Origin of the sequence: Clostridium sp. 2218st1_F5_2218SCRN_220325 (assembly GCF_039062665.1) — a bacterium.
Taxonomy (GTDB): Bacteria; Bacillota; Clostridia; order Peptostreptococcales; family Peptostreptococcaceae; genus Intestinibacter.
The window spans coordinates 1-115,343 of sequence record NZ_JBCLNH010000005.1 but is presented as its reverse complement, the minus strand read 5'-3'; the positions used below and the strand labels follow the sequence as shown (position 1 = coordinate 115,343).

Here is a 115,343-nt window from a genome sequence, read left to right as displayed (position 1 = left end):
TATCGATATAAGTTTGAATTTTTTCTATAATACTTTCATCTATCGGATTATTGCTATAAGTCCTGACAGAATGTCTACTTTTTATAACTTCAAGAATAGATTGTTTCATAGGATGAACCTCCTTAATTTACACAAATATGATATAAGAAAATAAGACTTTAAGGTATTTTAAAATATAAATTTTCTTATACTTAAATTATAACATGAAAACCCAATTCTTGAAGAAAATGTAGTTATCTAAATTAATCACTTCAATATAACATAAAATATATTAGATAGTGCTATAATGTAATAAATAAGGGGGGAGCGAAATGTTTAACCTACCGTACAATAAATTTCAAAAAACACTAGAAATAGTAACTTTTATTTTGCTGTTAGCACAAATTGTATATACTGCTGTTTTATATCCGCAGTTGCCGAGCAAAATACCATCACATTTTAACTTAGAAGGACAAATAGATGGCTGGTCAGGAAAAGAATCGATAATAATACTTGTTATAGTTAATGTAGCATTATATATACTCCTGACTGTTACAATGTTCTTTCCAAGATTGTGGAATGTGCCGGTCAAAATTACAGATAAAAACAAAGGTATAGTGTTTAATTATACTATGAATATGGTTTTATTAGATAAACTTATCTTAGTTATGAGCTTTTCTTATATAACATATTGCTCAATTTCAGCAACTAAAATGGGGTGGTGGTTTACGCCAGTTATGCTTGTAGGAGTTTTGGGGGTGACTTTTTACTATACCTTTAAATTATTTCTAGTTAAATAATAAATAAGAAGTTTTTAATTGAATAGGAGATAAGACAATAAGGAGAAGAATATGAAAAATTACGATGCTTATATATTTGATTTTGATTATACATTAGCAGATGCAACAGACCCAGTAGTGGACAGTTTCACATATGCACTTGAAAAAATGAATTTAAAAAAGGCAACTCGCCAAGATATAATAAATACAATAGGAATACCAATAGGGGAGTCATATACAATTTTGACAGGTGATGACTCAGAAGAGGGTATAAATTTATTTAAAAAATATCAAAAAGAAAAATCAGATGAAATAACAGTTCCAAATACAGTTTTTATAGGTGGAGCAAGAAACGTTTTAGAAACACTTAAAAATAGGGGCAAAAAAGTTGGAATAGTTTCATCTCGTTGGGGACAGAGAATAAACGACGTATTTGAAAATCTAGGATGTAGAGGATTAATTGACTTTATAATAGGAACAGAACATGTTGAAAATTATAAACCAAATCCAGAGGGATTATTTAAAATGATAGAAATGATGAAATGCGAATCTCCAATTTATATCGGAGACAGTTATATAGATGCAAAAGCGGCACAAAACGCCAATATAGATTTTGTCGGCGTGACAACTGGCACAACATCAAGGAAGAATTTAGAATCATACCCACATGTGGCAATATTAGATAATTTAGAGGAGCTTTTAGAGATATAGTGTAATTAATAGATTTACATCTATGTTTAAGGAAAAAAATTCCTTGACTTTTTCGTAAAATTTGAACTAAAATTAAAAGTGAATCGAGTAGCAAAATGCGTAAATCCAGATCATGGGTTTGCGCATTTTTTTTAGGTTATGGTAGCTTTCCTCAAAAGTCTCCAAGAAAAATGAGGGGGTTAAATAAATGGATACTAAAGTAGATAAGACGAAACATAATTCAAACGAAAAAGTAGTTCCAAAGGATAAACGTAAAACGGGAAGTAGTCGAGGAGAGTTAGCTGTGGATGTTCATATAGGCTCATCAATTTTAACAAAAGAACAAAACATGTCTTATAAAGACAAAGCACAACAAGATGAAGAAGAAATAAATAAAATGGGTACAGAGAAAATATCAAAATTGATGATAACTATGGGCTTACCTATGATTTTATCAATGGTAGTTCAAGCATTTTACAATATAGTAGATAGTTATTTTGTAAGTGCAATGCCAGATACAGATAAAATTGTCGGTGTTGGGGAATATGCTGTATATTATCATTTGGTGTAATACTATTTACAATTTATGAAAAACTATTACAATCAACAGGAAAAACAGTACTATGTACAATCGGTCAACTTGCAGGCGCACTGACTAATATAGTTCTAGATCCAATCTTAATATTTGGATATCTTGGAATGCCACAAATGGGTGTTGCAGGGGCAGCATATGCAACAGTAATTGGGCAATTTGTATCATTAATTTTAGATATGATATTCCACTATGGATTTAACAACGATGTAGATAGACAACTTCGCTATATCAAACCTAAAAAAAGAATAATCAAAGACATATATATAGTTGGAATTCCAGCAATACTAATGCAGGCACTTATGTCATTTATGACTTATGGTGTAAATATAATATTTATCTCAGTTTCAACAGCAGCAGTAACAGCATACGGTGTTTATTATAAAATACAACAATTTGTATTTTTCGCAGCATTCGGTTTAAACAACGCAATCATACCGATAGTCTCATTTAACTATGGAATGAAAAATAAACAAAGAGTGAATCAAGCAATACGTTACGGCATGATGTACACACTAATAATAATGGGAATTGGCTTGGTAGTTTTACAAATTTTTGCAAACCAAGTTGCAGGTATATTTGCATTATCAGCACAAACACAAAAATTATGCATAATGTCAATCAGAATAATAACAATAGGCTATCTATTCGCAGGCGCAAATATTGCGTACCAAGGGATATTCCAAGCACTAGGCTGTGGTGTCCATTCACTAATAATCTCACTACTTAGATTAATAATAGTTGCATTGCCACTTGCATGGGTATTTACAAAAATGTCAAATGCAGAAAATATGATTTGGTGGGCATTCCCAATAGCAGAAGGAATCGCACTAATAGTCGCCGTATTTATGATGAGAAAAATCAATAAGGATAAAGTAAAAGAATTAGTATAAAATCACTAATATAATGTATAATTTTTTAAAGATGTGGAAAAATATAATTTCCGCTAATAAGTTTCAAAGAAATCTACCTTTTTGAAAGATTTTTAGAATAAAGATTTCTTTATATGGTACAATTAATTTAATTATAACTACAATTATTAAAGGGAAATTAGGGGGGAAAAATGATTTTATCATATATAAGAAATAATAGTGATTATAAAAATATGTCTTACAAAGATGCTGAGGAATATGCTTTGCTATACAGTATGGATCAGTTTACTTTAACAGCTTTTAAAATAGAAGAATACTTACTAAATCCAGAGCTGAATAAAGAGATTGATGTAGAATTATTATCTACAAATTACAGCAAAATTAATGAATTTTTACTTGAAATAAAAAGAATGAAAGACAACAAACAAGAGTATGAATTTTATTTTGAAGATGGAATTGATGAATTAATTAAAAAATATGAGAAATTCAAGGATGATAACACACTTAAATATATTTATAATTATTTAAATTATGCTAAAAAGTATTTTTTATACGCAATGTAGAAAATACATACTGTTTTAGATGAAGTGATAAATAACTTATATGTAGATGAAAAAGGGGCTCTTAAAAGGGGCATAGATAAAAATTGATATGACAAAATGAACACCATATATAGTGCGATGCAAAATGCATAAATACTATATATGGTGTTTTATTTTTAAAAAAATACAAAAAATAAATTAAAAAAGAAATTATGTGGGTATAAATCATAAATGGACATTATATAGATATAGACTTTAAGCCCAAGACAAATTTCTACACTTATTATTTCAAACCTTAAAATGTATAAAAATCTTATAAATAATTATTGTGGGCAAGATAAAAACGAAATTATAAATATAAACTAGGCGACAAAGGAGAAATTCGATGAATTATATAGAGTTAAATAACCAAGTTATAATCAGGGACGAAAATGGGAAATTTCAACTTGAGAAAGATAAAGAAGCTCTAAAATCATATTTAGAGGATTACATAGAGCCAAAGACGAAGAAATTTAGTAGTTTAAAGGAAAGATTAGATTATTTAGTTAAAAATGATTACTACTCAAAAGATATTTTAAATATGTATGATGAGTATGTGATTGAGGTGATATATGATTTTATAAGATCTAAGAATTTTAAATTCCAGTCTTATATGAGTGCAAGCAAGTTTTATCAAAATTACGCACTTAAGAGTGATGATGGGGAGGAAATATTAGAAAATTACGAGGACAAGGTGTTAATCGTTGCATTGACGCTTGGAAATGGGGATCCTAAGCTTGCTAAAGATATTGCAGAGAAGCTTATAAATCAAGAGTTTCAACCAGCTACACCGACTTTTTTAAATGCAGGAAGGGCAAGGGCTGGAAAGATGGTATCTTGCTTTTTAGTTAATATCGAGGATAGCTGTGAAGGTATATCTTATGCAGTTTCGTCTGCAAACCACTTGTCAAAAATAGGCGGCGGGGTCGCACTTAATTTGACTAGACTTAGAGCAGCTGGCGAGTCTATTAAAGGAATTAAGGGAGCAGCCGGCGGAGTTATGGGTGTTTCAAAATTACTAGAGCAATCGTTCAGCTATTTTAACCAAATGGGAGCGAGACAAGGTGCAGGGGCAGTTTATTTAAACGTACTTCACCCTGATTTTGAAACACTTTTAGACAGTAAAAAAATCAACGCCGACGAAAAAATAAGGCTGACTACGCTTTCGATTGGAGCTATAATTCCAGATAAATTTATGGAGCTTGCAGAGAAAAATGAAAAATGTTATGCATTTTATCCACATTCAATTTACCAAAAATACGGAGTTCATCTAGACGAAATAAAAATGGATGAGTGGTATGATAAATTAGCTAATGACGATGAAATTGAGAAAAAGGAAATCAATCCGAGAGAACTTCTAACTAGGATTGCACAAACTCAACAAGAATCTGGATATCCATACGTTGTATTTATCGACAGTGCAAACCAACAACATACGCTAAAGGACGTGGGAATGATAAAAATGTCTAACTTGTGCTGTGAGATTTTCCAATACCAAACACCATCAGATATAAAAGGTTATGGGCAAGTGAGCGATTGGGGACAAGATATAAGTTGTAACCTTGGTTCTTTAAATATAGCCAACGTTATGGACAATAAAGACATTGAAAAGACAATAGATGTAGCAATTAGAGCCTTGACATATGTTTCTGACAATACAAACATAGAAGAAGTGCCGACTATAAAAAAAGGAAACGACTCATCACACTCAATCGGACTAGGAGCGATGAATTTACACGGATATCTAGTCAGAGAAGATATAATCTACACATCAAAAGAAGCGAGAGAATTTGCCGATGTGTTCTTTGCAATGATGAGATATTACGCAATAAAAACATCTATGAATATAGCGATTGAAAAGGGCGAAACATTTAGCGGATTTGAGAATTCAGAATATGCAAAAGGGCCAGAAAGCGAGTTGTTTAAAAAATACTGCACAAAAGATTTCTTGCCAACTAGCGAAAAAGTATCCAAATTATTTGAAGGAATAAATATTCCGACAAAAGAAGATTGGACAGAATTATTACAACAAGTTAAAACAAACGGAATTTACAATGCGTATTTAAGTGCAATAGCACCGACTCAAAGCATAAGCTACGTTCAAAATTCAACTTCGAGCGTTATGCCGATAACTGAGCAAATTGAAGTTAGAACTTATGGAGATTCGACTACAATTTACCCAATGCCGTTTTTAACTAATGAAAATATGCTTTACTACCAATCAGCATACAGAATAGATATGCTAGACCTTATCGATATGGTGGCGATAATTCAAGGACATATCGACCAAGGAATTTCTACAACATTATTTGTAACAGACGACAAAACAACAAGAGATATTGCAAGATACTACATTTACGCACATAAAAAAGGACTAAAAAGTCTTTACTATACAAGAACGAAGATGGAAAGAAATAATGAATGCCTAGTGTGTTCAGTTTAAGATAGAGAATGGATGGCAATATGCCAGTATAAAACGAGAAACAATGGACAACTTGCGTGTTCAACATAAAGAGGTGATAAAATGACATTTAAATTAAACAATATACACAAGGCAGTCAACTGGAATGTCGAGGACGACGACTTCACTCAGGCATTTTGGGATCAAAACGTAAAACAGTTTTGGTTACCAGAAGAAATATCAATTTCAAAAGATGTAAAAGTGTGGAGCGAACTTTTGCCAGAAGAGAGAAATCTTTATAAAAAAATACTAGGTGGTTTGACACTTTTAGATACAAAACAAGCTAACAACGGAATACCATCGATGATGAGTTTGACAGATAACCTTCAACGAAAAGCCGTACTTTCATTTATGGGAACTATGGAAGAAATTCACGCGAAGAGCTATTCATCAATATTTACAACGCTTTTAAGTGTGCCGGAAATAGATGAGATATTTGAATGGATAGAAAGTGAGCCGACTTTACAGAAAAAGGCCGATATAGTTTTAGCACAATACGAAAATACAGATGACAAATACGGGCTTTATATGTCTATGGCTACATCTGTATTTTTAGAGAGTTTTTTATTTTACTCAGGATTTTTCTACCCATTATTCTTGGCAGGACAGGGCAAAATGATTGCAAGTGGAGAGATAATTTCACTAATACTTAGAGATGAATCGCTTCACGGAAAATATATCGGACTTCTTGCACAGGAAATATTCGACGATTTTTCAAAAGAAGAACAAGAAGAGTACAAAGCAAAAGTCATGGACGTATTTGACAGACTTATGGAAAATGAAATAAACTACACAAATACAATATATGAAGGGACTGGTCTTGCTGATGAAGTCATAAACTTCCTAAAATACAATGCAAATAGAGCTATGGAAAACCTAGGATACGACAACAGACTCGAAGTTTCGCCAGTAAATCCAATCGTGCTAAACGGACTTAGCACAGAAACAAAAACACACGACTTCTTCTCAACAAAAGGGAATGGATACCAAAAAGGAGTATACGAATCACTACAAGACAGCGACTTTGTATTCGACAGGGAGATATAAATTTAAAATAAAAAACCACATTTTAGAGTTTCAATACATTGAATTCTAAGATGTGGTTATTTCTATGTTTATATATAATGAATAAATAAATATAAAATTTAATATTTTCAAAATCAATGTCAGTTTCTTATAATAAATTTCGTATTAACTAATGTAAAAGCTTTTACAGGGAGGAGACAAAATTGAAAGACAAATCGATTGAAGATAAAAAAATTATTAAATACATAAAAAAGTGTGATCAAAGGGGAATGGAAATGCTCATTGATAAATACACCCCCATTTTAAAAGGAGTAATTAGAAATCACATAAGTCCAGTTTCAAATTATGAAGAAGAATGTCTGAGTGATGTTTTATTTCTGATTTGGGAGAATATAGAGAGATTTAAAAGTAAGGAGAGCAGTTTTAAGAACTGGATTTGTGCAATTGCAAAGTACAAGGCGATTGATTATAAAAGAAAATATATATCTAAATTAAGTGAAGAATTAGACACAGAGACTTCATATATAGACGAAAATCTACAAAAGTTAGAGATAGAGCAGGAGATTGAAGAATTACTACAATTTTTAAATGACAAAGACAGGGAGTTGTTTAAAAGATATTACCTAAGTGGAGATAAATTAGAAGAAATAGCTTTCGATAATAAAACAAATGTCACAAACTTGCATAGCAGATTGTCGAGGGGCAGAAAGAAAATAAGAAAGCATATTTTAAAATAGGAGGTCACTAGATGAGTAAATTTGATATTTTTAATAAAATAAAAATAGATTTAGATAAATACGAAGAGATAGAAGATAATAATAATGATGAATTAAAAAAACAAATGCAAGATAGATTGAAATTTTCAAAGCGAAGTCTCGAAAAGAAGAGAAAAGATAAAATGAAAAAAGGAATTATAATAAGTGCAGCCTCATTAGCAATTATTATAATCGGAATAGGAATAAAAAATCCAGCAGTAGCAGATGGATTTAAGAAAAGGCTACCTGAGTTTGAAAATATGTTGGACAAACTGAGATATGGGGTAGGGGATAATGAGATAGAATATGATCCAGCATTATATACAGAGTTAGAAAATGAGAAAAAAGAATTAAAAAAATATCAATTAGTTGCGACAAAGGTAGATGTATTTCAAAAAGATGATGGAATGGAAATGACAATAGATAAGGCAATGTACAACAAAAAATATCTTTATCTAGACATGACGTTAAAGTGTGACAAGCCATTTAAAGAAACTCCTTATAAGACATCAATTACAGATTCACCTTATAATGATGGAGAAAAATATATAGACTTAGAGCTTTTGGATATATATATAAATAAAGTTAAGCAAGAAAATTACGGATATTCACAAGCCAGAATCCAATTGATAAATGAAAATACGGCAAAAGTACAATTTTTAATTGATTTAGATATAAAGAATGATATAGAAAAGGCGGATTTTAAATTAGATATGAGTATAAAAGGAGAATATTGTTTGGCACAATTATTTAAAGAAGTAAAGGCAAAATACTCATTTGAATTTAAAATAGATGCAATCGACAATAACGAAAAAACTATATCTATAAATAAAGAAGATGGAGGGTACAAATTCGAAAGTATAACAGTGACAGATACATATATACAAGTAAAAACAAAACTTCCAACTAAATCAACTTTGGGAAATCCACACAACAACTTTATAATAGTTACTGACGACAAAGGGCGAGAATTAGAAATGGAAACAAGCGAAGAAGGTGAAGAAAGTACACAGATTCACCAGCTTATAAAAGTAGGTGAAATACCTAAATATGTAGATATATCAGTGTATAAAGATACTGATGGGAATAAGGAAAATGCATTGGCAAGTGTAAGAGTTAATATAAAGTAGAATATGATAAAATATAAATTAATTAATAAAAAGTAAAATATAAGGAGCAAGTATGATTAGAGATTTAAAACAAAAAGATATAGATAAAGTTATGAAAATCTGGCTTGAAAGCACAATAAAAGCGCACGACTTTATTCCAAAAAAATACTGGCAAGACAATTTCAATGCAGTAAAAGATATATACATACCACAGTCGAAAACTTATGTTTATGAAGAAGGAGAAGAAATAAAAGGTTTTATAAGTATATTAAATGACGACTTTATAGGAGCATTATTTGTATCACCAAATGAGCAAGGAAAGGGGATTGGCTCAAAATTAATAGAGTATGCAAATGCTAAATTTAATAATTTAAAATTAGCTGTATATAAACAAAATCAAAAATCGGTTGATTTTTATATTAAAAAGGGATTTGAAATTTTATCGGAAGAGATTAACGAAGATTCAGGTTTTGAAGAATATATTATGGTTTATAAATAGCAAAATCTTAAAAAGAGTATATCTCCAGCCAAAGTTGCTAGGGATATACTCTTTTAATCTATATATTCAGTTTTAATATAAAGATATTTTATTCAACTTCTTTAAGTAAATCTTCAGCAGAAATTCCATACAATTTTGCCAATGCCAATAAATTTGAAGTACTTGGGTCAGAGGCACCATTTTCCCATTTCGAAACAGCTTGTCTGCTTACACCGATTGATTCTGATACGAATTCTTGTGTCATTTTACATCTTATTCTATTTTCTTTTAATACCTCACCCAAAGATTTTCTGATTATCGCTTTTTCGTGTCTAACATCTGTTGATTTTAAGTATTTTAAAAGACAGCGAACAATAAGTATAAGTAATCCTAAAAAAATTGCCAAAATAATAATGTATAATACTACACTAATTATAAATTGTACTCCTAATGCCATTTGTAAATATCTCCTTTCCTTTTTCTAATATAAATATATCAAAAATATCTAGTTACTTCTACCAACTACTGCGCAACTATCAGTTGCATTAGGGTAAAATACTCTATTTTAGGAAATTTTTGTTTCATAAAACAAAAAACTATGACACAATATAATTAATAAGTAATTTAAAAGAATATTAATATGAAAAAGGTAGTTTAAAAGTAAAAAAAATTTAATTTACAAGTAAAAGCTAGGAGGGGTATTATGATTAATTTGAGCAAGGGACAAACTATTGATTTAACAAAAAAAGAAGTTGGACTAAAACATCTAGATGTAGGTTTAGGATGGATAACTAGAATGGATTTAGATACAATTGCATATTTATTAGATTCAAACGACAAACATATCGAAACCGTATACTTTGGAATAAAAGAAAGCAAAAATAAATCAGTTAGACTAAGTGGAGATGATTTAGTCGGTGGTGGAGCAGGGGACAACGAGGTTATATACATAGATTTGGACAAGTTAGATTCAAGGGTGCAAAAAATCGCTCTATATGCAAATATATTTAAATTCTTCGGACTTGGTAAAAAGACTTTCTCAGACGTAAAAGACGCATACATAAGAGTTGTAAACAGAGATACAGGAAAAGAGATATGCAAATATGTACTTGCTGAAAATGGGGCTGGATGTGATGCTTTCCATTTTGCCGATTTAGTCAAAAACGGCTCAGAGTGGAAGTTTGTTGCAGTTGGAAATGGATGCAATGGTTCTGTTGATAAATTGAGAAAGAAATATTTATAAAATATTGTTATGATGATTTTTATATATTGAAAGTTTTTTAGAATAAATTACTCTTTATAATGTATACATAAATAATTTTTAAATCTGCATTATTTTGGAAATAAAATTCTGCTATAATGAAAGTATAAATAGTTATAGAAAGGGGTAATAGCTATGAAAAAAAATTTAATTATCACAATAAGTAGAGAATATGGTAGCGGCGGAGGAGAAATCGGTAGAAGGTTATCTAAAGCATTAGGAATACCTTGCTATGATAAAGAATTACTTACAATAGCAGCGAAGGAAAGTGGTTATTGCCAAGAATTTTTTGAAAAATACGATGAAAAACCTATCAAAACATTGAGTTATTTTTCATACGACCAAACAATGTCATCATTACCAATAGGTCATCAACTATTCTTAAAACAATTTAACATAATCCAAGATTTAGCTGAAAAAGAGTCTTGCATATTTGTAGGTAGAGCAGCAAACTATGCATTAAGAGATAAATTCGACTCAATAGATGTTTTTATACATGCTGATTTTGAAACAAGAAGAGAAAGAGCAATTGAAGAACATGGTATTGAAGAAAAGAAAAGTGCAAAAACAGTCAAAAAGATAGATAAAGAGAGAACTTCTTTTTATAATTTCTATACAAGCATGAAGTGGGGAGATGCTAGGGACTTTGATCTTTGCATAAATACCAGCAAGATAGATATTGATGAAGCTGTTGAAATAATTTTGGCGACAGTTAAAAAACATTATGATAAATAGGAATAATATTTATAGAAATTTATAATTAAACTATAGGAATAATATTTTTCATAAAAACAACCACATTTTAGATTTTGGTATACTGAATTCTAAAATGTGGTTATTTTAGTTTTTGAATAATTTATAATTTCTAATATATTATTTTAAGCGACACAAGAAGTAGTTGTGACAACTTTTATATATTAATCTATATAATTTCAAAACACAGTGAAAAAAACTAAACCATTATATTTCTTTTCAAAAAAGAGGGAAAAACTTTTGACTTTTTTATTTATGAAAAACTTGGTATTATTTAAACATAGAAGTTGAGGTGATAAGATGAAGAAGAGAACAAGAGAAATATTAATAGAGAATCTTGTGAATATATCACGCTCTCAAAAATAGCTGACACATTATTTGTCAGCAGAGCAACAATAATAAATGATTTAGGTGGAGTAAAAGAATATTTAAAAAGTGGAAATTTAACTGTTATATCACATGCTAACAAAGGGCTTAGGCTAGAAGGGTTAGAAAGTGATAAGAGATTTTTCTTATTAAACATAATAACAGAAGATAAAAATAATATTAATTTATTCACTAGATTAAATAAAGACAAAGTATGTTGAAAGAAAAATTACTGATGTTGAAATTACATATATAACAATTCATATATGTGCAGCTATGGAAAGAAAGAAAAATCAAGAAATAGCATTCCACGTAGTAGTTGTATGTAGTGGAGGGATAGGAACATCTCAATTATTATTAGCAAAATTAAAATCTCATTACAACTTCCAAATAGTTGATATAATCTCATCACATGATGAAAAAATATTTTGGAAAGTCATGCAGACTTGATAATATCAACAGTACCACTAAACAATGTTAATGTCATAGCTTGGAATAAGCATAAATAATAAAGATGAAATAATAAAAAGTGCATTAAAACTACATCAAAGTGGAATAGAAGTTGTTGTTGTTTCGCTTGGAGACGATGGAGCATTATTAGTATCGAAAGAAGGAATATATTAAAATACGCAATATCAGTATCAGCAGCTAATGCACTAACTAATTCAACAGGAAGTTTTAAACAAGAAGATGCAGAAAGTATTTACAAAGATATTGAAATAACAAAAATAAATATTGAAAACTAAATAAAAAGGTAAATAAATCCAAAATGTAAAATCCTGTTTTATCAATTTTAAAAAGGGTATATAACAAATGTCGACAAATAGATATAGAAAGCTTTCTAAAAATTGATTTACAGGAGAAATAAAATGGAAGATAGAGTAGTATGTTCATGTTTAGATGTTACTTATAACACAATAAAAGAAGCAATAGAAAATGGTGCTAAAACTTTAGACGATATAAAAGATGAAACTGAAGCAGGTACTATATGTGGTATGTGTGAAGATGAAATACAAGAAATAATAGATGAATTAGTAAAATAATTTTTTATAAAAAGACTATGGAGATGAGTTATTCATCGTCTATAGTCTTTATTTGATTTTAATCTCATATTTTAAAGACATTTTGCAAATAATCAATATATGGGATAAAATATAGATATGTTAAAAAAATGTTTATCTACACAATAACTGGGTATATAAATAAGAAACACAATATTACGATAAATAATATAATAAGAGCGGCGATGAAGATATATTGACATAAATTATTGAAAAACTAGGAGGTAAATTAATGAGCAATGTATTTGAAGTAAAAAAGGATATCTATTATACAGGAGTTTTGGATAAAGAACTAGAGGTATTCGATATAATAATGGAGACTGAGTTTGGAACAACTTACAATTCATATCTTATAAAAGATGAAAAAACAGTTTTAATAGATACTGTAAAATCAACTTTTAAAGATCTATTCTTTGAAAAAATAGAACAAGTAACACCAATCGAAGATATAGACTACATAGTAGTTCACCATACTGAGCCTGACCATGCGAGTAGTTTATCATATATATTAGACAGAAATCCAGATGCAGTAGTTTATTGTACTACAGCAGCTAAAAACTACTTAACTAGCCAATTAAACAGAGACTTTAAATTTAAAACAATAAAAGATGGAGAAGTTTTAAATATAGGTAAAAGAAACTTAAGATTTATAACTGCGCCAATGCTTCACTGGGCAGATACTATGTTCACTTATGTAGAAGAAGACAAAGTATTATTCACTTGTGATGCTTTTGGATGTCACTATGGTGATTTTGATGCAGAATGTGTTGCAAATAACGAAGACTATATAAAAGCATCAAAAGTTTACTATGACTGTATAGTTAAACCATTTGCACAATACGTATTAGACGGTGTAGACAAAGTTGTAGGCTTAGGTATTGATTTTGACACTATCTTAACTTCACATGGTCCAATATTATCAAAAGAACCTATGGAACAAGTAAAAAGATATGTACAGTGGTCACAAGAAGCTGTAGACGCTACTAATAAAGACAAAGTTAGTATATTCTACTTATCAGCTTATGGAAATACTAAAAAAATGGCGGAAAAAATTGCGGAAGGTGTTAAATCTGAAGGAGTAGAAGTAGGTCTTTACGATTTAGAACAATTAACTCACGAAGAAATGCACGACAAATTCTTAGAATCAAAAGTAGTTGTATTAGGTTCACCAACAATAAACAGAACAATGGTTAAACCTATGTGGGACTTATTCTCTAATGTAGACCCAATGGCTAACAGAGGAACATTAGCAGGTGTATTTGGTTCTTATGGATGGAGTGGTGAAGGTATCACAATGGCAGAAAATACATTAAAATCAATGAACTTCAAAATGCCAGTTGAAACAGTTAAGAAAAAATTCTTCCCAGATGAAGCAACTTTAGAAGCTTGTGTAGAAGCTGGTAAAGAATATGCTAAATTAATAAAATAAGACACCAATATTAATAAAATATTTAACATAAATAATACCAATATAAAAAATAGCATGTAATATATACATGCTATTTTTTTAATTCTAAGGAAATTATATATTATTTGTTTTGTGGATAATGTATAATTTCCAACCTATTAATTAAAGCAACGGAATCTACGATTCGTTGGCGATATGAACGTAGTGAATTTATTATTTAAAAATTTTCACTATACCTTCATCATTTAGATATTTGAGAAGTGAAATTGTAATCGGAAGACCCAACATTCCTATAAAACCTAGAAAATGAAGCCCAATAAACATACTTATAAGTGTGACAACTGGGTGTAGTCCGACTTGTTGCCCTACTAGCTTTGGCTCTATAATATTTCTTATTATTGTCACGATTATATAAATAACAGCGACACCAATTCCTACCGTAAAATTTCCATATAGCAATGCAATTATCGCCCAGGGAATCATTATTCCACCAGTACCCAATACAGGTAAAATATCAAATATAGCTATACAAAGTGCTATAAGTATAGAGTTTGGAATTCTTAAAATTGTAAGTCCAATTGCAAGTTCTGTAAAAGTGATAGTAAGTATAAGTAAATAAGATAAAAAACATTTAAATAGGGTAGTAGTGATATATTTTTTACTTTCCTTTATAGATTCAGACGCATTTTCAGGTATTTGTCTTTTTATGAAGTTTATTATCTTTTCAAAATCGATAGTTATAAAGAATGTAACTATTATTGTGATTATAGTTTTTAGGAAGATGCTAGGTATAGCTGTTGCAAATCCTGATACATATCTTACGACCATAGTAGAAAACTTGCTTACAAAATTACCTAAAGTACTTATCAAACTAGAAGAACTTTCTTCTAATGCTGAAATTATATTTGGATCTAATGAAAGAAACAAATTTTCGAAATGTTGGAATGTATCTTTTATATATGGTTCAAAATAAGTTGAGAAAAATTGTGGCATTGTTGTAAATAGACCTTGAATTAATATTAAAATTTTTGTACCTATTAAGATTATTATAAAAGATGCAACTGCATAAAATGCAAGGACAAATAATATAGATATAAGTGCCCTATTAAGGTGAAATGTCTTGCAACAGAATTTAATTAATGGATTTAAAATTGCAGCTATTATAAATGCAATTAAAAATGGCGTAAGTATAGGGCCTAAAAGCTTGATTATAAGTATGATTCCGCCTATAATAACGCCGAAGTAACAGAATTTTATAAGAAATTCTTTTTGTTTTTGTAGCTTCAAATCTGGTTTACTTTCCATCTTATAACCCCCAATCTATAAATGAAGATAGCATCCAGACATAGATATTTTTATATTTGTATTTTAAAATTTAGACTATCTAAATACTTATGATATTTTAATATGAATTATTATTAATTATATATGATTTGAATACTAGATTAGATTAAATATTTTTAACATAAAATTTATTTATAATTAAAAAAGATGAAGCAAAACAAAGTTTTACTCCATCTCATATAAAAAATTAGTATAATAATTTATTAATCTTAGGTTAAAATTATATAACTGCTTCTTCGTCGTCATCTCCCCAACATTCAACTTTTCCAAGACCTTTTATATTGGCAGGATTAAATGTTGGATTTTTGATTCCAGCTTTTCTTTGCATAGTATAATCATCTAAAGCTCTGAAAGCAAATTTACCAAGAAGAGTTATTGCGACTAAGTTTACTATTGCCATAAGTGCCATCATTACATCAGCTAAGTCCCAAACGATTTGGACTTTTGTAAGAGAACCGAATAAAACCATAGCGATAACAATTACTCTAAACCCAGTCATTAATGGTTTATTTTCTCCGAATATAAACTCTATATTAGATTCTCCATAATAGTAGTTTCCAACTATTGAACTGAAAGCAAATAAGAATATGCATATAGCTATAAATGTATATCCGAAAGATCCTATATGATAACTTAAAGCTTCTTGTGCAAGTTCTATACTAGTTGCACCACTAGTTACGTTAAATTGAGTGTATAGAAGCACCATAAATGCAGTACAAGTACAGATTATTATTGTATCTGTGAATACACCAAGTGTTTGGATTAAACCTTGTTTTACAGGGTGTGAAGTATCAGCAGTTGCAGCAGCATTAGGTGCACTACCCATACCAGCTTCATTAGAGAATAGACCTCTTTTTATACCAACTAATATTGTTCCTGTAAAAGTACCAACTGTAAAATCTTTAAAATTAAGTGCTTCTGAGAATATAGCTTCAAATATTTGTGGCATTAAATTTATGTTTTTGAAAACTATAAATAATGCAACTAATATATATGCAACAGCGAATATTGGAACTATAACCTCAGTTATTTTTGCTATTCTTTGAACACCACCGAATATAACAGCAGTAGTTAATGCACATAATATTATTCCCATAAGTAATTTATTTGTTCTGAAAGCTGCGTTAAATGCAACTGTCATTGTATTTGATTGAACAGCATTAAATACAAATGCGAAAGCTATAGTTATTAATATTGAGAATAGTATTGCCATCTTTTTATTTTTTAAGCCTTGTTCTATATAATAAGCTGGACCACCTCTAAAAGCATCTCCATCTTTAACTTTATATATTTGAGCTAAAGTACTTTCTATAAAACTTGATGCAGCACCTATAAGTGCAACAACCCACATCCAAAATATTGCTCCAGGACCTCCACCTACTATTGCGATTGAGATACCTGCTATATTACCAGTACCAACTCTAGATGCAGTACTTATACAAAATGCCTGGAATGAAGAAATTTTTCCTTCTTTTTTAGCATCTTTGTCTATACCATCACCTAAAAGTCTGAACATTTCTTTAAAATACCTGAATTGAACAAATTTAGTTCTTATAGTGAAATATATTCCTAGAACTATTAGAGCAGCTACAAGAATATAAGTCCATAAAAATGTATTTGTTACATCTATGATATTACTTAAAGTCTCCATAAATTCCTCCTCAAAATAAAATATAGTAATTATAAATTCGTAATTTACCCAAAATAATAAAATATATACATTATATTTCGAAAATTAAAAATAAATTGATTGTAGTATTTTTTTATTAATTTGAATTTATAAAATGATATTAAAAAGTATTATAATGGTAATTAAGAGAAAAAGCAAGATGAAAATTGAAAAATTCTATATTAAGAAAATTGGGTAAATTCTGAAAATAGATGGGGCGTTTAAAATAATAAGTAAATTTATCTAGAAAATAACTGATACAATACAGAAATTACCTTGGAGTATGTATACAAAATACAATTTTTATTATAAAAAGTGCCTGTTTTTGTAATAGAAATTATATTATTTTAAGGAATAAAATGGATATAAAATATTTAATATATGCAAAAAATAAAATATAACTTGTAAATTTGAAATAATTATAAAAATAAAAAAACATTTTAAAGTAAAGAATAATTTTAACTAAAAAAATAAAGGTAAATAATTAATATACTTAAAAAGAATACAGTTTATGGAATAAATTTGGAGAAAAACTAAAAAATTAAAAAAAAAATTCGATAATGATAATTAATATCATTTACAAAACAAAAAAACTCTGTTATAATAAAACCAGGCTAAGGAAATGACGATAGTTTAAATATTTTTAAATAGAGAAATCGAGTTAAGTGTGGTAGCTATCGAGATCTATTAATATTTAAAGTTATTGATTAGTATAATAAATCTTTATAAAAGATAATACTATTTCTAGATTAAGTATGTATTTTGCGCGTTACATATAAATCTACTTTGCGTTATAACCAGTATGCCTAATGATTATACGATTCTTCAAAAAAGCTGATGCAATTTATTTTGCATCAGCTTTTTTAGTTTTTAGTAAAACTAAAGCAAAAGACAAAGTTGCCCGCGTATGAACGCAGTAAATTTTAAGCAACGGACGAAGTCGTTGGCGTATGAACGTAGTGAATTTTAACTTTCTCTAACAAAAATACATTAAAAATACATATTGTTTAATAATGAAAATCATTTACAACCATAAAAATAAGTGCTATAATGATATTGGCTTTAAAAATTATCGCGGCAAAATATAATTTTTAAGGAGAACAACAAAAATGGCAAAAATGATGGGACCAAGATTTAAACAATGCAGACGTTTAGGATTAAATGTATGCGGACATCCAAAAGCAATGGATAGAGCTGGAAGAGGAACTTCTAGAGCAGACAAAAAACTTTCACCATACGGACTTCAATTATTAGAAAAACAAAGATTGAGAGCTTACTATGGAGTATTAGAAAAACAATTTAGAAACTATGTTAAAAAAGCTGAAAAGTCTAAAGAATCAACAGGTACAGCTTTAATACAAATGTTAGAATGTAGATTAGACAACGTAGTTTATAGATTAGGATTTGCTAATTCTATAAGACAAGCACGTCAAATGGTAGTTCACGGACATATACTAGTGAACGGTAAAAAAGTAGATATACCTTCTTTCGCAGTACAAGTAGGTGATGAAGTTACTTTAAGAGAAAAATCTAGAACTAATGTAATGTTTAAAGAAAACTTTGAAAATGGTGCTTTAAATCAATATCCTTACTTAGCTAAAGATATGGACAAATTCTCAGGTGTATTAACAAGGTTACCAGAGAGACAAGAAGTGCCAATCGAAATTGACGAAATACTAATCGTTGAGTTCTACTCAAAATAATATCTAAGATATAATTTGGGCAAACTACGTTCAATTTCGTCCCAATTACTTCACTCAAGAACTACAAAATCGCAAAAATCCAATTTCGGGTTTTTGCGATTTTATTTTTTTAAAAATTATATAATTTTACTCAATTAATAATATTCAATAGTCACGATTTTACCCAACTTCACTAAAATCTTTTCTAGCTCTCCAATTACATGAAGTCTTAGTTCCAAATCTCTTTGAAACGATATTTCAGCATTGGCAATATTTAAAGATCTTCCAACTAATAATTTTATATGTGAGGCACTGTATAAAAGTTTTGCCATTTGTGAAGCGCCATCTTTAGCTTTAAATATATTGCTATCTAGTGATTTAGATAGTGATTTTAATCTATCTATAGTTTTTGAAAGAGTTAGAACTCCTTCAGTAACTAAGTTTATTCCGTGGATATACGCAATTGGAGGGACTTCTTTATCGTATATTTCTGTGCTTGATTTAACTTCTACGCCTAGCTCTCGTGCGACTATTTGTGAAGTTGTCCCACCAGATACAATTCTAATATCAGCATTAGTCATAAGTTCATGTACAACTTTGGCGTCGTCTTCTTTGTGAGACGGTGGTCCAGTAAATAATTTAACTTTTTTCGGTTTAACAGCCTTTAATACGCATACTGTTGTATCATCTCCCGGCTCAAATAAATACATCTGGTCACAAACACCTAATAAGTTGTTTTTTATATCAAGAGCTGACATAGATTCTCTTACATTAATTTTGAGATGTTTGGCGATATCTTCCCATTTCCAATTTAAATTAAGTAATTGACCAGCACTTGCATAAAGCACCCCGTCGCTTACAAATACTAATACGTCGTTTTCTTTTAAATCTATACTGGCCTCACGAACAGATTTACCACAAATATCTTTGTGAGTGTAGTGTATTTTTTCAATTTGCCCCCTTCTCAAGAAAAACGTCTCAGGACCGTCAAACTCAGCAATATAGGCCTTGTTGTGGTCTGTTATTTTTACGATAGTAAAAGTAGAGTAGGCGATGTTTTTTTGTGCATCAACAGGCAAGGTCTGGATAATTGTTTCTACAGTTTCTTCTATAGAAAGGCCATTTTTTATCATTGTAAGAGCTATTGTAGAAGTAAGAGTAGACAATATATTGGCTTTTACACCACTGCTTAGCCCATCTGACAAAACAGCAACACTCATATCGTTATCGACATAAAATTCAACATTATCGCCACAAAGTTCTTCTCCATATTTAATAAGACTTCCTGATGCAAAATCAATAAAATATCTCATTATTCTTTTCCTTCCTCATCTAAAATGAAATTTTTAAGTTTGGTTAAAGTGACTTTTGTCTCAGCAGTTGTTTCACCTAGTAAACTGGCAATCTCCTGAGCAACAGTCATTTGTTTTGCAATTACTTGTTGAGCCATTTCTACAGTTTCCATTTTTAAATTTTGAAGTTTTTTCTCTGCTCTTTCATCTTTGGTAATATCTACAGCCAGCCACAAAAACATCTGGTTTTGTTCTAACCAATATATTGTTTGAAGTAGGGTAGAGTCGTCGTATTCTTCAAAAGTGATTTTTTCATTTCTGACATTTTTTCTAAATGTTCTAACATGTTCAAATTCATCATCATCTAAATACATTCCAATTGGCATGCCGTTAGCCTCGTCTTTTTTTATCTTAAAAAACGACTCTGCGGCAGGATTTAATTCGATAATCATCAGGTCTTTGTCGATAAGCCCAATTAAATTAGGCGAGGATTCACAAATTATATTAGATAAGCTCTCGGCTTTATTTCTCATATAAGGAAGACACATTGACGGTTCTGCAAGTCCGTTAAATACTGCTATTGCTTTCTCGCGACATGTCCTATAACCACAACTACCACAGTTTAACTCATCGGAGCGGATAGTTTTGCCCATTGTCTTTAAAATCTCCCTAATTTCGTATTCTGTAGGTTGTTCTAGATGGAAGGGTTTAGGTGCATATTCCTTATAAAGCAAAACATCGAGTGCAATATCTTGGTATGGATTGTCTACTGCATTTGCTTGGAATAAATCTATATATTTCTGTTTATTATTTATTAAATCTCGCTTAACTTCAAAAAAGCATCTATCATCTTTGTCCAAATCAGAACCATAAAGACAACCATGATTGCATGCATTCATTTCAAAAAATGTATTTTCAAATTTATTATTTCTTATAGAGTTTAAAACACTTTTGCAATCTTCAATACCATCAACACAGAAAACTGTCTTTTTCGGATTTTTCTTTTCTAAAAAATCAGCAGTTTCTCCTGGTATTGGGAATAATATTTTATCATTACATACATAGTCAAATGGCTCAATTGGAAAGTCCTCTAAATTTATTTTTTCAGATTGAATCCATTTTTGTAGCTCATAAAAAGTCAAAACTTCATCAACACAGATTTCTTTGGCTGCATCGGTTTTCTTTGCAACACAGGGACCGATAAATACGACCTTGCTTTCTGTACCGTATTTATGTTTAAGAAATCGCCCATGGCTTATAAACGGAGGCACGACTGGAATAATTGAGTCAGTTAATTCGGGATAGTGCTTTTGAATAAGGTGATCGATTGTAGGACACATAGAAGTAATGTAGTTTTTGTTGTCGTCCTTGTCTGCATAATTATTGTATATATCAAAAATAGGTTTTGTTGTAATTCCTGAGTCTTCCACATGATTAAAACCGAGATGTCTAAGAACTGATGGTATTTTTAAACTTTGGTTGCCAAATGCTGATGCAAAACTAGGAGCGACTGATGCAATTACATTTTCACCACTTTTTATAAACTCCTTTACTGAACTTATACTCATTTTTTCCACTCGATAATGTTGAGGACAGGCTTTTGAGCATCTCCCACAAAAAATACATCTATCTGCAAGGATATCGGCTTGGCCATCTTTTATAACTATTGCATCAGCAGGACATACTCTGACACAAGCATAGCACTCACGACATCCTTTTCTAGCAAATTTAGAATTGGACATTTAAAATTCCCCCTTATAAAAAAAATAGCCCTTAACTCAAGTAGAGCAGTATATCTTTTACAGAAAATATGTTTATCTAAACTGTAAAAGTAAAAATTTTCTTATTAGAATTATACTATATTTTCCATTTGTTTACTATTGTACATAAGTTACAAACGAAGGTGTAAATATCATAAGTTATAAAGTTGGGTCATGATATTTGGTTATATGTGGTAAAAGTTACAATAATGTAACTGTAAAATAAATGAATAAAAGATTATTATTTAAGTATAAAAATGATATCAAAATAATATCAAAATTATACTTAATAATATTTGTAAGAAGTAATTAGGAGGGAAAACTATGGGTGAGAAAAATTTATTGAAACAAGATAGTTCAATTGAAGAAAAGGAATTAAACCCTATAAGTGGGTGGATAGCTCTTTTTATAGGAATATTATTTATCTTATCACCAGTGTTTGGGTTCATAAACTTAGTTAATACTGAAAATGATATATTTTTAATAGTTACAATAATTTTATTTATTGTAGCGATATTTATATTTTGTGGTTTAAAAATAGTAAATCCAAATGAATCTATAGTATTTGTCTTATTTGGTAAATACTACGGGACAATTAAAAAGCCAGGTTTCTTCTTTGTAAATCCATTTGTAAGTGCGATAAATCCAACTTATGAATCACAAGTTACTAAGTTGAGTAAAGTTGGTGAGAAGGATTCAGAACAAGAAACTACAACATCAAATACAAAGAAAATATCTTTAAAAGCTATGACTCTTAACAACCAAAAACAAAAGGTAAATGATGAATTAGGAAATCCTATAATAATAGGAACAATAGTTATTTGGAGAGTTATAAATCCTACAAAAGCTGTATTTAACGTAGAAAACTACAAGACATTTTTATCAATACAATGTGACTCTACAATAAGAAATGTAGCGAGACTTTATCCATATGACTCAGAAGATACAGAAGACTACAGTGAAAAGTCTCTTCGTGGAAGTAGTCAAGAGATAGCTGATAAATTAAAAGAAGAACTTCAAAAGCGTGTAGAAATTGCAGGTATAGAAGTAGAAGAAGTTCGTATAACTCACTTATCTTATGCACCAGAAATTGCCGCAGCAATGTTACAACGTCAACAAGCAGAGGCAATAATAGCAGCTCGTAAAAAAATAGTAGAAGGTGCTGTTGGAATGGTTGAGATGGCGCTTAATTCTCTAAGTGAAAAAGAAGTTGTTGAGTTGGACGACGAAAGAAAGGCTGCTATGGTGAGCAATTTACTTGTAGTATTATGTGGAAGTAAAGATGCACAGCCAATAGTAAATAGTGGTTCAATTTATTAGATAGTTATGGCTGATAAAAGGGACAAAAGCAAAAAACAAATTTTGCTTAGAATTTCGCCAACTCTGTGGAATGAGCTTGCTCAGTGGTCAGAAGATGAATTTAGATCTATAAATGGACAGATAGAATACCTGCTTACTGAATGTGTAAAAGCGCGCAAAAAGGGAAGTAAAAAATCAGATAAAGATGAATAAAGCTGAGTTATATTTTGTTAATGAGAATATATAATCAAAAGTGTAGAAATTATTTTTAGGGGGAATAAAAATGATAGTAGTCACAACAGAACAAATACAAGGAAAAGAAATAAAACAAGTTATTGGGGTTATGTCTGGTGGAACTGTTCAATCAAAAAATATCGGTAAAGATATAGGTGCAGGACTAAAAGGATTAGTCGGTGGCGAAATGAAATCATACACTCAAATGATGGAAGAGGCTAGAAATGTAGCACTACAAAGATTGATAGATAAAGCAAGTGATGCTGGAGCAAATGCAATTGTAGGAATGAGATTTATGACTTCATCAATAATTCAGGGGGCTAGTGAAGTTATAGCTTATGGAACAGCAGTAGTAGTTGAATAATATTTATTAAAATAAAAAATAAAGGAGTATGGTGTTAGAATGCCAAACTCCTTTTTATTTATAATTTTTATGATGAAAATGAATTAATGATCTTTGATTTTTTGTTATAAGTTTATTTCACTATTATCGTATTAACTTATAGACTAATTAATTTACTTATTTATTTATTTATTACTCATCTTCATTCTCAATATCCTCATTTATCAAGTTCTTTAAACGGCTTAAGATGACTTTTGTCTCTGCTGTTGTTTCACCAAGTAGTCTTCCTATCTCCTGACAAACACGCATCTGTTTATTTATGACAGTTTGAGCGAGGTTTATAGTATCTTCTTTTATTTGATCATTTCGGATTTTCTTTTCGATTTTTTGTGTAATATCATATGCCATCCAAAGAAATATTTCTTCATCATAAAGCCAAAATATATCTTGGGATAGAGTTTTATTCATATCTTCAATAGGAACTATATTATTATAGATATTTTTATGATTATGTATACAATCATAAAAGGCATCATCGTCAACATACATAAAAATAGGGCAATCTATATAGTCATCATTTTTTATATCAAAAAACTCTTTGGCTTTGCTGTTAAATTCTAAAATATTCATCTCTTTATCTATAAGACCTATTAAAAAAGGTGATGATTCAAATATAGAGTTTGCTATATTTTCAGCTTTTTGTCTCATATAAGGCGAGCACATATTCACTTCAGAAATATCGTTGTAAATTGCAACAGCGTGCTCTCGGCAAGTTTTATATCCACAGCCACCACAGTTTAACTCATCTGTTATAATTGTTTTACCCATAGATTTTAAAATAGAAGTTAATTCATCTTTAGAAGGCTCTTTTAGATATACCTTTTTAGGTGAAAAGATTTTTTCTAAAGGTGTTTTATATAGATAATCTTTATATGGATATTTATCATCAAAGTCTCTGTATTTTATTTTGCATTTTTGTCTATAATTTCTTAAATTAATTTCTCTTTCTTGATAAGTTGTGTTGTGATTATCAAGTCCAGAGCCATTTAGACAGCTATGGATACAAGCACTCATCTCAAAGATTGTATTAGTAAAACGACCTTCCTCCAAAGCGTGGAGTATATCTATACAATCGCTTATACCTTCTACAGTTATAACTTTTTTTACTGGATTTTTATCATTTATAATGCGTGTTGTCTGTCCAACTAGCGGAAATAACAATCTATCTTTGCAAATAACATCGAATTCACTTTCTTCAAGTTCGTCCAAATTTATATTTTCGTTTTTTAGCCATTTTTCTAGCTCGGCAAAAGTCAACACAGCATCTACACTTATATCAGTAGAGCCTTCATCTTTTTTAGCAAGACAAGGTCCTATAAATACAACTTTTGTGTCGGTATGGTATTTACTTTTCATAAGTCTAGTATGACATAAAAAAGGAGATACGATAGGGATTAGGTTTTTTGTAAATTGGGGAAAGTGCTTTTCGATTAAGTTATTTATAGTCGGACAAAAACTAGTAAAATAATTTTGACCATCATCTAAATCTGCATACTTATTATATTCTTCTAATACAGGATTAGTTGCAATTACAGTTTCTTCAACATATGTAAATCCAAGCTTTTTTAATGCAGTAGGGATTTTGTGACTGTTTTCGCCGAATATAGATACAAAGCTAGGTGCTATAGAAACAGCGATTTTATTTTTATTCTTTAAGAATAACTTGATTTTTGATACTTCAGATTTTAATATTGATTTCTTTTGAGAACAAGCCTTAGAACACTCATTGCATACAATGCATCTTTCTTTTAAAATCTGTGCTTGCTCATTTTTAAATTTAATTGCATTGACAGGACACACACGAGCACAAGCATAACAGCTCTTGCATTTTGTTTTTCTAAAATTAACATACCACATAAGTTTTCCTCCAAGGATATAAAATTTTCCCAACCTCAGAGCATTATAGTTTTTAAATAACCCAAAATAAAGACAGCCTCTAAATAGATAATATATTTCAATTATACTATAAATTAAAAATTTAACAATTTCGAAAATGTTATTACCGTATAAAAAAATTCACTTCGTTCATATCGCCAACGAATCAAAGATTCCGTTGCTTAAAATTAAAAAAGCCAGCATATTTGCTGACTTTAGTTAATTAAGCTTTTTTTACTACTGAAGATTTAAGTTTCATAGCTCCGAAACCATCTATTTTACATTCTATATCATGTCCGTCAGCAGCATCTGGAACTAATCTTATGTTTTTAACTTTAGTTCCTATTTTTATTGAAGAAGAAGCTCCTTTAACTTTTAAGTCTTTAACAACTGTTACAGAGTCTCCGTCGTTTAAAACGTTTCCGTTAACATCTTTTATTACGTTTTCTTCTTCTTGAGCACTTGGATTCCACTCGTGAGCACATTCTGGGCAAACTAAAAGTGATCCATCTTCATAAGTGTATTCAGAATTGCATTTTGGGCAATTTGGTAAATTTTCCATTATAAGGTCCTCCTAAAATTTGAGTATTCGAAATTATATAATACCATAGCATAGGTTTTACTTCAAATAATAATTTATGCTATATAGTAAATTATATTTATTTTATGAAATACAAATATTATATTTAATAGTATTTTAAATAATATTTTATAAAACTTAAATATAATCTTGTATAACTTTCCAATCTTCAACTAATTTTTCAAGTGAAAATCTAGCATTTGCAGGGCTAGTAGAAGGAAGCTTAATAGCTTTTAAGTTTGTATTTTTTTCACAATACTTTTTATAAAGCTCAAATGACTTTCCACCATTACAAAATATCTGTTTTATATCGCAAGTATCTATAATTTTGTTTAAATCATTGGCGACTACATTTTTTATACTGCTATCACTAGAACCTTCAATATCACAACTCGCAATAACATCCCAAAGAGCAATATTATTATCTAATAAAAAATCTTTCTTTTCATCTATAGTAATAGGTATATCTTTATCTAATACTGATGATAAAACCTTCCAAAATCTATTTTGTGGGTGATGATAGAAAAATTGACTTTCTCTAGATTTTACTGATGGGAAAGAGCCTAAAATCAATATTTTAGAATTTTGGTTGTAAATTGGAGGAATTTCATGTTTTACGTTTTCCATATTAAAAATCCTTTCTAAAATAATAAATCTTAATTTAATAATACAAGCTATTGATAAAGTGTCAAGATGGGTGATTTTTAGGATTTGGTAAATATAACTAAATGACAAAAAACGATAAACTTTGACAAAACTTAGTTAAATAATGTAAAATAGAAAAATGGGTATATTTTCAAAGATAGATAAAATATATGAAATGATATATCCATAAAAAGATATTAGGAGAGAAGAGTATGAGTATAAACAAAAATTACATTGTAGCAACTGCTATGATGGCATCAGTAGCTTTACCATTGATGAATGTATCACATGTAGATGCTGCTACTGATATGAGAACTGTTACGGCTTCATCACTAAATTTTAGATCAGGGCCATCGACTAGTCATAGCATAATTGGCTCATTACAAAAAGGACAACAAGTAGAGTACATAAGCGAATCAGGAAGTTGGGCAAAAGTAAAATATAATGGAGTTACAGGATATGTACATGGAGATTATTTAACAAAAAGTACATCGACTGGTATATCAACAAGCCAAGGTACTACTCAATATGTAAATTCAACATCAGGGCTTAACGTTAGAAGTGGAGCTGGAACAACTTATTCTAAATTAGGTACACTTGAATACAAAGAAAAAGTAACAGTGTTATCTACATCTAATGGATGGGCAAAAATAAACTACAATGGTCAAACTGGATATGTAAGTAGTTCATACTTACAAACTACAGTACCAGGTGGTACAACTAGTGAAAATAATAATAGTAGTACAACAACTACTGTTAAATATGTAAATGCAACATCAGGACTTAATGTTAGAAGTGGAGCTGGAACAAGCTATTCTAAAATAGGTTCATTAGATTATAAAGAAAAAGTAACAGTATTATCTACATCTAATGGATGGGCAAAAATAAACTACAAAGGACAAGCTGGATATGTAAGTAGTTCATATTTACAAAGTACAGTTCCAAGTGGTTCAACTAGCAACAGTGGAAGCAACAACTCTGTATCAGCAAGTGCTAGTTCTGTAATAGCATATGCAAAAACTTTATTAGGTAAACCATATGTATGGGGTGCTCAAGGGCCAAACAGTTTCGACTGTTCAGGATTTACATACTATGTATTTAAAAATAAAGCTGGTATAATACTTCCAAGAACATCAAGTGCACAAAGTAAATATGGAACATATGTAAGTAGAAACAACTTAAGAGCTGGAGATTTAGTATTCTTTGATACTAATGGAGCAAATAATGGACAAGTTTCACATGTTGGATTATACATAGGAAATGGACAAATGATACATGCATCTTACAGCCAAAAGAAAATAGTTATTGATAACTTCAATAGTAGCTATTTCAAAAGAACTTTTGTAAACGGAAGAAGAGTTTTATAAGACGAAATTTCGTTATAAAAACATAATTGATAAAAATAATTGATTAACTTATAAATTTAATTTAGTGAATTAGCGGTATAACAAAACTTTGTTATACCGCTTTTAATATATTTAAATTAAAATATGTAAAAGGATGTTTTCAAACGATAAAAACTATGGAGTTAATCTATAGTTTGGATATAAAAGAACAAAATAATGAAATGAAGTAAAAAAATGTAAAAATACAATTGACAAATATTATATACACATACTATAATGAATACATAGAAAATTAAGTTACAAAATTTATGTTTGAACAACTTAAGTATTGTCATTAAACTAGTGGTGAGTTTATGACAGTTAACTATTCTGTAAATTTTTTCTAACTTAATTCATATTCTACTTTCCCCAAAGTTAGAATTTTTAAAACAATAACGACCCCGTCTTATACTACGGAAGTATAAGACAGATTTTATAGCGACCATGCCCAAATGGTTGCTATTTTTTTGTAAAAAACATGGCAAGAAAACTCACCATGTTTTATTCGTATGTTTTGTGGATAAATGGAATTTGGAATTTTATTAGACATTCGCCTTCATTTACAAAATAAAGTGAAGTATCTAGATATTTTATGAATCCAGGATAGATAGGATTTAGATTTTTAAAGTTTATCCAGTCGATAAGGTTTTCAAAATATTCATCAAAAGTATCTTTAGATAATTTTGTTATAGTTTCTATATAACTCGATTCGGGAATAATCAATATATCGTGTAAATCTTTATTTAACTCAAATTCTTCAGGTGTAATTTCTGTATAATAATCTTGGTCGTTTGAAATTTTGCCTAGCTCAAAAAAGTCAAACAGCCCCAAAGAATCAAATTCCTTTCCATAAAATGCAAATACAAATTTATCTATAACTTCTAAGAAATTATGAGAAGTATCTAATAAGTTTTTCTTTGAAATACAGCATTGATTTTCTTTGACTGAATTTTTTATTTTTTTGAAATATCTCGTTTTATATGTTTTTACTAAGGGAACATTGATCATCAAGTTACTAGAATTTACTTCTTGTAAAGTATCTTTAAAAACTTTTTCTATCTTTTTTATTGAGGCTATTTTTTCTAATAGTACTTTGTGGTGATGTTTAAGAATTGTCTGTTGAACCTCAATATCTGAATGTAGTAGTGATTTAATATCGTTTATAGATAAGTCTAAATCACGCAAAGTTTTAATATGATTAATTATTGAGATATCTGCAATAGTATAATACCTATAGCGATTATTTGGATTTTTTTTAGATTGTATCAAACCTATTTTATCGTAATATCTCAATGTATCGATAGATAGACCTGTAATTTGTGAAGTCTCACTTATATTAAAAGTTAAATCTTTCATTTGAATGTCTCCTACTAATTATTTAAAAATATTTGTAAAATCAGGTTGACTATGGAGTAACTCCATAGTTTACTATATAAGTATAGAAAAAATAGAAAAATTAGTCAAATTGTAATTGGTTATATTATAATAGTTTTATTTATTTTGTTATTGTTTTAAAATTTCATTTTGGGGAAAGTGAATATGTTTTGTGCGGGGAAGGTTGTATCTTTATGATACAGCCTTCTATTAGTTTTAGAGAAAAATTATATTATAAGTCTTTGAATAAATATATTATTGGTGTAAAATATATCTAAATAAAAATTATTTATTAATTATATTAAATAATATAAAATTACCGCTTGGTAAAATAAAAAATTGGGAGATAGATATGAAGAAGAATTACGACATAATAGCATTCGATTTAGACGGAACAATAACTGCTTCTGATAGAGGTATAACTAACTCTATGAAGACAGCCCTTAGACATTTTGGGATAGAAAAAGATGCAGAGTCATTAAAAAGACATATAGGTCCATCATTAACAGAGACTTTCAGAGAATATGTAGGTGATGACGAAGAACAAATACAACTAGCAATAAAAAAATATAGAGAATATTATGTTGCTGGAGGTATGCTAGAAAACGAAGTATATGAAGGTGTGGAAGAAACTCTACAAGAAATAAGAAATAGAGGAAAGAAAATAGTATTAGCATCTTCAAAACCAATGGTATATTGTGAACAAATACTAAAACACTACGGTTTAGACAAATACTTCGATTTTATAGGTGGAAGTAACTTAGATGAAACTCGTTGTAAAAAAGTAGAAGTTATATCTTTCTCACTAGAAAATATAGGAGAAAATCCAGGAGCAAACGTGCTTATGGTTGGGGACAGAGAGTACGACATATTAGGAGCAAAACAATTAGAAATGGACTCAGTAGGTGTTTTATTCGGATATGGAAACAAAGACGAATTACAAGAAGCTGGGGCTACTTATATAATAGATAAAATGACTGATCTTTTAGAGATAGTTTAATTTATATACAAAAGTGTAGGTTTATATATATAAATTTACACTTTTTCTATACTATAAAATATATAAAAGAAGGTGTTTTATATGATACAACCAGAAGTTAATTATGACGAAAAAAGCGTTTTTTACATAGATGATATTATAAGTGGATTATTTGAAGATGAGGCAGTATTTCTTGATGAAAAGTCGCTTGATTTTAAAGATTGTAGATTTAATAAAATGGTATTTGCAGAATCAAAAATGATAAAATCAGATTTTACAAATGTGATTTTTGAAAAATGTGATTTATCGAATGTGGATTTTACAGATTCGTCAATACACAGAGTAATATTTAAAGACTGCAAGATGACAGGTGTGAATATGGTTGATTGCAGCCTAAAATACATACAAATAATAAACTCAAAGTGCGATTATTTAAATTTGAGTTTTTCAAAACTAGAAGAAGCGGCATTTGAAGAAAGCCAGCTTATTTCAAGTGTATTAAATGAATGTAAATTAAAAAAAGTAAAGTTTGATAATTGTAATTTGTCAAACAGCGAAATATTTAATACTAAATTAAAAGGTATAGATTTTTCCACTTCAAATATACAAGGTGTATCTTTTAATTTAGATAACCTAAAAGGTTGTAAATTAAATACATATCAAGCGATAGATATATCAAAACTTTTAGGCATAATAATAAAAGATTAATTATTTTTTACTTTTTTATGATTTTTAATATAAAAATAAGTAATAGTTACAGGCAATAATATTATTAAAATTATTTCTAAAATTAATAAACACAATATATAATGATTGCCACATATTATGCCTAGAGGAAGAAAAACTATACTACTAGACATCCAATATGAACCTAAATTTTGGTGGATTTTTGCCCAAATTTCATTATCCATAAAATACACAGGTATTTTAATAGAAAATGTTGAGTTACGAGTACAATTTGAGAAAATATATCCTAAAAATATAAAAATAAAACATATTATACAGCTCAGCAAATTATAAAAATTGAATTTAGATAAAAAATCTTCTCCTTTAAGTGAAATAAATAATTCGAGCATGCTCAAAAGATTTATCGATATAAGGAATAACATAGTTGCAGCATCGCTTACGTTTTTTTCTGATTGTGATTCAAATTTTTCAACAAATACCCTAGGTTTAAAATAAGTAAAAGCCGCTAGTAAAAATGGAATTATTAGTACTTTTCCTTTATGGTCCCAGTTTGCAATTTCTCCTACAGTTGTGTAATGGGAGGGAACTTGCTCTGGAATATAAGTATATATAAAAAGAGTTATAATCAGCGGTGCAAACCCAACCAAGTAATATATAGATTTTTTAAATAAAAGTTTTTTATTTTTACTTTGCATATATAATGTATTCCTCCAAATATTATAATACTATTTATTATAATATATCTTAAAAAGAAATACATTAAAAAATATAAAATTAGTACAGTATAGGAGACATCAAAAATGTTTAAACAAATATCTAATGAATTATTAAATTTTATAAAAAACAGCCCAAGCTGTTACCACGCAATAGATAACATGAAACAGATCTTAGATGAAAATGGATTTTGTGAAGTTGTAGAAGGCAAAAATTGGACGATTAAAGAAGGCGGAAAATACTATGTAATTAGAAATAATTCGTCATTAATAGCATTCAAAATTCCAAATAAAGACTTTAAAGGATTTAATATAGTATCGAGCCACAGTGATTCGCCTACTTTCAAAATAAAAGAAAACCATGAAATTGAAGTTGATAAAAAAATGGTTAAACTTAATGTTGAAAAATACGGTGGGATGATATTTTCAACTTGGTTTGATAGACCACTTTCAGTAGCAGGTAAAATCGTCGTAAGAGAGGGAAATAAGTTTGTATCTAAATTAGTTAATATAGATAGAGATTTAGTTATTATCCCTAATTTAGCAATACACTTTAATAGAAATATAAATGATGGATATAAATACAATGCTCAAAACGATATGTTGCCGTTGTTTGGAGATATAAATGCAAAAGGAAGACTAATGTCATTAGTTGCACAAAATGCAGGCGTATGTGAAAAAGATATCTTAGGTAGTGACTTATTCCTTTATAACAGAATGAGCGGGAGTATATGGGGTGCTGATGAAGAGTTTATATCTTCACCAAAGTTAGACGACCTTCAATGTACTTTTTCATCATTAAAAGGATTCTTAGCTGGAGAAAACAAAGATACAGTACAGGTATGTGTTGTATTTGATAATGAAGAAGTGGGAAGTCTTACAAAACAAGGTGCAGAGTCGACTTTCTTAGCAGACACATTAAAAAGAATCAACAACACTATGGGAAGAGATGAGCAAGATTTTTATAAAGCAACAGCAAACAGCTTTATGATATCTGCTGATAATGCACATGCAGTTCATCCTAATTATGCGCAAAAGTCAGACCCAACAAATAGACCGTATATGAATGAAGGAATCGTTATAAAATTCAATGCAAACCAAAAATACACTACTGATTCAGTATCAGCAGCTATATTTAAAAGTCTATGTGAAGAAGTTGATGTACCTTATCAAGTATTTACGAATAGATCAGATATGGCAGGAGGTTCAACACTTGGAAATATTTCAAATTCACAAGTATCACTAAATAGTGTAGATATTGGACTAGCACAACTTGCTATGCATTCATCATATGAAACAGGTGGAATAAAAGATACATATTACTTAGTTAAAGTTATTGAAAACTTCTACAACAGTTCTATAATTCAAGAGGATTGTGGAGTTCTTAGCATAAATAAATAAGTTTAAACTAAATATATTTTCGTAGATAATAAATAATAAAAGTTAGAAAAAATACTACTCTTTACTTTGACTAAATAAAATATGCTATAATATATATGACAAATATTACAAGGGGGAATTCAAATGGATTTATTTGAAGCATTAAAAGGAAGAAGAAGTGTTCGTTCATATAAAGATGAACAAATAAAAGATGAAGAACTAAATAAAATATTAGAAGCAGGTGAATATGCTGCAACAGGAATGGGAAGACAGTCTCCAAAAATGATAGTAGTTCAAGATAAAGAAACTATAGCACAATTATCAAAAATGAACGCTAAAGTATTTGGAAAAGAAGACATGGATCCATTTTATGGAGCACCAACAGTAGTTGTTGTGCTAGCAGACAAAAATATGCCAACATGCGTAGAAGATGGAAGCTTAGTAATGGGCAACTTAATGAACGCAGCTTATGGATTAGGAGTAGGTTCTTGTTGGATTCACAGAGCAAAAGAAGAATTTGAAAGTGAAGAAGGTAAGGCACTTCTTAAAAAATGGGGCGTAGAAGGAGATTACATAGGAGTTGGCCACTGTATATTAGGATATGCAAAAGACGAACCAAAACCAGCAGCACCTCGTAAAGAAGGATATGTAGTTAGAGTTTAATAATTTAAGTTTAATATATGAAATGGATTTCGATTTTCGAAATTCATTTTTTTAATTCTAAGGAAATTATAATGTTTAGAACAAATTGCTTGTGGTGTATAATATAAATAGTTTTTTTAACTACAATGATTAAAAAGTAGTTCATAAAATTTTGATAAAATACATTTTAATAAATAAAAATGTTAAAAATAAAACATACGGGATTATGAAAAAACAGAAAGGGTTTCATTATGACAAAAAAACTTTTTTACAATGGAGATATATTAACTCTTGAAGATGAATTATATGCAGAAGCTGTTTTAGTAGAAGACGGAAAAATTAAAGCAGTAGGAAAAAAAGAAGAACTTACAAATCAAAATGAAGATGCTGAGATGATAGACTTAGAAGGAAAGACTTTAATGCCATCATTTATAGATGCACACAGTCACTTCTTCGGATATGCAAACAGCAAATTACAAGTATCACTAGAAGATGCAGTTGATTTTGAAGATATAGCAAATAGAATAAAAACTTTTATAGAAAAAAACAACGTTCCAGAAGGTGTGTGGATAAGTGCGAATAACTTTGACTACAACACATTAGCAGAGAAAACTTACCCGAGAATAGATTTTTTAGATGAAGTTGTGCCAAACAATCCACTTATAATATCAAATAAATCTGGACACAACGGACTTGTTAACTCTCTTGGGATGAAGGAATTAGGAATAACAATAGACACTCCAGACCCAGAAGGTGGAGTAATATTTAAAGAAAATGGCAAACTTAACGGATACCTTGAGGAAAATGCATTTATAAACAACGTTCAAAGAGTTCCAATGGCATCAACAGAAGACCTTATGAAAGCAGTGCTTAAGTCACAAGATGACTATGCATCTTACGGAATAACAACAATGCAAGAAGGTATGGTAGTTCCTCTATTAGCAGATTTACTAGCATATATGGCACATGCGAAGATGATGAAAATAGACTACATAGCATATGTAGATATAAGAGAAAGAGAAAAAATCTTTGCGAAACTTCAAGGATGCATAAATAAATACAACAACCACCTTAAAATAGGAGGATTCAAAACTTTCCTAGATGGTTCACCACAAGCCAGAACTGCTTATATGAGAACTGATTATCAAGGTGAAGAAGGATATAGAGCTTATCCAGTTATGAGTGGAGAAGAATTAGAAAGCTTAATCGAAATAGCATTAAAAGAAAATATGCAAATATTAGCTCACTGTAATGGAGATGCAGCTGTTGCTCAATATTTAGAACAATATAAAAAAGCAAAAGAAAACTTAAATACAGATAATGATATAAGACCAGTGATAGTACATGCTCAACTTATGGGGCTTGACCAATTACCAGAAGTTAAAAAACTAGGAATGATACCATCATTCTTCGTGGCTCATGTTTACCATTGGGGCAACATCCACGTTCAAAACTTCGGACTGCAAAGAGCGAGCCAAATATCGCCTGCAAAAGCAGCATTAGATTTAGGAATTAAATTTACATTCCACCAAGACGCTCCAGTTATCGAGCCAAATATGCTTGAAACTATATGGATAGCTTGTAACAGAAAAATGAAAGACAATACAGTATTAGGTGAAGATCAAAGAATACCAGTACTTGCAGCTATAGAAGCAGTTACAAAAAATGCAGCTTATCAATATTTTGAAGAAGATATAAAAGGAACAATAAAAGAAAATAAATTAGCTGACTTAGTAATACTTGATAAAAATCCATTAAAAGTCGACGTAGACGATATAAGAAACATAAAAGTATTAGAAACTCTCAAAGAAGGAAACTCTATATATAAAGCGTAGAAATAATAAATTATATTTTTAAAAAATAAGGGATATATATAGATATAATTTATAAAATTAAAAATAAAATATCAACAAATAATAATTTCAATAAAAAGAGCTCAATTTGCTTTAGTAAATGAGCTCTTTTTATATGGGAAGATAATTTACATCTCTTTTAAAATTTTACAAATAATGTATAATTAGATATAACTTAATTCTATTAGACATACATGCTATAAAAATGGAAAAATACTTTATATTATATCGCTAAAAGGAATTTATATTGTAAATGAAGAAAACATAATTGATTATATAAAAAAGAGGTGGATTAAGATGTTTGATAAAGCTTATGTTACAAAAGATATTGAACAAATGAAGCTAGATGACAGAAATTTTCCTAATATAATTGAATTAGGTTTTACAAGCCATGGTAGTGATTTATGTGGGGTTATGTTGACACCGCAAGGAAAGGGACCTCACCCAACAGCAATACTATTGCATGGGTTTCCAGGATATGACGACCCGATAGATTTAGCTCATGCTCTTAGACGATGTGGTATGAATATACTGCGATTTCATTATAGGGGGAGTTGGGGTGTAAAAGGTAGTTTTTCATTTAGTAATTGTATGGAAGATGTAAAAAGTGCTATTGATTTTTTGACAGATGAAAAGTCAGTAAAAGAATGTGATATAGATACAAATAATTTATTTTTAATAGGGCATAGTATGGGCGGTTTCTTAACTTTAAATTACGCATGTGATAAAAGGATAAAGGCATCTGTGGCGATAAGTCCATATGATTTTGGGCTTATTGGGAAAATAGGCAATTATAATAAAATAGAAAAAGACGAGGCATTTGAGATGTATAAGACAGCACTAGTACCATTAAACAATACAAGTGCAGAAATACTGATGCAGGAATGTCTTGATAATGGGGATAAGTGGAACCTTCCAGATAAGGCAAAATCTCTATCTAATGAAGAAATACTGATAACTATAGCAAGTAGAGATGTTGTGAGCAAAAGATATTTGCATCACGATATTTTAGCAAGTGAGATTAAAAAATATAATAATAATTTGACTGAAAAGTTTATTGATACAGACCACTCTTATTCTGACAAGCGAATTTTGTTGGCAAAGACTATTGCTCAGTTTTTAGAACAACAAATAAATAAAAAATAAATTAAAAACTACAGATAAATCAGCATGTATCTATCTTAAAAAAGTAATATGCAATACGGAATATAATTTGAGGATGTGAAAAAATGAAAGTTGCTTTAATTGCTCCATTATATACAGCAAATATTGTAAAGGATATTGTAGACAAAAATATAGTTGATATAGATTTAGATATTATAGTTTATAGCAATTATTTAAAAGCGGTTGAAATAGTAAAAAAATCACAAAAAAAGTATGATGCTCTGATGTTTGCAGGAGTAGTCGTATATAAATTTGTAAAATTATACGTAAAGGAAGAATGTATATGGGGATATTTCCCTTTGCATGAAAGCTCCCTATCATCTGCTTTATTAAAAGGATTATATGAAAACAAAAATATAAAAAATCTGAGTATAGATACATATTCTAAAGAGTTGATTAAAGAAGTTTATAATAGTATCGGTATAGATATGGATGAAGTAAATCTTATGCTTTATAATGTAAAATTCAATAATAAAAATACAACTGAAGATGCACTTAATTTTCATAGGAATAACTTAAAAAATGATGAAAATGTATGCATTGTGACATCATTAAGTGATGTAAATAAACAATTTGACTCAGATGGAATAGATAATTATATGGCTATCCCGACAAAGAGTATTATAATAGAGAGTTTCCAAAATATATATCTAAGATATATAGCTAAAATAAATACTAATTGTAGGGTTGTAGCTATATTTGTTCATATAGATTTTCCTGATGACTACTCTATAATAAGTCGAAATGAGTACTATTATATTAAAGAAAAAAATAAAGTCACAGAATTGATTTATGAGTTTGCAAATAAGATAGAGGCTGCTGTTATCGAATTTAGTTATAATACATATATATTGATTTCGACAAAGACAATATTAGAAACAGAGACAGAGAATTATACAAATATAGAACTTTTAAAATCTATTGAAGACAACTCATTAAACAGAATTTCTATTGGTATTGGATATGGAAAGACAGCTAGTGAGGCAAAATATAAGGCTAATGAAGCTATTATAAAGGCCAAACGATGTAAAAATGAGAATGTTGCATATATAATTTATGAAGATGGAAAGGCTATAGGACCTATAAAATCTAAAAATAAAGAGAGAAGTGAAGTTAAGATAGACGATAGATTGATGAAAATAGCTCAAATAACAAATGTAAGTGTGAAGAAGATACTTTGTTTTTATAATGCAATAAATACATGTAAAAAAGATAGGTTTACAGCAGAGGAATTGTCAAAGCAGTGTGATATGTCTTATAGAACAGTAAATAGAACGATTAATAAGTTAGAAAAGTACGGATATATTGAGGTGGTTGGGAAACATTTTGAAGATGGATCAGGTAGACCGAGAAGAATAATAAAATTTAATATATAGGCTCTTAAATAATAAAATTAAAGCCATAATCAAAAAAGATATATTATATGTTGATTAAACATTGTAATATGTCTTTTTTTATTTAAAAAATAAAGTTTATAAATTATTTATAAAAAAATGAAAATTTCGTGTATTTATTTAATTTATAAATCTTTACAAATGTATAATGAAATTATGATTTTATATATAAATGTAAAGTTTATACAAATAATATAAAAAATAAAATCTAAATCTTAAGTTACAGTATTTTCAATAATTTAAATATAGATAAAGATAAAATAATATATCGAAGTTAAGAAAAATTAGGTGATATTTGTCTAATTAAGGACATTTTACTGACATTTTAAAGTCAAATACAATAATTTATAATAGTATATAAATTTAAATATAAAATTAAAATTTAATTAAAAATAAACATTTTAGGGGGACATTTATGAATCAAAAACTAAATGAGTTATGGGAAAAACATCATAAAAGAGTTTATGATATTAGACATCAACTTCATATGAATCCAGAATTGGGATTTCAAGAGTATGAAACTTCTAAATTAATAGCAACTGAGCTTGAAAATTTAGGAATTGAAGTTACTAGAAATGTTGCAAAAACAGGTGTTGTAGGCTTAATAAAAGGTGGACATCCTGGAAAAACTGTAGCACTTAGAGCAGATATAGATGCGTTAAGTATCAATGAAGAAACAGATTTTGAATTTAAGTCAAAAGTTCCAGGCGTAATGCACGCATGTGGTCACGATGGACACACAGCAAGTCTTTTAGGTGTTGCAATGATGCTAAATGAGATGAAAGATGAGCTACATGGTGATGTAAAATTAATATTCCAACCAGCTGAAGAAGTTGAAGGTGGGGCATTACCTATGATAAAAGAAGGCGTTTTAGAAAATGTCGATGCAGTGTTTGGTGGACATCTATGGGGAGCTATTAAAGAAGGAAAAATAGGAGTTAGACATGGAGCTTTAATGGCGTCACCAGATATATTTACTATAAAAATAATCGGAAAAGGCGGTCATGGTGGAGTACCTCATGCAAGTGTTGACCCAGTTCCAGTAATGGCTCAAATTATAAGTGCATTACAAACGATAGTAAGTAGAAAAAATGATCCAACAAATCCACTTGTAATATCTTGTTGCAATGTTCATGCAGGTGAATGTCACAATGCTATACCAACAGAGGCAGTAATCCAAGGAACTGTAAGAACATTAAACAACGAAACTAGAGATTTTGCAGAAAAAATGATGGAGCAACTTGTAAAAGGTATTGTCGAGTCACAAGGTGCAACTTATGAATTTGAATTTATAAGACAATTCCCACCGCTAATAAATGACAACGAAGCGACAGATATAATAGAAGCATCTGCTAAAAAAGTAGTAGGAAGTGAAAATGTATTTGAAATTCCAGCACCGAGTATGGGTGGAGAGGACTTTGCATTTTTTGCACAAGAAAGACCTGCATCATTTGTATTTGTAGGAATGGCAGAAGATGAAGAAAATCCAATACTACATCACAACTCTAAGTTTAAATGGGAAGATAGAAATATGAAGAACTTAGCACAAACTTTAGCTCAAGTTGCTATAGATTATTTAAATCAAGAAAATGATGAAAGTGATGATTTGGAATTTGAAATGATAGCATTTTAATAAATGAAAATTATTTTATATATAAGAGGAGAAGTAGATTTGGAATTAAGAAAAGAGAAAGAAGTTGTAAAAAAACCAAGTTTATTTATGAGGTTTTTAAATAGGGTCGAAATAGTGGGGAATAAATTGCCTGACCCAGTAACTATATTTGTTATTTTATGGTTTTTAATTATAGGGATATCAGTTATAGTAGCTAATTCAGGTGTTACAGCGGTTCACCCAGGTACTGGCGAAACTGTTGCAGCAGTAAACTTATTATCAAAAGAACAAATGCAATTATTTTTAAAAAATGTAGTTAGTAACTTTACAAGCTTTGCGCCATTAGGATTAGTTTTAGTTACGATGCTTGGTGCAGGACTTGCTGAAAAAGTTGGTATGATGGAATCATTATTAAAATCATTTGCGGGTAAAATACCGCCACAACTTGTTACAGCAACTACTATATTAGTAGGGATAGTAGCAAACTGTGTTGCAGATGCAGGGTTTGTTGTATTCCCACCGTTAGCAGCATTAATATATTTAGGAATAGGTAGACATCCATTAACAGGTATGTTTGCAGCTTATGCAGGTGTTGCTGCAGGTTTCTCTGCTAATATAATAATATCAATGTCAGATGCATTAGTTGCAGGATTTACTATACCAGCAGCACAAATCATAGAGGCATCATATACAAGTACACCAGCGATGAACTACTATTTCTTATGTGCATCATCTGTATTATTAACAGTAGTAGGTACATTTGTAACTGAAAGATATATAGCACCTCGTTTTGATGGAACTCCATATGAAGATACTGGATATGATGCAACAGCAGAAGTTACAGGTAAAGAAAAGAAAGCTTTAAAATATGCAGGATTAAGTGTATTAGTATTTGTTGTAATAGTAGTAGCATTATGTATAGGGCCAAATGCATTTATGGCTGATACAGAGACAGGTTCATTAGTATCATCAAATTCAACACTAATGGCTGGTATGGTACCACTTATAACATTATTATTCTTTATACCTGGTGTTGTATATGGTGTTGTTGCAGGAAAAATCAAAAGTGATAAAGATGTTGCAGCATTATTATATGATTCAATTTCAGGGATGGGTTCTTACATAGTATTAGCTTTTGCAGCTGGACAATTTTTAGCATTATTCAACGCATCTAACTTAAGTTCATTACTTGCGATAATCGGTGCAGAGTGGTTAGAAAATGTCGGATTAACAGGTCCAACATTAATAATTGCATTTGTTTTATTCTCAGGTGTAATAAACTTATTTGTTGGAAGTATGTCTGCAAAATGGGCTATAATGGCACCAATATTTGTGCCGATGTTTATGTTATTAGGTTATTCACCAGCATTAACTCAAATGGCATATAGAATAGGGGATTCAATAACTAACCCAATATCTCCTATATTTACATATTTCCCAGTTATACTTGCATATGCTAAAAAATATGACAAAGACATGGGAATCGGTACAATTATGTCGGCTATGTTACCATATTCATTGGTATTTGCAATAGCTTGGATATTATTACTACTAGTGTTTATAGTATTTAACTTGCCATTAGGAATCGGTGGAAGTATATATATGACTACGTAGGAAATTAATCTGATTTATAAACTTAAAATTAGAATACTTATTACATTTTAAAGAGCTATATCAGATTTGAGATAGCTCTTTAATTCAATTTAACAAAAATATAATTTAATCAACAGATAATATATGTATAATTAAAAAAGAAGAATTATTATAGCAAAATTAATTTAGGAAATGAGGTATAAAAAATGGAGTCAATATTAAAAGTGGATATAAAAGAATTGGCAAGAGAATATAGAGATTATGTTATATCTCTTAGAAGACATTTTCACCAATACCCAGAGCTTAGTTTAGAAGAATTTGAAACTAGTAAAAAAATAAAAGAAGAATTAGAAAAAATGGGGATAGAATATGTAAGTGCTGGAGGGACTGGTGTTATAGCTGATATAAAAGGAAGCAAACCAGGAAAGACGATAGCATTAAGAGCAGATATGGACGCACTACCAGTTGAAGAACTTACAGAGTGTGATTTTAAATCAAAAATAGATGGAAATATGCATGCTTGTGGACACGATTCACATATGGCGATGCTTTTAGGAGCAGCAAAAATACTTAATGGAATGAGAGATCAAATAAACGGTACAGTTAGATTAATATTCCAACCAGCAGAAGAAAACGCAAAAGGTGCACCTGCAATGATAAGAGATGGAGCAATTGACGGTGTCGACAGTATATTTGCAATACATATATGGGCACAAATTCCTGTAGGTAAAGTTTCACTAGAAGCTGGGCCAAGAATGGCATCAACAGATTGGTTCTATATAGATGTAAAAGGTAAGGGTGGACACGGTTCACAACCAGAAAACTGTATAGATGCTGTTGTTGCAAGTTCTGCAATAGTTATGAACTTACAGACATTAGTAAGTAGAGAGACAAGACCGCATAATCCGTTAGTTCTTTCAATAGGATTATTACATTCAGGAACTAGATTAAACGTTATAGCGGAAGAGGGTCGTATGGAAGGAACGACTAGATGTTTTGACCCTGAGCTTAGAAAACAACTTCCTATAAAAATGGAGAGAATAATAAAAAACACTGCTGATGCATTTGGAGCAACAGCAACATTAGAATACGACTTTGCAGGTTCAGCAGTAGTAAACGACGAGAGATGCTCAGAAATTGGACAAGCCTCTGTTGAAAAAATACTAGGCAAAGATGGAAACTACCAATTTGAAAAAGTTACAGGTGGAGAAGATTTCTGTTTTTATTTAGAACAAATTCCAGGAGCATTAGCATTTGTAGGATGCAAAAATGATGAAAAGCAATGTTGTTATGCCCATCACAATGGAAGATTTGCAATAGATGAAGATAGTTTAGAAATAGGTACTGCATTATATGCTCAATATGCAATTGATTTTTTAAATAAATATGAAAAATAATTATCTTATATAATAAAATATAAAAACATATAAATTAGACTTTACAATTGTTTTGAAATATTAAAATTGATATACTGAATACTATAATATTTTGACAAAATTTATTTAAATATAGAGGTTTATAAAGTGTAAAAATTCTCTATAAACTATCTAATATATGTCAAAATAAGAACTTAAAGGGGTTACATATAGGAGGATAAGATGTTTGAGAATTTAAAAGCTTCAGATCCTGAAATATATGCAAGTATGAAGAGGGAATTAGAAAGACAACAAAGAAACATAGAGCTAATTGCTTCAGAAAATATAGTTTCAGTTCCAGTTATGGAGACAATGGGGAGTCATTTAACTAATAAATATGCAGAAGGATATAGTGGTAGAAGATATTATGGTGGATGTGAATATATAGATGAGATAGAAACATTAGCTATAGATAGACTTTTAGAAATATTCGGTGGAGAACATGCAAATGTCCAACCACATTCAGGTGCTAATGCAAACTTAGCAGTTTATTTTGCAATGCTTAAACCAGGGGATAAAGTAATGGGGATGAATTTATCTCAAGGTGGTCACCTAACTCATGGTTCATCGGTTAATATATCAGGGAAGTACTTTGATTTTACTGAATATGGTGTAGGTGAAGATGGAAAAATAGATTATGATGAAGTTAGAAAAACTGCATTAGAAGTTAAACCAAAAATGATAGTTGCTGGGGCGAGTGCATACCCTAGAGAAATAGATTTTAAAAAATTTAAAGAGATAGCAGATGAAGTAGGGGCTTATTTAATGGTAGATATGGCCCATATAGCAGGTCTTGTGGCTGCTGGTCTTCATCAAAATCCAGTAGAAGTTGCAGATTTTGTAACTACTACAACACATAAAACATTGAGAGGGCCTCGTGGTGGAGTTATAATTTGTAAAGAGAAATACGCAAAAGCAATCGACAAAGCCGTATTCCCAGGAATACAAGGTGGTCCACTTGAACATATAATTGCTTCAAAAGCAGTTTGCTTTAAAGAAGCACTACAACCTGAATTTAAATCTTATCAAACTCAAGTTGTAAAAAATGCTAAAAAGTTAGCAGAAGAATTAGATAAAAGAGATTTTAAATTAGTTTGTGGAGGAACTGACAACCACTTACTACTATTAGATTTCACAAATAAAAATATAACAGGAAAAGAAGCAGAAAAACTACTAGATGAAGCATATATAACAGTAAATAAAAATGCTATACCAAACGACCCACACGGAGCAAATATTACAAGTGGTATAAGAATAGGTACACCAGCAGTAACAACAAGAGGTATGGTAGAAGAAGATATGGAAGTAATTGCAGAAGCTATAGATTTATGCTTAACTCATAAAAATCAAGACAAAGCTAGAGAATTAGTAATAGGTCTTACTAAAAAATATCCATTATATGAGGAATATAATTTAATGGACTAAAAATCTTGAGACTATAAAATCTCCCTTTTTGCAGATAAATATATTTGCTAGGAGGGAGTATTTTTATGTTTAAACAAGAAAAAAGCAAGAATTTAATTTTATCAAGCATGATACAATAAAAAAGGAGGTGAAGTTTATGAAAACGGGAAGTCAGATTCAAAGTCGTGTTAGTGAATATGCTAAGAAAGATATTTCACAAATGTATAAGGATTTTAATATAAGTGATGATGGGTATAATCAACAACAAGTTCGTTTTAATAGAGATATATACGGTCTGAATATTGATGATAAGAAAATAGAAACTACTTTATATAGATTTTTTAGATCTTTTAATAATCTTTTCAGTATGATTTTATTAGTTTTAATTTTAGTTTCTTTTTTTACTGATGTGATATTTACTTCTAACTATAGGCGTAACGCAACAACTTTTTTAATGCTGGTTATAATATTCTTAATTAGTGGATTTGTACGATTTATACAAGAAATGCGTTCAAAAAAAGCGGTTGATTCATTGATTGAACTTATTAATACAAATGTTCAGACACGCAGAAATGGAAAGTGGCAAGAAATTTCATCAAATGAATTAGTTGTGGGAGATAGAGTGAAATTTTATGCTGGAGATAGAATACCAGCAGATATACGACTTATAAAGTCTAATGAACTATTTATTTCTCAATCTATGTTAACTGGGGAGAGCATAGTAATTGAAAAAAATACTGACATAGTAGATAAAAAAGAAAGTATAAGTTTAAATGATTACAACAATATTGTTTTTTCAGGCTCTTTAGTTATTGGTGGAATTGGAGAAGGAATTGTACTAGCAGTAGGCAAAGAAACTGTTTATGGAGAAATTAGTAGAGATGTAAATATTCGCAAGAATGGATTTGACAAGGGGGCAAATTCGATAGCAGGTGTATTAATTAAATTTATTGCTATTTTAGTACCTTTTGTATTTATTTCATGTGGATTAGTTCAAGGTAACTGGCTATCAGCATTTTTATTTTCATTATCAGTAGCAGTAGGATTAACACCTGAGATGCTTCCTATGGTCATAAATGCCTGCCTTGCAAAGGGAAGTTCTGTTATGGGGAAAAAGGATACCATTGTAAAAAATATTAATGCAATGCAGGGCTTTGGAAGTATGGATGTTCTTTGTGTCGACAAAACAGGAACATTAACTGGAGATAAAATAGTTTTAGAATATTATATAGATATTTTGGGAAATGAAAGCAAACAAGTATTAGAGTATGCTTATTTAAATAGTCTATATCATACAGGTGTTAAAAATCATTTAGATGATGCGATTTGCCATGTTGAAAGAATGCCGAATTTTAATTATTTAGAACTATTAAAGAAGTATAAGAAATTGGACGAGTTACCATTTGATTATAATAGAAAATATGTTAGCGTATTGTGTGAAAATAACATAAATGAAAAATCGAATTTAAATAATAAAAATTTATTGATTGTAAAAGGCGATATTGAGACAGTATGCAAAAAATGTACATATGCTGAATATAGAGGTGAAGTTTATCCCATGGATATACAAAGTGTTCATCATATTATTGATGAAATGCAAGAAGATGGGATGAAGGTCATCGCTGTTGCTTATAAAAATATTAATAAAAAGTATATTATGCCAGATGATGAAAATGATTTAATACTACTTGGGTATTTAACATTTTTTGATGCTCCTAAAAAAAGTGCACAAGAAGCAATAGAACAATTAAAAAAATTGAATGTACCTATTAAGGTTTTAACAGGAGATAGCGAAAGGGTTGCTGTATCAGTTTGTAGACGACTAAACTTAGATACAGATAACGTAATCGTTGGAGAAAAACTATCTGAGTTAAAAGATGATGAGTTATCAATATTATGCGAAAAGACAACAATATTTGCACAATTATCTCCTAAGCAAAAGGCAAAAATAATTAAAATTTTACAAGAAAATGGGCATACAGTAGGATTTTTGGGGGATGGAATGAATGATTTACATGCCATATTGCAATCAGACGTTGGAATATCAGCAGAAGGTGCAACCGAGGCGCTTCAAGAAGCTGCAGATGTAATATTATTAAAAAAGGATTTAAATATTTTAGAAGAAGGAATATTAGAAGGACGCAAAGTTTTTGTAAATATGAGCAAATATATTCGTATTACTGCATCTTCTAATTTTGGAAATATATTAGCTGTAGTTATTGCAAGTGTTCTACTTCCATTTTTCCCAATGACTTCTATACAATTACTACTTTTAAATTTACTATATGATGTTTTATGTTTGATTCTTCCATGGGATACTGTCGATGAAGAATTATATTGTCAGCCACGAGATTGGTCGGGAAAAACTTTAGGACGATTTATGTTATTTTTTGGACCAATCAGTACAATTTTTGATTTAACAACATTTATATTTTTATTCTTCTGGCTTTGTCCAACAATAAGCGGAGGGACATTTGCAAGTTTGAACCACGAATCACAACAAATATTTATTACACTGTTCCAAACAGGATGGTTTTTAGAATCTATGTGGTCACAAGTATTGATTTTATATTCACTGCGTTCGAAGAAAATACCATTTATACAAAGTAAACCAGCAAAACCAGTTATTTTAGTTACTATTATAGGAATTATTCTATTTACAATTATGACTATAATACCAGTTGGACATTTTGTAGGTCTTACTAAAATGCCTTTAAGTTATTTTGTATTTTTGTTATTAGTTGTATTGCTCTATATATCACTAGTAACTATAGCAAAATCATGGTATGTAAAAAAATATAAAGAATTAATATAAGGGAGGGAGTTTAAATGAAAAAGAAAATTGAATTTGCTAATTTAACTTCTTCTCTAGCTAGTTGGCTTTTAGAAAAATTAAAGGCTGCACCACTAGATGTAGGTAATATAGATGAATTTAAAGAAGGTATTGAAGGTTTATTAGACGGAAGTAATAATAGTTTAATGTTAGAAATAGATGATGATATTACTTATGAAGAACATTGCTTTGATATTATAGAAATTGGCAACCTTACAATAAGACCTAAAGAGAGAAGAGTTCTTTATAATAATAAAGAGGTTTCACTTACACCTAAAGAATATGACATTTTATTATTTCTTGTAAAAAATAGGGGTGAAGTTTTGACAAAAGAGCAGATTTATCAAGCTGTTTGGGATAGTGAATATCTTTTAGATGACAGTAATATTATGGCTTTTATAAGGAAATTAAGAAAAAAGATAGAGCCAAATCCAGATTCACCAATATATATTTTAACAATTTGGGGAATAGGATATAAATTTAATGATGATTTATAAAACTGAATACATCGCAAGAAAAATGCAAGAATTTCGCAATGGAATTACTTGCATTTTTTTCTTATACTGTTAGTTGCAAATGAGAAAGGAGTGAAAATATAAATGGACCCTGATGGTAAGAGAAAAAACAATATAGCAACCCGGTGAAATATTAATATAGATCGGATTGCTTCTTAAAAAGGAGGTAATTACGATGAATAAAAAAATGATAAAAAATAATATAGCTACTAATAAAGTAACAGAAAGTCAAATTATAAAAAAAGAACAAGAAAGTCGCATTCATTTTGCGGCAACTCAACCAATAAAAACAGTATTAGACTCTTTAGAAACAACATTAAGAGGATTGGATACTGAAAAGGCATCAAAACACCGTAATAAATATGGAATAAATAAGATAACAAAAGAAAAGAAAAAATCTTTATTTTCTAGACTTGCAGATGCATTTATAAATCCTTTTACAATAATTTTGTTTTGCTTAGCACTTGTATCATGTGTAACAGATATGATACTACCTTATTTTTCACTATTTGGAAGTAATCCAGATGATTTTAATTGTTTAACAGTAGTAATAATTGTGACAATGGTTGTTATCTCTGGAACACTTCGTTTTATACAAGAATCTAGAAGTGGTAATGCAGCAGAGAAGTTATTAGATATGATTACAACAACTTGTACAGTTACAAGAAAAGAGCAAAAACAAGAAATAAAACTTGAGGAAGTTGTAGTAGGGGATATAGTCTATTTATCAGCTGGTGATATGATACCTGCAGATGTACGTATTATAGAATCAAAAGATTTATTTGTGAGCCAAGCTAGTTTAACTGGGGAAAGTGAGCCTATTGAGAAATTAGGAAATATCCAAGAAAAAAATGAAAATATTACAGAATATAATAATATTGCTTTTATGGGAAGCAATGTTATTTCAGGAACTGCTACAGCTGTTGTGGTTTCTGTAGGAGATTCTACTTTGTTTGGATCAATGACAGTATCAGTTGCACAAGAAGCGGTAGAAACTAGTTTTACAAAAGGTGTAAATGCTGTTTCTTGGGTACTTATTCGCTTTATGTTGATTTTAGTTCCTGTTGTATTCTTTATAAATGGAATAACAAAAGGGAATTGGTTAAATGCATTTTTGTTTGCTATTTCTATAGCAGTTGGATTAACACCAGAGATGTTACCAATGATAGTGACAACATGCCTTGCAAAAGGGGCAGTGGCAATGAGTAAAAAACAAACTATAGTTAAAAATTTAAATTCTATTCAAAATTTTGGGGCTATAGATGTATTATGTACTGATAAAACAGGAACCTTAACACAAGACAAAGTAGTTTTAGAATATCATCTTAATATAAATGGAGATGAAGATATGCGTGTGCTTCGTCATGCTTATCTAAATAGTTATTTCCAAACAGGATATAAAAATTTAATGGATTTAGCTATTATTGAAAAAACTGAAGAAGCAGAAACTAAAAATAGGGAATTAATTAATCTTTCTAATCACTATAAAAAAGTAGATGAAATACCTTTTGATTTTAATCGCCGACGTTTATCTACTGTTGTAGAAGATATAAATGGTAAAACACAAATGGTTACGAAAGGCGCAATTGAAGAGATGCTATCAATTTGCTCATATGTTGAGTTTGATGGAAAAGTTCAAAACTTGACAGATTCACTATGTAAAAAAATTATAAAAACAGTTGATGATTTAAATGAGAAGGGATTTAGAGTTCTTGGAATTGCACAAAAAAGCAATCCATCACCAGTTGGAGCTTTTGGAGTAAAAGATGAATGTGAGATGGTATTATTAGGATATCTTGCATTCTTAGACCCACCAAAAGAATCTACGGCTGATGCAATACGTACGTTAAAAGAATATGGAATTGCAACAAAAATTTTAACTGGAGATAATGATAAAGTAACACGTACTGTATGTAAACAAGTAGGATTAGAAGTAAGAAATATGCTACTTGGTTCAGATATAAATCGCATGTCAGATGAAGAGTTAGCAAATATAGCAGAAACAACAGATGTATTTGCAAAATTAACGCCGGATCAAAAATCGAGAGTTGTAACTGTTCTTCGTCAAAATGGACATACAGTTGGTTTTATGGGAGATGGAATCAATGATGCAGCGGCAATGAAATGTGCAGATATAGGAATTTCTGTTGATACAGCAGTTGATGTAGCAAAAGAATCAGCAGACATTGTACTATTAGAAAAAGATTTGATGGTATTAGAAGAAGGAATCATTGAAGGTAGAAAGACATATGCAAATATGATTAAATACATTAAAATGACTGCATCATCTAACTTTGGAAATATGTTTTCTGTTTTAGCAGCATCAGCATTATTGCCATTTCTACCAATGATGAGTATACATCTTTTATGTTTAAATTTAATATATGATTTATCATGTACAGCTATTCCATGGGATAATGTAGACGAGGAATTTATTAAGGTTCCTAGAAAATGGGATGCGTCTTCAGTAGGTAAATTTATGATGTGGATGGGACCAGTAAGTTCAATATTTGACTTTACAACTTATATTTTTATGTACTTTGTATTTTGTCCAATATTTGTATCACATGGAGTATTATATAATGATTTAGCAAGTGTATATAGTGGAGCAGAGTTAATGCAAATGCAATTTAACTATATAGCTATGTTCCAAGCTGGTTGGTTTGTAGAATCAATGTGGAGTCAAACACTTGTTATTCATATGATTCGTACACCAAAGCTACCATTTATTGAAAGCAGTGCATCATTACCTGTGAGTTTATTAACCTTAACTGGAATTATAGTATTAACAGTTATACCATTTACACCACTTGGAACAATACTAGGCTTTGTTTCATTACCAGGCGCTTATTTTGCTTACCTAATACCATGTATAATAGCGTACATGTTATTGGCAACTAGTATAAAGAAAGCTTATGTGCGTCATTTTGGGGAATTGTTATAGAGGAGGTATGTTAAAATGAATTGGAATAATATGTGGAATACACTTTTTAATACAACAGAGTTATTTGGAATTAACATGGGCTTTTGGGTTTGCTTACTGATAATTATAATTATAGTAATATTGATGAATGTAGTATTTTGGAGTATGAAGCCTTTAAATGCTATTGAAAAATAAAATTATTTTTTTGAGAGTTCGGAAAATTTTCGGACTCTCTTTTTGTTTATTAAATGTGTTACTATTTAATAGTAGTCAGTTTTTTTGATATAATGGACATATTTTGTAAACTATAATAATATATATAGGTACGATTTATTAAAATACATACAACTTATTCAAATCATAAAAGTTTTATAGATAAATTACAACGGATTTATAATAAATATATTTTTTTAATAAAAGAAAATATGAGAGGAGATAACGATGAGTAAGTATATTATGGCACTGGATGCTGGGACAACTAGTAACAGGTGTATATTATTTAATAAAAAAGGTCAAATAATTAGTGTAGCACAAAAGGAATTCACTCAATATTTTCCGAAGCCAGGTTGGGTTGAGCATGATGCAAATGAAATATGGTCATCTCAACTTGGTGTTGCTGTAGAAGCTATGGCAAAAATCGATGCAACTGCAAATGATATAGCTGCTATAGGAATAACTAATCAAAGAGAGACGACAATAGTTTGGGATAAAAATACAGGTGAGCCAATATACAATGCAATAGTATGGCAATGTAGGAGAACTTCTCAATACTGTGATAAATTAAAAGAAAAAGGACTTACAGAGAAATTTAGAGAAAAGACAGGTCTTATAGTAGATGCTTATTTTTCTGGAACAAAATTAAAATGGATATTAGACAATGTAGAAGGTGCTAGAGAAAAGGCAGAAAACGGAGATTTATTATTTGGAACGGTGGAGACTTGGCTAATTTGGAAATTAACTAAAGGCAAAGTACATGTTACAGATTACTCAAATGCATCTAGAACTTTACTTTTTAATATTAAAGAATTAAAATGGGATGACGAAATTTTAGCTGAATTAAATATTCCAAAATGTATATTGCCAGAAGTAAAACAATCTAGTGAAATATATGGATATTGTGATCACTCATTCTTAGGAGGGGAAATCCCAATATCAGGGGCAGCAGGAGACCAACAAGCTGCTTTATTTGGACAAACTTGTTTTAATGCTGGTGAGGCTAAAAATACATTTGGAACAGGTTGCTTTATGCTTATGAATACAGGTGAGACACCAGTTTATTCAGAAAATGGTCTTGTTACAACTATAGCATGGGGACTTGATGGAAAGGTAAACTATGCACTAGAAGGTTCGATATTTGTAGCTGGAGCTGCTATACAATGGCTTAGAGATGAACTTAGAATAATAGAATCAGCAGCAGATTCTGAACATATGGCAAATATGGTGGAGGATACTAATGGATGTTATGTAGTACCTGCATTTACAGGGCTTGGTGCACCACATTGGGATCAATATGCAAGAGGTGCAATAGTAGGTTTAACTCGTGGAGTAAACAAATATCACATAGTTCGTGCAACTTTAGAATCGCTAGCATTCCAAGTAAATGACGTTTTGGAAGCTATGAAAGTCGACTCAAAAATAGAATTAGAATCATTAAAAGTTGACGGAGGAGCAAGCCAAAATAACTTATTAATGCAGATGCAATCAGATATAATAAATGCTCCAGTAAAGCGTCCAAGATGTGTTGAAACTACAGCTATGGGAGCTGCATATCTAGCAGGATTAGCAGTAGGATATTGGAAAAGTAAAGAAGAAGTTATTAAAAACTGGGAGATAGATAAAGTATTTACTCCTCAAATATGTGAAGAAAATAGAACTAAAAAGATAAAGGGCTGGCACAAGGCAGTCGGATGTTCATATGGATGGGCAAAAGAAGACGAAATTTAAGTTTGATATAGATAAATATATAAGTTAAAAATAAGCCTTTATAAATATAAAGGTTGAAAAAGAGTATTGCTAAATATTAACGTATTTAAGATAAAGTTAATATTATAATAGTATAGTAGTTTATATAAAAAATATCCCTATGGAATAAATCCATAGGGTTTTTAAATGAAAGGATTAGTATTATGATATTGCCAAAAAGACTTAAAAAAGGTGATACAATAGGTGTCATCGCTCCTTCAGGGCATTTGCGTGAAGTCAATATTGATGATGTTGAAAAATCATTAATAGAAAGAGGATACAAAGTAAAAATGTATCAAAGTTGTTACTCTGTAGATAGAGGATATCTTTCAGGAAAAGACGATTTAAGAGCAAAGGACTTACAAGATGCATTTGAAGATAAAGATATAGATGCAGTATTTTGTATAAGAGGTGGATATGGGGCAGCGAGATTATTGGATTTAATAGATTTTGATATTATTAAAAACAATCCAAAAATATTTTTAGGATTATCTGATATAACTGCTCTTCATATAGCATTTAATCAAAAATGTGATTTAGTAACTTATCATGGACCAGTAGGTAGACGATTTGTGGATATGGATGAATATACGGAAGAGTCAGTATTTCAAAATTTATCTGCAGACTGCGAGATAAATTTTGAAAATCCAAAAGGCGAAGAAATAATAACTTTATATGATGGAAAATGTCAAGGTGAGATAGTTGGGGGAAATTTAAGCTTGATAAATACATCTCTAGGAACTGAATATGAAATAAATACTAAGGATAAAATATTGTTTATAGAAGAAACTAGCGAATATGTTTACAATGTAGATAAAATGATAAACCACTTACACATGGCAGGTAAATTTGAAGATTGTAAAGGTATTATATTTGGTGATTTTGATAATTGTAGAAAAGTCAGAGATGAAGATTGGTCAGTTGAAGATATAGTAGATGAAATAGCAAAACTATATAAAAAACCAACAATTTATAATTTACAAAGTGGACATTGCCTTCCAGTTGGAACAATTCCAATGGGTGCTATGTGTTATTTAGACGCTACTAATAAAACAGTTAGATTTGATTATTCAAATTGTGAAGATAATAAATAATATAAATATCAACTAAGGAGAAAATATGGAAAAAATCACAACAGTATTATTCGATTTAGATGGAACATTAATCCCCTTCGATCAAAAGGAATTTATAGAATCTTATTTATACCTTATATCCAAAAAATTCGTTCCAATGGGATACGATAAAGATATGCTTATAAAAGCATTGTGGGATGGAACGGGAAATATGATCAAAAATGATGGGAAAGTAATGAATAGAGATATATTTAAATCTACTTTTACAGAGTTGATGGAAAAAGAATACGACGAAATGGAAGGGGATTTCATGGAGTTTTATGAAAAAGAATTTGACGATGTAAAAGAAACTCTACAAGAAGAAGTAGATAGAGCTGAATTTATAAAAACTATAAAAGACAAAGGGTTAAAAGTAGTTTTAGCGACAAATCCAATATTTCCAAAGGCGGCAATAAAAACAAGACTAAATTGGATAGGTCTTAGTGTAGATGATTTTGACTATATTACAACTTTTGAAAATAGTCACTATTGCAAGCCAAATTTAGAATACTATAAAGAAATTTTTAAAAATATAAATTCAAAACCTGAAGAGTCTATAATGGTTGGAAATAATGCATTAGAAGATATGATAGTTAGCAAATTGGGGGTTAGGACTTTCTTGATTACTGATAATCTTGAAAATCCTGAGAAAATAGATATAAATAAATTTGAAAATGGAAACTTTGATGATATAGCAGAAAAAGTTTTAAATATATTGTAGATAAACGCTCTAGCATTTATTTGATAAAATGAAATATAAAAATTTCTAATAAATTATTATATTTTCCACTTTAAAAAATATTATGCAAAAAATATTGACAAAAAATAAAAGTCTATATATAATAATAAATCATAAAGTTAAACAAAATTTAAAAAACAAATTCAACGAAAAAGAGAGTAACATAAATTAATTTTATAGAGAGTTCAGGATGGTGGAAGCTGAGCATTGAGATTTTTGTGAAAAGAGCTTTGGAGAAGACTGCAGGAAATTAGTATGGCAGTCGGTGTTCTCGCCTTAAGAGATTGAGTGGGTAAGTTTTTTCTTACCAATAAGAGTGGTAACGCGGTAATTTCGCCTCTTGGATTTTTTCCAAGGGGCTTTTTTGATTATAAAAGTGTCTATCTTATTGTGAGCAAAAGTTTACCAATAAGAGTGGTACCGCGATAATTCGCCTCTTAGTAGATTTACTAAGAGGCTTTTTTTGTTTCTTAGTAAAGCAAAATAATTATAAAAAAGTGAAAAATCAGAAAAAGGAGAAAAATGATGGAAGTATTACAATCACAAGAAAAAGAAGTTAAACAGAAAAAGAAATTTTCGATGCCAAATACATTAGTAATTATGGCAGTAGTTATTGCATTAGTAGCAGTTGCAACATATTTAATACCAGGAGGAGCATACGATAGAGTTCTTAATGATCAAGGTAGAGAAGTTGTTGTAAGTGGAACTTATAAAGCAATAGCAAGTCAACCACAAAGTTTATTCGATGTATTACAATCACCAATTGAAGGTATAGTTCAAGGTGGAGAAATTATAGCATTCTTATTTATAGTTGGTGGGGCATTTAGTATAGTTTCAAGAACTAAAGCTATAGATTTAGGTATTTTAAAAATAGTAAACGTATTCAAAGGAAAAGAAATTTTAGTTTTACCAATATTAATGTTTATGTTCTCAATCGGTGGAGCGACATTTGGGATGAGTGAAGAAGCAATAGCATTCGTAGCAGTTTTAATGCCATTAGTACTAGCATTAGGATATGATAGTATAGTTGCTGTAGCAATTACATACTTAGCTTGTAACCTTGGATTCTCAGCAGCAATGCTTAATCCATTTACAGTAGGTATAGCACAATCAATAGCAGGGATACAATTATATTCAGGTGTTGAATTCCGTACATTAGTTTGGTTTGTATCAACTCTTGTAGGATGTGGATTCGTTATGTTCTATGCTATGAAAATTAAGAAAAATCCAGAACTTAGTCCAATGTTCGAACATGATCAAGTTAAACGTGAAAAATTAAAAAGTACAGAATCAGAACATACTGAATTTACTTTAAGACATAAAATAATAATAGCTGCATTATTTACATCTATAGCATTAGTAGTATATGGAGTTTTAAAATTAGAATTTTGGATACCACAAATAGCAGCAGTTTTCCTAGGATTAGGTATTATAAGTGGTTTAGTTGGTAAATTAGCACCAAACGAAATAGCAGAAGCATTCACAGATGGAGCAAAAGATATGATAGGAGCAGCTATCATGATAGGTCTTGCAAAATCAGTAATGATAATAGCTCAAAATGCAAATATAATAGATACAATATTATTTAACTTAGCTAATGTTGTTGGTCAATTACCATCATTAATAGCATCATATATAATGTTTGTAATCCAAATGTTCATAAACTTCTTCGTAAGTTCAGGTTCAGGACAAGCAGCACTTACTATGCCAATACTTGCACCACTTGGTGACTTAGTTGGAATATCTCGTCAATTAAGTGTTTTAATATATCAATTAGGAGATGGGTTCTCAAATGCAATGTTCCCAACATCAGGTGTATTAATAGCTTGCTTAGGTATGGCAGGAGTTCCTTATGGAAAATGGTTAAAATGGATATTACCACTTCAAGCAATATTATTTATGACAGCAATAGTATTTATAACAATAGCATCTTTAATAGGATGGGCTTAAGATATATTTAAGGGGGATTAATATGAAAGATATTTTATTACAAGAAGGACAAAAATTACACGCTAAAATGTGTGAAATAAATGATTATATATACGCAAATCCTGAATTAGGGAATGAAGAATTTAAATCATCATCAAAATTGATAGCATTTTTAGAAGAACACAACTTCACTGTTGAAAAAGGTCTTTTAGGAATAGAAACATCATTTAGAGCTATATATGATAGTAAAAAGCCAGGAGCAACTATAGGTTATTTATGCGAATATGATGCTCTTCCTGAAATAGGACATGGTTGTGGTCATAATATGATAGGTGTTATGTCGTCAGCTGCAGGTATAGCTTTAAGTAAAGTTATAGATGAAATTGGAGGAAAAATCATAGTATATGGTACTCCAGCAGAAGAAACAAACGGAGCAAAAGTTGTATTTGCAGAAGAAGGTATATTTGATGAACTTGATGTTGCAATGCTTGTTCATCCAAGTGATGTAAATATGAAAAGTGGAACAACACAAGCACTTTATCCATTAGAATTTAGATACAAAGGAAAAACTGCACATGCTGCAAGTTGTCCACAAAATGGTGTAAATGCGCTTAATAGTGTAATACAATTATTCAACGGTATTGATGCACTTCGTCAACATGTAACTCCAGATGTTAGAATGCACGGAATAATAGTAAAAGGTGGAGTTGCAGCAAATATAGTTCCAGATGAAGCAGTTGCTCAATTCTATTTTAGAGCAGCAACTAAAGAAACTTTAGACGATATTCTTACTAAAGTTAAAAATATAGCTCAAGGTGCAGCACTTATGACAGGTGCAACTTTAGAAATGGAAAGATATGAGTTCCCTAATGATAATTTAGTAACTCATGAAAACTTATCTGAAGCATTTAATCAAAATTTAAGAGAGCTTGGAATAACTGAGATAGCACCTCCAAAATCATCTGGTTCAAGTGACATAGGTAACATAAGTCATAAAGTACCTACAATCCACCCATATATACAAGTATCAGCTTGTCCAGCACCAGGTCACACTGTGGAATTAGCACAGGCGACAGTTTCTGAATTAGGACATGAAAGACTACTTACTGGGGCAATGGCACTTGCTTATACAGGATATGATGTTTTACTTGGAAAAGTTGATTTATCAAGATCGTAATATAGATATTTACAGATTTGGTTTTATATAGAGCCGTGGCAATTATGCCACGGTTTTTTTGCGTTATTTAAAAGATTGAACATATTTAAGTATCAAATAATAAGTTATAGATTAATCAGGTATCAAAGTTACAATGTATAAGTAATTTATTTCCAGTATGAAAAATTCATATTTTACAACTTTGAAACAAGTTATTATCAGAATGTATACCCCTATAGATTATTATAATTACACAAGATAATTTAACACCAAGGAGAGATTGAGATGAGAAGATTTAATTTAAAAAAAATAGCAATAGTTTTAGGTATTAGTGGAGTTGTAATATGGGGTGGAAGTGTAACATTCGCAAAAATGATAGAAAAACACAATATAAAAGTTAATCAAGCCATTGCACAACAAAAAAAAGAACAAGAAGAGGCAGAAGCAAAGAAACCAATAATAGGGGTTAATGAAGAGGGTAAAAAATACACTTATGATGCAAAAAAAGTACAAGAAAAATTAAATAATCATGATTACACAAATGATGGCAAAAAGGTAGTATTTTTAACTTTTGATGATGGGACATCAAAGACAAATACACCGGAAGTATTAAGAATTTTAAAAGAAAACAATATAAAAGCAACATTCTTTTTAACAGGATCTAATATAGAAAATGGGGGAGAAACTGCTAAAGATTTAGTAAGACAAGAATTTAATAGTGGACATGCAATAGCAAATCACTCTTATAGCCATGATTTTAAATTATTATACCCAGGTCGCAATTTAGATATGGAAGCTTTCAAAGCAGATTATGAAAAAAACGATAAATTATTAAAATCTATATTAGGTGAAAACTTTACTACACATGTAATGAGATGCCCAGGTGGATATATGTCATGGAAAAACATGGACCCATTAAAAGATTATTTAAATGAAAATAAAATAGCATCTATAGATTGGAATGCTCTAAATGCTGATGCTGAAGGTCCAAAGAAAAACGCACAACAATTAGTTGATTTTGCTATAAAAACTGCTCAAGGAAAAGAAATGGTAGTACTATTAATGCATGACACATACGGAAAAGAAGAAACAGTTAAAGCTTTACCATCTATAATAAAATATTTTAAAGATAATGGATATGAATTCAGAACTTTAGTATAATATATAATAATTAAAATTAAAGAATAACTGGTGATAAAATGAAGTTTTGGAAAAAGATATTTCTATACTCCTTAATATTGTTCCTGTTGCTATTTAACGGTGGAGGAATAATATTAATAGAGAAAATTCATAGTGAAAATCTGAACAATGCAATAAAATCTTTAATGTATAAATCTTTAAATGTAGAATCAGTTATGTATTTAAATTCAGATTACCTTATGAATATAGATGTAGATAGTGAGTCTAACATAAAAAACTGGATGGATATAATCATCAATGGATATTCACTTAATAATGTAGAACAATACAACACAGAGCTATATTCTATGGGAAACAAGGAAATATCATCTGATTTAAAAAACAAAGTATTGGGGGATAGACAAGAAATTTTACAGGCTAAAAAAGGCCAAAAATATTTTATTATAAGAACTATAAATAATAAAAAGTATGCATTTGTAAGTTCAATTGTAAACTTAGAAAATAGAAATTTTAAATTAATTATATCTAAAAATATACAGCAAGTTTACGAAGAAAGGCTTAATAACTATAAATTTTTTATAATTATTGATTTTATAATACTTACTATACTATCTATAGGTATGTATATAATATCTAAAAAATTGACTAAGCCTTTGGGAACTTTAAGCGATATATCTAAAGATATAGCAAAAGGTAAATATGATATAAGGGTAGTAGAAAGCAAAAAAAATGATGAGATAGGAGTATTAGAGCATAATTTTAATCTTATGATAGACGTTATTGAACACAATATAGATGAATTAAAATATTTAAATGAATCAAAACAAAGATTTATAGACAGTTTAAATCATGAAATAAAAACACCGATTACATCAATTATAGGCTATTCAGAACTTTTATTAAAAGGGAATGTAAGTGAAGAAATTAAAATAAAAGCTTACAAGTATATAAATTCTGAAGCGAAACGACTTGAAACTTTAAACTCTACCTTATTAAAATTAACTTTAATAAGAGAAAGGAAAAAAAGTTTTGGAAAAGTAAATCTTAGAGAAACGTTAAGCAGTGTGGAAAATATACTAAGATATAAGCTTGAGAAAAAAGATATACACTTAAATATAAAAATAGAAGATGTATATATTTTGGCAGACAAAGAACTACTAGAAGTTTTACTTACTAATTTTATAGATAACAGTATAAAAGCTAGCAATGTATCTTCTACTATAAACATAAGTGGAAATTATAAAAATAATAAATATATATTAAAGATTATTGATTATGGAATAGGAATACCAAAAGAAGATTTGGACAAAATACTAGAGCCATTTTATATGGTTGATAAAGCTAGAACAAGAAAGAACAACGGGATAGGATTAGGCCTTTCTATATGTAATGAAATTTGTTGCATGCACAATATTTTACTTAATATAGAAAGTGAGTTAGACATTGGAACAACAGTGATTTTAGAATTTGATAAGGAGAATTATTTTAATGAAATCTAAAATAATAATTCTGGCATTAGTAGTTATTTTAATTGGCTTATTTTCAATGTTTAATATAACAAATTCTTATCCATTTAAAGAAAATGTACTATACAACCAAGATGATATAAGTGGCTATAATGAAACGCAAACTGAAAGTAGTAATTTAGTAAATAGAAATGAAGCTATAAAAATAGCCAAGTACTATATAGGTAATATCCTGGGAAATGATCTGAGTGAAGAAGATAATAAAATGTATGTCAACTTATATAAAAATGATAGACAAGCTGAATCGTACTACTGGAATATAAGCTGGTCTAGTCCAAATTTATCATGTGGTATAGAAATAAACACTATAAATAAACAGATAAATAATATATATGTTAGCAGAGATTTTAATCAAGGAGATAATAAAGTAAATACTACATTACTAAATCAATATGAAGTTTTAGATATTGTAGAAAATTTTGTAGAAGCATTGGGATTTGATTTAAATATTTATAAATTAGATACAAATAATATGAATTATAATATTGACGGAAATCAAATTTGTACTTTTGTCAATAAAAATAATCCAGAAGATAGATTTGAAATAGATATTTCAATTACAGGAAAATTTATCACTAGGTATGTCAGAAATCCATAAAAAGGAGACTTTTTAATGAAAATATTAGTAGTGGAAGATGAAGCACCCATTAGAGATTTAATATCAATAAACTTACAACTAGTTGGCTATGAAGTGTTTTCAGCTGAAGATGGTATCATAGCACAAGAATTTTTAGAAAAACAAAAGGTAGATTTAATTTTATTAGATGTTATGATACCGGGGATAGATGGATTCTCGTTGATTGAAAAAATAAAAAAACATGGTATACCAGTTATATTTGTGACTGCAAAAGAATCAGTATTAGATAGGGTAAAGGGCTTAAGACTAGGAGCCGATGACTACATTATAAAACCATTTGAAACAATAGAGTTATTAGCTAGAATAGAAGTAGTCTTAAGAAGATACAATAAAAATAATAATTATATAAAGTTTAAAAATATAGAAGTAGATACAAAACAAAGAAGTGTTAAATTAAATGATAAAGAAGTGTATCTTACAGTAAAAGAATACGAATTATTAATTTTACTATTGCAAAATAAAAATATGGCTTTATCTAGAGATCAGATATTAGATAGAGTTTGGGGATTTGAATATGGTGGAGAGACACGAACTGTAGATATCCATATTCAACGCATCAGAGAAAAACTCGACTTGAAAAATAATATAAAGACTGTATTTAAAGTAGGTTATAGATTGGAAGAATAATAAAAACTCCTTTATGGCATAAATTGCTATAAAGGAGTTTTTATTATGGGGAAATTATATCATAAGAACTAACAAATAGTTATATATTTTAATATGAGGGGGAGTTTTTATGAAGTGTAAAAAATGTGGGAGTGACGTACCTAGTGATAGTAAATTCTGTAGTGCTTGTGGTGATAACCTACAAAACCAGAATGTAAGTGACTCTGAAACCACTCAAGAAAAAGATACTTTAAATAAACAAAATGAAAATGATTACAATCAAAGCCCCAAAGAAGTTAATAATATAAATGAACAACCTAAAAATAAAAATATATTTAAAATTGTTATAAGTGTTTGTTTAGTAGTAATAACTATAGTAGTTATAATAAGTGCAATTGGTGTTAATTCGGGTATGAGTGAAGAAATTTCAACTGTAAAAAATGGACATTTTTTTGATTATCCTGAAGAAGATGGTTATACAACGATAGGAACTGCATTTGAAAATTATTTCGATAATACTAAGTGGTACTATTTTGTATCAGATGATGGATTTGATGTTGTGGAGTTTGAAGGGACATTTTCATATTATGATAAAGACACAAGTTGCTGTTTACAATTTAAACTATATGATGATAATCACTTTGAGGCATATGCATTAGAATTTAATGGAGTTCCGCAAAGTAAGTTTATGAAAAATACACTTATTGATGAGGTTATGGAAGATGCTCGATATATATATGATTATTAAAAAGTAAGGTGATATTATGAGCGATAATCAAGAAAATAATAACAACGAAAATAATAACAACGAAAATAATAACAACCAAAATAATAATAATCAGAAGAGTAATGTAGCTGGGATAGTTACAGTTTTAGTAGTACTTTTTGTAATTATAGCTATATTCATATTCTTATTTGCAAAATTAATTAATTTTGTAGAAAGTATTATTTTTTCAGATGACTTTAAAGATATGGCGAATAATGCAGTACAACAAATAGAACAAAAAACTTATGATTCACAACTCGAATCTCTAACAGAAGAGTTAGTCGGAGTATTAGAAGATGAGGACACATATGTGCAATATGATATTTATAATGGTGCTATAACTATAGATATATTTAGGCAGGACTTGACTGTGCCAGAAGAGGAACTAGATGCAACTAGATTTGGAATAGAGCTATTTGGTGAAGTTCCAGATACATTATTTAATGAAGTTATAGCTTGGTATCATAGCAGAGGAGAATATCCTTATGTTGTGATTAATATGTGTGATTCACAAGGGCATATATTGTATAAAGTTGAGGGAGATACACAAGTAGAAGTAAACTATTAAAAACTTATATTAAAGATATAAATTAGGTAAATTAAGATAAAAAATCAGATAGATATCTATCTGATTTTTTGTTTAAGTTATAATTAAAATTTGGTCAACGCTCAAAGCGTTTATTAAGGAAAGCAACTGTTATAGGTAGTATTATTACCATATGAAATAAAAATATACATATTTATTTTTATTTTGATAAAACATATAAAGCTAGTTTATGAATAAGTATTTATGCAGATTTGAAATGTTTATAGTATAATGATAACAAAATAATGATTATAAAATTTTAAAATAGATTAAAAATAAGGAGAATAAAATGAATATACTTATATCAAATGATGATGGAATAAATGCAGAAGGAATAAAAATCTTAGCAGAAGAAATATCAAAAATAGCAAATACATACGTAGTTGCACCGGATAGTCCGAGAAGTGCAAGTGGACACGCAATAACTCTTCACAAACCGATTTTAATAAATGATGAATTTATAGCAGAAAATGTTGAATCTTATTCAACATCAGGAACACCAGCGGATTGTGTAAAAGTAGGGATTGAATCGATATTAAGAGATATAGAGATAGATTTAGTTTTAAGTGGGATAAATAATGGATCTAATTTAGGAACTGATGTTATATATTCTGGAACTGTTGCTGCAGCGATTGAAGGTCTTATTGAAGGAAAGCCATCTATTGCGCTTTCTTGTGATTCATCAAGAGTTACAACTGAAGAATATAGAGAAGCAGCACAATATACAGCAAAATTAGTTCAAAAACTAGAAGGAAATTTAGATAAATTAAGTGGGAATATATTAAATGTCAATTTCCCAAAAGGAGACAAAAAAGGAGTAAGAATAACTAAGTTAGGTAAACGTATATACAATAATGTAATGGACGATAGAGAAAGTATAAGAGGCCAAAGATATGTATGGATGGGTGGAGATTTAGCGAGTGTAGAACAAGACAAAGATAGCGATATATTTGCAGTTGAAAATGGATATATATCAATAACTCCAGTCCATATAAATATGACAGAGACAAACAGAATAAATGAGCTTAAAGCGTTGGGAATAGAACAATAATATTTAAAATATAATAAAAATATAATTTATAAAATTATACTATAATCATAATATAATAATATAAAAAAGTGTCATATAGAAATTATATAATTAATAAAAAGCCAGAGATTTTATAATCTCTGGCTTTTTATATTTTAAGAATTGTATATTATATTAATAAGTTATTTAAAAAAATTACTTATTAGGATTGTATTTAGCTTTTGAAATTAGCTGTGTCATAGTACCCATAGGACAATATACACACCACGATCTAGGTTTAAATAAAAGCATTGTTATAAGACCTAATATAGTCGAAGTCAGCATCATGCTATAAAATCCAAATGCAAATTGATAAATCCATGGTGATGCTATGCTAGTATTGGCAACTTTCCAAGGGAGTTTAAATGTCCAAAGCAAAGTAAGCACTTCTTTTAAATTGCTTGCATTGGCAAATACTAAATAAGTATTAAATAACATAATTGCAAACATTGTTAAAAAGAAAGTCAAAAATCCATATCTAAAATACTTGCTTTTTAAGAATTTAGGCATGTTTTTATTTCTAGATAGTTTTAATTTACTTCCAAATAAATTAAATAGTTGACCTCTACCACAATATGTATTGCAATATGATTTTCCACCTCCTAATAATGATATTATTATTGGAGTTAAGAAACATAGTAATCCAAGCCATGCAAATAGTATATTAAAAAATCCTAAGCTAAAATAAGTTATACTTAAAATCCACATATAATCTAAAGCTGATTTTTTATTTTTCATACTATACCGCCACCTCTCTTTTTTCAATACTTATAATAGATGCAGGACATATAGCTGCGCATCTGCCACAGCCGACGCATTTATCATAATTTATCTGTGCAAAAACACCTTGTTCTATGTGTATTATTTGAAGTGGGCATGACCTTAGACAAGTACCACAAGCCACACAAGAACTTTTATCTACTATAGCTTTTTTCTTAATCTTTTTCATTTTATTCCTCCTAATTTATATATTGTAAATACAATTATAAGGATTTTTAATAAAAGTTAAGTGATTAAGTCACAAAGAGAGGATGTAGTCATTATAACTTTAGAAAATATGTTAACATAACTCTTTTAGTTTTTTTATATCTAAAATTTTGATACAACCTCGACTAACTTTAACTAAATTATCTTTTTCAAATCGTTTTAACATTCTGCTTATAACTTCGCGTGATGAACCTAAATCATTTGCAATAATTTCATGGGTTATAGATATTTTATCTGAATTTTTAAGATAATATTGATTTATCAAATAATCAGAAAGTCTATAATCTAAATTGAAAAATACAACTTGTTCTAATACCCACAAAACTTCCGAAAGTTTGCTTTGGGTTATTTCTAATATAAACTTTTGAGCAGATATATTTTGGTTTATCAATTCTTTAAAAAAGTTTCCATCTATAATTATAATATGAGAGTTTTCAACAGCATTTTTTTTTAGATAAAAGAGATGTCTATATAATTTATTTAAATAGTGGAATTTCAAAGAAAATAGATAGAGTATGATCAGTTTTATTTAGATAAGCGCCGACATTACCATCCATTTGTTTGACCAAAAACTCCACAATCGAAAGCCCTAATCCTGTTGATTTATTTCTAGTTGAGTCAGATGTATAAAATCTGTGAAATAGTTTATCTACATTTATATTGGTATCTTGATTTATCGGATTAGTGAAAGTGATTTTTGCATTTTGTAAAAATTCTATTTTTATGTCTATATCTCCAAGTGAGTGTTTTGCACAGTTATTTAATAAATTTTCAATTATGCGTATTAACATATTTTTATCACCAAGTACAAAAACAGGAGGAGTCTCTTTAATATTTACATTTAAATTTTTTTCTTCAAATATAGCTATATAAGATAATACACATTCTACAATTAAATTATTTATATTGATTTTTTCTAAATTAGGCTCGGTTTTAGCAGTGACTAGATAAGAATATTCAAAGAAGTTTTCTATTAATAAACCTAATTCATCTGTAGATTTTTGTGCAGTTTTAAGGAGTTGAACTTGGTGTTTATCTAAGGGTGTTTTCTCCAAAAGTTGTTGATATCCCTTAATTGATGTGAGTGGAGTTCTAAGGTCATGAGATATATTTGATATTAATTCTTTAAATTGTTTTTGATCATTTATACTTTCAAGACGGCGTTTTTCTTCTAATTTTAAACAGCGATTAATATTTTTAGATAAATTAGTTATAGTTTTATTGAAAAGTTCAATATTAAGGGGTTGGCGTGTATTTTCAATAAGTCTTTTATCTAGTTGTTTACTAATTGATTTTAATTGTTTTAGTATAAATATAATATATAAAAATAAAATCAATACAGATATACTTAGTAAAACAACAGCAATAATCATTTTTTCAACCCCTTCATCTTTTAAAATTTAATATAACTAATTTAAATTATATTATAAATCAAGAGTAATTACGTTTATAAAATTAATAATTATTTTATTTCAGCTCTTTTAAATGAAATATAAGATAAAATTAATATAATAGCCATAAAAATTAAACTAATACTTATAAAATTTGAATATACAGATAAACTTGCATCAAGTGTTAATTTTGAATAATCTACACCGTATGGAGTTAACTTAAATAAATCAGAGAGCTTATCAATATTTACTATTTGTGCAATTGAGGCGTTTAAAACATAACCTAAACTTATTACAATTACAGGTCTTTTAAATAAAAAAGCAAGTAAAATCGATATACTGATTTGAGATGCATATACAATAGTCATAGTAATATATATTAAAAATATCTTTAAAAATACAGCAGAGTCAAATGTAACACCAGACTCATTTTTTATTATATTTTGGAATACTGATGGTAAAAATGATTCAAATGTATTATTAGAGCAAACTCCAACTATAGTTATTACCATATATGGAAGTAGAAAAATTAATATTGATATATAATAAGATATAGTTTTACAAATTAATATAGAAGCTCGACTATGACCAGTTGAGATAGAGTCTTGGATGGTTTTATTATCAAAGTCATTACAAATAAATATAGATATAAAGATTACACTCACTAATGAAATCATTTGAAAATCAGTAACAAAAGATCCAAAACCAACAATATCACTTCCTAAATTTCCTTTGCTTAATTCTTTACAAACTTCATACATAATAAATGCACTGATACAACATAATAGAAATAATATTTTTATTGAATTACTTTTTCTCATTTTAAACAAATCAGCTCTAATTAAATTAATCATTATCAACACCACCTACTAAAGATACAAAATAATCTTCAAGAGTTCCACCTTCATTTGATAGATTAGTTACAACGATATTATTATCAAATAAAGTCTTTCCAACAAATTCTTTGTCATCAATATAGTCAAAAAGTTGAACAGAGTAGTCGGGCATAACCTTGAAATTAGTAGTATTTAATTTTCTCTCTATTACATTTACTAATTTATAAACATCTGTAGATTTTATCAAAAGATAGTGTCTGCAGTATTCGTCTAATTCTTCTAATGAAAGTGTCTGTATTATTTCACCTTTATTTATAAATATATAATCTGTCGCCAATTGATACATTTCAGGCAAGTTGTGACTAGAGATTAAAATAGTCATATTTTGTTCAGTGCATAGTTTTGTAAGAAGTTTTCGTATCTCGACAACTCCAAGTGGATCTAAGCCATTTATCGGTTCATCTAATATCAAAAATTCAGGACTATTAATTAGGGTAATCGCAATTCCGAGGCGTTGTTTCATACCTAAAGAAAAGTTTTTTACTTTCTTTTTACCTGTATTATTTATATCTAAAAGACTAAGAAGTTCATCTTCTATTTTTTCATCTGGAATACCTCTAATAATTCTGTGTAGTTTCATATTTTCTTTTGCAGTCATAGATAAGTTGATGCTTGGCGATTCAATCATGCAACCTATGCGCTTTCTTTCAAGCTGAATTTCACTTTCTTTTGTATGGCCAAATAACTCAATGTGACCTTCATCAGGGTAGCTAAGCCCTGCAATAAGTTTCATAAATGTGCTTTTTCCAGCACCATTTCTGCCTATAAGTCCATATATTTTACCAGCCTCTAATGATAACGATACATTGTTTATAGCTTTATAATTCTTATATTTTTTAGTAAGGTTTGATGTTTTCAAAATATATTCACTCATATTTATCCCTCCTTAAGATTTAAAATATATAAATAGATTTATAAATATTTTAGATTTACACTTTAAGTATATATAGTAAAGGTTTAGAAAGAGATAAGGTGAAAAAATAATTGTAAAGATTTAGATAAGTTATTTTTTGAAAAGTCGGTATCCTAATCCCCACACAGTTTCTATATAATTTTCATTTTTATTGAATTTTTTTAATTTACTTCGAATGTTGCTTATATGTGTTTTTATTACATTGTCATCACCGATGTATTCTTCATGCCAAATCGATTCATATAAATTAGCCTTGCTAAATACTTTATTTTGATTTTTTAGTAATAGTTCTAAAATCATGTATTCCTTCGCTGTTAAATCAAGTAAATTATCTTTAATCTTAACTTCTTTAGTATTTTCATCTAGCGAGATATCTTTATATGTAAATAGAGAAGTTTGGAAAGCAGATATAGAATATCTTCTTAAATTTGACTCGATTCTTGCAATGACTTCACCTAAATCAAATGGTTTTGTTATATAATCGTCAGCACCAAGTTTTAATAAATCTATTTTTGTGCTTATCATATCTTTTGCTGAAATAATTATTATTGGAATTGATGAAAATTGGCGAACTTCTTTTAAAATTTGGTCACCACTTTTATATGGCAACATAATGTCCAAGAGCACGAGGTCGTAGGAATTTGTCTTAATTTCGTTTAGACCATCAATACCAGTGAATGAAGATTTCACATTGTAGCCAGCGTTTTTTATAGCTTTTGAAAGCATTAGATTTACATCTTCATTGTCTTCTATAATTAATATATTTTCCATATATACCTCCTTATCAAATTAGATTACAAACTTACAGTAGTGTATATAGATTTTATATATTTGTATTTAAGTTGAGTATATATTAAAAGTTTCTCAAAGACAATAAAGCTAGGTATAATACAATTTAAAATTTTTAAAAAGAAAAGTGTTGACGAATATAAATATATTTGATATGATAATTGAGATATAAATACCACTTAGGAAATTATGTCATTAGAGATAAAATTAATTAAATAGAATATTACAAGACAGATTACATATATAGATCCATAATAAGGATGGACGTTTCTACAGGCTGCCGTAAATAGCTAACTATACGTAATTCATTTAGAATTACTATAGCTATTTGCGGCAGTTTTTTGTGTAATTGAGGAGGAGAATATGAAATTAATAAAAGGGAGTTTTATTTACTCAATAGATAAAGATAATATCGAAATTAAAGAGAATCAATATCTTTTAATTAGAGATGGAAAATCGGAAGAATTTTATAAAGAAATTCCAAGTAGGCTGAAAAATATCCAGATTGAAGATTATGGAGATAATATAATAATCCCAGGATTAATTGATTTACATATACATGCTCCGCAATATGCATTCAGAGGAATGGGAATGGATATGCAGCTTTTAGATTGGTTAAATACTTATGCTTTCAAAGAAGAAGGAAAGTATAGAGATTTAGAATATGCAAAAAAACAATATTCTAAATTTGTAAGTGATGTGAAAAACAGCGCTACAACTAGACTATCTATATTTGCAACTTTACACAAAGATGCGACAATTATGCTTATGGACATGTTAGAAGAAGCTGGTATAAAGGCATATGTAGGGAAGGTTAATATGGATAGAAATTCACCAGAATTTCTAACAGAGGATACTCTAAAATCTAAAGAAGATACAATAGAGTGGTTAGAAGATACAAAAGATAGATATAAAAATATAAAACCAATATTAACACCAAGATTTATACCGAGTTGTACTGATAACTTAATGGAAGAAATAAAACAAATTAATAATATATATAACATACCAGTTCAATCACATTTATCAGAAAATAAATCTGAGATTGAGTGGGTAGCAGAATTACACCCAGATACAAAAAACTATGCAGAGGCATATGATAAATATAATTTATTTGGGAAAAATAATAAAACTATAATGGCACATTGTGTTCACTGTCCAGATGATGAGCTTGAATTAATAAAACAAAACAATGTAGTAGTAGCTCATTGTCCACAATCAAATGCAAACTTAACAAGTGGAATAGCTCCAATTAAAAATATGTTAAGTATGGGAATCAATGTTGGACTTGGAAGTGATATAGCAGCAGGCTCAAGTTTATCTATATTTAGAGCGATGAGCGATGCAGTGCAAGTTTCAAAATTAAGAGAATCCTTAACTGGTCAAAAAAATCAAACATTAACTTTAACAGAAGTTTTCTACCTTGGAACTAAAGGTGGAGGTAAATTCTTTGGAGATGTTGGTAGCTTTGAAAAAGGATACGAATTTGATGCTGTAGTTTTAAATGACAAATCATTCGGTGACAATAGCGATTTTACTCTAAAAGAAAGATTAGAGAGAATAATCTATCTAAGTGACGATAGAAATATAGTAGCTAAGTATGTTGCTGGAAACAAAATAATTTAGTTTAATTGTATAATATTTGAAATATATCCAAAAAAATACTCCTAGAAATCATTTTATGATCTAGGAGTATTTTTTTATTCTAAGGGAATTATTAACTTAAGCAACGGACGAAGTCGTTGGCGCTATGAATGTAGTGAATTTTTTATAGTTCTAATTTCATATAAATGCTAGTATCAAGAGGGCTATTTACATAGGAATCAGTTTTATAAAATCCGAGTTTAGTGTATAGGTGTATGGCGCTTTCTAAGAATGGAAGTGTATCTAAATACATATTTTTATATCCGATAGATTTGGCATCATCTATTACCTTTTGGACTAATATTTCGCCTAATTTATGTCCACGAAACTTTGGTCTTACAAATAATCTTTTTAATTCGCAATTTGTATTAGATAATTTTCTAATACAGACACACCCAGCAGGACTACCATCGACATAAGCTATATATAATCTACCTTCAGGCATTCCATATTTATTCTCTAGATGTGATAATTCATAATCGTAGTCTTGAAGTTTGAGATATTTTGCCATACCAGGCTCATTTTCAATTAACATATTTGTGTATTCTGAAAATAATTTTTTTATTTCATCTTTTTCATTATAGCCAACTTTTATTTCTAAAGACATCAAATCACCCCTAATTTTAAAAATAGATTATATTTATATTTTAGTATAATAATTTAAAATTTTGATTATACTTTACAAAATTTATTTGTATAAATTAAGAAATATAAACAATTCTTAAACTTTGTTTTCAAAATTATAATTTGATAACTGAGGTGTTATAATAAACATATATAAATTGTTTGTATATAAATGGATATAAAATATTTAATATTAATTTTAATTTAAAATTTAGAATAACGAGAAAGGTGGCTACTCATGAATAAGAAATTATTAATAGGAATAATAATGCTATGTTCAATAATTTTTACGGGTTGTGTTGATGCAGATGTTACTGTTGATATAGATAAAGATGCAACAGGAAAGGCAATAGTCCAAGTAGTTGGGCCAGGAGCTATATTTAACAACATCTCAGAAGATACTATAAAGGATTGGGCAACTTCATATGAAAAGGTCGAAAAGATAAGTGAATCAGATAAATCAGGATATAGATTTACGACGAGAAAAGGGCCAATAGAAGATGTAATAAAAGAAGTAACAAATTTAAGCGATACAATAGACGTAAATGGAGATACAAACTCAGCTAAAAAAGATGATTCAGTCAGTTGTTTTGCTGAACAAATTTATGAAAAATATGTAGATATAAAAGAAAATAAAGGCTTATTTTCAAATACTTATGATATAAATTTAAATATAAAAGATGCGATAAATGGCGAGATGTCTCGCGAAGGACAGGCAATAGTTAATTTTCTTGGACGTTCATCTACTATAGGCTTACATATAAAATCTCCTATAAAAGCTGAGCAAAGTAATGCAACTAGCCAAGCAAAAGAAGATGGTAAATACGTATACAACTGGGATTACACAGTTTCAAATGTTCAAAATATAAATTTCTCTGCCAAAATACCTAATATAAGAAATATAATAATAGCGATAGTATGTATATTGGCTGTATTAATAGCAATAATAGCTATGATAATTAGAAGAAGAAAATAAAGTTAATTACTAAAAACTATATTATAAGAAAAATTTTAAATTTATGTATTGACTCTAACACTGTGACAGGCTCTACAATATAAATAAGCTCAAAGAAACATGCATGTAAAAGGAGTGATTGAATGTTTAAAATAGGTGAGTTTTCAAAGCTTTCACAGGTTAGCATAAGAATGCTTAGACATTACGACAAAATTGATTTATTAGTCCCGAAAAAGACAGATAAATTTACAGGATATAGATATTATTCAGCATCACAACTTATTGTAATAAATAGGATTCAAGAATTAAAAAAGATGGGATTCAGTCTAAATGAGATAAAAGACATCTTAAAAGATTACAAGGATGATGATAGCTTTAAAAATGCGTTAAAAGCTAGAAAATCTGAAATAGAATCAGGTATAAAAGAAATGCAAAACCAAGTATTGCTTATTGAAAACTTCGTAAAGAGATTAGAGGAGGTTTCAATTATGAAATACAACGTAAATATAAAAGAAATGCCAGAAAGAAAGGTTGCTAGTTTAAGAAAAGTTATAGGAAGTTATCCACAAGAAGGAGAACTTTGGAATCAAATCAGAAGTGAAATAGCACCACAAAATCCTAAATTTTCAAATCCAGCTTATAGAGTAGCTATTTATAGAGATGAAGAATACAAAGAAGAAAATCCAGATATAGAAATCCAAATAGCTGTTGATGGAGATTATAAAGATACACAAAACGTAAAATTTATCGATATAGCTCCAATGAAAGTTGCATCAGTAATGATGAAGGGTGGATATGAACAAATAGGTAATGTAAATGAAGCTATAGTAAATTGGGTTCAAGATAATAATTATGAATTTGATGGCGATATGTTTAGTATATACCATGTCGGACCAGCAGAAACAAAAAATCAAGATGAACTTGTTACTGAAATATGTTTTCCAATTAAAAAGAAATAGACAAATTTTTTAATTATATCAAAACTTTTAAATAAAAATAAATTAAAATCTAAAACACCTCACACTTTGTGGGGTGTTTTTATTATAAAAAGCTATATTTTTCTAAAAAAGTGAAATACTAAATTAGAAATAAAAAATGGAGGTAAAACTATGGAAAATAATATGGCAATTGAATATCCTATGTTTTGTTACCAATGCGAGCAAACCGCAGGGGGTAAAGGCTGTACAAAAATGGGTGTATGTGGGAAAACTCCTGAAATAGCAGCATTACAAGATTTATTAATATTCCAAATAAAAGGTATAAGTTGTTATGCAAAAGAAATAGTAGAAAAAGGTGAAAATGTAGATAAAGATATAGTATCTTTCGTTGAAAACTGCTTATTTACAACTTTAACAAACGTTAACTTCGATGCTGATGTTCATGTTGAATTATTAAAAAGATCTCAAGAAATAAAAGAACAACTTAGAAGTAAAGTTGGATGTATAAAAAACGACACAGAACACGCTACATATAATCTAAGTAGTACTAAAGCAGAAATGTTAAAAGACGCAAAAAAAGCGGGAATAATGTATGACCAAAAACTAGACCCAGATATTCGTTCACTAAGACAAACAATAGTATATGGATTAAAAGGAATTAGTGCATATGGTCACCAAGCAAGAGAACTTGGATACTATGATGACCAAGTCGACAACTTCTACATTAGAGCATTAGAAGCTACAACTGATGACAACCTAGGCGTAGAAGAACTTATAAGATGGACAATGAGAACAGGGGATATGAGTGTCGCTGTTATGAAAAAACTAGACGAAGCTAATACTGAAGTCTATTCAAATCCATCACCACAAAAGGTAAATGTAAAAATGAAAAAAGGTCCTTTTATAATAGTATCAGGACATGACTTAAAAGATTTAGAAATGTTACTACAACAAACAGAAGGCAAAGGAATAAATATATATACACATGGTGAAATGCTTCCATGCCATGGATATCCTGGTCTTAAAAAATACAAACATTTAGCAGGAAACTTTGGTGGAGCTTGGCAAGACCAACAAAAAGAATTCGACTCTATACCTGGATGTATTCTTATGACAACTAACTGCTTAATGAGACCTAGAGAAACTTACAAAGACAGAATATTTACAACTAACGTAGTTGGATGGGATGGAGTTAAATTTATTCCTAAAAAAGAAGACGGAACAAAAGACTTCAGCGAAATTATAGAAAAAGCACTAGAATTAGGGGGTTATAAAGAAGACCAAGAACCACATGAAATACTAGTAGGATTCGGTCACCACGCTACATTGAGCAATGCAGGGGCAATAGTAGATGCAGTAAAACAAGGTAAAATAAGACATTTCTTCTTGATAGGAGGATGTGATGGAGCTAGACCAGGAAGAAACTACTACACAGAATTTGCAAAAAAAGTACCAGATGACTGCGTAATTTTAACTTTGGCATGTGGTAAATATAGATTTAATAAACTTGACTTTGGAGAAGTTGCAGGACTACCTAGACTTCTAGATGTTGGCCAATGTAACGATGCATATTCAGCAGTTAGAATAGCAACAGCATTAGCAGATGTATTCGAAACTGACGTAAATGGACTTCCGCTTTCTCTAATAATATCTTGGTATGAACAAAAAGCAGTAGCAGATTTACTTGCCTTATTATCACTTGGAATAAAAGGTATCTACTTAGGACCAACACTTCCAGCATTTTTAAGCCCTAATGTACTTCAATACTTAGTCGACACATTCGATCTAAGACCTATAAGTACACCTGATGATGACTTAAAAACTTGTTTAAAACAAGAAGTATAGATGAATTATATATTTGGAAAACTTATTATTATTTAATTATTAAAGAAAAATATTAAAAAATAGCTAGAATTAAATAAAAACTCCCTTGAAAATATAATGCACCTAAATTATTGGAGCAAAATCAAGGGAGTTTTTTATTATAAATTATATTATAACCTGTATAATAAATTTATAATTTGTAGGGTTTAATTTTTTATAATCAACTACATTAATATAGATTAAGTTAGCTAATCTATATTAAATACTTCATTGTCATTACTTATCTTAATTATTTTATCTTTATAATCAACTGTATATTTAGAATTTATAAAAGTATCACAAATTGAGAAATCTCCCCACATATGCATTGGGAAAGCTATTTTTGTATTTGTATTTCTCATAAAATAGTCAAATCCCAAGTAGTAAAAATCACCTTGACGAGGATCTAGCGGTACAAATGCCAAGTCTATATCATATCCTTTTATACCTTCTATTCCAGATTTAAACTTATCTTCAGCATATTTGTTTTCTTTTGGTGAGTTTTCGCCTTCCCAATGCCACCAGTTTAAGTCGCCCGCATGGTAGATTGTTTTTCCTTCTATTTCAATTAAAAATGCAACTCCAATATCACTTGATTCAAGTGTTTTTATTTTCATACTATCTACTGTAATTTCTTCGTCGAAGTTTACAACAACGATTTGGTCAGCAGATTTTACATATTTGCTTCTTCTTTTTTTAATATCTTTTGAAAGAATATATGTAACATTAGGGTGGTCTTTAGCTATTTCAAAAATACATTTATCAAAATGGTCTTGGTGGAAGTGGCTTGCAAATACATAAAGTTTTTTATCTTTATTAAACTCTGGAAGCTCACCTTTGAAATAGTCAAAAAGAAGTATTGAATTTTCAAGTTCTACACAAAAACTGCTGTGGTGAATATATGTTATTTTCATATTTACGTCCTTTCTTATATAAATTATAGTTTTTATTTATCTTTAAATATCTACTATATTATTATACATAAAAGTAGAGCGATTATTTTATTTTAAACTCACTTTATCTTTTAATTAGCTAAAAAGCTGAATTGGGGCAGGTGTCCCCGCTTCTGGAAGTAAAAATATAAATATAGTAAGTAAAATTTCACATATTGTTATAAGTAAAAATAAGAACTTAAAATGTCCTTTAGAAAAGATATTAACAAAATTTAAAATTAAACTCGATATATTTAATATTACAGCAATTAAAAACGTAATATAAATATTTGGCACAATACTAGATGAAAAAATCGCGAATAGATAAAGTGTTTGTAAAGCTATAGTAATCCTTTGTATTAATTTATTTTTATTATTTTTCACTATTTTATCTCCTATAAAATTTATTATCCTAGACTTATGTAAAGTATATTATATATATATTATCAAAATATGTCATAATAAAACTTTTTAACAATATATTGAATTTTTTATTTAAATCAAGTATAAAGCTAAGCAACTCTAAGCTCTATATTTGATTTTTTGCTAGCGATTATTATACATTATAACAAAGAATGAATCAACATTATAAAAGAAGTATAATTTAACATATTAAAAATTATGAATTAAAAGTAGGAAGAAAGATATATTGACAATAATCCGATATCGGACTATAATGTCTATTGTCCGATATCGGATTATTGAGGAGGGTTGATATGAAAAATAATTCATCAAAGAGGATGCTTGAATTTAATGAGGTTATGAAAGAAAATAATGATTTATACAGTAACCTTGCAAAAAAATTTAAAATGTCTGACTGTATGCTTTGGATACTTTATATACTAAGAGAAGAAAATAAAGTACTAACTCAAAGTGATATATGTAATATGATGTGTATTCCAAAACAAACTGTAAACTCATCTTTGAAAAAGATGGAAGCAGAAGGATACATAGAATTACTCAATATAAATGATAAAAGAAGTAAGCAAGTTAGTCTTACAGAAAAAGGATTAGACTTGGCTAATAATACAGTCGATATAATTATTTCAAAAGAAAATAATGCTTTATCTAAGATGGATGAAAAAGAGCAAGAATTACTAATAAACTTACTTAGAAAATTTAATGATCTATTGAAGGATAGCTTTTTAGAGATTTAATATAAAATGGAGGAATAAATATGACAATACAATTATCTGAACATTTTACTTATAAAAAAATATTTAGATTTGCACTTCCTTCTATTGTTATGATGGTCTTTACTTCGATTTATGGTGTTGTAGACGGTACATTTGTGTCTAACTTTGTAGGGAAAACACCATTTGCCGCAGTTAACTTAGTTTGGCCATTTTTAATGATATTAGGTGCATTTGGATTTATGATAGGAACAGGTGGGAGTGCATTAGTTGCAAAGACACTTGGTGAAGATAAAAAAGAAGACGCCAATAGATATTTTACAATGCTTATAACATTAGTAATTATATTAGGACTACTTCTTACAATTTTGGGACTTATAGTTATACGACCACTTTCAAGTGCTCTTGGAGCAAGTGGACAAATGCTTGAAGATTGTGTAACATACGGAAGAACTCTTGTTATATTTAATACGGCATTTATGTTACAAAGTGTATTCCAAAGTCTTTTTATTACAGCGGAAAAACCAAGACTTGGTCTTATTATGACTGTTATAGCTGGGCTTACAAATATGGTTTTAGATGCATTATTTATAGCAGTATTTAAATGGGGCTTAGTTGGAGCAGCATTGGCAACTGGTTTAAGTCAATGTATAGGTGGAGTTTTACCATTAATTTATTTTATGAGTCCTAAAAATGATACAGCGCTTAAATTTGTAAAAACTAAATTAGAAGGAACAGTTCTTTTAAAAGCATGTGCAAATGGAGTATCTGAACTTATGACTACAGTATCTTCATCACTTGTAAGTATGCTTTACAACTTCCAACTTATGAGACTAGCTGGTCAAAATGGAATAGCAGCATATGGGGCAGTTATGTATGTTGAGTTTGCATTTGTGGCAGTATTTATCGGATACTCAATAGGAACAGCGCCGATAGTTTCTTATCACTATGGAGCCGGTAATAACGACGAGGTTAAAAACATGCTTCAAAAAAGCTTTAAGATTATGAGTATTTTAGGAATTACTATGATGGTGCTTGCACAAATGTTGGCATCTCCACTAGCAAAAGTTTTTGTTGGATATGACAAAGAATTATTTGATATGACTGTGCATGGATTTAGATTATTCTCATTCTACTTTATATTAGCTGGAATAAATATTTATTCATCTTCATTCTTCACAGCGCTTAACAATGGTATTATTTCTGCTATAATTTCATTTTCAAGAACGCTTGGATTTGAAACACTTTCAGTAATAATTTTACCTATATTTTTTAAACTTGATGGAGTATGGATGGCAATTACTGTAGCTGAGATATGTGCTTTTGTAATATCGATGAGTTTCTTAATTTCAAAGAGAGAAAAATATAATTATGCATAAATAATAAGAGATTGGATTTATAATTCAATCTCTATTTTTTATGTTTCATTTGACAATGATTACCAATATCAATATAATTAACTTAAAATCAAACTAATAAGAGGGGAAAATTATATGCTTGAAAATTCTAATATAATGATTTCAAATAAAGAAAAAATAAACAAACACGAGACAAAGTATATGATAGGAGCAATTAATGGAGAAGGGAGGATGTATTGTATAGATTTATATAATGGAATACAAGTTATTTATAATAATTTTCATTGCTATAATGCTCCAAAGACAGATGTAGATAAAGATAGTACAAAATTTATAGAGATAAACCATTGTTTAAGAGGAAAATTTGAGTGTTTATACGACCAAGAGTATTATGCATATCTTACAGAAGGTGATTTATCAATTAGTAGATGGTCACTTGAAACATCAAAACAATTTTTTACATTTGGGTATTATGAAGGAATTGAAGTTTTAATCGATGTTGAAAAAGCTAAGAATAACGAAATATTTTCAGAATTTAATATAGATATAGATTTAATTTCTAAAAAACTTACACTAAATAACGATATATATATAATGAGGGCAACACAACAAATTCAACATATATTTATGGAGATGTACGATGTGGAAAATGAGATAAAAGTGGATTATTTAAAAATAAAAGTTCTAGAATTATTATTATTTTTATCACATATAGATTTTGAAATTATACAAGATAAAAAACGATATTATCCTAAAAATCAAATAGAAACTGTTAAATCGATTAGAAATTACTTAACAGATAATTTATCATTAAAGCCTGATTTCAACAAATTAGCCCAAGAGTACAATATAAATATAAATACTTTGAGAAAATTATTTAAAGAAATTTATGGAGTACCGATATATACATGGTTTAAACAGTATAGAATTGAGTACAGCATTGAACTTTTAAAGAAGACAGATATACCTATTATAGAAATAGCCAATAAAATTGGGTATTCAAATCCCAGCAAATACTCAGCAGCTTTTTCTAAATATGTAAATATGACACCACAACAATATAGAAAATCGGATATCAAAATGGATTAATTATATTGTATTGGAGTAGAATTGCAAGGGGTAAAATAGTACACTGTTATTGCAAATGAAATTCAAGATTATTTAAGAAGGAGGTAATCGCATGGCAATATTAAAAAAACTATTTGCTTATGCAGGCAATCATAAGTACTTAACAATGTTATCACTATTTTTATCATTTATAAGTGCAATTTTATTATTAATGCCTTTTGTATGGATATGGAAGGTAATACAAGTCATACTAGATGTATATCCAAATTTTAGCTTGGCAAGTGACGCAGCTAGATATGGATGGTATGCATTTACTTTTGCTGTAGTAGGAATACTTGTATATGTTTTATCACTTATATGCTCACATTTAGCAGCTTTTAGAATAGCATCAAATATGAGAAAAGATGCTATGCATCACGTTATGAAACTTCCTATGGGATATTTATCAAAAGAAGGAAGTGGTAAAGTAAGAAAAATAATTGACGAATCAGCAGCATCAACAGAGACTTATTTAGCACATCAACTACCAGATATGGTTCAACTTGTAACGACATTAATTGCTGCAGTTGTTTGTTTATTTATATTTAACTGGAGATTTGGGATTGCATCTTTAATTCCTTTAGCTTTAGCATTTGTAAATATGTCAAAAATGCTTGGAAAAGATTTAGCACAATCAATGAAACAATATATGGATGCTCTAGAGGAAATGAGCAACGAAGCAGTTGAATATATAAGAGGGATACCAGTTGTAAAGACATTCCAACAAACAGTTTTCTCTTTTGAACGTTTTCATAAATCAATAAAAAATTATGAAAAATTTTCAGTAGGTTATACTAATAAATTACGTAGACCTATGACTGGATTTACAGCATTTGTAAATAGTATATTTATATTCTTAATAGGAAGTATGATGATTTTAGTTCTAAATGGATTTAATGTTTCTTCTTTACTTCCAGACTTTATGTTTTATGTAATATTTACACCAATACTTGCAGTTACAACTAATAAAATTATGTTTGCAAGTGAAAATACAATGTTGGCAGAAGATGCTCTAAATCGTATAGAAAGTATAACAAAGAAAGAAATAGTTAAGTATCCTCAAACATCACAAAAATTAAGTAATTACAATATTAAATTTAATAATGTTTCATTTACTTATCCAGATACTGATGTTGAAGTACTTCACAACATAAATTTAGATATTAAAAGTGGAACAACTGTCGCATTTGTCGGAAAAAGCGGCGGCGGTAAATCAACTTTAGTATCTTTAATACCTAGATTTTACGATGTTACAAAAGGCTCAATCGAAATAGGTGGAGTAAATTTAAAGGATATGAATGAAAAAGATCTTATGGATAAAATATCATTCGTGTTCCAAGATAATAAATTATTAAAGAAAAGCTTGTATGAAAATATCAAAATGGGCTTTGATGTAGATAAAAAAGATGTTTTAGATGCACTTCACAAAGCACAATGTGACGATATTATATCTAAGTTTGATACAGGTCTTGATACTAAAATAGGAACAGAAGGTGTGTATTTATCAGGAGGAGAAACTCAAAGAATAACTTTAGCAAGAGCAATAGTTAAAAATGCACCTATCTTATTATTAGACGAAGCAACAGCATATGCAGATAGTGATAATGAATATCTAATGCAAAAAGCTATATTAGAATTATCTAAAAATAAAACTACAATAATGATAGCTCATCGTCTATCTACAATAGTAAATGTAGATTGTATCTATGTTGTCGATGATGGAAAAATAGTTGAAAGTGGTACACATAAAGAATTAGTAGATAAGAATGGATTATATGCTAAGATGTGGTCTGAATATCGTCAATCTATAGATTGGAAAGTGGGTGAATTTGTATGCTGCTAGAAAAAATACAAAAGAAATTTGCCTTAACTGAATTAGGGGCAAAGAATTTAATTAAAGCGTGTATATCTTGCACAATATCTTATATTATAATTGCAATGTCTATAGGGGTTTTATACTTTTTCACTTGTGATTTGCTAAAAATATTAGTAGATAAGTCATATGAATTTTCAGTAGGTGTTTATATTGTAGAATTTATAGTAGTATTTGTACTTATTTATATAGCTCACTATATCCAATATAATATGACATTTTTAAACACATATACAGAAAGTGCACGACTTAGAATAAATGTAGCAGAAAAACTTAGAAAATTCCCTATGTCATTTTTCTCAAAAAGGGATTTATCAGATTTAACAACTACAATTTTATCAGATGTCACTTATATGGAACAGGCACTATCACACTTTATTCCTGAATTTGTAGGTTCAATAGTTTCGACTGTTTTACTTTCAATAGGAATGTTTGCCTTTGATGTTAAAATGTCAATAGTTGCAGTTTGGTGTGTTCCTGTTGCGATTATTTTAATTTTATTGGCAAAGAGAAAATTAAGTGCTGTAGGTCATAAAGATAGAGATATACAGCTTATAAGAACAGAAAAAATACAAGAGGGATTAGAAACAGTTAGGGATTTAAAAGCTAGTAATTTTACGGAACAATATCTACAAGAAGTAGATGACGCTATTGATAATTGTGAAAAGAGTCAAATAAAAGCAGAACTTACAAATGCATTATTTGTAGTAAGCTCACAACTTGTGCTTAAACTTGGTATTGCTACAGTAGTTATTTTCGGAGTTAAATACTTAATGTCAGGGGAAATAACATTAGAAGTGTTTATGTTATTTTTAATAGTTGCATCTAGATTATACGATCCACTAAATGCAACATTACAAAATTTAGCTGCGATTATAAGTTGTGAATCAAGAGTAGATAGACTAAACAATATAAATGATTATAAACTTCAAACAGGAGGAGATACTTTTGAACCTGATAATTATGATATCGAGTTTGAAGATGTAAGTTTCTCATATCAACCTGGAAAACCAGTATTAGACAATGTTAGCTTTACTGCAAAACAAGATGAAATAACAGCATTAGTAGGAAATAGTGGCGGAGGAAAGACGACTTGTGCATCTTTAATAGCTAGATTTTATGATTTAGATAAAGGAAAAATAAAAATAGGTGGAGTAGATATTTCTACAGTTGACCCAGAAGTGCTTTTGTCTAAATTCTCAATAGTATTCCAAGATGTTGTATTATTTAACAATACAATCCTTGAAAATATAAGAATAGGTAAAAAAGATGCGACTGACGAAGAAGTTAAAAGAGCTGCAAAATTAGCATTTTGCGATGAATTTGTAGATAACTTACCAGATGGTTATGATACAGTTATCGGAGAAAATGGTTCAAAATTATCTGGAGGTCAAAGACAAAGAATTTCAATCGCAAGAGCAATATTAAAAGATGCTCCAATAATACTTTTAGATGAAGCTAGTGCATCTTTAGACGTTGAAAGTGAAACTTATGTACAAAGGGCTTTATCAAAATTAATTCAACACAAAACAGTAATAATGATAGCTCATAGAATGAGAACTATTGCAACTGCATCACATTTAGTTGTTTTAGAAAATGGTAAAGTATCAGAAGAAGGTACATCAGAAGAATTAATTAAAAATGATGGTCTTTATAAACATATGGTAGATTTACAAAATATGAGCTATGCTTGGAAGATATAACTTTCCTAAAATTTATTTGTATTAAAAATAAAGAAAAAATTAACATAAATGTAACCAATTTAGAATTTTATTTATTTACAATTAAAGTAAGATAGGTAAATATTAAAAAATTTACCATCTTAATATAAAATAAGATAATTGGGGTGTTATTATGATTAAAGTCGTGGATCCTATAAAAAACAAAGTTTGTAGTAATAATATTGTAGAATTTCAAATACCAAAATCTAATAAAACAGCAGGCGCAGAAAAAATTTATGAAAGAGAAGGATATATTATCTTGAGGGTTAAGAGAGGCTATATAGTATATAATACTAAGAAAAACTTTAAAAATGGGCATACTCATATTCAAAGTTTTGATATGGCTAAGACAATAATTGATAATAACATAAGAAAGAAAAGACCTAAGACAAACAGCATTTATCTTATAGAAAGTCATATAAGAGTTACAAATGACAGTAAATATAAAAAGATGTTAGAAGAATTACTTGCATCTAAAGAAGATAGAACAAAAGACAATAAATATCACAATAGAAACATTTGTAGCTCATTTTAATTAATATAAAGGGGTAAGATTTAACTTACCTCTTTATTTTTTAGTTTATAAAAATTTTATAAAGTTTTATTTTTAAAGTTAAGTACATAAAATTATAAAAGAATAATAAATATAATAAAGAATATATAAGAGATATATAAAGAAACTTTGTATATCTTATTTTGTTGTGTACATATTAAATCCATGTGTTAAGGTTAAATATAGAAAACTATGTTAGGATAGAATTAACATAAGAGGGTAAGTAACATAATTACTTTAAATAAATTATTAAAGTTGATGATTATAAGCAAATTTAATAATAAAATAGGAGTTAAGTAAATCATGATAAAACAAAAATTTATGGAACCAGTTATGAAGGCATTAGTTAATAATAATGTCATAGACATAATTGAAGATAACATGATGCCTTTCAAAAAACTAATGGCATACTACAATTGTGCCATTATGCAGGTGGAAACAAAGTTCAATGTATTAAATCAAGAGTTTTCACTTGAATACGATAGAAACCCAATAGAAACAATAAAGACAAGATTGAAATCACCAGAAAGTATAGTAAAAAAGTTAACTAGACGAAATTTATCTCTTACAACAAGATCAATAACAGAAAATCTAAGTGATGTTGCAGGAGTTAGAGTAATATGCTCTTTTACAGAGGATATATACTTATTAGCAGATTGTCTTTTGCAACAAGACGACGTTAAATTAATTGAGGTTAAAGATTACATAAAAAATCCCAAGCCAAATGGATATAGAAGTTTGCATCTAATAATAGAAGTTCCAATATATCTAAAAGATGAAAAGAAAAATATGAGAGTAGAGGTACAACTTAGAACTATTGCTATGGATTTTTGGGCAAGTTTGGATCATAAACTAAGCTACAACAAAGAAATACCAGATGGAGAAGCTAATATATTAAAACGAGAGCTTTTGGAATGTGCACAAGCAAGTTCAGAATTAGATAGACGTATGGAAGATATAAAAAATAGAATTGTAAATAAGTAAAATACAACTTATTAAATATCAAAAAGGCGAGAAATACTCGTCTTTTTTAGTTAAAAGGAAAGTAAATCTATTTAAAAATAGGAGAACTTTTAATATATAAGACATATTATAATATAAACTGAATTATATGATTAATGATATAAAATACTAGACATAAATTTGATTTTTAAAGGGCTTAATATAGAGTACATAAAATTATAATAATATATTTTTAGAAAAATTTATATATTTATACTTTGAAAATAATTGGGTATAAATATTTTATAGTATATATGAAATTATATTTCTTTATATTTCAAAAGATAATCTAATTTAAGGTTTTAAATAATGAGAGTATATAGGAGTTATGTAGAGTATGATAAGAGGAAAATTAGTTGATCCGGTTGTTAAAGCATTAGTCAACAATAATGCTATTGATAAATTTGAATATAATGTTATGCCTTTCAAGAGATTGATGGCTTACTATAAGTGCGCCATTATGGAAGTAGAAACAAAATTTAAAGTGTTGAATCAAGAATTTTCGCTTGAATACGATAGAAATCCAATTGAAACAATCAAAACTAGATTAAAATCACCAGATAGTATAGTAAAAAAGTTAGCTAAAAAAGATGTGCCGCTTACTGTAGAATCTATAGAAAAGAATTTAAATGATATAGCAGGAGTAAGAGTGATATGTTCTTTTCCGGAAGATATATATGTATTGGCTGACTGTTTATTGCAACAAGATGATATAAAATTAATTGAGGTGAAAGATTACATAAAAAATCCAAAGCCAAATGGTTATAGAAGTCTTCATCTTATCGTTGAAATACCGATATTTTTAAAAGATGAAAAGAAAAATATGAGGGTAGAGGTACAGCTTAGAACTATTGCTATGGATTTTTGGGCTAGTTTAGAACATAAACTTAGCTATAAAAAAGATATACCACAAGATGAAGAAGAGTTATTAAGGCGAGAATTATTAGACTGTGCTCAAATTAGTGCAGACTTAGACTTACGCATGGAAAAAATAAAAAACAGAATTGTAAACAAAGAAAATTAAAAATACAATAAATTTTACCAAATAGTAATAATTTAATATAAATAAGAGTTATATAATTAAATTATAAAAGATGTATAAATTATAAAAATATAAATTTAGAAGGAGAGGTAAAATTATGAATAAATCAACTTATATGACAGTAGAAAATCCAATGGAAGCAGTATTCAAATATCTATCTATATCAATAGTATTTATGTTTATTGGTTTTTTATTTGGAAAAATGTTTATTCCAGCATCATTAGTATATGTTGCTAATATTTTTATAGGGGTTTTAGTTGTAGGTCTTTTATTATTTTCATTGTTATCTAGAAAAAATGTAATACCTAGAAGTTTTTCAATGAACTTTGTATATCTATTTACTTTTGTAGATGGTATACTTATGTATCCTATTTTAACTTACTACCTATATGATTTAGGGACAACATTATTTATGAATGTAGTTTTAGGGACATGTGTATTATTCGCTTTATTAGCATTGATATCACATAGAAAACCAGCAGGACACTATATTGGGCTTGGAAGTACTTTACTTGTAGGATTAGTAGTTCTTATAGGAATGAGTATTGTAAATATATTTATACAAGGAACAGTTTTTAATATAGCAGTAAGTGGACTAGGTATAATATTATTCTCGGCATATATCTTATATGATGTGAGTTTATTAAAATACGATATTCAATCTGGCGGAGTAACTTGTAGAAATGACTTATCAATACATGTACTTAATTTATACTTAGACTTTGTAAATATATTACTTGATTTATTAAGAATAGTATCTGAATTAAAAGATTAATAATTAAAGATTAAATAAAATAAATGAAAAATAAAAAGACGGGAATTACCCGTCTTTTTATTTGTTAGCGTATTAGGTATTAAATCTAAAAATGAGTCTGATATTTTTAGATTTATTCCATTATATCTACGTCTTCACCTTTTAGGATTTTATTTATATTTCTAACTGCACACATTTTTCCACACATTGTGCAAGTATCTTCGTTTTCTGGTTTTGATTCAGCTCTGTATCGTCTTGCCTTTTCGCTATCGATTGCTAGGTCAAACATTTTTTCCCAATCTAATTCACGTCTAGCCTCGCTCATTTTATTATCCCAATCTATTGCGCCAGGAATTCCCTTGGCAATATCAGCAGCGTGGGCTGCGATTTTAGATGCTATTATACCTTCTTTTACATCTTCTAGATTAGGAAGTCGAAGGTGTTCAGCTGGAGTGACATAGCATAAGAAAGAAGCTCCATATGTTGCAGCGATTGCTCCACCTATTGCAGAAGTTATATGATCGTATCCAGGAGCGACATCTGTAACAAGAGGACCTAATACATAAAAAGGGGCACCGTTACATATAGTTTCTTGGATTTCCATATTTGCTTTTATTTGATTAAGTGGCATATGGCCAGGACCTTCTATCATAACTTGAACATCTTTTGCCCAAGCTCTATTAGTAAGTTCACCTAATGTTACTAATTCTTCTATTTGAGATATATCTCCAGCATCGTGGACACTTCCTGGTCTGCATGCATCTCCTAGACTTATTGTCACATCATATTCTCTGCAAATATCTAAAACTTCATCATAAAATTCAAAAAATGGGTTTTCGTTTCCTGTCAACTCCATCCAAGCAAATATTATAGACCCACCTCTAGATACTATATTTGTAAGGCGTTTTGATTGTTTAAAACGCTCTGCTGTATGTTTATTTACACCACAATGAATAGTCATAAAATCGACACCATCTTGGGCGTGCATTCTGACTACATCAATCCATTCTTTCGCAGTGATAGTTTTAAGTGGTTTGTTATAATAGACAACAGCATCGTATATTGGTACTGTACCGATTATTGCAGGGCATTCTTTTATTAATTTTCTTCTGAATTTTTGAGTGTCTCCATAAGAGCTAAGGTCCATTATTGATTCGGCTCCCATATTTACAGCGCTCATAACTTTTTGCATTTCTAAATCCATATCGAGACAGTCTCTAGATGTTCCAAGGTTTACATTTATTTTAGTTTTTAATTTTTTGCCAATACCATAAGGTTTTAAGCATCTATGGTTTTTATTCGCAGGAATACAAACCCTACCTTGAGCCACTAAATTTACTAATTCGTCTATATTTATATTTTCGTATTCACTTACTTGTTTCATTTCATTTGTTATAATGCCTTTTCTTGCGGCATCCATTTGAGTTGTGTAATTCATATTTTTCTCCTTAAATTTAGATTTAAAATATAATTACTTGCAAGTATTTTTAACTAGTTAAATTTAAACAATATTGAAAATATATATACATGGAGATTTTATTGGAAAGGAATTTAGATTAAAACTATTGTAGAAATTTTGTACAATAAAATATACATTTTAAATAATTTTCAAATAGATAGATTTATTTTATATAAATACATTTAGATGTGTTTTGAAAATTATTAAAATTTATCATACAAAATAAAAAATCGTACAAATAATGTACGATGAAGATTCAAATTAATGTATATAAATACAATAATATAAACTCCCTTCTCGGCATTATCCGGCAGGTTCGGAGGGTTTAGAAAAAATTCAATCTCAGCAAAAGCTCCCCTGTATATATTTTAATTACAATTTTATGGTAACACATGGAAAAATATTTTTCAATATAAAAAATTATAAATCTAAGTAGTAGATTATTATATTTTTATGTAGTTGTGGATAGAATTAAAAAAGTTTCACTTTGAGAAACTTTTTCTACAAAAGTAGCTTTTAACTCCATTGTTTGGTATTAATTTAAAACATATAATTTAAATATAAAGAGGTGAAATATATGAATAAAATTAACATAGGAAAAAACATAACGAAATTTAGACGAAGTAAAGGAATTACGCAAGATGAACTTGCGAGTTATATAGGAGTATCAAAATCATCAGTTTCAAAATGGGAAAACAACATAACATACCCTGATATAGTATTACTTCCTCAACTTGCGACATTATTTAATATATCTTTAGATGAGCTTATTGGATATGAGCCACAGCTTACAAAACAAGATATACAAAAGATTTATTATGAATTAGCACAAGCATTTGCTCAAAAAGATCCAAATGATGTTTTTGGAAAATGTGAGGAGTATATAAAAAAATATTATTCTTGTTTTGAATTTTTAAAGCAAATGGTAGTACTTTATTTAAACCACTATATGTTATTTAATAATAAAGAAAAAGTTTTAAATAGAGCACGAGAATTATGTATAAGAATAAGAGAAGAAAGTGAAAATCCTCAACTAATAAAAGATGCAATAAATTTAGAATTACTTTCATTGATTATGGATAATAAACCAACAGAAGTTTTAGAAATATTAGGAGAGGATGTAAAAACTTTTAGTCAAGATGCCGAGCTTATTAGCATGAGCTTTAAATTATTAGGAAATATGAATAAAGCAAGTGAAATTACTCAAATTTGTATATATCAAAATCTTATAAGTTTAGTGGGTAATATATCTCAACAAATTGTATTAAATATGGATAAATTAGATATTATTGAAGAATGTTTTAAAAGAGCAGCTGGAATATGTGAATTGTTCAATTTAGATGAGCTACATCCAAATACAACAGTAAATTTATATCTTGCAACTGCACAAGGATATGCAATTAATAAACAAAATGAAAAAGCTTTAGAGTTAATACAAAAGTACACGGATGTATGTATAAAAAATATATATGATTTTAAATTAAGAGGCGACGAATTTTTTGACAAAATCGAAAATTGGTTAAAGGAATTAGATTTAGGAGTAAATACACCAAGAAGCCATGAATTAATAAAACAAAGTGTTATAAGTGGTGTAAAAGACAATCCTATATTTTCAGATTTAAAAGACGACTATAGATTTAAATCATGTGTGCTCGCACTAGAAACTAATTAATATAAGGAAGTAAATATATGAGTGAGATTACAAATAATTTAGCATTATTATTACCAGTTATAATTTTAGAATTTATATTGGCTATAACTGCATTAATACATGTTATAAAACACCCCAACTACAGATTTGGAAATAAAGCTATATGGATAATAGTAGTTTTGTTTATACAAATCATAGGCCCAATATTTTATTTTATATTTGGTAGAGGTGAGGAATAGTGAATATACTTGAGATAGATAATTTATATAAAAGTTTTGGCTCAAATAATATTATAAATGGACTTAATTTAAAAGTAAGAGAAAACTCCATTTTCGGTTTTATTGGAGAAAATGGGGCAGGTAAAACAACTACAATGAAGATGATTTTAGGTTTTTTAAAACCTGATAGTGGAATTATAAGAGTATGTGGAGAGGAAGTTAAATTTGGCGAAACTAAAACAAATAAATTTATAGGATATCTTCCAGATGTGCCAGAATACTACGGATATATGACTCCACATGAATATCTAAAATTATGCGGCGAAATTACAAATATGAAAAAAAGCGATATAAAGAAAAAGAGTGAAGAGTTATTAGAACTTGTGGGACTTAGTGATTATAAAAAACGAAAGATAAGCAAGTTTTCAAGAGGGATGAAACAAAGACTGGGTATTGCACAGGCGCTTTTAAATGAGCCCAAACTTCTTATATGTGACGAACCGACATCAGAATTAGATCCAATAGGAAGAAAAGAAATCTTAGATATTTTATTAAAAGTAAAAGAAAGAACTACAGTCATATTTTCAACTCATATACTATCTGATGTTGAGAGAATATGCGACGAAATTGCAATACTTAGAGATGGAAAAATTGCTCTAAGTGGAGATTTATCACAAATCAAAAAAGGTCATATGGTGGATTGTTTGGAAGTTGGAATGAAAAATAAAGAAGATTTTATAAAGTTTTTAAAAATAATTAAAGACAATTCTAATATAAATGAGATTCAAAAAAGCGAAAACACTATTTACCTTCACTCAAACAATATAGAAGAAGTTCAAAGAGAAGTTATGCAGGGATTAATAGATAAGGATTTATATCCAATATATATAAGAATTCAAGAGCCAACACTAGAAAGATTATTTATGGAGGCAATAAAATGAGAGCGTATTTAGCATTTACAAAAAAAGAACTCTTTGAACTGACTAAAACATATAAATTACTTTTGATTGTGACTGTATTTTTAATATTTGGTTTTATGAATCCAGTCGTGGCAAAATTCACACCAGATTTAATGGAATCTTTGATGGAAGAGGGCATAAAAATAAGTTTGCCAGAACCGACTATTTTTGATTCTTGGACACAATTTTTTAAAAATACTACGCAGATGGGACTGATTATACTAGTTATAATATTTAGCGGATTAATATCAAACGAATTATCAAAAGGAACTCTAATCAACATGCTTACAAAAGGGCTATCTAGAAAAACTGTAGTTTTATCAAAATTCACATCATCAACATTAGTTTGGACATTTACTTATTTTTTATCTGCATTAGTCACATTTTTATACTCGATGCTATTTTGGGAAGATACACAGGTCGAAAATCTGTTATTTTCTTTGAGTCTTGTATGGGTATTTGGGATATTTTTAATAAGTGCAATAATTTTGGGCGGGATTTTATTTAAAACATCTTATGGTTCTATGTTATTTTGTGGAGTTATAGTAGGAATACTTTTGGTTTTAAATATTATACCGAAAGTTCAAGATTATAACCCAATTCAACTTATAAACGTAAATATGGATATACTAAAAGGTGATGTTGAGATTTCAGAAGTTATAAAATCACTTTATATTACACTAGGAGCGAGTGTATTATTTGTGATTTCAAGCATTGTAGTATTTTGTAAAAAAGAAATTTAATTAGATTATATAGAAAATAAAATTACAAATAGATTATAAATAAAAGAGCATACTAAATTACTTAAAAAAGTAGATTTAATATCCTCTTTTTATAATTTGTTTTAATAAATATTTTAGTTTTGAACTATTTTAATTCAAATCTTGCACATTTTAATTCTTTTTTTAGTAATTCTAGATTATTTGGCTGCATATGACCAAGTGGAAGCCTTAAATTTCCAACTTCCATACCTATAAGATTCATAGCAGTTTTTACAGGGACAGGATTTACCTCTAAGAATAAAGCATCAATTAGAGGTTTTAAATCTAATTGAAGTTTTCTAGAAAGACCTATATTTCCGTCTAAAAAGCTATAAACTAAATCATGGCTTTCTTTAGGGCATATATTAGCAAGTACAGAAATTACACCTACACCACCTAGAGAAAGTAGTGGTAGAGTAGAATCATCATTTCCAGAATATATAGCAAAGTCATCATCAACTAATCTAGCAATTTCGGCAACTTGTGTCATATCTCCACTTGCCTCTTTAACAGCTACGATATTTGGTTCATTATAAGATAACTCAGCAATTAAATTAGGTGATAAATTTACACCAGTTCTAGATGGGACATTGTAGATAATAATTGGAGTATCTACACTTTGTGCAATTTTTGTGAAGTGAGCTTTTATACCAGATTTATTTCCCTTATTATAATAAGGATTGATGATTAAAAGTCCATCAGCACCGAAGTTTTCTGCAATTTTACTCAACAATACAGAGTGCTCAGTATCATTACCTCCAGTACCTGCAATTACAGGAATTCTTTTGTTTACTGCATCAATAACACATTTTATTGCTGCAATATGTTCTCTATCGCTTAATGTACTCGCTTCACCAGTAGTACCACAAACAACTATTGCATCAGTACCATTTTTTATATGGAACTCAACAAGTTCTTCTAATTTGTTGTAGTTTACTGTATTTTCACTTGTAAAAGGAGTAACTAAAGCGACTGCAGATCCTTTAAATAACATAATATTCCCCCTTCTAAAATATTAGCAATAAGTATGTAAATTTTATATTGCTTACTAGAAGTATATTCTTTTGGAATTTATATTATTAATTTAAATCAAAAAAATAAGAACGCTCATTTAAAGAGTGTTCCTGTTTAAATATGGTTTCAAGTATTCGTTATCTTCAACACCATCTATTAAATTAGTACATCTTTTGAATGTGGGCTAATATTTTAATATAAAAAATAGTAAAAAAGGAAATGTAATAATAAATGGTAGAGAATATTGTATCATTAGTGTATAATTGAGGTAGAAATCAAAAATAATAAGGGGTGTAAAGAATGAAAGAACAAGTTGCAGTAGTATTAGATAAAATTAGACCAGTACTACAAAGAGACGGTGGGGACGTTGAATTAGTAGAAGTTAGCGATGATGGAGTAGTATTAGTTAGATTACAAGGTGCTTGCTCAGGTTGTCCAGGGGCTACTATGACATTAAAAGCTGTTATAGAAAACTTATTAGTAAAAGAAGTACCTGGGGTTACTAGAGTTGTAGGAGTTTAATAAATAAAAAGAGCTAAGCAGTTAAAAACTGTTTAGCTCTTTTTATTTAACATAATTTAGATTTATATAAAAATGTATAATTTATGATTATTTATAAAATATTATATAACTAAAGAAAAGGGAGGATTTCAAATGAGAATAGGAACAGCAGACAGCACGAAAATTTTAGATAATGCTTGTGTAGATGAATATAAAATTCCACTTATTGTAATGATGGAAAATGCAGTTTTATCAGCATTTAAACATATGGATATAGAAGAAAACCAAAACTATGTTGTAGTAAGTGGAGTAGGAAATAATGGTGGGGATGGGCTTGGTTTAGCAAGACAATTATGTGCAAGGGGAAAAAATGTAGAAGTATTTATAGTCGGCAATTTAGAAAAACTAAGTGAATGTTCTAAAATAAATTATAATATCTTAAAATTATTTAATATATCAACAACAGTTGTAGAAAATGAAAATATGGATGAGCTAAAAAATTCTATAAAAAGATCAGATATAGTAGTTGATTGTATATTTGGGACAGGGTTAGAGCGAGAAATAAAGGGTGTATTTTACGATGTTATAAACCTTATAAATGAAAATAAAAATAAAACTTATTCGATTGATGTGCCATCAGGAATAAATGCTACAACTGGTGATATATTGGGGACTTGTATAAAAGCAGACAAAACTATTTCATTTGAGTTTTATAAACGAGGATTTTTAAAATATGAGACAAAAGAATTTATAGGAGATGTAGTTGTTGAGCATATAGGCATACCAGAACATATCTTAGAAAAATACGACAATAAAGAATATATAACAGATATAGAAATTATAAAAAATAATATAAGGGCAAAAGATAAATATTCATTTAAAAGTGATTTTGGAAAAATAGCATTATTTGCAGGAAGTAGAGGATTTACGGGAGCCGCGTATATATCGACACAAGCAGCAGTAAAATGCGGAAGTGGGCTGACAACATTAGTAACAGACTCGTATGTCCAAGATATTGCAAGTCAAAAACTTTGTGAGGCTATGACTTTAAATATTGCTGAAAATCAAAAGGTTATAAACTTAATAAAAGATTGTGATGCAATAGGATTTGGTTGTGGAATGGGAGATAATGATGATACTTATAATAAATTAGAATATATATTAAATAATACAACTTGTCCAATTATAATAGATGCAGATGGATTAAATGTACTCAAAGATAAAAAAGAACTATTAAAATCCAATCCAAATAGAATAATAATTACACCGCACTTAGGCGAGATGTCACGACTTACAGGATATCCTATAAATTATATTAGAGATAATAAAGTAGATGCTGCAAAAGAATTTGCAAATAAATATAAAGTAGTCGTATTGTTAAAAGGGTATGAAACTGTAATAACAAATGGAAAATACACATATATAAATCCAACAGGGAACTCATCAATGGCAAATGGAGGAATGGGTGATACACTTCTTGGAATGATAACTTCATTTGTTGGGCAAGGAATGACTAATCTCATGGGAACAGTTTGTGCAGCATATATTCATGGTTATATAGGCCAAAGATTATCTAAAGATTTATATACAGTAAATGCAAGTGATGTAATTAATTTAATTCCACAAACTATGAAAGAATTAATAAATTGATTTAATAAAAAAATAATTTAAACCTTTTGTTTATTATTTGACATTTCTTTGTAATATTCTAATATAAAATATAATGATATAATATATTTAAGCTAATCTAAAAATATATTTTAATTTAAGAGATGAGGGATGCTTATGAGTATCGGTATAAGTACATTTTGGTTTATAGTAGCTATAATATTTGGTGTTGGAGAACTAATGACAACAAGTCTTACATTAATTTGGTTTAGTATCGGGGCATTGGTTTCAATGTTATTAAGCCCATTTATAGAAAGTGTCTTTATCCAAGTTATGATATTTGCTATTGTATCTATAGTACTTTTAGTTATAGCAACTAAATATCTAGTAGATAGGGATAAAAATGTAAAATATAATACTAATTTGCAAGGAATAATTTCACAAAAAGGTATTGTAGTACAAGATATTGAACCATATGAAGTTGGAGTTGTTAAATTAAATGGGGAAGAATGGAGTGCTATTTCAAAAGATAAAGTAAAAATAAAAAAAGGTAGCATTGTAGAAGTGGTACAAATAGAGGGTGTTAAACTTATTGTGAAAGAAGTAAGTAATATTAATTTAGATTTAGAAAATAATAAAAAGAATAAAGACTCAATTAGTAGAGAAATAGATATTAAAATAAAAACAAGTAAATAGATTAAATAATATATAGAAATATTAGATATAGTATTAGCTAACCCCATCAAGGTGATTTACTTTAAAAAAGGATGACTTTGATGGGGAATATTATCTTAAGTAATTATTATTTGTATAATTGAAATTACTTAATTATACACTATATTTATTAAGTAGTCATATCTTGTATCGTTTATTCCAAATATAAATACTCCATTTTCAAATAAAACAATACCATAAATAACAGCACCTTCTTGCTTTTTTAGAACAACTTCATTAGTCGATATTTTCCCATCTTCAACCTTCACGAGCAGATTATTATTAGTTGAAAATTTATAATTATTACTTTTAATACAAATATATTTTTGATTTTTAAAAGTAGCATCATCATTACTACATTTTTCAGATTCAGCAGTTGCTCTTATATTATTATAAAATTTTTCCATCGAACCATTCCTTTTAGTTTATTTTATTTGGAGAGAATACTAAAATCCTATAGTCTTTATTATTATCAATTTCTATTTGGAAACCAAAGACCCCCTCCTTGTTTGTATAAGTAATACTTAAATCTTCGTATTCTCCTTGAGACTTTGTTCTGCATTGCAGTAAAACTGCACAGTCTTTAAGTTTTTGGTTATTATTATCCATAATAACGCCATGTATTAAGTTCAAATGATTTTTAGTTTCTCTTTTCAAAATGAATTCTTCTTTTATAAACACCTTTTGTGTAAGTTCTCCTCTGCTTATTACTCTAGAGATTATTTTATAATTCATAACATACCTCATCTCAAAATGATAATCTCAAAGTATTGAGTTGATTTGCGATTTGAGATTATCCACTATTTAATAATTTAGTAGTTTATTATATGTTATTTTAACTATCTAAGTTATCTATTTTTTCTATTTGAATATTTAAATGAACTATATCATTATCTAAAACTTCAGGTGTGAGTGAAATGCTTTTATTTGAAGTATCTTCATTTTTATAAGGATTATCATTGTTTAACTTTATTGATTTTATGTTTGCTAGAGTATATTCTTTTCCATCTATAGTTAGTTTTTCGTTATCTATATCCATCTTATACCTCCTATTATGGGCTAATTTATAATTCTAGTAAATTATGCAATATTATTAGGTGTATAAATTTTTAAACTATAAGAATAAGTATTAGTATCAAAATCATAAGGGAATCCATATTTACCATTAGCATATGTATATTCTATAGCTTCTTTTGTGATTGTTTGTGGTTCTGCTGTAAGTTTTTTGTATAATACTACTGCTGCACCTTCTACAGGTGTTGTACCATTAGTATCAAGCACTTGTCCTGTAATAAGTTCTAGAGTCTCAGCTTCTAATGTCACATTTTGAGAAATAATAGTATTAGTTGCTGTAGCTGTTATTTCGCTGGATTTTATTTTATATACCGCCATATATAACTACCTCCTATTTAGACTTATAGATTTTTGTCTACACTATATAATATTAATAATTTTTTGTTTAGTTATATATTTTGATATTTTATAGTTATGAAAATTGTCTAATTAAAAAAATATCTAATAAAAATTAATAAGAGGGTATTTTAATAGTTATATTTTTTATAAATCTCAATAAAAATAAGTATTAATTTCTTGATACTAGTTTGTAACTATATCTAAGCATATAAGATGATATAATTTGCTTAATAGTAATATAATGGTAAAAATAAACAAATGATTTAATTATTTAAGCATAAAATAAAAAGTAAATAAAGGAGGTACTTTATATGCCAGTTATTATAATATTAATTATAATCGTAGTCATAATGAGTATTAAATGCGTGAAGGTAATCCAACAATCAACAGTAGGGATTATAATGAGATTAGGTAAGTTCCATAAGAAGGCTGATACAGGGGTACATTTTTTAGTTCCTTTTATAGACACTTTATCTTATAGAATTGACTTAAAAGAAAGGGTGGAAGACTTCCCACCACAACCAGTTATCACAAAGGATAATGTTACAATGCAAATAGACACAGTAGTATATTTCCAAGTAACAGATCCAATAAGATTTGTGTTTGAAATAGCAAATCCAAATGCAGCGATAGAAAACTTAACTGCTACAACACTTAGAAATATTATTGGGGAATTAGATTTAGACGCAACACTAACATCTAGAGATGTTATCAATACAAAAATGAGAGCAATCTTAGATGAAGCAACTGATAAATGGGGAATAAAAGTAAATAGAGTAGAACTTAAAAATATAATGCCACCACATGATATACAAGTAGCTATGGAAAAACAAATGAGAGCTGAAAGAGAAAGAAGGGAATCTATACTTCAAGCTGAGGGTGAAAAGCAATCTTCTATATTGAGAGCAGAAGGTGAAAAACAATCAGCAATACTTAGAGCCGAAGCTAAAAAAGAAGCTATGATAAGAGAGGCTGAAGGGGATAAACAATCTAGAATACTTAAAGCACAAGGGGATGCAGAATCTATTAGAGAAGTTGCAAAAGCAAAAGCTGAAGGTGAGTCTATAGTAATAGAACAAGTATTTAAGGCTATGAAAGATGCAGACATAGACGACAATATGTTAGCACTTAAATCTATGGAAGCTCTTGAAAAAGTTGCCCAAGGAAAATCAACAAAACTTGTATTGCCATCAGATGCAGTAAACTTCTTAGGAACTTTTAAAGGAATAAAAGAAGTTTTAAGTGATGCACAAGATGATAATATAAATAAAAAAGATATGATTTAGAAAATAATAAAACTCCTTTGAAGTGATTGAACAAATATCACTTTAAAGGAGTTTTTTATTTTAATTATTTATCAATATGGCTGATTATAAAAATATTATTAAAAAATTACTTAATTAAAAAAGTTACGAAAATGCTTTCCTAAAAATGGAAAATTTTTGAGCGAAAAAATTAGAAAAAAACTTCAATTATTAACAATAATATTGTATACAATTACCATAAATTGGATTACAATATAGTAAAGAGCGACGCGTATAAACGCTTTTATAAAAAGGAGGGGTTTTCTATTAATTATTTAGACATAATAAAGGAAGAAAATATAGATAGCTTTAAAAGTGGGGAAGCTTTAGACAGTTATCTATATATGGGAAACCACAAAGTTAATTACAACGGGGAAGAAGGAACATCTTTCATGGTGTGGGCTCCTAATGCACAGGAAGTCCAATTAGTGGGGGATTTCAATGACTGGGATGGTAGTTCTCATAAACTTGAAAATTTAAATGATTCTGGTATTTGGTCTATGTTCACAACAGATTTATCACAAGGGGATATATATAAATATAATGTTGTTGGATGCGATGGAGTAAGTAGATTAAAAGCTGACCCATATGGAACATATGCAGAATTAAGACCACAAACAGCTTCAAAAGTTTTTAACTTAGATGAGTTTGATTGGTCAGATAAAAAATACTTAGAACAAAAAAAGAACAAATCAATATTTGAGCAACCGATGAATATTTATGAAGCACATCTTGGCTCTTGGAAGAGAAAATGGGATGGAGGCTTCTTTAATTATGAAGAGCTTTATGAAATGCTTGAGTACTGCAAAGATATGGGCTATACACATATAGAATTAATGCCTATAACAGAATATCCATTAGATATGAGTTGGGGATATCAGACTATCGGATATTATGCAACTACAAGCAGATATGGTAATCCAGATCAATTTAAGGGATTTGTAAATAAAGCGCATGAATTAGGAATTGGAATTATATTAGATTTTGCTTATAGCCATTTTTGTAAAGATATACATGGTCTTTATAGATTTGACGGTTCTGCACAATATGAATATGCAAGTCCATTAAAAGCAGAAAACCTAGCTTGGGGTACTGCACATTTTGATGTTGGAAAACCAGAAGTAAAAAGTTTCTTACTTTCAAATGCAATTTACTGGTTTAAAGAATATCATGTAGATGGAATTAGAGTTGATGCAGTGAGCAGTATGCTTTATCTTGATTATGATGGAGGAGACTGGGAAGCAAATCAATATGGTGGAAAAGAAAATATAGAAGCAATTGACTTTTTAAGAAAATTAAATGAAGTAATATATGCTAACATTGACAATCCAATAGTAGTAGCAGAAGAATCAACTGCTTGGCCTATGGTAACAGCACCAACATACAGTGGTGGTTTAGGCTTTTCATATAAATGGAATATGGGTTGGATGAATGATACATTACAATATATGGAGAAGGACCCTATCTATAGAAAATATCATCATGATTTAATAACATTCTCATTTATGTATGCATTTTCAGAGAATTTTATATTACCATTATCACATGATGAAGTTGTTCATGGTAAAAAGTCATTATTAGATAAGATGCCTGGTGATGATTGGCAAAGATTTGCTAATCTAAGACTTTTATATGCATACTATATGATACATCCAGGTAAGAAACTATTATTTATGGGTTCTGAATTTGCACAAGGGCTAGAGTGGAGATACTCTTATGGGCTAGAGTGGCAACTACTAGAAATTGAGCAACATTCAAAAACAAAAGATTATGTAAAAGATTTAAATTATTTATATAAAGAAGAAAAATCATTATATGAATTAGATAATACATATGATGGGTTTGATTTTATAGACCCTAACAATGAAGACCAAAGTATCATTACTTTAATGAGATTAAGTAAAGATCCAGAAGATTTTATAATAGCTGTTTTAAACTTCACACCAAATGTATATTATGACTATAAGGTAGGGGTACCTTATGAAGGTGTATACGAAGAAATTTTAAATAGTGATGATGAAAAATATTATGGTTCAAATCAAACAATGGAAAATGCTAAATTAGTCTCAATAGATGAGAAATGGCACAATAAAGATTATCACATAACTATAAAAGTTCCTCCACTAGGTGCAACTTTTATAAAATTAAATAAAGAAGAAACTGCTAAATTAGCAAAAATAAAAGGCATTAAACCTATTGATAAAAAAGCAAAAAAAGGAACTGAAGTAAAAAAAAATAAAACTATAAAAAATATTGATTCCAAAGTAGTAGAAAAAGTAAAAAAGGTAGAAGAAAAAGTAGTAGATAAAATTGAAAAGGTAGAACCGGTAGCAAAGGTGGAAAAGAAAGTAGTAGAAAAGAATGTTGAAACTACATCAAAGCCTAAAAAGTCTACAGCTAAACAAACAAAACCTAAAAAAAATAATAAAAAGAAAAAAAATAATAAAAAGAAGAGTTAAAGTTAAGCATCCTTAAAATATATCAAAAAGGATAAATTTAGCTCAAAAATATATAAAAATATATTATAATTGTTATAAAAAGGCACTTCCACTTAGATATGCTTTTGACAAAATATATTTTTAAAATATAAAAAAATTTATTAAAAGATAAATTTATTAATAACTTTAAAATATAAAAATATAGATAGACTATATGAAAGGGGACCATATATGAAAAAAGAAATGCTAGCTATGATTTTAGCAGGAGGACAAGGCTCTAGACTAGGAGTATTTACAAAAAGAATTGCCAAACCAGCAGTATCATTTGGGGGAAAATACAGAATAATAGATTTTGTTTTAAGCAACTGCTCTAATTCTGGAATTGATACAGTTGGGGTGTTAACTCAATACAAACCACAAATCTTAAACTCTCATATAGGAATAGGAGACCACTGGGATTTAGATAGAGTTAATGGTGGCGTAACAATACTTCAACCATATATGAATGAAAAAGAAGGGCATTGGTTTAATGGCACAGCTAATGCAATAAAGAAAAATATGAATTTCATAGATGACTATGATCCAGAATATGTTTTAATTTTATCTGGGGATCACATATACAAAATGGATTATAGCAAAATGCTAGGTTTTCATAAAGAAAAAGGCGCTAAAGCAACAATTGCTGTAATAGAAGTGCCATGGGATGAAGCAAGCAGATTTGGAATTATGAACACAAATAAAGATGGAAGTATTTATGAATTTGAAGAAAAGCCTAAAAACCCTAAAAGTAATTTAGCCTCTATGGGTATCTACATATTTGACTGGAAAACTTTAAGAGAATACTTTAAAAGAGCTGATGAAACTGGAGAGTGCTTAGATGACTTCGGTCACAATGTAATACCAACTATGTTAAAAGAAGGACAATCAATGTTTGCATATCCATTTAAAGGATATTGGAGAGACGTTGGTACTATAGAAAGTTTATGGGAAGCAAATATGGATTTAATAAACGATCCTGAAGTAGTGGATTTAAATGATCCACAATGGAGAATTTATACAAATACAAATGATGTTCCACCACAATATATAGGACCAAATGCATCAGTTAAAAAATCATTAATTGCAGATGGTTGCAGAGTTTATGGAATAGTAAAAAACACAGTATTATCACATAAAGTACAAATTGGTGAAGGCTCAGTTGTAGAAGATTCTGTTATAATGCCTAATGTTAAAATAGGTAAAAATGTAGTTATCAAAAAAGCTATGATAGCAGAAGGCGCAGTTATAGAAGACAATGCTATAATAAAAGACGAAGATGATGAAATAAGCGTAGTATCAGAATTTGAATTAGTAAAAGCATAATAAAATTTAGAAATTAAAAACATATAAAAAACATAGATAAATAGAACATAGGAAAAATATAGGGGGAACTTTTATGAAAAATGAATGCATGGGCTTAATAAATTTAGATAGCATACAAAATCCATCTGTAAATGTATTATCAGACCACAGACCAGTGGCAACTATACCAATAGCAGGAAGATATAGATTAATAGACTTTACATTATCAAATATGGTTAATTCAGGAATAACAAATGTAGGTATATATGCGAGAGAAAAATATAGATCTTTAACTGACCACTTAGGTAGCGGCAAAGATTGGGATTTAAGTAGAAAACAAGGTGGACTATATGTATTAAGTCCAGAAAACACTAAAAATAACAATAATTATGGTTATAGAAAAGGCGACATATATACAATATTAGCTAATATAGACTATATAGAAAAAAGTCCTGAAGAATATGTTATAGTTGCACCATCATATATGCTTTGTTCAATAGATTATAATGATTTATTAAAATATCATAAAAAATCAAACAACGACATAACAATAGTTTATAAGCGTGTTGATAATGCAAATAAAGACTTTAAAAATTGCAACACTTTAAATATAGATAAAGATAAAAGAGTAAAAAATGTAGGTAACAACTTAAATACTTTCCCTAGTGCAAATATATGTATGGATACTTTTATAATGAGACGTATAGACTTTATAGAGTGTATATATAGTATTGCTAGCATGGGAACGTACTCTTATATAGAAGACTACATAATAAATCAATTAGATAATATACAAGTAGGAGCTTATAAATATGAAGGCTACTTAAAGTGTATAAATTCATTAAAAAGTTATTATGAAGCAAGTAAAGAATTTTTAACAGAAGAAGTTTCTAGAGAATTATTTAGATCAAATAGAAAAATCTTTACTAAAGATAAATCACAAGCACCAACTATGTATGGAGAAGATGCTGAAGTAAGAGGGTCATTTATAGCAACTGGTTGCCAAATAGACGGTACAGTACAGGACTCTACTTTATTCAGAAAAGTAAAAATAGGAAAAGGTGCAGTTATTAGAAATTCAGTAATAATGCAAAGTTGTAAAATTGGCGATAACGTAGTATTAGAAAACGTAATATTAGATAAAAATGTAACTATAAGTTCAAATAAAGAACTAAAAGGAGATAAAGATTATCCGATGGTAATTGAGAAAAATGAAACAGTTTAATAAGGGGGTAGAAAAAATGAAGGTCCTTTATGTGACAGCAGAGTGTTGGCCCTTTGCTAAAACAGGAGGCTTAGGCGATGTTGCATATGCATTACCTAAAGCATTAAAAAGAGAAGGTGTAGATGTTAGGGTAATGATTCCAAAATACTCAACAATACCTACATACTTAAAAGACAGACTAAAAAAAGTAGGAGAATTTAGTGTTGATGTAGCATGGAGAAGTCAATACTGTGGAGTAGAGCAATTAGAATTAGATGGAGTAACATTCTACTTCATAGATAATGAATACTACTTTAAAAGAGATGGAGCAGACAGTATATATGGACATGGAGATGATGCAGAAAGATTTCTATTCTTCACAAACGCTGTCTTAAAATCTATAGATAAATTAGGTTTTTATCCTGATGTAATCAATATGAATGATTGGCATACAGGAATGCTACCATTACTATTAAAAGAAAAATACAGCTATATACCAAGATATAGAAATATTAAAACTATGTATACTATACATAATTTACAATATCAAGGTATTTTCCCAAAAGAAATACTTGGAGATGTATTAGATGTAGACCCTGGTCATTTCTATAATGGAGATATAGAATACCATGGACAAATAAACTTTATGAAAGCTGGTATAAATTTTGCTGATAAAGTTTCAACAGTAAGTCCAACTTATGCAGGCGAAATAAAAACAGAATTCTATGGAAATACTTTAGATGGATTGATAAGATCAAACCAACATAAATTAGTAGGTATTTTAAATGGAATAGATTACGATATAAATAATCCACAAACAGATCCAAATATATTTGTGAATTATGATATAAACTCGCTAGATAGAAAAGTACAAAACAAAATTGAATTACAAAAACTTTTAAAATTAGAAGTTAACCCAAATATTCCAATGGTAGGTATAGTATCTAGATTGGTTTCACAAAAAGGTTTAGATTTAATATCTTTTATGATGCCAGAGATTATAAATGAAAATTTACAATTAGTTATATTAGGAACAGGAGAAAATCAATATCAATCAATGTTCCATTATTATGATTCTCACTATCCTCATAAGGTATCAGCTAATATAACTTTTGATAGTTCATTAGCCCAACAAATATACGCAGCTAGTGATATATTCTTAATGCCTTCATTATTTGAACCATGCGGAATAGGTCAAATGATAGCTATGAGATATGGTACATTACCAATAGTTAGAGAAACTGGTGGATTAAGAGACACAGTAAACCCTTATAATCAATATACTAAAGAAGGAAACGGATTTAGTTTCTCAAATTACAATGCTCATGAAATGTTCTTCACATTACAAAAAGCATTGAGATTATACCAATACGATAGAAATACATGGAACATATTAGTTAGAAATGCTATGAATACTGATAATAGTTGGAGAAAATCAGCTAAAGACTACATCAATGTATATAAGAGCATATAATAAAATTTCTATCAATAAATAATTTAAAGTGACAGAATGCAAAAAGACATATTAGGGGAAATTATATTTAGATATAAATTCAAATAAATATAATTTTAGGCACTTGCTTAGGCAAGTGCGTTACCCTTTTATGTGAAAAAGGGGTTATTTTTGTATAGTAAGGGAGATGGCTTATGATATCAATTAGCAAAAAAAAATTTAAACATGCTTTTAAAACAAAAATGTACAGTCTATATGCCCAACCCGTAGAAGAAGCAAGTAAAGATGAGATTTTTAGAGTTTTATGTTGTGTTATTAAAGATTTTATAGCTAAAGAATGGGTTGGAACTAGAATTAACAAAGAAAAGGCTGTATTTTATTTTTCAATGGAGTTTTTAATAGGAAGACAGTTGGAATCTAATTTATTAAATTTAGATGTTGAACATGAAATAGAGCAAGGACTTAAAGAACTAGGTATTAATCTAGATGAAATAATAGAAACAGAACCAGACCCAGGTCTAGGAAATGGTGGATTGGGCAGATTAGCAGCATGCTTTTTAGACTCAATGGCATCAGTTGGAATTAGTGGCCATGGTTATGGTATAAGATATAAATATGGTTTATTTGAACAAAAATTTGTAAACGGAACACAAGTTGAGCTACCAGATAACTGGCTAAAAAATGGACAGTATCCTTGGGAAACAGTAAGACCTAATAGAGCTGTCGTAGTAAAATTTGAAGGAGATGCTTATTTAAGACAAAAAGCTGATGGCAATCTTGCTGTAGTTCATGAAAATTATATACCTATTATGGCTATGCCTTATGACATACCGATAATAGGATATCATAATGAATGCATAAATACTCTTAGATTATGGAAGAGTGAAGTTTTAAATAGGGATTTTTCTGAAGTTACTAGAAATGCAAAAAGTCAAGATGGTAGTTATGAAGATGCACTAAAATATAAATACTATGCAGAAGAAATATCACAAGTTTTATATCCAAATGATTCAAACTACGCAGGCAGATTATTGAGATTAAAACAAGAGTATTTCTTTGTAAGTGCAGGATTACAAGATATAATAAGAAAATGTAAAAAACATAAAGTTAGTTTAAGGGATTTACCAAAAAAGGTAGCTATCCATATAAATGATACTCATCCTACTTTATGTATTCCAGAATTAATGAGAATACTTCTAGATGACGAAGGATTTTCTTGGGATGAGGCATGGGATATAACTACTAGAGTTATGTCATATACAAATCATACAATTTTGGCAGAGGCTTTAGAAAAATGGCCAGTTGAAATGATCAAAAAACTATTACCACGAATTTATATGATAATAGAAGAAATAGACAGAAGATATGTTGATTATTTACAAAGTAAATATAACAATGACTGGGGTAAAATCAATTATATGAGAATTATCTATAATGGTGAAGTCAGAATGGCACATCTATGTATCAGAGGAAGTCACAGTGTAAATGGTGTAGCTAAACTTCATACTGAAATTCTAAAAAAAGAAGCATTAAAAGATTTTTACTACGACGAACCATACAAATTCAACAATAAAACAAATGGTATAGCTCATAGAAGATGGTTGATGAGTTGTAATCCAGAGCTTTCTGATTTTATTACTGAGTTAATTGGTGATGAGTGGAAGAGAGATACTACAAAACTAAAAGATTTAGAAAAATCCTTAGATGATAAAAAGGTTTTAAATAGAATTGGCCAAATAAAACACAATAATAAGGTAAAATTGGCTGATTATATATATAAAAAACAAGGTATACAAGTCGATCCTGATTCAATATTTGATGTACAAATAAAAAGACTACATGCATATAAGAGACAATTATTAAATGTACTTCATATTCTTTATCTATATCATGAATTATTAGATAATCCACAGATGGAATTAGTACCGCGTACATTTATATTTGGAGCAAAAGCAGCACCAGGATATTATTTAGCAAAATGTATAATAAAACTTATAAACAGTGTTGCAGATTTAATAAACAACGATTCAAGAGTAAACAACAAAATAAAAGTAGTATTTGTTGAAAATTATGGTGTATCTATAGCAGAAAAAATAATACCAGCAGCTGATGTAAGTGAACAAATATCTACCACTACTAAAGAAGCATCAGGAACAGGTAATATGAAGCTTATGATGAATGGCGCTATAACTTTAGCAACTATGGATGGTGCAAATGTAGAAATTTCTGAACAAGTCGGAAAAGAAAATATGTTTATATTTGGACTAAATGCAGAACAAGTTTTAGAATACAATAAATTCGGTGGATATTCTTCAAAAGATTTATACCACAGTGATAGAAAAATCAAAAGAGTAGTAGACGATTTAGTTAATGGATTTATACCTGGTTTAGGAAAAGATGGAATTGCAATATACGATTCTTTAATAACTTATAATGACGAATACTTTGTATTGAGAGATTTTTACTCTTATATTGAAGCGCAAAAGAGTTTACAAGAACTTTATATAAATAAAGACCTTTGGAATAAAATATCATTGAAAAATACAGCGTGTTCAGGATTTTTCTCTAGTGATAGAACTATAGAAGAATATATACATGATATTTGGTTTAAAGAGGTGTAAGATAATATGGCGGATGTTATGAGATACAATTCATGGGATAGAAACTTTAAAGCTCCATTTGGGGCTTTAAAGACTTCCCAAAATGCAACAATTAAAGTGAAAGTTAACAAGAACTTTAATGTGTATAGTATAAAATTAATAATAGAAAAAGAAGATGAAAACCTAAAACCTGTAATTGTAAGAGAGTTAGATTTAAAACAGGTATCAGAATATAATGATATTAGAGAGTATTCAGTTGAAATTTCTCCACTACAAACTCCAGCAGTATATTATTATTTCTTTGTAGTTGAATTAAATATATATGGTGAAGATAGAACGCTATTTTATGGAAAAACACATAATAATGGCATGGCTTGTGAATATACTTATGAAAATCTAAATAAATATCAATTAACAGTATATGAAGATTATAAAGTTCCTTCATGGTTTAAAGAGGGGATTTTATACCATGTATTTGTAGATAGATTTAATAATGGAAATAGAAATGGAAAAGTTGACAATCCAAAGAAAAATTCATTTTTATATGGAAATTGGGACGATGAACCAATGTATATAAAAGATAAAAATGGAGAGGTAGCGAGATGGGATTTCCATGGAGGAAATCTTAAAGGTATAATCAACAAACTTGGATATCTAAAGAGATTAGGGGTTAGCATTATATATCTAAGTCCTATATTTGAATCTTCAAGTAATCACAAATACGATACTGGAAACTATAAAAAGATAGACCCTATGTTTGGAGATGAAGAAATATTTAAAGAGTTAATAGATAAAGCAGCAGAAAAGGGAATATCTATTGTATTAGATGGTGTATTTAGTCATGTTGGAGCAGATAGTTTATACTTCAATAAATTTAATAACTATGATAGCATAGGTGCTTATCAATCTGAAAACTCACCATATAGATCTTGGTTTAAGTTTAAACCAGGCTCAAATAAATACAAATGTTGGTGGGGAGTGGAATCGCTACCTGATACAAATGAGTTAGAGCCTTCATTTATGGATTATATTATCTATGATAAAGACAGTGTAATAAATAAATGGATGGATATGGGAGTTAAAGGTTGGAGGTTAGATGTAGCTGATGAACTTCCAAGTAAATTTATAGAAGAATTAAAAAAAGAAACTACAAAAAATGATTCTGAGTCAATATTAATAGGTGAAGTATGGGAAGATGCTTCTAATAAGATAAGTTATGGAGAGAGAAGAAGTTATTTCCTTGGAAGTCAATTAGATAGTGTTTTGGGATATCCATTTAGAGACAATATAGTTGATTTTTTAACTGGAAAAATACCATCTTGGAAATTAAATGATTTATTTATAACACTAAAAGAAAATTATCCAAAAGAAGCTTTTAAATCAAATTTAAATTTATTGAGTAGCCATGATATTGAAAGAGTTAAAACAGCATTAAAATCTGACAAAGATTTATTAAAATTGGCTATTCTAGCTCAAATGAGTTTTGAAGGAGTACCATATATTTATTATGGTGACGAAGCAGGCCTTGAAGGTGGAAAAGATCCAGAAAATAGAAAAACATATCCTTGGAAAAATGAAGATATGGAGATAATGGATTTTTATAGACATTGTGGTCAATTTAGAAATAGAAATAAAGTATTTACATTAGGTGATACTGAATTTATTTATTTAGGAAATGATGAAGTATTTGCATATATAAGATACAATGATGATGATAGAGAATTAATTATCTTAAATAGAAGTGATAAGAAACAAACTATCAATATAAATCTAAAAACAAATTGTATAGAAGAAGAAAGTATAATATATTCATTAATCAATAATGCTGAAAAAACTGTATCAGTAGATGGAAGATTTACTATCAATATAGATTCAAAATCATATAGAATATTTAAAATATATAATTAAAATTTAATAATATTTTGTATAAAAATAGAAAATCTATGGAATACATATTCCATAGATTTTTTTAATATGAAGTTTTAATTAAAACGGAATTTGCTCTTCTGATATTTCTTCATTTTGTGAATCTTTATTTATTACTTCATTAAATAAAGTTTTATTATCAAAAAGTTTATGAGTATCATTTTCGGGATGTTTATGACCTAAAAAATGAAAATTAGTTGCATATATTCTTGATTTTGTTTTACTTTCACCATCTTTATCTAAATATTTATCTATTCTTAGTGAACCTTCTACAGCGATTAAAGAGCCTTTAGATGCATATTGACATAGTACTTCTGCCTTTCTTCCCCAAATATCTATATATATGAAATCTGTTGGAATTACGCCATCTTTATTTCTATAATTTCTAGATACTGCTAGACAAAATGTGCATAAAGCTCTGTCATTATTTATATATTTTAATTCTGGATCATAAACAAGCCTGCCAACTAAATTGACAATATTCATAAAAGCACCACCTTTTTACTACTTTTAATAAGGATTATTGACAAAAATGGATTATTTATACAAATATAAAGTATAAAAAAGGATTTTTTACTAAAAAAATATAATATATTAATATAATGATTTAATATATTTGAAAAAATTATACTTAAACTCGAACGTTAAAAAAAGGGGTATGATTATGAGTAGAAAAATTTATGAACAAATCCTAAGAAATAGTGGAGAGGGATTCCTAAAAGTTAATGCTCAGAAAGATGAAAATGGGAATTATATTGATTTTGATATTGTAGACTACAATAAATCATTTGTAGATATTTTGAAAAAGATGTTAAAAAAAAATAATTTAGATATAGATATTTTAAAAGACATCATTAAAGATAAATTTAAAGCAAATAGACAGGGGATAGAGATATACGAATTATTAGAAAGAATTGAAAAAAATAAATTAGAGAGTATAAATTTTGGAGAAAAATCATATGGAATAAATTTAAAGGTTGATGGTTATTATCTAGAGGAATTTTTTATATTTATGTGTAAATCTAATTTTGAGCAAGAAATTTTTAGATTTACAGAGATATTAGATAAATCTAATGATATTTATTTTTGGGTAAAAGATATAAAAGGAAACTATGTAACTGTAAATCAAACTTGGCTAGATGAGGTTGGTTTTACAGATAAAATGAGTGTAGAAGGGCTTAATAGCTATGATATTTGGCCTAAAAAACAATGTGATACATTCAGAGCTAATGAGGAAGAAGTTATAAGGGAAAATATAATAAAAATTTTTGAAGAGACATTCTCACTACATGGTGGAGACCAAAATGTAGATACTACTATATGGCCTTTATTAGATAACGAAAATAAACCAATAGGAACAATGGGAATTGCTATTAATGGTAAAAGTAGAGCGAGATTTTATGAAAATTTAAAAAATAATGAGAAAACTTTTAAAGAAATAACAAAATACTGTGAATCTGTATTTTTTATAAGAGACGAAAAAAACATAATATATATGAGTCCATCTTATGAAAATGTATTTGAAGAATCATGTGATTATTATGCACATGATGTATATAAATTTAATGATTTTTTTAAAAATGAAAAGCAGCCATATGGAATATTAGATAATTATAAATTTAATGAATTAAATGAAGGTAGATCGAAAGCTAAATTAAAAAATGGAAAAGAAAAATGGATACAATATAAATTTTTACCTATACATGATGAATGTGGAGAAGTTATAAAAAGAATAGGAATATTAACTGATGTAACAAAAGATGTAAATATAGAAGAAGAAAAAGAAAAAATACGATTAGATTTTTTTACAAATATATCTCATGAACTTAGAACCCCTGTAAACATAATTTTAAGCTCTATACAAGTATTAAAATTAAAATTAGACACTTTAGATAAGAATAATTATAATTACTTTTCAAAATATATAAATATAATGCAGCAAAATACATTTAGATTAATCAAATTAATAAATAATTTAATCGATTCTACAAAAATTGATTCAGAAAGTATAGATATACATCCGATAAATGCGGATATAATAAGCTTTATAGAAGATACATGTTCTTCTGTACTTCATTTTATTAAATCAAAGCACATGAACTTAGTATTTGATACAGATGTAGAAGAAGAGATTATTAGCTTTGACCCTGATTTGATAGAACGAGTATTGCTAAATCTACTATCAAACGCAGTTAAATTTAATAAAGAAAATGGGACAATATTTATAAATGTAAGATTAGAGGAAAAAGATGTTGTTGTAGAAGTTAAGGATGAAGGTATTGGAATACCTAAAGATAAAATACCAACTATTTTTGAAAGATTTGAACAAGTTAGAACAAAAATGAAAAGTGAGCGTGAAGGAAGTGGAATCGGACTTTATATAGTAAAATCACTAATTCAGATGCATGATGGAAGTGTAAAGATAGAAAGTGAAGAAGGTAAAGGATGTTCGACAATATTTACTTTACCAAGAAGAATAAATAAAAATAATAAAAAACATTATTTAAAATGTGAAGAAAATAAAATAAATATGATGGATGTGGAATTTTCTGATATATATATGTAAAACTAATGAATATAAAATTAAACCTAAAAGTAAAATAAATAAAAAATCATGAATTGACAACAAATGGTAAAAATACTATCATTTACTTAGCAACAAATGTTAAAAACAATTAAGGAGGAATTAGAAATGTCAAACTGTGGATCATGTCCATCTAAAGGGGAATGTGGAAAAGACCAACAAAGTTGTGGTATTCAAAACAACCCTCTAAATAATATAAAAAAAATCATAGGTGTTATGAGTGGTAAAGGTGGAGTAGGAAAATCTACTGTATCTGCACTTATAGCAAGAAACTTAGCAAAACAAGGATATAAAGTAGGGGTGTTAGACGCAGATATAACAGGTCCAAGTATACCAAGACTTTTAGGTGTTAAGGATGCAAAGGCAATGGGAGCTCCTAATAACTGTATATATCCAGTTCAAAGCTCTGATGGAATTAAAGTAATGTCACTTAATTTATTATTAGAAGATGAAAATCAACCAGTAATTTGGAGAGGAGCAATGATATCTAATACTGTAAAACAATTCTATACAGATGTAATCTGGGGAGAATTAGACTACTTATTAATAGATATGCCTCCAGGAACAGGTGATGTTTCACTGACAGTTATGCAATCAATTCCAATTAACGGAATAGTTATGGTTTCAGTACCACAAGATATGGTATCAATGATAGTTGCTAAAGCTGTAAATATGGTCAGAAAATTAAACATAGAAATAATAGGTTTAGTTGAAAATATGAGTTATATAGTCTGCCCAGACTGTGGAAATAAAATACAAATATTTAAAGGAAATGATACTGAAAAATTATTGGATGATTTACAATTAAACTTACTTGGAACATTACCTATGAATGCAGGACTTGGAAATGTGTCTGTTGGAGTTTATAAAGATGGCGACGAAGAGGTTGAAGGATTATTCAATCCTATAGTTATAAACTTATTAAATTCATTAAAAGATATAGAAGTAAAAAAAGCTTAGATATAGACAAAATAAACACTCAAAATAGCGTTACTAATTTAAAATTCTAATAGTAGCGCTATTTTATTGCATATATTATAAATTAAGTTATAGTTGTATTTTTAAAGGAATATAATTATCTTTAAACTATAAAATGTAATAAGTAATATTTTATAATTTAATCTCGATAGTATAGGAGGGATTAATAATGATAAAATCTACAAGATTTAGAATGGTTAAACTTTTATATAATATGGTTAGATTTTATCCAGAGGGGAATTATTTTGCTCCTTTTGGTAAAAAAAGTAGCGAGATTGAAGAAATTGAAGTAAGGGTAGATGAAATAGAGGCAATACGTCTAAAAGATGTCGAAGGACTAACAATAGAGGAATGTGCCAGCAAAATGGCAATTTCATGCGAAACTTTCCAAAATATAATTCAATGTGCACGAAAAAAAATAGCAATAGCATTGACACAGCAAAAGATAATTTCAATTTCTGAAGAAAATTATACAACAAAGTTTTGTCAGTTTAGATGTGCTAAATGTGGATATACTTATACTATAAAATATGAACATGATAAGATAGTATGCCCTAAGTGCTATTCTACAGAAGTTATGGGAAGTGAAAAACAAAGTATTTATAAAAAATGGCATAATAAAAAATAATAGAGTTAATATATATAACGAGATAGGTTTCTTAGCATAGTATATAGGCGATATTGACTTAAGTATTAAAATTTGATATTATTAGGAAGAATATAGAAAGCTCTGGTTTAAATCAGAGCTTTTTGTTTAGGAGATGAATAAATTGATGTTAGATGTACTTATATTTGTAGTAGATTTAATTTTATTTTTATATTTCACAAGAGTTGCTCTACATACTACAGACATGACAACAAGGCTTATTTGTTGCGTTGCAATGACTTATGAAATATATCTAATGAGAAGATTTTTCAAAAATTTAAGGATGAAATTTAGACAAGAAAAGGATCTGAAATAAAACTAATTTATTCAGATCCCTTTTTAAAAAATATGATTATATTATTTTAAACCTCTTTCTTTAGCTAATCTTATGTAAGCTCTATAAACAAAGTCATTAATAATCCCCTTTTTTTCTCTATCAGATATTAATTTTAGTAAATCTGCATCAGAATATCCAACTTCTTTTATTTGTTTATAAAGAACTTCTTCGTGAATACCTCTTTCCATTGAACAGCCTGCAGCCATATATATCACCCCTTAAAATTCATACTATACCTAAATTATATAGAAGTTTTTGATATAAATAAACATAAATTGGAAATATTTAATTTCAAGAATTTTCATAAAATATTATATATTTATTATTGACATTCCTATAACTGGAATTTATTATTATATAAGTAAGGTATCAACATATAATGTAATTATTTTAAAATTAGGGGTGATTTATATGAGTATGGTGGCAGAACATGCTAAATGGCCAAAAGAAAATGATATAATATTTAGCTTATCAGAAAGGGCGCAAGCAGCTGAGGCGCAATATGGAAAAGATAAGGTTATTAATGCAACAATAGGAGCTTTAATGGACGACAATGGTAAATTAATAGCTATGAAAACAGTGTATGACCAGCTTAAAAGTTTACCTAATGAAGAAATTTCAGCATATGCTTCTATAGGAGGTCAACCAGAATACCAAGAGGCAGTAAAAAAAGTTTGCTTTAAAGGAAATGAGCCAGAAGGATATGTTAAAGTAGTAGCTTCACCAGGTGGTAGTGGTGCCATAAAATTAGCTATGTATAATTATACTGATGAAGGGGAAGATGTATTAGTTTCAGATTGGTATTGGTCTCCATATGGAATAATAGGAGAAGAAACAAAAAGAGGAATACAAAATTACTCTTTATTTGATGAAAAAGGAAACTTCAATATATCATCATTTAGCGAAAAATTTACTGAAATTCTAAATAAACAAGGTAGAATATTTACAATAATAAATTCACCAGGTAATAATCCAACAGGATATAGTTTAACTGATGAAGAATGGGATAAAGTATTAGATTTGACAAAAGAAGCAGCGAAAGATACTACAAAGAAGATAGTATTTCTTGTGGATGTTGCTTATATTGATTTTGTTAGAGATGACGATGCAAGTAGAAAATTCTTTAAGAAATTTGGAAATTTACCAAGTAATATACTTACAATAGTTGCATTTAGTATGTCAAAAGGATTTACGGCATATGGTATGAGAATGGGTGCTGCAATAGGTATATCTTCAGATAAAGATGTAGCAGAAGAGTTTTACTATTCATTAATGCATTCATGCAGAGCAACTTGGTCAAACTGTAATAGAGGAGCTATGGCTGTATTATCACAAATAGTTGCAGATAGTAAAAAATATGAAGAATATGAAACTGAAAAGAATTCATATAAAGATATGCTTTTAGTAAGAGCTAATTCTTTTGTTGAAGGAGCTAAAGAATGTGGACTTGATATTTTACCTTATAGAGATGGATTCTTTATAAGTATACCATGTGACGACCCTATGAAGGCGTGTGAAGAATTAGCAAAAGAAAATCTTTACTTAGTTCCTTTAAAAATGGGATTGAGATTTGCTGTTTGCGCAGTTGAAAAATCTAAATGTAGAAAAGCTCCGGCTATAATAAAAGAAGTACTAGATAAGATATAGTAATTAAAATAAAAAAGAAAAGTAATATATAATAAAAATTATATTTAAAATAAAAAAATACTTC

Annotated in this window: 107 protein-coding genes, 2 riboswitches and 1 other annotated feature (1 of these 110 running past the window's edge); of the genes, 78 read left to right on the top strand and 29 right to left on the bottom strand. The window is 28.8% G+C overall.

Translation table 11 applies throughout. The features are described 5' to 3' along the window. On the bottom strand, positions 1-109 hold the 5' end (the start) of the coding sequence (locus ABCM86_RS04825) for a nitroreductase family protein (RefSeq protein ID WP_343003606.1). 695 nt of this gene lie to the left of the window's left edge; only the first 109 of its 804 coding nucleotides appear in the window; it begins with the start codon at positions 107-109; its stop codon lies off the left edge, out of view. A 202-nt stretch (positions 110-311) separates the two neighbouring features. On the opposite strand from ABCM86_RS04825, the gene ABCM86_RS04820 reads away from it, so the two are divergent. The 10 genes from ABCM86_RS04820 to ABCM86_RS04775 all read left to right on the top strand — a co-directional run bounded on the left by ABCM86_RS04820 (position 312) and on the right by ABCM86_RS04775 (position 9,343). Further along, positions 312-779 carry a DUF1648 domain-containing protein gene (locus tag ABCM86_RS04820; RefSeq protein WP_343003605.1) on the top strand — a complete coding sequence of 156 codons (468 nt, stop codon included), beginning with the start codon at positions 312-314 and terminating at the stop codon, positions 777-779. A 51-nt stretch (positions 780-830) separates the two neighbouring features. After that, positions 831-1,469, top strand: coding sequence for an HAD-IA family hydrolase (locus ABCM86_RS04815; RefSeq protein WP_343003604.1), 639 nt, complete (start codon positions 831-833; stop codon positions 1,467-1,469). A gap of 187 nt (positions 1,470-1,656) precedes the next feature. Next, entirely contained in the window at positions 1,657-2,019 is a 363-nt protein-coding gene (locus ABCM86_RS04810) for a hypothetical protein (RefSeq protein WP_343003603.1), read from the top strand. Continuing rightward, positions 1,992-2,933, top strand: a complete 942-nt coding sequence (locus tag ABCM86_RS04805) for an MATE family efflux transporter (protein WP_343003630.1) — start codon at positions 1,992-1,994, stop codon at positions 2,931-2,933. The genes ABCM86_RS04810 and ABCM86_RS04805 overlap by 28 nt, the downstream gene beginning before the upstream one ends. 170 nt (positions 2,934-3,103) lie before the next feature. Then, positions 3,104-3,475: a hypothetical protein gene (locus tag ABCM86_RS04800; RefSeq protein WP_321037545.1), complete on the top strand. Its 372-nt coding sequence runs from the start codon at positions 3,104-3,106 to the stop codon at positions 3,473-3,475. Positions 3,476-3,839: 364 nt separating this feature from the next. Then, the gene (gene nrdE / locus ABCM86_RS04795; RefSeq protein ID WP_343003601.1) at positions 3,840-5,936 is read left to right on the top strand and encodes a class 1b ribonucleoside-diphosphate reductase subunit alpha; all 2,097 of its coding nucleotides are present in this window, start codon (positions 3,840-3,842) and stop codon (positions 5,934-5,936) included. Positions 5,937-6,017: 81 nt separating this feature from the next. Next, the gene (gene nrdF, locus ABCM86_RS04790; protein WP_343003600.1) at positions 6,018-7,001 is read left to right on the top strand and encodes a class 1b ribonucleoside-diphosphate reductase subunit beta; all 984 of its coding nucleotides are present in this window, start codon (positions 6,018-6,020) and stop codon (positions 6,999-7,001) included. A gap of 182 nt (positions 7,002-7,183) precedes the next feature. After that, complete coding sequence (locus tag ABCM86_RS04785) at positions 7,184-7,717, top strand: sigma-70 family RNA polymerase sigma factor (protein ID WP_343003598.1); 534 nt, start codon at positions 7,184-7,186, stop codon at positions 7,715-7,717. Positions 7,718-7,728: 11 nt separating this feature from the next. Then, a complete protein-coding gene (locus tag ABCM86_RS04780) occupies positions 7,729-8,865 on the top strand; it encodes a DUF4179 domain-containing protein (RefSeq protein WP_343003597.1) in 1,137 nt (378 codons plus the stop codon). Between the two features lie 52 nt (positions 8,866-8,917). Continuing rightward, complete coding sequence (locus ABCM86_RS04775; protein ID WP_343003596.1) at positions 8,918-9,343, top strand: N-acetyltransferase; 426 nt, start codon at positions 8,918-8,920, stop codon at positions 9,341-9,343. An 88-nt stretch (positions 9,344-9,431) separates the two neighbouring features. Here ABCM86_RS04775 and ABCM86_RS04770 read toward each other — a convergent pair whose 3' ends face one another. Further along, positions 9,432-9,779: a helix-turn-helix transcriptional regulator gene (locus ABCM86_RS04770; protein ID WP_007287468.1), complete on the bottom strand. Its 348-nt coding sequence runs from the start codon at positions 9,777-9,779 to the stop codon at positions 9,432-9,434. A 246-nt stretch (positions 9,780-10,025) separates the two neighbouring features. Between ABCM86_RS04770 and ABCM86_RS04765 the strand changes: the two genes are divergently transcribed. The 5 genes from ABCM86_RS04765 (at position 10,026) to ABCM86_RS04745 (ending at position 14,192) form a co-directional block, all read left to right on the top strand. Next, the gene (locus tag ABCM86_RS04765; RefSeq protein ID WP_007287469.1) at positions 10,026-10,565 is read left to right on the top strand and encodes a TerD family protein; all 540 of its coding nucleotides are present in this window, start codon (positions 10,026-10,028) and stop codon (positions 10,563-10,565) included. Positions 10,566-10,718: 153 nt separating this feature from the next. Further along, on the top strand, positions 10,719-11,318 hold the full coding sequence (locus ABCM86_RS04760) for a cytidylate kinase-like family protein (protein ID WP_195928931.1): 600 nt from the start codon (positions 10,719-10,721) through the stop codon (positions 11,316-11,318). 660 nt (positions 11,319-11,978) lie between these two features. Further along, positions 11,979-12,152: a hypothetical protein gene (locus ABCM86_RS04755; protein ID WP_195928934.1), complete on the top strand. Its 174-nt coding sequence runs from the start codon at positions 11,979-11,981 to the stop codon at positions 12,150-12,152. A 419-nt stretch (positions 12,153-12,571) separates the two neighbouring features. Beyond that, complete coding sequence (locus tag ABCM86_RS04750; protein WP_195928936.1) at positions 12,572-12,745, top strand: (2Fe-2S)-binding protein; 174 nt, start codon at positions 12,572-12,574, stop codon at positions 12,743-12,745. 250 nt (positions 12,746-12,995) lie between these two features. Next, positions 12,996-14,192: an FprA family A-type flavoprotein gene (locus ABCM86_RS04745; RefSeq protein WP_343003595.1), complete on the top strand. Its 1,197-nt coding sequence runs from the start codon at positions 12,996-12,998 to the stop codon at positions 14,190-14,192. Positions 14,193-14,384: 192 nt separating this feature from the next. Here the strand turns inward: ABCM86_RS04745 and ytvI are convergent, their stop codons facing one another. Next, positions 14,385-15,476, bottom strand: coding sequence for a sporulation integral membrane protein YtvI (gene ytvI, locus ABCM86_RS04740; RefSeq protein ID WP_295779032.1), 1,092 nt, complete (start codon positions 15,474-15,476; stop codon positions 14,385-14,387). Between the two features lie 259 nt (positions 15,477-15,735). Continuing rightward, a complete protein-coding gene (locus ABCM86_RS04735; RefSeq protein ID WP_343003594.1) occupies positions 15,736-17,166 on the bottom strand; it encodes an alanine/glycine:cation symporter family protein in 1,431 nt (476 codons plus the stop codon). A gap of 1,127 nt (positions 17,167-18,293) precedes the next feature. Here ABCM86_RS04735 and rpsD point away from each other — a divergent pair. After that, positions 18,294-18,887, top strand: a complete 594-nt coding sequence (gene rpsD / locus ABCM86_RS04730) for a 30S ribosomal protein S4 (RefSeq protein WP_195930178.1) — start codon at positions 18,294-18,296, stop codon at positions 18,885-18,887. A 134-nt stretch (positions 18,888-19,021) separates the two neighbouring features. On the opposite strand, the gene ABCM86_RS04725 is transcribed toward rpsD, so the two are convergent. Together ABCM86_RS04725 and ABCM86_RS04720 are read right to left on the bottom strand one after the other, a co-directional pair. After that, positions 19,022-20,179, bottom strand: a complete 1,158-nt coding sequence (locus ABCM86_RS04725) for a SpoIIE family protein phosphatase (protein WP_343003593.1) — start codon at positions 20,177-20,179, stop codon at positions 19,022-19,024. Continuing rightward, positions 20,179-21,900, bottom strand: coding sequence for a [Fe-Fe] hydrogenase large subunit C-terminal domain-containing protein (locus ABCM86_RS04720; protein WP_343003591.1), 1,722 nt, complete (start codon positions 21,898-21,900; stop codon positions 20,179-20,181). The genes ABCM86_RS04725 and ABCM86_RS04720 overlap by 1 nt, the downstream gene beginning before the upstream one ends. Before the next feature lie 342 nt (positions 21,901-22,242). On the opposite strand from ABCM86_RS04720, the gene ABCM86_RS04715 reads away from it, so the two are divergent. From ABCM86_RS04715 to ABCM86_RS04705, 3 genes are all read left to right on the top strand, one after another. Next, positions 22,243-23,238, top strand: coding sequence for an SPFH domain-containing protein (locus tag ABCM86_RS04715; RefSeq protein WP_295761606.1), 996 nt, complete (start codon positions 22,243-22,245; stop codon positions 23,236-23,238). A 6-nt stretch (positions 23,239-23,244) separates the two neighbouring features. Continuing rightward, complete coding sequence (locus ABCM86_RS04710) at positions 23,245-23,430, top strand: Arc family DNA-binding protein (RefSeq protein ID WP_295675020.1); 186 nt, start codon at positions 23,245-23,247, stop codon at positions 23,428-23,430. A 70-nt stretch (positions 23,431-23,500) separates the two neighbouring features. After that, a complete protein-coding gene (locus tag ABCM86_RS04705) occupies positions 23,501-23,815 on the top strand; it encodes a heavy metal-binding domain-containing protein (protein WP_195930173.1) in 315 nt (104 codons plus the stop codon). 171 nt (positions 23,816-23,986) lie between these two features. Here the strand turns inward: ABCM86_RS04705 and ABCM86_RS04700 are convergent, their stop codons facing one another. The 3 genes from ABCM86_RS04700 to ABCM86_RS04690 all read right to left on the bottom strand — a co-directional run bounded on the left by ABCM86_RS04700 (position 23,987) and on the right by ABCM86_RS04690 (position 26,936). After that, complete coding sequence (locus tag ABCM86_RS04700; protein WP_195930172.1) at positions 23,987-25,711, bottom strand: [Fe-Fe] hydrogenase large subunit C-terminal domain-containing protein; 1,725 nt, start codon at positions 25,709-25,711, stop codon at positions 23,987-23,989. Positions 25,712-25,952: 241 nt separating this feature from the next. After that, complete coding sequence (locus tag ABCM86_RS04695; protein ID WP_195930171.1) at positions 25,953-26,291, bottom strand: zinc ribbon domain-containing protein YjdM; 339 nt, start codon at positions 26,289-26,291, stop codon at positions 25,953-25,955. A 156-nt stretch (positions 26,292-26,447) separates the two neighbouring features. After that, positions 26,448-26,936, bottom strand: a complete 489-nt coding sequence (locus ABCM86_RS04690; protein WP_343003588.1) for a DNA-deoxyinosine glycosylase — start codon at positions 26,934-26,936, stop codon at positions 26,448-26,450. A gap of 230 nt (positions 26,937-27,166) precedes the next feature. On the opposite strand from ABCM86_RS04690, the gene ABCM86_RS04685 reads away from it, so the two are divergent. After that, positions 27,167-28,321 (top strand): C40 family peptidase, encoded by a 1,155-nt coding sequence (locus ABCM86_RS04685; protein WP_195930169.1) that lies wholly within the window; start codon positions 27,167-27,169, stop codon positions 28,319-28,321. Positions 28,322-28,840: 519 nt separating this feature from the next. On the opposite strand, the gene ABCM86_RS04680 is transcribed toward ABCM86_RS04685, so the two are convergent. Then, positions 28,841-29,695: a MerR family transcriptional regulator gene (locus tag ABCM86_RS04680; protein ID WP_295734283.1), complete on the bottom strand. Its 855-nt coding sequence runs from the start codon at positions 29,693-29,695 to the stop codon at positions 28,841-28,843. 370 nt (positions 29,696-30,065) lie between these two features. Between ABCM86_RS04680 and ABCM86_RS04675 the strand changes: the two genes are divergently transcribed. Further along, a complete protein-coding gene (locus ABCM86_RS04675; protein ID WP_195930167.1) occupies positions 30,066-30,713 on the top strand; it encodes an HAD hydrolase-like protein in 648 nt (215 codons plus the stop codon). Between the two features lie 81 nt (positions 30,714-30,794). Continuing rightward, complete coding sequence (locus ABCM86_RS04670) at positions 30,795-31,400, top strand: pentapeptide repeat-containing protein (protein WP_295761597.1); 606 nt, start codon at positions 30,795-30,797, stop codon at positions 31,398-31,400. Here ABCM86_RS04670 and ABCM86_RS04665 read toward each other — a convergent pair. Then, on the bottom strand, positions 31,397-32,074 hold the full coding sequence (locus ABCM86_RS04665) for an SdpI family protein (RefSeq protein ID WP_195930165.1): 678 nt from the start codon (positions 32,072-32,074) through the stop codon (positions 31,397-31,399). The two genes, ABCM86_RS04670 and ABCM86_RS04665, sit on opposite strands and share 4 nt — an antisense overlap. A 105-nt stretch (positions 32,075-32,179) precedes the next feature. Here ABCM86_RS04665 and ABCM86_RS04660 point away from each other — a divergent pair, with 105 nt between their 5' ends. From ABCM86_RS04660 to surE, 24 genes are all read left to right on the top strand, one after another. After that, positions 32,180-33,493, top strand: coding sequence for a M18 family aminopeptidase (locus tag ABCM86_RS04660; protein ID WP_295675028.1), 1,314 nt, complete (start codon positions 32,180-32,182; stop codon positions 33,491-33,493). Positions 33,494-33,616: 123 nt separating this feature from the next. Further along, on the top strand, positions 33,617-34,135 hold the full coding sequence (locus ABCM86_RS04655; RefSeq protein WP_195930163.1) for a nitroreductase: 519 nt from the start codon (positions 33,617-33,619) through the stop codon (positions 34,133-34,135). A gap of 230 nt (positions 34,136-34,365) precedes the next feature. Continuing rightward, the gene (locus tag ABCM86_RS04650; RefSeq protein WP_295675032.1) at positions 34,366-35,949 is read left to right on the top strand and encodes an amidohydrolase; all 1,584 of its coding nucleotides are present in this window, start codon (positions 34,366-34,368) and stop codon (positions 35,947-35,949) included. 315 nt (positions 35,950-36,264) lie between these two features. Beyond that, complete coding sequence (locus tag ABCM86_RS04645) at positions 36,265-37,113, top strand: alpha/beta fold hydrolase (RefSeq protein WP_295675033.1); 849 nt, start codon at positions 36,265-36,267, stop codon at positions 37,111-37,113. 83 nt (positions 37,114-37,196) lie between these two features. Then, positions 37,197-38,507 carry an HTH domain-containing protein gene (locus tag ABCM86_RS04640; protein ID WP_295675035.1) on the top strand — a complete coding sequence of 437 codons (1,311 nt, stop codon included), beginning with the start codon at positions 37,197-37,199 and terminating at the stop codon, positions 38,505-38,507. Between the two features lie 433 nt (positions 38,508-38,940). Beyond that, complete coding sequence (locus ABCM86_RS04635; RefSeq protein WP_343003586.1) at positions 38,941-40,158, top strand: amidohydrolase; 1,218 nt, start codon at positions 38,941-38,943, stop codon at positions 40,156-40,158. 39 nt (positions 40,159-40,197) lie between these two features. After that, positions 40,198-41,751 (top strand): AbgT family transporter, encoded by a 1,554-nt coding sequence (locus ABCM86_RS04630; protein ID WP_343003585.1) that lies wholly within the window; start codon positions 40,198-40,200, stop codon positions 41,749-41,751. Between the two features lie 185 nt (positions 41,752-41,936). Continuing rightward, complete coding sequence (locus tag ABCM86_RS04625) at positions 41,937-43,127, top strand: M20 family metallopeptidase (RefSeq protein ID WP_343003584.1); 1,191 nt, start codon at positions 41,937-41,939, stop codon at positions 43,125-43,127. Positions 43,128-43,328: 201 nt separating this feature from the next. Further along, entirely contained in the window at positions 43,329-44,570 is a 1,242-nt protein-coding gene (glyA, locus tag ABCM86_RS04620; protein WP_295761583.1) for a serine hydroxymethyltransferase, read from the top strand. A 136-nt stretch (positions 44,571-44,706) separates the two neighbouring features. Further along, entirely contained in the window at positions 44,707-47,364 is a 2,658-nt protein-coding gene (gene mgtA / locus ABCM86_RS04615; protein WP_343003583.1) for a magnesium-translocating P-type ATPase, read from the top strand. A gap of 14 nt (positions 47,365-47,378) precedes the next feature. Continuing rightward, positions 47,379-47,879 (top strand): winged helix-turn-helix domain-containing protein, encoded by a 501-nt coding sequence (locus ABCM86_RS04610; RefSeq protein WP_343003582.1) that lies wholly within the window; start codon positions 47,379-47,381, stop codon positions 47,877-47,879. Between the two features lie 193 nt (positions 47,880-48,072). Further along, entirely contained in the window at positions 48,073-50,841 is a 2,769-nt protein-coding gene (mgtA, locus tag ABCM86_RS04605; protein WP_343003581.1) for a magnesium-translocating P-type ATPase, read from the top strand. 420 nt (positions 50,842-51,261) lie between these two features. Then, positions 51,262-52,764, top strand: a complete 1,503-nt coding sequence (gene glpK / locus ABCM86_RS04600; protein WP_195930723.1) for a glycerol kinase GlpK — start codon at positions 51,262-51,264, stop codon at positions 52,762-52,764. Positions 52,765-52,946: 182 nt separating this feature from the next. Then, entirely contained in the window at positions 52,947-53,876 is a 930-nt protein-coding gene (locus ABCM86_RS04595) for an LD-carboxypeptidase (protein WP_295675047.1), read from the top strand. Between the two features lie 25 nt (positions 53,877-53,901). Further along, positions 53,902-54,615, top strand: a complete 714-nt coding sequence (locus ABCM86_RS04590; RefSeq protein ID WP_295575365.1) for an HAD family hydrolase — start codon at positions 53,902-53,904, stop codon at positions 54,613-54,615. A 155-nt stretch (positions 54,616-54,770) separates the two neighbouring features. Then, positions 54,771-54,977 (top strand) — a binding site (T-box leader). Between the two features lie 181 nt (positions 54,978-55,158). Further along, positions 55,159-56,583 carry a Na+/H+ antiporter NhaC family protein gene (locus tag ABCM86_RS04585; protein ID WP_022072021.1) on the top strand — a complete coding sequence of 475 codons (1,425 nt, stop codon included), beginning with the start codon at positions 55,159-55,161 and terminating at the stop codon, positions 56,581-56,583. 22 nt (positions 56,584-56,605) lie between these two features. Further along, positions 56,606-57,739: a M20 family metallopeptidase gene (locus tag ABCM86_RS04580; protein ID WP_343003580.1), complete on the top strand. Its 1,134-nt coding sequence runs from the start codon at positions 56,606-56,608 to the stop codon at positions 57,737-57,739. Positions 57,740-58,003: 264 nt separating this feature from the next. After that, complete coding sequence (locus ABCM86_RS04575) at positions 58,004-58,879, top strand: polysaccharide deacetylase family protein (protein ID WP_295735015.1); 876 nt, start codon at positions 58,004-58,006, stop codon at positions 58,877-58,879. A gap of 194 nt (positions 58,880-59,073) precedes the next feature. Continuing rightward, entirely contained in the window at positions 59,074-60,357 is a 1,284-nt protein-coding gene (locus ABCM86_RS04570) for a HAMP domain-containing sensor histidine kinase (RefSeq protein WP_343003579.1), read from the top strand. Further along, the gene (locus ABCM86_RS04565; RefSeq protein WP_343003578.1) at positions 60,347-60,982 is read left to right on the top strand and encodes a hypothetical protein; all 636 of its coding nucleotides are present in this window, start codon (positions 60,347-60,349) and stop codon (positions 60,980-60,982) included. The genes ABCM86_RS04570 and ABCM86_RS04565 overlap by 11 nt, the downstream gene beginning before the upstream one ends. Before the next feature lie 15 nt (positions 60,983-60,997). Further along, a complete protein-coding gene (locus ABCM86_RS04560) occupies positions 60,998-61,648 on the top strand; it encodes a response regulator transcription factor (RefSeq protein WP_195931298.1) in 651 nt (216 codons plus the stop codon). Positions 61,649-61,757: 109 nt separating this feature from the next. Then, complete coding sequence (locus tag ABCM86_RS04555; RefSeq protein WP_195931299.1) at positions 61,758-62,375, top strand: zinc ribbon domain-containing protein; 618 nt, start codon at positions 61,758-61,760, stop codon at positions 62,373-62,375. Positions 62,376-62,391: 16 nt separating this feature from the next. Further along, complete coding sequence (locus tag ABCM86_RS04550) at positions 62,392-62,961, top strand: hypothetical protein (protein WP_343003577.1); 570 nt, start codon at positions 62,392-62,394, stop codon at positions 62,959-62,961. Between the two features lie 307 nt (positions 62,962-63,268). Next, the gene (surE, locus tag ABCM86_RS04545; protein ID WP_343003576.1) at positions 63,269-64,030 is read left to right on the top strand and encodes a 5'/3'-nucleotidase SurE; all 762 of its coding nucleotides are present in this window, start codon (positions 63,269-63,271) and stop codon (positions 64,028-64,030) included. Positions 64,031-64,204: 174 nt separating this feature from the next. Here the strand turns inward: surE and ABCM86_RS04540 are convergent, their stop codons facing one another. The 7 genes from ABCM86_RS04540 to ABCM86_RS04510 form a co-directional block, all read right to left on the bottom strand. Then, positions 64,205-64,786, bottom strand: coding sequence for a 4Fe-4S binding protein (locus tag ABCM86_RS04540; RefSeq protein WP_195931036.1), 582 nt, complete (start codon positions 64,784-64,786; stop codon positions 64,205-64,207). 1 nt (position 64,787) lies between these two features. Continuing rightward, entirely contained in the window at positions 64,788-64,997 is a 210-nt protein-coding gene (locus ABCM86_RS04535; RefSeq protein ID WP_343003575.1) for a 4Fe-4S dicluster domain-containing protein, read from the bottom strand. A 111-nt stretch (positions 64,998-65,108) separates the two neighbouring features. Next, positions 65,109-65,426 (bottom strand): helix-turn-helix domain-containing protein, encoded by a 318-nt coding sequence (locus tag ABCM86_RS04530; RefSeq protein ID WP_243269600.1) that lies wholly within the window; start codon positions 65,424-65,426, stop codon positions 65,109-65,111. A gap of 85 nt (positions 65,427-65,511) precedes the next feature. Beyond that, positions 65,512-66,408, bottom strand: coding sequence for a HAMP domain-containing sensor histidine kinase (locus tag ABCM86_RS04525; protein WP_343003574.1), 897 nt, complete (start codon positions 66,406-66,408; stop codon positions 65,512-65,514). A gap of 89 nt (positions 66,409-66,497) precedes the next feature. After that, complete coding sequence (locus tag ABCM86_RS04520) at positions 66,498-67,280, bottom strand: hypothetical protein (RefSeq protein ID WP_295675070.1); 783 nt, start codon at positions 67,278-67,280, stop codon at positions 66,498-66,500. Next, complete coding sequence (locus ABCM86_RS04515; protein ID WP_295675072.1) at positions 67,273-68,196, bottom strand: ABC transporter ATP-binding protein; 924 nt, start codon at positions 68,194-68,196, stop codon at positions 67,273-67,275. Before ABCM86_RS04515 ends, ABCM86_RS04520 begins: the two co-directional genes overlap by 8 nt. A 129-nt stretch (positions 68,197-68,325) precedes the next feature. Then, on the bottom strand, positions 68,326-69,006 hold the full coding sequence (locus ABCM86_RS04510; RefSeq protein ID WP_343003573.1) for a response regulator transcription factor: 681 nt from the start codon (positions 69,004-69,006) through the stop codon (positions 68,326-68,328). Between the two features lie 237 nt (positions 69,007-69,243). Then, a riboswitch (purine riboswitch) is annotated at positions 69,244-69,341 on the top strand. Positions 69,342-69,387: 46 nt separating this feature from the next. Between ABCM86_RS04510 and ABCM86_RS04505 the strand changes: the two genes are divergently transcribed. Then, complete coding sequence (locus ABCM86_RS04505) at positions 69,388-70,650, top strand: amidohydrolase family protein (protein WP_195931030.1); 1,263 nt, start codon at positions 69,388-69,390, stop codon at positions 70,648-70,650. Positions 70,651-70,792: 142 nt separating this feature from the next. Here ABCM86_RS04505 and ABCM86_RS04500 read toward each other — a convergent pair whose 3' ends face one another. Next, positions 70,793-71,275, bottom strand: a complete 483-nt coding sequence (locus ABCM86_RS04500; RefSeq protein WP_195931029.1) for a GNAT family N-acetyltransferase — start codon at positions 71,273-71,275, stop codon at positions 70,793-70,795. Positions 71,276-71,530: 255 nt separating this feature from the next. On the opposite strand from ABCM86_RS04500, the gene ABCM86_RS04495 reads away from it, so the two are divergent. The 3 genes from ABCM86_RS04495 to hcp all read left to right on the top strand — a co-directional run bounded on the left by ABCM86_RS04495 (position 71,531) and on the right by hcp (position 75,030). Then, positions 71,531-72,268, top strand: a complete 738-nt coding sequence (locus ABCM86_RS04495) for a hypothetical protein (protein WP_295675079.1) — start codon at positions 71,531-71,533, stop codon at positions 72,266-72,268. Between the two features lie 122 nt (positions 72,269-72,390). Beyond that, positions 72,391-73,206 carry a MerR family transcriptional regulator gene (locus ABCM86_RS04490; protein WP_295675081.1) on the top strand — a complete coding sequence of 272 codons (816 nt, stop codon included), beginning with the start codon at positions 72,391-72,393 and terminating at the stop codon, positions 73,204-73,206. Positions 73,207-73,356: 150 nt separating this feature from the next. After that, on the top strand, positions 73,357-75,030 hold the full coding sequence (gene hcp / locus ABCM86_RS04485; RefSeq protein ID WP_343003571.1) for a hydroxylamine reductase: 1,674 nt from the start codon (positions 73,357-73,359) through the stop codon (positions 75,028-75,030). Positions 75,031-75,257: 227 nt separating this feature from the next. Here hcp and ABCM86_RS04480 read toward each other — a convergent pair whose 3' ends face one another. Continuing rightward, complete coding sequence (locus ABCM86_RS04480; protein ID WP_343003570.1) at positions 75,258-75,962, bottom strand: MBL fold metallo-hydrolase; 705 nt, start codon at positions 75,960-75,962, stop codon at positions 75,258-75,260. A gap of 114 nt (positions 75,963-76,076) precedes the next feature. Further along, positions 76,077-76,364 carry a hypothetical protein gene (locus ABCM86_RS04475; RefSeq protein WP_195931908.1) on the bottom strand — a complete coding sequence of 96 codons (288 nt, stop codon included), beginning with the start codon at positions 76,362-76,364 and terminating at the stop codon, positions 76,077-76,079. Between the two features lie 332 nt (positions 76,365-76,696). Between ABCM86_RS04475 and ABCM86_RS04470 the strand changes: the two genes are divergently transcribed. The 9 genes from ABCM86_RS04470 to ABCM86_RS04430 all read left to right on the top strand — a co-directional run bounded on the left by ABCM86_RS04470 (position 76,697) and on the right by ABCM86_RS04430 (position 86,544). Continuing rightward, complete coding sequence (locus ABCM86_RS04470) at positions 76,697-77,137, top strand: MarR family transcriptional regulator (RefSeq protein ID WP_195930912.1); 441 nt, start codon at positions 76,697-76,699, stop codon at positions 77,135-77,137. 20 nt (positions 77,138-77,157) lie between these two features. Then, the gene (locus tag ABCM86_RS04465; protein WP_295675089.1) at positions 77,158-78,492 is read left to right on the top strand and encodes an MATE family efflux transporter; all 1,335 of its coding nucleotides are present in this window, start codon (positions 77,158-77,160) and stop codon (positions 78,490-78,492) included. Between the two features lie 114 nt (positions 78,493-78,606). Next, entirely contained in the window at positions 78,607-79,560 is a 954-nt protein-coding gene (locus ABCM86_RS04460; protein ID WP_343003568.1) for an AraC family transcriptional regulator, read from the top strand. Positions 79,561-79,651: 91 nt separating this feature from the next. Beyond that, positions 79,652-81,421, top strand: coding sequence for an ABC transporter ATP-binding protein (locus ABCM86_RS04455; protein ID WP_295675092.1), 1,770 nt, complete (start codon positions 79,652-79,654; stop codon positions 81,419-81,421). Beyond that, positions 81,415-83,154, top strand: coding sequence for an ABC transporter ATP-binding protein (locus ABCM86_RS04450; RefSeq protein WP_343003629.1), 1,740 nt, complete (start codon positions 81,415-81,417; stop codon positions 83,152-83,154). The genes ABCM86_RS04455 and ABCM86_RS04450 overlap by 7 nt, the downstream gene beginning before the upstream one ends. Before the next feature lie 151 nt (positions 83,155-83,305). Further along, positions 83,306-83,707, top strand: coding sequence for a hypothetical protein (locus tag ABCM86_RS04445; protein WP_195930921.1), 402 nt, complete (start codon positions 83,306-83,308; stop codon positions 83,705-83,707). A gap of 321 nt (positions 83,708-84,028) precedes the next feature. Next, positions 84,029-84,709 carry a GTP pyrophosphokinase family protein gene (locus tag ABCM86_RS04440; RefSeq protein WP_195931918.1) on the top strand — a complete coding sequence of 227 codons (681 nt, stop codon included), beginning with the start codon at positions 84,029-84,031 and terminating at the stop codon, positions 84,707-84,709. A gap of 355 nt (positions 84,710-85,064) precedes the next feature. Then, positions 85,065-85,751, top strand: coding sequence for a GTP pyrophosphokinase family protein (locus ABCM86_RS04435; protein WP_195930995.1), 687 nt, complete (start codon positions 85,065-85,067; stop codon positions 85,749-85,751). Between the two features lie 115 nt (positions 85,752-85,866). Beyond that, positions 85,867-86,544, top strand: a complete 678-nt coding sequence (locus ABCM86_RS04430; RefSeq protein WP_195930994.1) for a Bax inhibitor-1 family protein — start codon at positions 85,867-85,869, stop codon at positions 86,542-86,544. A 112-nt stretch (positions 86,545-86,656) separates the two neighbouring features. On the opposite strand, the gene thiC is transcribed toward ABCM86_RS04430, so the two are convergent. Further along, the gene (gene thiC / locus ABCM86_RS04425) at positions 86,657-87,961 is read right to left on the bottom strand and encodes a phosphomethylpyrimidine synthase ThiC (protein WP_195930993.1); all 1,305 of its coding nucleotides are present in this window, start codon (positions 87,959-87,961) and stop codon (positions 86,657-86,659) included. A gap of 294 nt (positions 87,962-88,255) precedes the next feature. Then, positions 88,256-88,351, bottom strand: a riboswitch (TPP riboswitch). A gap of 208 nt (positions 88,352-88,559) precedes the next feature. Here thiC and ABCM86_RS04420 point away from each other — a divergent pair. Genes ABCM86_RS04420 through ABCM86_RS04405 form a run of 4 tightly spaced genes read left to right on the top strand, consistent with a single transcriptional unit; the run spans position 88,560 to position 91,553 of the window. After that, positions 88,560-89,654, top strand: coding sequence for a helix-turn-helix transcriptional regulator (locus tag ABCM86_RS04420; protein WP_343003567.1), 1,095 nt, complete (start codon positions 88,560-88,562; stop codon positions 89,652-89,654). A 17-nt stretch (positions 89,655-89,671) separates the two neighbouring features. Then, positions 89,672-89,872 carry a PLD nuclease N-terminal domain-containing protein gene (locus tag ABCM86_RS04415; protein ID WP_195930991.1) on the top strand — a complete coding sequence of 67 codons (201 nt, stop codon included), beginning with the start codon at positions 89,672-89,674 and terminating at the stop codon, positions 89,870-89,872. Continuing rightward, positions 89,872-90,792 (top strand): ABC transporter ATP-binding protein, encoded by a 921-nt coding sequence (locus tag ABCM86_RS04410; RefSeq protein ID WP_343003565.1) that lies wholly within the window; start codon positions 89,872-89,874, stop codon positions 90,790-90,792. The genes ABCM86_RS04415 and ABCM86_RS04410 overlap by 1 nt, the downstream gene beginning before the upstream one ends. Then, positions 90,789-91,553 (top strand): ABC transporter permease subunit, encoded by a 765-nt coding sequence (locus tag ABCM86_RS04405; protein WP_343003564.1) that lies wholly within the window; start codon positions 90,789-90,791, stop codon positions 91,551-91,553. The genes ABCM86_RS04410 and ABCM86_RS04405 overlap by 4 nt, the downstream gene beginning before the upstream one ends. A 124-nt stretch (positions 91,554-91,677) precedes the next feature. Here the strand turns inward: ABCM86_RS04405 and dapA are convergent, their stop codons facing one another. Then, positions 91,678-92,565 carry a 4-hydroxy-tetrahydrodipicolinate synthase gene (dapA, locus tag ABCM86_RS04400; RefSeq protein WP_295733803.1) on the bottom strand — a complete coding sequence of 296 codons (888 nt, stop codon included), beginning with the start codon at positions 92,563-92,565 and terminating at the stop codon, positions 91,678-91,680. A 320-nt stretch (positions 92,566-92,885) separates the two neighbouring features. On the opposite strand from dapA, the gene ABCM86_RS04395 reads away from it, so the two are divergent. From ABCM86_RS04395 to ABCM86_RS04385, 3 genes are all read left to right on the top strand, one after another. Beyond that, on the top strand, positions 92,886-93,107 hold the full coding sequence (locus tag ABCM86_RS04395) for a NifU family protein (RefSeq protein ID WP_343003563.1): 222 nt from the start codon (positions 92,886-92,888) through the stop codon (positions 93,105-93,107). A gap of 132 nt (positions 93,108-93,239) precedes the next feature. Beyond that, positions 93,240-94,736 carry an NAD(P)H-hydrate dehydratase gene (locus ABCM86_RS04390; protein WP_343003562.1) on the top strand — a complete coding sequence of 499 codons (1,497 nt, stop codon included), beginning with the start codon at positions 93,240-93,242 and terminating at the stop codon, positions 94,734-94,736. A gap of 135 nt (positions 94,737-94,871) precedes the next feature. Beyond that, a complete protein-coding gene (locus ABCM86_RS04385; protein ID WP_243269598.1) occupies positions 94,872-95,390 on the top strand; it encodes an NfeD family protein in 519 nt (172 codons plus the stop codon). A 128-nt stretch (positions 95,391-95,518) separates the two neighbouring features. Here the strand turns inward: ABCM86_RS04385 and ABCM86_RS04380 are convergent, their stop codons facing one another. The 4 genes from ABCM86_RS04380 to ABCM86_RS04365 form a co-directional block, all read right to left on the bottom strand. Beyond that, on the bottom strand, positions 95,519-95,815 hold the full coding sequence (locus ABCM86_RS04380; RefSeq protein WP_295761542.1) for a hypothetical protein: 297 nt from the start codon (positions 95,813-95,815) through the stop codon (positions 95,519-95,521). Positions 95,816-95,828: 13 nt separating this feature from the next. Further along, positions 95,829-96,143 carry a hypothetical protein gene (locus ABCM86_RS04375; protein ID WP_343003561.1) on the bottom strand — a complete coding sequence of 105 codons (315 nt, stop codon included), beginning with the start codon at positions 96,141-96,143 and terminating at the stop codon, positions 95,829-95,831. Positions 96,144-96,243: 100 nt separating this feature from the next. Then, entirely contained in the window at positions 96,244-96,447 is a 204-nt protein-coding gene (locus ABCM86_RS04370; protein WP_195930983.1) for a hypothetical protein, read from the bottom strand. 41 nt (positions 96,448-96,488) lie between these two features. After that, entirely contained in the window at positions 96,489-96,800 is a 312-nt protein-coding gene (locus ABCM86_RS04365) for a hypothetical protein (RefSeq protein ID WP_343003558.1), read from the bottom strand. Positions 96,801-97,132: 332 nt separating this feature from the next. Here ABCM86_RS04365 and ABCM86_RS04360 point away from each other — a divergent pair, with 332 nt between their 5' ends. The 7 genes from ABCM86_RS04360 (at position 97,133) to ABCM86_RS04330 (ending at position 109,069) form a co-directional block, all read left to right on the top strand. Next, positions 97,133-98,107, top strand: a complete 975-nt coding sequence (locus tag ABCM86_RS04360; protein WP_195930179.1) for an SPFH domain-containing protein — start codon at positions 97,133-97,135, stop codon at positions 98,105-98,107. Positions 98,108-98,328: 221 nt separating this feature from the next. After that, positions 98,329-100,584: a 1,4-alpha-glucan branching protein GlgB gene (glgB, locus tag ABCM86_RS04355; protein WP_343003557.1), complete on the top strand. Its 2,256-nt coding sequence runs from the start codon at positions 98,329-98,331 to the stop codon at positions 100,582-100,584. A 210-nt stretch (positions 100,585-100,794) separates the two neighbouring features. After that, positions 100,795-101,925, top strand: a complete 1,131-nt coding sequence (locus ABCM86_RS04350; RefSeq protein WP_343003555.1) for a glucose-1-phosphate adenylyltransferase — start codon at positions 100,795-100,797, stop codon at positions 101,923-101,925. Between the two features lie 73 nt (positions 101,926-101,998). Then, a complete protein-coding gene (gene glgD / locus ABCM86_RS04345; protein WP_195930181.1) occupies positions 101,999-103,129 on the top strand; it encodes a glucose-1-phosphate adenylyltransferase subunit GlgD in 1,131 nt (376 codons plus the stop codon). A gap of 16 nt (positions 103,130-103,145) precedes the next feature. Further along, complete coding sequence (gene glgA / locus ABCM86_RS04340; RefSeq protein WP_195930182.1) at positions 103,146-104,582, top strand: glycogen synthase GlgA; 1,437 nt, start codon at positions 103,146-103,148, stop codon at positions 104,580-104,582. A gap of 173 nt (positions 104,583-104,755) precedes the next feature. Further along, positions 104,756-107,182 (top strand): glycogen/starch/alpha-glucan phosphorylase, encoded by a 2,427-nt coding sequence (locus ABCM86_RS04335; RefSeq protein ID WP_343003554.1) that lies wholly within the window; start codon positions 104,756-104,758, stop codon positions 107,180-107,182. Positions 107,183-107,188: 6 nt separating this feature from the next. Beyond that, complete coding sequence (locus tag ABCM86_RS04330) at positions 107,189-109,069, top strand: glycoside hydrolase family 13 protein (protein ID WP_343003552.1); 1,881 nt, start codon at positions 107,189-107,191, stop codon at positions 109,067-109,069. A gap of 78 nt (positions 109,070-109,147) precedes the next feature. Here the strand turns inward: ABCM86_RS04330 and ssb are convergent, their stop codons facing one another. Next, positions 109,148-109,573, bottom strand: a complete 426-nt coding sequence (gene ssb, locus ABCM86_RS04325) for a single-stranded DNA-binding protein (protein WP_343003550.1) — start codon at positions 109,571-109,573, stop codon at positions 109,148-109,150. 178 nt (positions 109,574-109,751) lie between these two features. Here ssb and ABCM86_RS04320 point away from each other — a divergent pair, with 178 nt between their 5' ends. From ABCM86_RS04320 to ABCM86_RS04305, 4 genes are all read left to right on the top strand, one after another. Further along, positions 109,752-111,653, top strand: coding sequence for a PAS domain-containing sensor histidine kinase (locus ABCM86_RS04320; protein WP_195930186.1), 1,902 nt, complete (start codon positions 109,752-109,754; stop codon positions 111,651-111,653). Between the two features lie 126 nt (positions 111,654-111,779). Then, a complete protein-coding gene (locus ABCM86_RS04315; RefSeq protein ID WP_195930187.1) occupies positions 111,780-112,631 on the top strand; it encodes an Mrp/NBP35 family ATP-binding protein in 852 nt (283 codons plus the stop codon). Positions 112,632-112,818: 187 nt separating this feature from the next. Beyond that, the gene (locus ABCM86_RS04310) at positions 112,819-113,277 is read left to right on the top strand and encodes a DUF134 domain-containing protein (RefSeq protein ID WP_195930188.1); all 459 of its coding nucleotides are present in this window, start codon (positions 112,819-112,821) and stop codon (positions 113,275-113,277) included. 145 nt (positions 113,278-113,422) lie between these two features. Continuing rightward, complete coding sequence (locus tag ABCM86_RS04305) at positions 113,423-113,611, top strand: hypothetical protein (RefSeq protein WP_243269574.1); 189 nt, start codon at positions 113,423-113,425, stop codon at positions 113,609-113,611. A 41-nt stretch (positions 113,612-113,652) separates the two neighbouring features. On the opposite strand, the gene ABCM86_RS04300 is transcribed toward ABCM86_RS04305, so the two are convergent. Beyond that, positions 113,653-113,838, bottom strand: a complete 186-nt coding sequence (locus ABCM86_RS04300) for a hypothetical protein (RefSeq protein WP_195930190.1) — start codon at positions 113,836-113,838, stop codon at positions 113,653-113,655. Between the two features lie 205 nt (positions 113,839-114,043). Between ABCM86_RS04300 and ABCM86_RS04295 the strand changes: the two genes are divergently transcribed. Beyond that, positions 114,044-115,279 carry an aminotransferase class I/II-fold pyridoxal phosphate-dependent enzyme gene (locus ABCM86_RS04295; protein WP_207743836.1) on the top strand — a complete coding sequence of 412 codons (1,236 nt, stop codon included), beginning with the start codon at positions 114,044-114,046 and terminating at the stop codon, positions 115,277-115,279. Positions 115,280-115,343 lie beyond the last annotated feature (64 nt).

What these genes read in the sequence shown, in the direction of transcription:
- ABCM86_RS04820 (WP_343003605.1), top strand. Translation starts at nt 312, where the DNA reads ATGTTTAACCTACCGTACAATAAATTTCAAAAAACACTAGAAATAGTA.
- ABCM86_RS04815 (WP_343003604.1), top strand. Translation starts at nt 831, where the DNA reads ATGAAAAATTACGATGCTTATATATTTGATTTTGATTATACATTAGCA.
- ABCM86_RS04810 (WP_343003603.1), top strand. Translation starts at nt 1,657, where the DNA reads ATGGATACTAAAGTAGATAAGACGAAACATAATTCAAACGAAAAAGTA.
- ABCM86_RS04800 (WP_321037545.1), top strand. Translation starts at nt 3,104, where the DNA reads ATGATTTTATCATATATAAGAAATAATAGTGATTATAAAAATATGTCT.
- nrdE (WP_343003601.1), top strand. Translation starts at nt 3,840, where the DNA reads ATGAATTATATAGAGTTAAATAACCAAGTTATAATCAGGGACGAAAAT.
- nrdF (WP_343003600.1), top strand. Translation starts at nt 6,018, where the DNA reads ATGACATTTAAATTAAACAATATACACAAGGCAGTCAACTGGAATGTC.
- ABCM86_RS04780 (WP_343003597.1), top strand. Translation starts at nt 7,729, where the DNA reads ATGAGTAAATTTGATATTTTTAATAAAATAAAAATAGATTTAGATAAA.
- ABCM86_RS04775 (WP_343003596.1), top strand. Translation starts at nt 8,918, where the DNA reads ATGATTAGAGATTTAAAACAAAAAGATATAGATAAAGTTATGAAAATC.
- ABCM86_RS04770 (WP_007287468.1), bottom strand. Translation starts at nt 9,779, where the DNA reads ATGGCATTAGGAGTACAATTTATAATTAGTGTAGTATTATACATTATT.
- ABCM86_RS04765 (WP_007287469.1), top strand. Translation starts at nt 10,026, where the DNA reads ATGATTAATTTGAGCAAGGGACAAACTATTGATTTAACAAAAAAAGAA.
- ABCM86_RS04760 (WP_195928931.1), top strand. Translation starts at nt 10,719, where the DNA reads ATGAAAAAAAATTTAATTATCACAATAAGTAGAGAATATGGTAGCGGC.
- ABCM86_RS04755 (WP_195928934.1), top strand. Translation starts at nt 11,979, where the DNA reads ATGGAAAGAAAGAAAAATCAAGAAATAGCATTCCACGTAGTAGTTGTA.
- ABCM86_RS04750 (WP_195928936.1), top strand. Translation starts at nt 12,572, where the DNA reads ATGGAAGATAGAGTAGTATGTTCATGTTTAGATGTTACTTATAACACA.
- ABCM86_RS04745 (WP_343003595.1), top strand. Translation starts at nt 12,996, where the DNA reads ATGAGCAATGTATTTGAAGTAAAAAAGGATATCTATTATACAGGAGTT.
- ytvI (WP_295779032.1), bottom strand. Translation starts at nt 15,476, where the DNA reads ATGGAAAGTAAACCAGATTTGAAGCTACAAAAACAAAAAGAATTTCTT.
- ABCM86_RS04735 (WP_343003594.1), bottom strand. Translation starts at nt 17,166, where the DNA reads ATGGAGACTTTAAGTAATATCATAGATGTAACAAATACATTTTTATGG.
- rpsD (WP_195930178.1), top strand. Translation starts at nt 18,294, where the DNA reads ATGGCAAAAATGATGGGACCAAGATTTAAACAATGCAGACGTTTAGGA.
- ABCM86_RS04725 (WP_343003593.1), bottom strand. Translation starts at nt 20,179, where the DNA reads ATGAGATATTTTATTGATTTTGCATCAGGAAGTCTTATTAAATATGGA.
- ABCM86_RS04720 (WP_343003591.1), bottom strand. Translation starts at nt 21,900, where the DNA reads ATGTCCAATTCTAAATTTGCTAGAAAAGGATGTCGTGAGTGCTATGCT.
- ABCM86_RS04715 (WP_295761606.1), top strand. Translation starts at nt 22,243, where the DNA reads ATGGGTGAGAAAAATTTATTGAAACAAGATAGTTCAATTGAAGAAAAG.
- ABCM86_RS04710 (WP_295675020.1), top strand. Translation starts at nt 23,245, where the DNA reads ATGGCTGATAAAAGGGACAAAAGCAAAAAACAAATTTTGCTTAGAATT.
- ABCM86_RS04705 (WP_195930173.1), top strand. Translation starts at nt 23,501, where the DNA reads ATGATAGTAGTCACAACAGAACAAATACAAGGAAAAGAAATAAAACAA.
- ABCM86_RS04700 (WP_195930172.1), bottom strand. Translation starts at nt 25,711, where the DNA reads ATGTGGTATGTTAATTTTAGAAAAACAAAATGCAAGAGCTGTTATGCT.
- ABCM86_RS04695 (WP_195930171.1), bottom strand. Translation starts at nt 26,291, where the DNA reads ATGGAAAATTTACCAAATTGCCCAAAATGCAATTCTGAATACACTTAT.
- ABCM86_RS04690 (WP_343003588.1), bottom strand. Translation starts at nt 26,936, where the DNA reads ATGGAAAACGTAAAACATGAAATTCCTCCAATTTACAACCAAAATTCT.
- ABCM86_RS04685 (WP_195930169.1), top strand. Translation starts at nt 27,167, where the DNA reads ATGAGTATAAACAAAAATTACATTGTAGCAACTGCTATGATGGCATCA.
- ABCM86_RS04680 (WP_295734283.1), bottom strand. Translation starts at nt 29,695, where the DNA reads ATGAAAGATTTAACTTTTAATATAAGTGAGACTTCACAAATTACAGGT.
- ABCM86_RS04675 (WP_195930167.1), top strand. Translation starts at nt 30,066, where the DNA reads ATGAAGAAGAATTACGACATAATAGCATTCGATTTAGACGGAACAATA.
- ABCM86_RS04670 (WP_295761597.1), top strand. Translation starts at nt 30,795, where the DNA reads ATGATACAACCAGAAGTTAATTATGACGAAAAAAGCGTTTTTTACATA.
- ABCM86_RS04665 (WP_195930165.1), bottom strand. Translation starts at nt 32,074, where the DNA reads ATGCAAAGTAAAAATAAAAAACTTTTATTTAAAAAATCTATATATTAC.
- ABCM86_RS04660 (WP_295675028.1), top strand. Translation starts at nt 32,180, where the DNA reads ATGTTTAAACAAATATCTAATGAATTATTAAATTTTATAAAAAACAGC.
- ABCM86_RS04655 (WP_195930163.1), top strand. Translation starts at nt 33,617, where the DNA reads ATGGATTTATTTGAAGCATTAAAAGGAAGAAGAAGTGTTCGTTCATAT.
- ABCM86_RS04650 (WP_295675032.1), top strand. Translation starts at nt 34,366, where the DNA reads ATGACAAAAAAACTTTTTTACAATGGAGATATATTAACTCTTGAAGAT.
- ABCM86_RS04645 (WP_295675033.1), top strand. Translation starts at nt 36,265, where the DNA reads ATGTTTGATAAAGCTTATGTTACAAAAGATATTGAACAAATGAAGCTA.
- ABCM86_RS04640 (WP_295675035.1), top strand. Translation starts at nt 37,197, where the DNA reads ATGAAAGTTGCTTTAATTGCTCCATTATATACAGCAAATATTGTAAAG.
- ABCM86_RS04635 (WP_343003586.1), top strand. Translation starts at nt 38,941, where the DNA reads ATGAATCAAAAACTAAATGAGTTATGGGAAAAACATCATAAAAGAGTT.
- ABCM86_RS04625 (WP_343003584.1), top strand. Translation starts at nt 41,937, where the DNA reads ATGGAGTCAATATTAAAAGTGGATATAAAAGAATTGGCAAGAGAATAT.
- glyA (WP_295761583.1), top strand. Translation starts at nt 43,329, where the DNA reads ATGTTTGAGAATTTAAAAGCTTCAGATCCTGAAATATATGCAAGTATG.
- mgtA (WP_343003583.1), top strand. Translation starts at nt 44,707, where the DNA reads ATGAAAACGGGAAGTCAGATTCAAAGTCGTGTTAGTGAATATGCTAAG.
- ABCM86_RS04610 (WP_343003582.1), top strand. Translation starts at nt 47,379, where the DNA reads ATGAAAAAGAAAATTGAATTTGCTAATTTAACTTCTTCTCTAGCTAGT.
- mgtA (WP_343003581.1), top strand. Translation starts at nt 48,073, where the DNA reads ATGAATAAAAAAATGATAAAAAATAATATAGCTACTAATAAAGTAACA.
- glpK (WP_195930723.1), top strand. Translation starts at nt 51,262, where the DNA reads ATGAGTAAGTATATTATGGCACTGGATGCTGGGACAACTAGTAACAGG.
- ABCM86_RS04595 (WP_295675047.1), top strand. Translation starts at nt 52,947, where the DNA reads ATGATATTGCCAAAAAGACTTAAAAAAGGTGATACAATAGGTGTCATC.
- ABCM86_RS04590 (WP_295575365.1), top strand. Translation starts at nt 53,902, where the DNA reads ATGGAAAAAATCACAACAGTATTATTCGATTTAGATGGAACATTAATC.
- ABCM86_RS04585 (WP_022072021.1), top strand. Translation starts at nt 55,159, where the DNA reads ATGGAAGTATTACAATCACAAGAAAAAGAAGTTAAACAGAAAAAGAAA.
- ABCM86_RS04580 (WP_343003580.1), top strand. Translation starts at nt 56,606, where the DNA reads ATGAAAGATATTTTATTACAAGAAGGACAAAAATTACACGCTAAAATG.
- ABCM86_RS04575 (WP_295735015.1), top strand. Translation starts at nt 58,004, where the DNA reads ATGAGAAGATTTAATTTAAAAAAAATAGCAATAGTTTTAGGTATTAGT.
- ABCM86_RS04570 (WP_343003579.1), top strand. Translation starts at nt 59,074, where the DNA reads ATGTATTTAAATTCAGATTACCTTATGAATATAGATGTAGATAGTGAG.
- ABCM86_RS04565 (WP_343003578.1), top strand. Translation starts at nt 60,347, where the DNA reads ATGAAATCTAAAATAATAATTCTGGCATTAGTAGTTATTTTAATTGGC.
- ABCM86_RS04560 (WP_195931298.1), top strand. Translation starts at nt 60,998, where the DNA reads ATGAAAATATTAGTAGTGGAAGATGAAGCACCCATTAGAGATTTAATA.
- ABCM86_RS04555 (WP_195931299.1), top strand. Translation starts at nt 61,758, where the DNA reads ATGAAGTGTAAAAAATGTGGGAGTGACGTACCTAGTGATAGTAAATTC.
- ABCM86_RS04550 (WP_343003577.1), top strand. Translation starts at nt 62,392, where the DNA reads ATGAGCGATAATCAAGAAAATAATAACAACGAAAATAATAACAACGAA.
- surE (WP_343003576.1), top strand. Translation starts at nt 63,269, where the DNA reads ATGAATATACTTATATCAAATGATGATGGAATAAATGCAGAAGGAATA.
- ABCM86_RS04540 (WP_195931036.1), bottom strand. Translation starts at nt 64,786, where the DNA reads ATGAAAAATAAAAAATCAGCTTTAGATTATATGTGGATTTTAAGTATA.
- ABCM86_RS04535 (WP_343003575.1), bottom strand. Translation starts at nt 64,997, where the DNA reads ATGAAAAAGATTAAGAAAAAAGCTATAGTAGATAAAAGTTCTTGTGTG.
- ABCM86_RS04525 (WP_343003574.1), bottom strand. Translation starts at nt 66,408, where the DNA reads ATGATTATTGCTGTTGTTTTACTAAGTATATCTGTATTGATTTTATTT.
- ABCM86_RS04520 (WP_295675070.1), bottom strand. Translation starts at nt 67,280, where the DNA reads ATGATTAATTTAATTAGAGCTGATTTGTTTAAAATGAGAAAAAGTAAT.
- ABCM86_RS04515 (WP_295675072.1), bottom strand. Translation starts at nt 68,196, where the DNA reads ATGAGTGAATATATTTTGAAAACATCAAACCTTACTAAAAAATATAAG.
- ABCM86_RS04510 (WP_343003573.1), bottom strand. Translation starts at nt 69,006, where the DNA reads ATGGAAAATATATTAATTATAGAAGACAATGAAGATGTAAATCTAATG.
- ABCM86_RS04505 (WP_195931030.1), top strand. Translation starts at nt 69,388, where the DNA reads ATGAAATTAATAAAAGGGAGTTTTATTTACTCAATAGATAAAGATAAT.
- ABCM86_RS04500 (WP_195931029.1), bottom strand. Translation starts at nt 71,275, where the DNA reads ATGTCTTTAGAAATAAAAGTTGGCTATAATGAAAAAGATGAAATAAAA.
- ABCM86_RS04495 (WP_295675079.1), top strand. Translation starts at nt 71,531, where the DNA reads ATGAATAAGAAATTATTAATAGGAATAATAATGCTATGTTCAATAATT.
- ABCM86_RS04490 (WP_295675081.1), top strand. Translation starts at nt 72,391, where the DNA reads ATGTTTAAAATAGGTGAGTTTTCAAAGCTTTCACAGGTTAGCATAAGA.
- hcp (WP_343003571.1), top strand. Translation starts at nt 73,357, where the DNA reads ATGGAAAATAATATGGCAATTGAATATCCTATGTTTTGTTACCAATGC.
- ABCM86_RS04480 (WP_343003570.1), bottom strand. Translation starts at nt 75,962, where the DNA reads ATGAAAATAACATATATTCACCACAGCAGTTTTTGTGTAGAACTTGAA.
- ABCM86_RS04470 (WP_195930912.1), top strand. Translation starts at nt 76,697, where the DNA reads ATGAAAAATAATTCATCAAAGAGGATGCTTGAATTTAATGAGGTTATG.
- ABCM86_RS04465 (WP_295675089.1), top strand. Translation starts at nt 77,158, where the DNA reads ATGACAATACAATTATCTGAACATTTTACTTATAAAAAAATATTTAGA.
- ABCM86_RS04460 (WP_343003568.1), top strand. Translation starts at nt 78,607, where the DNA reads ATGCTTGAAAATTCTAATATAATGATTTCAAATAAAGAAAAAATAAAC.
- ABCM86_RS04455 (WP_295675092.1), top strand. Translation starts at nt 79,652, where the DNA reads ATGGCAATATTAAAAAAACTATTTGCTTATGCAGGCAATCATAAGTAC.
- ABCM86_RS04445 (WP_195930921.1), top strand. Translation starts at nt 83,306, where the DNA reads ATGATTAAAGTCGTGGATCCTATAAAAAACAAAGTTTGTAGTAATAAT.
- ABCM86_RS04440 (WP_195931918.1), top strand. Translation starts at nt 84,029, where the DNA reads ATGATAAAACAAAAATTTATGGAACCAGTTATGAAGGCATTAGTTAAT.
- ABCM86_RS04435 (WP_195930995.1), top strand. Translation starts at nt 85,065, where the DNA reads ATGATAAGAGGAAAATTAGTTGATCCGGTTGTTAAAGCATTAGTCAAC.
- ABCM86_RS04430 (WP_195930994.1), top strand. Translation starts at nt 85,867, where the DNA reads ATGAATAAATCAACTTATATGACAGTAGAAAATCCAATGGAAGCAGTA.
- thiC (WP_195930993.1), bottom strand. Translation starts at nt 87,961, where the DNA reads ATGAATTACACAACTCAAATGGATGCCGCAAGAAAAGGCATTATAACA.
- ABCM86_RS04420 (WP_343003567.1), top strand. Translation starts at nt 88,560, where the DNA reads ATGAATAAAATTAACATAGGAAAAAACATAACGAAATTTAGACGAAGT.
- ABCM86_RS04415 (WP_195930991.1), top strand. Translation starts at nt 89,672, where the DNA reads ATGAGTGAGATTACAAATAATTTAGCATTATTATTACCAGTTATAATT.
- ABCM86_RS04405 (WP_343003564.1), top strand. Translation starts at nt 90,789, where the DNA reads ATGAGAGCGTATTTAGCATTTACAAAAAAAGAACTCTTTGAACTGACT.
- dapA (WP_295733803.1), bottom strand. Translation starts at nt 92,565, where the DNA reads ATGTTATTTAAAGGATCTGCAGTCGCTTTAGTTACTCCTTTTACAAGT.
- ABCM86_RS04395 (WP_343003563.1), top strand. Translation starts at nt 92,886, where the DNA reads ATGAAAGAACAAGTTGCAGTAGTATTAGATAAAATTAGACCAGTACTA.
- ABCM86_RS04390 (WP_343003562.1), top strand. Translation starts at nt 93,240, where the DNA reads ATGAGAATAGGAACAGCAGACAGCACGAAAATTTTAGATAATGCTTGT.
- ABCM86_RS04385 (WP_243269598.1), top strand. Translation starts at nt 94,872, where the DNA reads ATGAGTATCGGTATAAGTACATTTTGGTTTATAGTAGCTATAATATTT.
- ABCM86_RS04380 (WP_295761542.1), bottom strand. Translation starts at nt 95,815, where the DNA reads ATGGAAAAATTTTATAATAATATAAGAGCAACTGCTGAATCTGAAAAA.
- ABCM86_RS04375 (WP_343003561.1), bottom strand. Translation starts at nt 96,143, where the DNA reads ATGAATTATAAAATAATCTCTAGAGTAATAAGCAGAGGAGAACTTACA.
- ABCM86_RS04370 (WP_195930983.1), bottom strand. Translation starts at nt 96,447, where the DNA reads ATGGATATAGATAACGAAAAACTAACTATAGATGGAAAAGAATATACT.
- ABCM86_RS04365 (WP_343003558.1), bottom strand. Translation starts at nt 96,800, where the DNA reads ATGGCGGTATATAAAATAAAATCCAGCGAAATAACAGCTACAGCAACT.
- ABCM86_RS04360 (WP_195930179.1), top strand. Translation starts at nt 97,133, where the DNA reads ATGCCAGTTATTATAATATTAATTATAATCGTAGTCATAATGAGTATT.
- ABCM86_RS04350 (WP_343003555.1), top strand. Translation starts at nt 100,795, where the DNA reads ATGAAAAAAGAAATGCTAGCTATGATTTTAGCAGGAGGACAAGGCTCT.
- glgD (WP_195930181.1), top strand. Translation starts at nt 101,999, where the DNA reads ATGAAAAATGAATGCATGGGCTTAATAAATTTAGATAGCATACAAAAT.
- glgA (WP_195930182.1), top strand. Translation starts at nt 103,146, where the DNA reads ATGAAGGTCCTTTATGTGACAGCAGAGTGTTGGCCCTTTGCTAAAACA.
- ABCM86_RS04335 (WP_343003554.1), top strand. Translation starts at nt 104,756, where the DNA reads ATGATATCAATTAGCAAAAAAAAATTTAAACATGCTTTTAAAACAAAA.
- ABCM86_RS04330 (WP_343003552.1), top strand. Translation starts at nt 107,189, where the DNA reads ATGGCGGATGTTATGAGATACAATTCATGGGATAGAAACTTTAAAGCT.
- ssb (WP_343003550.1), bottom strand. Translation starts at nt 109,573, where the DNA reads ATGAATATTGTCAATTTAGTTGGCAGGCTTGTTTATGATCCAGAATTA.
- ABCM86_RS04320 (WP_195930186.1), top strand. Translation starts at nt 109,752, where the DNA reads ATGAGTAGAAAAATTTATGAACAAATCCTAAGAAATAGTGGAGAGGGA.
- ABCM86_RS04315 (WP_195930187.1), top strand. Translation starts at nt 111,780, where the DNA reads ATGTCAAACTGTGGATCATGTCCATCTAAAGGGGAATGTGGAAAAGAC.
- ABCM86_RS04310 (WP_195930188.1), top strand. Translation starts at nt 112,819, where the DNA reads ATGATAAAATCTACAAGATTTAGAATGGTTAAACTTTTATATAATATG.
- ABCM86_RS04305 (WP_243269574.1), top strand. Translation starts at nt 113,423, where the DNA reads ATGTTAGATGTACTTATATTTGTAGTAGATTTAATTTTATTTTTATAT.
- ABCM86_RS04300 (WP_195930190.1), bottom strand. Translation starts at nt 113,838, where the DNA reads ATGGCTGCAGGCTGTTCAATGGAAAGAGGTATTCACGAAGAAGTTCTT.
- ABCM86_RS04295 (WP_207743836.1), top strand. Translation starts at nt 114,044, where the DNA reads ATGAGTATGGTGGCAGAACATGCTAAATGGCCAAAAGAAAATGATATA.